The organism is Pseudomonas sp. GL_103, assembly GCF_057835175.1.
Genome location: NZ_CM174420.1, coordinates 4743880 through 4857380, shown reverse-complemented (window position 1 = coordinate 4857380; position 113501 = coordinate 4743880). Strand labels below are relative to the sequence as shown.

At 60.1% G+C, this 113501-nt stretch carries 107 protein-coding genes, 5 tRNA genes and 3 pseudogenes (1 of these 115 running past the window's edge); 73 read left to right on the top strand and 42 right to left on the bottom strand.

The features are described 5' to 3' along the window. Positions 1–203: 203 nt before the first annotated feature. Complete coding sequence (locus tag AC3IP0_RS21770) at positions 204–383, bottom strand: PA3371 family protein (protein WP_489316964.1); 180 nt, start codon at positions 381–383, stop codon at positions 204–206. Positions 384–746: 363 nt separating this feature from the next. Between AC3IP0_RS21770 and AC3IP0_RS21765 the strand changes: the two genes are divergently transcribed. Together AC3IP0_RS21765 and AC3IP0_RS21760 are read left to right on the top strand one after the other, a co-directional pair. Further along, a tRNA-Arg gene (locus tag AC3IP0_RS21765) sits at positions 747–823 on the top strand. Positions 824–964: 141 nt separating this feature from the next. Next, positions 965–1237 carry a hypothetical protein gene (locus tag AC3IP0_RS21760; RefSeq protein WP_489325875.1) on the top strand — a complete coding sequence of 91 codons (273 nt, stop codon included), beginning with the start codon at positions 965–967 and terminating at the stop codon, positions 1235–1237. 116 nt (positions 1238–1353) lie between these two features. Here AC3IP0_RS21760 and AC3IP0_RS21755 read toward each other — a convergent pair whose 3' ends face one another. After that, positions 1354–1629, bottom strand: a complete 276-nt coding sequence (locus AC3IP0_RS21755; RefSeq protein WP_489316963.1) for a hypothetical protein — start codon at positions 1627–1629, stop codon at positions 1354–1356. Positions 1630–1977: 348 nt separating this feature from the next. Here AC3IP0_RS21755 and AC3IP0_RS21750 point away from each other — a divergent pair, with 348 nt between their 5' ends. After that, positions 1978–7251 (top strand): DUF5801 repeats-in-toxin domain-containing protein, encoded by a 5274-nt coding sequence (locus AC3IP0_RS21750; protein ID WP_489325873.1) that lies wholly within the window; start codon positions 1978–1980, stop codon positions 7249–7251. A gap of 96 nt (positions 7252–7347) precedes the next feature. Here AC3IP0_RS21750 and AC3IP0_RS21745 read toward each other — a convergent pair whose 3' ends face one another. Both AC3IP0_RS21745 and AC3IP0_RS21740 read right to left on the bottom strand, forming a co-directional pair. After that, on the bottom strand, positions 7348–7662 hold the full coding sequence (locus AC3IP0_RS21745) for a GDCCVxC domain-containing (seleno)protein (protein ID WP_489325871.1): 315 nt from the start codon (positions 7660–7662) through the stop codon (positions 7348–7350). Positions 7663–7733: 71 nt separating this feature from the next. After that, positions 7734–8093 (bottom strand): annotated as a pseudogene (locus AC3IP0_RS21740) (site-specific integrase); the annotation flags it as partial. Positions 8094–8281: 188 nt separating this feature from the next. Here AC3IP0_RS21740 and AC3IP0_RS21735 point away from each other — a divergent pair. Then, positions 8282–9031, top strand: a pseudogene (locus tag AC3IP0_RS21735) (DUF5801 repeats-in-toxin domain-containing protein); the annotation flags it as partial. Positions 9032–9314: 283 nt separating this feature from the next. On the opposite strand, the gene AC3IP0_RS21730 reads toward AC3IP0_RS21735, so the two are convergent. Beyond that, a complete protein-coding gene (locus AC3IP0_RS21730) occupies positions 9315–10028 on the bottom strand; it encodes a LuxR C-terminal-related transcriptional regulator (protein ID WP_489316960.1) in 714 nt (237 codons plus the stop codon). Beyond that, on the bottom strand, positions 10025–10291 hold the full coding sequence (locus tag AC3IP0_RS21725; RefSeq protein ID WP_489316959.1) for a hypothetical protein: 267 nt from the start codon (positions 10289–10291) through the stop codon (positions 10025–10027). The genes AC3IP0_RS21730 and AC3IP0_RS21725 overlap by 4 nt, the downstream gene beginning before the upstream one ends. Positions 10292–10907: 616 nt before the next feature. Between AC3IP0_RS21725 and AC3IP0_RS21720 the strand changes: the two genes are divergently transcribed. The 4 genes from AC3IP0_RS21720 (at position 10908) to AC3IP0_RS21705 (ending at position 16094) form a co-directional block, all read left to right on the top strand. After that, positions 10908–12512: a response regulator gene (locus tag AC3IP0_RS21720; RefSeq protein ID WP_489325869.1), complete on the top strand. Its 1605-nt coding sequence runs from the start codon at positions 10908–10910 to the stop codon at positions 12510–12512. Beyond that, positions 12509–13201, top strand: coding sequence for a sensor histidine kinase (locus AC3IP0_RS21715; protein WP_489316957.1), 693 nt, complete (start codon positions 12509–12511; stop codon positions 13199–13201). Before AC3IP0_RS21720 ends, AC3IP0_RS21715 begins: the two co-directional genes overlap by 4 nt. 201 nt (positions 13202–13402) lie before the next feature. After that, positions 13403–14647, top strand: coding sequence for a glutamine synthetase family protein (locus AC3IP0_RS21710; protein WP_489319812.1), 1245 nt, complete (start codon positions 13403–13405; stop codon positions 14645–14647). 70 nt (positions 14648–14717) lie between these two features. Next, positions 14718–16094: an MFS transporter gene (locus AC3IP0_RS21705; protein WP_489316956.1), complete on the top strand. Its 1377-nt coding sequence runs from the start codon at positions 14718–14720 to the stop codon at positions 16092–16094. Between the two features lie 62 nt (positions 16095–16156). Here the strand turns inward: AC3IP0_RS21705 and AC3IP0_RS21700 are convergent, their stop codons facing one another. From AC3IP0_RS21700 to flgA, 4 genes are all read right to left on the bottom strand, one after another. Continuing rightward, positions 16157–16903 carry a flagellar brake protein gene (locus AC3IP0_RS21700; RefSeq protein WP_489316955.1) on the bottom strand — a complete coding sequence of 249 codons (747 nt, stop codon included), beginning with the start codon at positions 16901–16903 and terminating at the stop codon, positions 16157–16159. A 92-nt stretch (positions 16904–16995) separates the two neighbouring features. Next, on the bottom strand, positions 16996–17463 hold the full coding sequence (locus AC3IP0_RS21695; protein WP_489316954.1) for a flagella synthesis protein FlgN: 468 nt from the start codon (positions 17461–17463) through the stop codon (positions 16996–16998). A 48-nt stretch (positions 17464–17511) separates the two neighbouring features. Next, entirely contained in the window at positions 17512–17838 is a 327-nt protein-coding gene (gene flgM, locus AC3IP0_RS21690) for a flagellar biosynthesis anti-sigma factor FlgM (protein ID WP_056728065.1), read from the bottom strand. A gap of 167 nt (positions 17839–18005) precedes the next feature. After that, a complete protein-coding gene (flgA, locus tag AC3IP0_RS21685; protein WP_489316953.1) occupies positions 18006–18764 on the bottom strand; it encodes a flagellar basal body P-ring formation chaperone FlgA in 759 nt (252 codons plus the stop codon). A gap of 83 nt (positions 18765–18847) precedes the next feature. Between flgA and AC3IP0_RS21680 the strand changes: the two genes are divergently transcribed. Further along, positions 18848–19780 carry a chemotaxis protein CheV gene (locus AC3IP0_RS21680; RefSeq protein ID WP_489316952.1) on the top strand — a complete coding sequence of 311 codons (933 nt, stop codon included), beginning with the start codon at positions 18848–18850 and terminating at the stop codon, positions 19778–19780. Positions 19781–19825: 45 nt separating this feature from the next. Continuing rightward, entirely contained in the window at positions 19826–20653 is an 828-nt protein-coding gene (gene cheR / locus AC3IP0_RS21675; protein WP_489316951.1) for a protein-glutamate O-methyltransferase CheR, read from the top strand. 68 nt (positions 20654–20721) lie between these two features. Here cheR and AC3IP0_RS21670 read toward each other — a convergent pair whose 3' ends face one another. Further along, entirely contained in the window at positions 20722–20937 is a 216-nt protein-coding gene (locus AC3IP0_RS21670) for a hypothetical protein (protein WP_489316950.1), read from the bottom strand. 54 nt (positions 20938–20991) lie between these two features. Here AC3IP0_RS21670 and flgB point away from each other — a divergent pair, with 54 nt between their 5' ends. The 4 genes from flgB to flgE are packed head-to-tail and all read left to right on the top strand — an operon-like array spanning position 20992 to position 23956. Then, complete coding sequence (gene flgB, locus AC3IP0_RS21665) at positions 20992–21399, top strand: flagellar basal body rod protein FlgB (RefSeq protein ID WP_008051530.1); 408 nt, start codon at positions 20992–20994, stop codon at positions 21397–21399. A 3-nt stretch (positions 21400–21402) separates the two neighbouring features. Further along, entirely contained in the window at positions 21403–21846 is a 444-nt protein-coding gene (flgC, locus tag AC3IP0_RS21660) for a flagellar basal body rod protein FlgC (RefSeq protein WP_007980123.1), read from the top strand. Between the two features lie 15 nt (positions 21847–21861). Next, complete coding sequence (flgD, locus tag AC3IP0_RS21655; RefSeq protein WP_489316949.1) at positions 21862–22584, top strand: flagellar hook assembly protein FlgD; 723 nt, start codon at positions 21862–21864, stop codon at positions 22582–22584. A gap of 31 nt (positions 22585–22615) precedes the next feature. Further along, entirely contained in the window at positions 22616–23956 is a 1341-nt protein-coding gene (gene flgE / locus AC3IP0_RS21650; RefSeq protein WP_489316948.1) for a flagellar hook protein FlgE, read from the top strand. 271 nt (positions 23957–24227) lie between these two features. On the opposite strand, the gene AC3IP0_RS21645 is transcribed toward flgE, so the two are convergent. Then, positions 24228–27122, bottom strand: a complete 2895-nt coding sequence (locus AC3IP0_RS21645) for a ribonucleoside-diphosphate reductase subunit alpha (RefSeq protein ID WP_489316947.1) — start codon at positions 27120–27122, stop codon at positions 24228–24230. Positions 27123–27863: 741 nt separating this feature from the next. On the opposite strand from AC3IP0_RS21645, the gene AC3IP0_RS21640 reads away from it, so the two are divergent. Together AC3IP0_RS21640 and AC3IP0_RS21635 are read left to right on the top strand one after the other, a co-directional pair. After that, a complete protein-coding gene (locus AC3IP0_RS21640) occupies positions 27864–28586 on the top strand; it encodes a response regulator (RefSeq protein WP_008051517.1) in 723 nt (240 codons plus the stop codon). After that, complete coding sequence (locus AC3IP0_RS21635; protein WP_102669961.1) at positions 28583–30193, top strand: ATP-binding protein; 1611 nt, start codon at positions 28583–28585, stop codon at positions 30191–30193. The genes AC3IP0_RS21640 and AC3IP0_RS21635 overlap by 4 nt, the downstream gene beginning before the upstream one ends. 126 nt (positions 30194–30319) lie before the next feature. Here the strand turns inward: AC3IP0_RS21635 and AC3IP0_RS21630 are convergent, their stop codons facing one another. Next, complete coding sequence (locus AC3IP0_RS21630) at positions 30320–31045, bottom strand: 4'-phosphopantetheinyl transferase family protein (protein WP_489325867.1); 726 nt, start codon at positions 31043–31045, stop codon at positions 30320–30322. 233 nt (positions 31046–31278) lie between these two features. On the opposite strand from AC3IP0_RS21630, the gene AC3IP0_RS21625 reads away from it, so the two are divergent. The 3 genes from AC3IP0_RS21625 to AC3IP0_RS21615 all read left to right on the top strand — a co-directional run bounded on the left by AC3IP0_RS21625 (position 31279) and on the right by AC3IP0_RS21615 (position 34022). Beyond that, on the top strand, positions 31279–31881 hold the full coding sequence (locus AC3IP0_RS21625; protein ID WP_489325865.1) for a hypothetical protein: 603 nt from the start codon (positions 31279–31281) through the stop codon (positions 31879–31881). 120 nt (positions 31882–32001) lie between these two features. Next, positions 32002–32679 carry a response regulator transcription factor gene (locus tag AC3IP0_RS21620; protein WP_008051507.1) on the top strand — a complete coding sequence of 226 codons (678 nt, stop codon included), beginning with the start codon at positions 32002–32004 and terminating at the stop codon, positions 32677–32679. After that, the gene (locus tag AC3IP0_RS21615) at positions 32676–34022 is read left to right on the top strand and encodes an ATP-binding protein (protein WP_489316943.1); all 1347 of its coding nucleotides are present in this window, start codon (positions 32676–32678) and stop codon (positions 34020–34022) included. Before AC3IP0_RS21620 ends, AC3IP0_RS21615 begins: the two co-directional genes overlap by 4 nt. Before the next feature lie 77 nt (positions 34023–34099). Here the strand turns inward: AC3IP0_RS21615 and AC3IP0_RS21610 are convergent, their stop codons facing one another. Continuing rightward, a complete protein-coding gene (locus tag AC3IP0_RS21610; RefSeq protein WP_489325863.1) occupies positions 34100–35098 on the bottom strand; it encodes an AraC family transcriptional regulator in 999 nt (332 codons plus the stop codon). A gap of 338 nt (positions 35099–35436) precedes the next feature. On the opposite strand from AC3IP0_RS21610, the gene AC3IP0_RS21605 reads away from it, so the two are divergent. After that, the gene (locus AC3IP0_RS21605) at positions 35437–36771 is read left to right on the top strand and encodes a dicarboxylate/amino acid:cation symporter (RefSeq protein WP_489316941.1); all 1335 of its coding nucleotides are present in this window, start codon (positions 35437–35439) and stop codon (positions 36769–36771) included. Between the two features lie 144 nt (positions 36772–36915). Continuing rightward, complete coding sequence (locus AC3IP0_RS21600; RefSeq protein ID WP_489316940.1) at positions 36916–38097, top strand: CaiB/BaiF CoA transferase family protein; 1182 nt, start codon at positions 36916–36918, stop codon at positions 38095–38097. Positions 38098–38216: 119 nt separating this feature from the next. On the opposite strand, the gene AC3IP0_RS21595 is transcribed toward AC3IP0_RS21600, so the two are convergent. Both AC3IP0_RS21595 and AC3IP0_RS21590 read right to left on the bottom strand, forming a co-directional pair. Further along, a complete protein-coding gene (locus AC3IP0_RS21595; RefSeq protein ID WP_150726116.1) occupies positions 38217–38711 on the bottom strand; it encodes a SprT family zinc-dependent metalloprotease in 495 nt (164 codons plus the stop codon). A 157-nt stretch (positions 38712–38868) separates the two neighbouring features. Beyond that, positions 38869–39471 (bottom strand): Yip1 family protein, encoded by a 603-nt coding sequence (locus AC3IP0_RS21590; RefSeq protein ID WP_056728028.1) that lies wholly within the window; start codon positions 39469–39471, stop codon positions 38869–38871. A 281-nt stretch (positions 39472–39752) separates the two neighbouring features. Between AC3IP0_RS21590 and ttcA the strand changes: the two genes are divergently transcribed. Both ttcA and AC3IP0_RS21580 read left to right on the top strand, forming a co-directional pair. After that, positions 39753–40577 carry a tRNA 2-thiocytidine(32) synthetase TtcA gene (gene ttcA, locus AC3IP0_RS21585; RefSeq protein WP_489316938.1) on the top strand — a complete coding sequence of 275 codons (825 nt, stop codon included), beginning with the start codon at positions 39753–39755 and terminating at the stop codon, positions 40575–40577. A 37-nt stretch (positions 40578–40614) separates the two neighbouring features. Continuing rightward, positions 40615–41289, top strand: a complete 675-nt coding sequence (locus tag AC3IP0_RS21580; protein ID WP_489316937.1) for a DNA-3-methyladenine glycosylase I — start codon at positions 40615–40617, stop codon at positions 41287–41289. A gap of 103 nt (positions 41290–41392) precedes the next feature. Here AC3IP0_RS21580 and AC3IP0_RS21575 read toward each other — a convergent pair whose 3' ends face one another. From AC3IP0_RS21575 to arsC, 3 genes are read right to left on the bottom strand one after another with little or no spacing between them, the layout of a single operon-like run. Next, positions 41393–41818 carry a DUF2069 domain-containing protein gene (locus AC3IP0_RS21575; protein ID WP_489316936.1) on the bottom strand — a complete coding sequence of 142 codons (426 nt, stop codon included), beginning with the start codon at positions 41816–41818 and terminating at the stop codon, positions 41393–41395. A 1-nt stretch (position 41819) separates the two neighbouring features. Continuing rightward, positions 41820–42416, bottom strand: coding sequence for an NAD(P)H:quinone oxidoreductase (gene wrbA, locus AC3IP0_RS21570; protein WP_095942677.1), 597 nt, complete (start codon positions 42414–42416; stop codon positions 41820–41822). After that, positions 42413–42766, bottom strand: coding sequence for an arsenate reductase (glutaredoxin) (gene arsC / locus AC3IP0_RS21565; protein ID WP_489316935.1), 354 nt, complete (start codon positions 42764–42766; stop codon positions 42413–42415). Before arsC ends, wrbA begins: the two co-directional genes overlap by 4 nt. A 114-nt stretch (positions 42767–42880) precedes the next feature. On the opposite strand from arsC, the gene AC3IP0_RS21560 reads away from it, so the two are divergent. Further along, entirely contained in the window at positions 42881–43348 is a 468-nt protein-coding gene (locus tag AC3IP0_RS21560) for a TlpA disulfide reductase family protein (RefSeq protein ID WP_489316934.1), read from the top strand. Positions 43349–43435: 87 nt separating this feature from the next. Here AC3IP0_RS21560 and AC3IP0_RS21555 read toward each other — a convergent pair whose 3' ends face one another. From AC3IP0_RS21555 to AC3IP0_RS21540, 4 genes are all read right to left on the bottom strand, one after another. Further along, a complete protein-coding gene (locus tag AC3IP0_RS21555) occupies positions 43436–43840 on the bottom strand; it encodes an META domain-containing protein (protein WP_489325860.1) in 405 nt (134 codons plus the stop codon). Further along, positions 43840–44274, bottom strand: a complete 435-nt coding sequence (locus AC3IP0_RS21550) for a hypothetical protein (RefSeq protein ID WP_007988765.1) — start codon at positions 44272–44274, stop codon at positions 43840–43842. Before AC3IP0_RS21550 ends, AC3IP0_RS21555 begins: the two co-directional genes overlap by 1 nt. A 77-nt stretch (positions 44275–44351) precedes the next feature. Then, positions 44352–45344, bottom strand: a complete 993-nt coding sequence (locus AC3IP0_RS21545) for a 2-hydroxyacid dehydrogenase (RefSeq protein WP_489316932.1) — start codon at positions 45342–45344, stop codon at positions 44352–44354. 95 nt (positions 45345–45439) lie between these two features. Continuing rightward, complete coding sequence (locus tag AC3IP0_RS21540) at positions 45440–48193, bottom strand: response regulator (protein ID WP_489325858.1); 2754 nt, start codon at positions 48191–48193, stop codon at positions 45440–45442. Positions 48194–48408: 215 nt separating this feature from the next. Here AC3IP0_RS21540 and AC3IP0_RS21535 point away from each other — a divergent pair, with 215 nt between their 5' ends. The 3 genes from AC3IP0_RS21535 (at position 48409) to AC3IP0_RS21525 (ending at position 51111) form a co-directional block, all read left to right on the top strand. Then, positions 48409–49128, top strand: a complete 720-nt coding sequence (locus AC3IP0_RS21535) for a response regulator transcription factor (RefSeq protein ID WP_489316930.1) — start codon at positions 48409–48411, stop codon at positions 49126–49128. After that, on the top strand, positions 49118–50476 hold the full coding sequence (locus tag AC3IP0_RS21530; RefSeq protein WP_489325856.1) for a histidine kinase sensor domain-containing protein: 1359 nt from the start codon (positions 49118–49120) through the stop codon (positions 50474–50476). The genes AC3IP0_RS21535 and AC3IP0_RS21530 overlap by 11 nt, the downstream gene beginning before the upstream one ends. A 131-nt stretch (positions 50477–50607) precedes the next feature. Next, entirely contained in the window at positions 50608–51111 is a 504-nt protein-coding gene (locus AC3IP0_RS21525; RefSeq protein ID WP_489325854.1) for a hypothetical protein, read from the top strand. A 50-nt stretch (positions 51112–51161) separates the two neighbouring features. Here the strand turns inward: AC3IP0_RS21525 and AC3IP0_RS21520 are convergent, their stop codons facing one another. Further along, entirely contained in the window at positions 51162–51542 is a 381-nt protein-coding gene (locus tag AC3IP0_RS21520) for a hypothetical protein (RefSeq protein WP_489316927.1), read from the bottom strand. 413 nt (positions 51543–51955) lie between these two features. On the opposite strand from AC3IP0_RS21520, the gene cysM reads away from it, so the two are divergent. From cysM to AC3IP0_RS21490, 6 genes are all read left to right on the top strand, one after another. After that, entirely contained in the window at positions 51956–52858 is a 903-nt protein-coding gene (gene cysM, locus AC3IP0_RS21515; RefSeq protein WP_489325853.1) for a cysteine synthase CysM, read from the top strand. Continuing rightward, positions 52858–54210 carry a 23S rRNA (uracil(1939)-C(5))-methyltransferase RlmD gene (rlmD, locus tag AC3IP0_RS21510; protein WP_151214540.1) on the top strand — a complete coding sequence of 451 codons (1353 nt, stop codon included), beginning with the start codon at positions 52858–52860 and terminating at the stop codon, positions 54208–54210. Before cysM ends, rlmD begins: the two co-directional genes overlap by 1 nt. Positions 54211–54332: 122 nt before the next feature. Further along, positions 54333–56576 (top strand): GTP diphosphokinase, encoded by a 2244-nt coding sequence (relA, locus tag AC3IP0_RS21505; protein ID WP_489325851.1) that lies wholly within the window; start codon positions 54333–54335, stop codon positions 56574–56576. Positions 56577–56709: 133 nt separating this feature from the next. Next, on the top strand, positions 56710–57543 hold the full coding sequence (gene mazG / locus AC3IP0_RS21500) for a nucleoside triphosphate pyrophosphohydrolase (RefSeq protein WP_489327829.1): 834 nt from the start codon (positions 56710–56712) through the stop codon (positions 57541–57543). A 28-nt stretch (positions 57544–57571) separates the two neighbouring features. After that, positions 57572–58114 carry a DUF2058 domain-containing protein gene (locus tag AC3IP0_RS21495; RefSeq protein ID WP_008051468.1) on the top strand — a complete coding sequence of 181 codons (543 nt, stop codon included), beginning with the start codon at positions 57572–57574 and terminating at the stop codon, positions 58112–58114. 158 nt (positions 58115–58272) lie between these two features. After that, the gene (locus AC3IP0_RS21490) at positions 58273–59220 is read left to right on the top strand and encodes a hypothetical protein (protein WP_489325850.1); all 948 of its coding nucleotides are present in this window, start codon (positions 58273–58275) and stop codon (positions 59218–59220) included. Positions 59221–59288: 68 nt separating this feature from the next. Here the strand turns inward: AC3IP0_RS21490 and AC3IP0_RS21485 are convergent, their stop codons facing one another. From AC3IP0_RS21485 to AC3IP0_RS21460, 6 genes are all read right to left on the bottom strand, one after another. Continuing rightward, the gene (locus AC3IP0_RS21485; protein ID WP_489316923.1) at positions 59289–59477 is read right to left on the bottom strand and encodes a hypothetical protein; all 189 of its coding nucleotides are present in this window, start codon (positions 59475–59477) and stop codon (positions 59289–59291) included. 307 nt (positions 59478–59784) lie between these two features. Then, entirely contained in the window at positions 59785–61005 is a 1221-nt protein-coding gene (gene fabB / locus AC3IP0_RS21480; protein WP_046042997.1) for a beta-ketoacyl-ACP synthase I, read from the bottom strand. Positions 61006–61016: 11 nt separating this feature from the next. After that, the gene (gene fabA, locus AC3IP0_RS21475) at positions 61017–61532 is read right to left on the bottom strand and encodes a 3-hydroxyacyl-[acyl-carrier-protein] dehydratase FabA (protein WP_003227150.1); all 516 of its coding nucleotides are present in this window, start codon (positions 61530–61532) and stop codon (positions 61017–61019) included. Between the two features lie 247 nt (positions 61533–61779). Then, entirely contained in the window at positions 61780–63681 is a 1902-nt protein-coding gene (locus tag AC3IP0_RS21470; RefSeq protein ID WP_489316922.1) for an ATP-binding protein, read from the bottom strand. Then, positions 63678–64610, bottom strand: coding sequence for an ABC transporter substrate-binding protein (locus tag AC3IP0_RS21465; RefSeq protein ID WP_489316921.1), 933 nt, complete (start codon positions 64608–64610; stop codon positions 63678–63680). The genes AC3IP0_RS21470 and AC3IP0_RS21465 overlap by 4 nt, the downstream gene beginning before the upstream one ends. After that, positions 64611–66734: a TonB-dependent receptor plug domain-containing protein gene (locus tag AC3IP0_RS21460; protein WP_489316920.1), complete on the bottom strand. Its 2124-nt coding sequence runs from the start codon at positions 66732–66734 to the stop codon at positions 64611–64613. It abuts the gene before it with no gap. Between the two features lie 195 nt (positions 66735–66929). Between AC3IP0_RS21460 and AC3IP0_RS21455 the strand changes: the two genes are divergently transcribed. The 10 genes from AC3IP0_RS21455 to AC3IP0_RS21410 all read left to right on the top strand — a co-directional run bounded on the left by AC3IP0_RS21455 (position 66930) and on the right by AC3IP0_RS21410 (position 75532). Then, on the top strand, positions 66930–67955 hold the full coding sequence (locus AC3IP0_RS21455; RefSeq protein WP_046042990.1) for an NAD(P)H-dependent glycerol-3-phosphate dehydrogenase: 1026 nt from the start codon (positions 66930–66932) through the stop codon (positions 67953–67955). A 31-nt stretch (positions 67956–67986) separates the two neighbouring features. Continuing rightward, a complete protein-coding gene (locus AC3IP0_RS21450; RefSeq protein WP_489316919.1) occupies positions 67987–68334 on the top strand; it encodes a DUF4389 domain-containing protein in 348 nt (115 codons plus the stop codon). Further along, complete coding sequence (gene sixA / locus AC3IP0_RS21445; protein ID WP_489316918.1) at positions 68331–68786, top strand: phosphohistidine phosphatase SixA; 456 nt, start codon at positions 68331–68333, stop codon at positions 68784–68786. The genes AC3IP0_RS21450 and sixA overlap by 4 nt, the downstream gene beginning before the upstream one ends. A 167-nt stretch (positions 68787–68953) precedes the next feature. Then, on the top strand, positions 68954–70621 hold the full coding sequence (locus tag AC3IP0_RS21440) for an AMP-binding protein (protein WP_489325848.1): 1668 nt from the start codon (positions 68954–68956) through the stop codon (positions 70619–70621). Positions 70622–70653: 32 nt separating this feature from the next. Beyond that, complete coding sequence (locus tag AC3IP0_RS21435; protein WP_489325846.1) at positions 70654–71097, top strand: hotdog fold thioesterase; 444 nt, start codon at positions 70654–70656, stop codon at positions 71095–71097. Positions 71098–71223: 126 nt separating this feature from the next. Next, positions 71224–72030 carry an alpha/beta fold hydrolase gene (locus AC3IP0_RS21430; RefSeq protein ID WP_046042984.1) on the top strand — a complete coding sequence of 269 codons (807 nt, stop codon included), beginning with the start codon at positions 71224–71226 and terminating at the stop codon, positions 72028–72030. Next, complete coding sequence (locus AC3IP0_RS21425; RefSeq protein WP_489316916.1) at positions 72027–72881, top strand: alpha/beta hydrolase; 855 nt, start codon at positions 72027–72029, stop codon at positions 72879–72881. The genes AC3IP0_RS21430 and AC3IP0_RS21425 overlap by 4 nt, the downstream gene beginning before the upstream one ends. Positions 72882–72931: 50 nt before the next feature. Then, a complete protein-coding gene (locus AC3IP0_RS21420; protein WP_489316915.1) occupies positions 72932–73591 on the top strand; it encodes a glutathione S-transferase family protein in 660 nt (219 codons plus the stop codon). 8 nt (positions 73592–73599) lie between these two features. After that, on the top strand, positions 73600–74406 hold the full coding sequence (locus AC3IP0_RS21415) for a DUF4892 domain-containing protein (RefSeq protein WP_489316914.1): 807 nt from the start codon (positions 73600–73602) through the stop codon (positions 74404–74406). Positions 74407–74476: 70 nt separating this feature from the next. Beyond that, positions 74477–75532 carry an AI-2E family transporter gene (locus tag AC3IP0_RS21410; protein ID WP_489316913.1) on the top strand — a complete coding sequence of 352 codons (1056 nt, stop codon included), beginning with the start codon at positions 74477–74479 and terminating at the stop codon, positions 75530–75532. Between the two features lie 134 nt (positions 75533–75666). On the opposite strand, the gene xopAW is transcribed toward AC3IP0_RS21410, so the two are convergent. From xopAW to AC3IP0_RS21395, 3 genes are all read right to left on the bottom strand, one after another. Continuing rightward, positions 75667–76305, bottom strand: a complete 639-nt coding sequence (gene xopAW / locus AC3IP0_RS21405; protein ID WP_489325844.1) for a XopAW family type III secretion system calcium-binding effector — start codon at positions 76303–76305, stop codon at positions 75667–75669. A gap of 145 nt (positions 76306–76450) precedes the next feature. Beyond that, complete coding sequence (locus tag AC3IP0_RS21400; protein WP_489325843.1) at positions 76451–77500, bottom strand: sensor histidine kinase; 1050 nt, start codon at positions 77498–77500, stop codon at positions 76451–76453. Further along, positions 77500–78258, bottom strand: coding sequence for a response regulator (locus AC3IP0_RS21395; protein WP_150758400.1), 759 nt, complete (start codon positions 78256–78258; stop codon positions 77500–77502). The genes AC3IP0_RS21400 and AC3IP0_RS21395 overlap by 1 nt, the downstream gene beginning before the upstream one ends. A 296-nt stretch (positions 78259–78554) precedes the next feature. On the opposite strand from AC3IP0_RS21395, the gene pyrF reads away from it, so the two are divergent. Further along, positions 78555–79253: an orotidine-5'-phosphate decarboxylase gene (gene pyrF / locus AC3IP0_RS21390; protein WP_008016546.1), complete on the top strand. Its 699-nt coding sequence runs from the start codon at positions 78555–78557 to the stop codon at positions 79251–79253. Between the two features lie 139 nt (positions 79254–79392). Here pyrF and AC3IP0_RS21385 read toward each other — a convergent pair whose 3' ends face one another. Beyond that, the gene (locus AC3IP0_RS21385; RefSeq protein ID WP_489325841.1) at positions 79393–80397 is read right to left on the bottom strand and encodes an NADP-dependent oxidoreductase; all 1005 of its coding nucleotides are present in this window, start codon (positions 80395–80397) and stop codon (positions 79393–79395) included. A 236-nt stretch (positions 80398–80633) separates the two neighbouring features. Here AC3IP0_RS21385 and AC3IP0_RS21380 point away from each other — a divergent pair, with 236 nt between their 5' ends. From AC3IP0_RS21380 to AC3IP0_RS21365, 4 genes and pseudogenes are all read left to right on the top strand, one after another. Continuing rightward, positions 80634–81395: an SDR family oxidoreductase gene (locus tag AC3IP0_RS21380; RefSeq protein WP_046037522.1), complete on the top strand. Its 762-nt coding sequence runs from the start codon at positions 80634–80636 to the stop codon at positions 81393–81395. A 263-nt stretch (positions 81396–81658) separates the two neighbouring features. Next, positions 81659–83044, top strand: a complete 1386-nt coding sequence (locus AC3IP0_RS21375) for an aminotransferase-like domain-containing protein (protein WP_489316908.1) — start codon at positions 81659–81661, stop codon at positions 83042–83044. Positions 83045–83152: 108 nt separating this feature from the next. Then, positions 83153–84256 (top strand): annotated as a pseudogene (locus AC3IP0_RS21370) (HAMP domain-containing protein); the annotation flags it as partial. Further along, the gene (locus tag AC3IP0_RS21365) at positions 84236–85117 is read left to right on the top strand and encodes a methyl-accepting chemotaxis protein (protein WP_489327828.1); all 882 of its coding nucleotides are present in this window, start codon (positions 84236–84238) and stop codon (positions 85115–85117) included. The pseudogene AC3IP0_RS21370 and the gene AC3IP0_RS21365, both read left to right, overlap by 21 nt. Before the next feature lie 59 nt (positions 85118–85176). Here AC3IP0_RS21365 and AC3IP0_RS21360 read toward each other — a convergent pair whose 3' ends face one another. Further along, positions 85177–85935, bottom strand: a complete 759-nt coding sequence (locus AC3IP0_RS21360; RefSeq protein ID WP_489325839.1) for a hypothetical protein — start codon at positions 85933–85935, stop codon at positions 85177–85179. Between the two features lie 385 nt (positions 85936–86320). Between AC3IP0_RS21360 and AC3IP0_RS21355 the strand changes: the two genes are divergently transcribed. The 4 genes from AC3IP0_RS21355 (at position 86321) to AC3IP0_RS21340 (ending at position 86733) form a co-directional block, all read left to right on the top strand. Beyond that, positions 86321–86396, top strand: a tRNA-Glu gene (locus AC3IP0_RS21355). A gap of 2 nt (positions 86397–86398) precedes the next feature. Beyond that, positions 86399–86474: transfer RNA gene (locus AC3IP0_RS21350), tRNA-Gly, on the top strand. 104 nt (positions 86475–86578) lie between these two features. Beyond that, positions 86579–86654, top strand: a tRNA-Glu gene (locus tag AC3IP0_RS21345). A 3-nt stretch (positions 86655–86657) separates the two neighbouring features. Continuing rightward, positions 86658–86733: transfer RNA gene (locus AC3IP0_RS21340), tRNA-Gly, on the top strand. Positions 86734–86791: 58 nt separating this feature from the next. On the opposite strand, the gene AC3IP0_RS21335 is transcribed toward AC3IP0_RS21340, so the two are convergent. Beyond that, positions 86792–87661: an AraC family transcriptional regulator gene (locus AC3IP0_RS21335; protein ID WP_489325837.1), complete on the bottom strand. Its 870-nt coding sequence runs from the start codon at positions 87659–87661 to the stop codon at positions 86792–86794. 409 nt (positions 87662–88070) lie between these two features. Here AC3IP0_RS21335 and AC3IP0_RS21330 point away from each other — a divergent pair, with 409 nt between their 5' ends. The 11 genes from AC3IP0_RS21330 to AC3IP0_RS21280 all read left to right on the top strand — a co-directional run bounded on the left by AC3IP0_RS21330 (position 88071) and on the right by AC3IP0_RS21280 (position 98026). Further along, positions 88071–88280 carry a Flp family type IVb pilin gene (locus tag AC3IP0_RS21330; RefSeq protein WP_489325835.1) on the top strand — a complete coding sequence of 70 codons (210 nt, stop codon included), beginning with the start codon at positions 88071–88073 and terminating at the stop codon, positions 88278–88280. Positions 88281–88309: 29 nt separating this feature from the next. Continuing rightward, on the top strand, positions 88310–88840 hold the full coding sequence (locus tag AC3IP0_RS21325; RefSeq protein WP_489325833.1) for an A24 family peptidase: 531 nt from the start codon (positions 88310–88312) through the stop codon (positions 88838–88840). A 2-nt stretch (positions 88841–88842) separates the two neighbouring features. After that, positions 88843–90171: a DUF8689 domain-containing protein gene (locus tag AC3IP0_RS21320; protein WP_489325832.1), complete on the top strand. Its 1329-nt coding sequence runs from the start codon at positions 88843–88845 to the stop codon at positions 90169–90171. A gap of 15 nt (positions 90172–90186) precedes the next feature. Next, positions 90187–91011 (top strand): Flp pilus assembly protein CpaB, encoded by an 825-nt coding sequence (gene cpaB, locus AC3IP0_RS21315; RefSeq protein WP_489325831.1) that lies wholly within the window; start codon positions 90187–90189, stop codon positions 91009–91011. Between the two features lie 75 nt (positions 91012–91086). Then, entirely contained in the window at positions 91087–92412 is a 1326-nt protein-coding gene (locus AC3IP0_RS21310) for a TadE/TadG family type IV pilus assembly protein (RefSeq protein ID WP_489327827.1), read from the top strand. Positions 92413–92420: 8 nt separating this feature from the next. After that, positions 92421–92906 carry a TadE/TadG family type IV pilus assembly protein gene (locus AC3IP0_RS21305; protein ID WP_489325830.1) on the top strand — a complete coding sequence of 162 codons (486 nt, stop codon included), beginning with the start codon at positions 92421–92423 and terminating at the stop codon, positions 92904–92906. Beyond that, positions 92906–93391, top strand: a complete 486-nt coding sequence (locus AC3IP0_RS21300; RefSeq protein ID WP_489325829.1) for a TadE/TadG family type IV pilus assembly protein — start codon at positions 92906–92908, stop codon at positions 93389–93391. The genes AC3IP0_RS21305 and AC3IP0_RS21300 overlap by 1 nt, the downstream gene beginning before the upstream one ends. Next, positions 93385–94605: an AAA family ATPase gene (locus tag AC3IP0_RS21295; RefSeq protein ID WP_489325827.1), complete on the top strand. Its 1221-nt coding sequence runs from the start codon at positions 93385–93387 to the stop codon at positions 94603–94605. The genes AC3IP0_RS21300 and AC3IP0_RS21295 overlap by 7 nt, the downstream gene beginning before the upstream one ends. A gap of 3 nt (positions 94606–94608) precedes the next feature. Beyond that, the gene (locus AC3IP0_RS21290) at positions 94609–96051 is read left to right on the top strand and encodes a TadA family conjugal transfer-associated ATPase (RefSeq protein ID WP_489325825.1); all 1443 of its coding nucleotides are present in this window, start codon (positions 94609–94611) and stop codon (positions 96049–96051) included. Next, positions 96048–97034, top strand: a complete 987-nt coding sequence (locus tag AC3IP0_RS21285; RefSeq protein ID WP_489325823.1) for a type II secretion system F family protein — start codon at positions 96048–96050, stop codon at positions 97032–97034. Before AC3IP0_RS21290 ends, AC3IP0_RS21285 begins: the two co-directional genes overlap by 4 nt. A gap of 29 nt (positions 97035–97063) precedes the next feature. Next, positions 97064–98026, top strand: a complete 963-nt coding sequence (locus tag AC3IP0_RS21280) for a type II secretion system F family protein (RefSeq protein WP_489325821.1) — start codon at positions 97064–97066, stop codon at positions 98024–98026. Between the two features lie 302 nt (positions 98027–98328). Here the strand turns inward: AC3IP0_RS21280 and AC3IP0_RS21275 are convergent, their stop codons facing one another. The 5 genes from AC3IP0_RS21275 to AC3IP0_RS21255 all read right to left on the bottom strand — a co-directional run bounded on the left by AC3IP0_RS21275 (position 98329) and on the right by AC3IP0_RS21255 (position 104205). Next, positions 98329–98598, bottom strand: coding sequence for a DUF3613 domain-containing protein (locus tag AC3IP0_RS21275; protein ID WP_489316894.1), 270 nt, complete (start codon positions 98596–98598; stop codon positions 98329–98331). Positions 98599–98616: 18 nt separating this feature from the next. After that, the gene (locus AC3IP0_RS21270; protein ID WP_489325819.1) at positions 98617–99330 is read right to left on the bottom strand and encodes a tetratricopeptide repeat protein; all 714 of its coding nucleotides are present in this window, start codon (positions 99328–99330) and stop codon (positions 98617–98619) included. A 119-nt stretch (positions 99331–99449) separates the two neighbouring features. After that, positions 99450–100673, bottom strand: a complete 1224-nt coding sequence (locus AC3IP0_RS21265; RefSeq protein ID WP_489325817.1) for a type II and III secretion system protein family protein — start codon at positions 100671–100673, stop codon at positions 99450–99452. A gap of 602 nt (positions 100674–101275) precedes the next feature. Beyond that, positions 101276–101683, bottom strand: a complete 408-nt coding sequence (locus AC3IP0_RS21260; RefSeq protein WP_007991629.1) for a PA2817 family protein — start codon at positions 101681–101683, stop codon at positions 101276–101278. A gap of 74 nt (positions 101684–101757) precedes the next feature. Continuing rightward, on the bottom strand, positions 101758–104205 hold the full coding sequence (locus AC3IP0_RS21255) for an acyl-CoA dehydrogenase (protein WP_489327826.1): 2448 nt from the start codon (positions 104203–104205) through the stop codon (positions 101758–101760). 249 nt (positions 104206–104454) lie between these two features. On the opposite strand from AC3IP0_RS21255, the gene AC3IP0_RS21250 reads away from it, so the two are divergent. The 4 genes from AC3IP0_RS21250 to AC3IP0_RS21235 all read left to right on the top strand — a co-directional run bounded on the left by AC3IP0_RS21250 (position 104455) and on the right by AC3IP0_RS21235 (position 107622). Then, a complete protein-coding gene (locus tag AC3IP0_RS21250) occupies positions 104455–105114 on the top strand; it encodes a transglutaminase-like domain-containing protein (RefSeq protein WP_489325815.1) in 660 nt (219 codons plus the stop codon). 43 nt (positions 105115–105157) lie between these two features. Further along, a complete protein-coding gene (locus AC3IP0_RS21245) occupies positions 105158–105781 on the top strand; it encodes a glutathione S-transferase family protein (protein ID WP_489325813.1) in 624 nt (207 codons plus the stop codon). A gap of 132 nt (positions 105782–105913) precedes the next feature. After that, on the top strand, positions 105914–106846 hold the full coding sequence (locus AC3IP0_RS21240) for an ABC transporter ATP-binding protein (RefSeq protein WP_008054108.1): 933 nt from the start codon (positions 105914–105916) through the stop codon (positions 106844–106846). Next, on the top strand, positions 106843–107622 hold the full coding sequence (locus AC3IP0_RS21235) for an ABC transporter permease (protein ID WP_008054107.1): 780 nt from the start codon (positions 106843–106845) through the stop codon (positions 107620–107622). The genes AC3IP0_RS21240 and AC3IP0_RS21235 overlap by 4 nt, the downstream gene beginning before the upstream one ends. A 168-nt stretch (positions 107623–107790) precedes the next feature. On the opposite strand, the gene AC3IP0_RS21230 is transcribed toward AC3IP0_RS21235, so the two are convergent. Then, positions 107791–108306: a DUF2062 domain-containing protein gene (locus tag AC3IP0_RS21230; protein WP_413422621.1), complete on the bottom strand. Its 516-nt coding sequence runs from the start codon at positions 108304–108306 to the stop codon at positions 107791–107793. A gap of 135 nt (positions 108307–108441) precedes the next feature. On the opposite strand from AC3IP0_RS21230, the gene AC3IP0_RS21225 reads away from it, so the two are divergent. The 6 genes from AC3IP0_RS21225 to kdsB form a co-directional block, all read left to right on the top strand. Beyond that, complete coding sequence (locus tag AC3IP0_RS21225; RefSeq protein WP_489316888.1) at positions 108442–110676, top strand: DNA internalization-related competence protein ComEC/Rec2; 2235 nt, start codon at positions 108442–108444, stop codon at positions 110674–110676. Positions 110677–110774: 98 nt separating this feature from the next. Then, on the top strand, positions 110775–111410 hold the full coding sequence (locus AC3IP0_RS21220) for a MotA/TolQ/ExbB proton channel family protein (protein WP_150758372.1): 636 nt from the start codon (positions 110775–110777) through the stop codon (positions 111408–111410). Further along, on the top strand, positions 111407–111835 hold the full coding sequence (locus tag AC3IP0_RS21215; protein WP_489325811.1) for an ExbD/TolR family protein: 429 nt from the start codon (positions 111407–111409) through the stop codon (positions 111833–111835). Before AC3IP0_RS21220 ends, AC3IP0_RS21215 begins: the two co-directional genes overlap by 4 nt. Beyond that, positions 111835–112845 carry a tetraacyldisaccharide 4'-kinase gene (lpxK, locus tag AC3IP0_RS21210; protein ID WP_489325809.1) on the top strand — a complete coding sequence of 337 codons (1011 nt, stop codon included), beginning with the start codon at positions 111835–111837 and terminating at the stop codon, positions 112843–112845. The genes AC3IP0_RS21215 and lpxK overlap by 1 nt, the downstream gene beginning before the upstream one ends. 24 nt (positions 112846–112869) lie before the next feature. Next, complete coding sequence (locus tag AC3IP0_RS21205) at positions 112870–113055, top strand: Trm112 family protein (protein WP_003179363.1); 186 nt, start codon at positions 112870–112872, stop codon at positions 113053–113055. Beyond that, positions 113052–113501, top strand: the 5' portion of a protein-coding gene (kdsB, locus tag AC3IP0_RS21200; protein WP_489325808.1) for a 3-deoxy-manno-octulosonate cytidylyltransferase. It continues 315 nt past the right edge of the window; 450 of the gene's 765 nt are visible here — the first part of the coding sequence; its start codon is at positions 113052–113054; its stop codon lies off the right edge, out of view. Before AC3IP0_RS21205 ends, kdsB begins: the two co-directional genes overlap by 4 nt.

Here is a 113501-nt window from a genome sequence, read left to right as displayed (position 1 = left end):
TTGAAAAGTTCGACCAGGCCGTATCGCTTCGTGCTTTCTCCACCCGACGAAAGGTTTCCGGCGAGCAGGAAAAAGTGAACTCGATCCCTGTTCCTTGTCTTTACAGAATAGTGGCAAATTGCCGATTTACTAGGGGGAGTCGCATGGAGGGGGTTAATTCAGGATGGATGGCAGGCCCTTGCAGCGGCTCTGCCATGTCGGGATCAGCGCAGTACCGGATCAAACTTGATCTTGCGTCCGGCGACCAATGCGAGCACGAACAGCCCGCTGAATACACCACAGGCGATCAGGGGGAGGGTGACGACCATGTCCTGGGTCAGTGACAGATGAAAAATGCCGCTCAACAAGGCGAGGATAAAGAAACTCGCGGCTGATCTGGACATGCTGTACTCCTGGTGAGGGTCATTCAAAATACCAAGCGTTCGGCAGACGGAGCCGGTACCGGGATGTTTTCCTGACTGACAAAGCCGTGCTGGTCGCTTGTCACTGCCAGCAGCTCGCACACCAGAGTCTATCGGCAATTAAACTCTTTAAAAACAATGACTTAAGTTATTTTTGGTGAAGCGTCATATTGCATTTTGAAATGATGGCTTTTTGCAGTGGTGCAATTTGCACGGTAAACAAGTCCGCGCCCGGCCGAGGCGTCTGCCTACACTTAAAAAGCCTACGGACGACATGACAAAAGCCGGCCCGGCCGTTAACATGCACGCCGTCCATCGCACCGCGTATCGTCGCGGTCAACGTGTGTCTCAGTAGCTCAATTGGATAGAGCATCCCCCTCCTAAGGGGAAGGTTGGCAGTTCGAACCTGCCCTGGGACACCATATAAATCAGGCCTTTCAAGCCATTCTCCTGACAGCTTCATTTCTTCGTGACAGCAGGGTGGCAGCAGGAGGCAAAAAGAAAGCCCCATTCAGGAACACCTGGCGGGGCTTTTTCGTGTTCACGGCGTATGGAGGATGCTGATGGAAAACCTGCTGGAGCTGGCGTGGTCCGCTTTAAAGTCTGCCCTACCTCCGGCTGTCCTTGTGCTTGCAATAGGCTGGCTGTGCCGGACGTGGATTGGCGAGAGGCTAAAGGCAAGCGTTAAGCACGAGTACGATGATCGACTAGAGCAGCTCAAGGCTGAACTACGGGCTCAAGGCGATTCAAACCTCGCTCTCTTGAAATCGGAAATTGATCGCCAAACTGACAAGCTACGCATAGCTTCGTCATCTTTTACAGAGGTTCAAATGTAGTCTGGTTTGTCGGGCATGTTTGGCATCTCAGGTCCTCCCGATGCGGGAGCAGAAAATAAAAAGCCCCGGCGTTATGCCGAGGCTTGGTGCGATACTTCTTTGTGGCTTCGAGGCTATTAATCACCTGGCTTGGGGCTGGTGCCAGGATTCTTCTTTTCCTCTTCCAGCGCCTTTTCTCGTAAAAATTGCCTCGTTTGCTGCGCCCAATAAAGCGCACCAACAAGGATGCTCGCCTCCTCCCAATTGGAAAAGATTCCTACTATCTTCTCGCCTTCATAAACCACCCAAAGCAACTTCGGAGGGTTTGCTGGAATCGTTACTCCATCAATCCATTTGCTTTTCAGGCTTTGAATTTGAATAGCGTTACGCTGATTTACTTCAATTAAGCTCATTTACGCTACTCCACGGAGACAGTCGCTAGCGTAAAGGCTGAGATATCCAGTAGCAAGACAGACAGGAGCTTCGGCACGCCGGGCTTCGTGTACCTCCGTCAAGAAGGCTGCCTCCCCGCACCGGGCGGCCTTGAGCACAGGCGCCATACCCTCATCCATACGTGGGATTTGCGGCGTCGCGTCCTCGCATCCACATCCCGTTTCCGCATCCAGGTAGCCCGAATCTCCTGCCCCGATTGGGAGTATCGGGCCATGCCCAATCCCCCGGCCGTTCTCCATAGTGATGGCATATAGCAATGCAAGGTCAACGGTCAGGCCTCGATGACCGGAACTCCACTGGAGAACGCCATGGCTATCACCTTGAGCGGCAGCATCACCACTGATGAATCAGGCGGTTTACAGAACCTCACTGCCACATCCGGCATCCCAGGCGACAGCAACGATAACGACATTGCCGTTGCCGCAATCAATGGCACCAATGAATCCAACGACCTCCCGTTGGATTTCGAGTCCCGATTGTTCACGCTGTTGGGCGCCGTTACTCCAATGCAGACTGCGCTGAGTGGCTATACCGGCGCCGCTGGCGACACCGGTACCGACCTGATCACCATCACCGGTAGCTACCTCGATCTCGCCTTCACCGATGCCAAGGGCAAAGCGCTCGGCGACCCGGCCAATCTCAATGCCGGTTCGGACTGGAGCGGTCTCTATACCCTCGATGGCAGGAGAATCTTCCTGTACACGGACTCCACCGACAACAACATCGTCCTGGGCCGCATAGGCGCTGAAGGGACCACTGACGCGCCCGAGGACGACTTGGCAGATCCGAACGGCACCATCGTTTTCTCCGCCTATCTGGAACAGACGGCAACCGGCGCCAAGGTCTGGATGGCGCAGTTCGCGCCGCTCCAGAACCCGGTTACCTCGAACCCCGACGACGTGGTCGACATGACGGACCACCTCTGGGCCACCGCCAGCCAGGATGTCGCCTTCGATTTCGCCGGTGTGCCGTCCGGGGAAAATGATTTCCTGATGTTCAAAGCTGGCAGCTCGAACGTAGGACTCGTCGTCACCGGCATGGATCCGGACAAGATCGTCAAAGGCAAAGACGTGGGTGACAACGTCTCCACCAGCCAAGGTGGCGGCGGCACGACCATCGGCACCAACAACCAGGCGGTCAATCCAGGTGAAGGGATGATTTTCACCTTCGTGACCGACCCGAACCCGCTCTTCACCGTCCCGAACCTGTCGCCGACGGAAGCAAACGTCGAAGGCAACATCGACTTTGGCGGACTCTTCGGCGCGACGGGTGCGACCTTTGTCATTGCGCAGCAGACACCGCCCAAGGCGTCCACGGCTATGATCAGCGCCTACACCACGGATTTCGAGGAGAAGAGTGTCTACTTCGAGGGGCTCCTGGACACGGACGACAACCTGGCCTACATCGCCAGCGTCACGATCCGCGATGGCAACGGCAATATCATCGCCGGTCTCGACGGTGTCACTGCCAACACGACGGTTGGCAATATCACCGTGACGTTCAACCTCAGCAATAACGACACCGATCGCACCGTGACGATTGCTGGCTTCCAGTCCAAATACTCGATCGAATACACCACCAGCGAACTGCACAACCGCGTGTTGATCGAGAACATCGGAAATGCGAATGCCCAACTCAACTCCCCCTTCGATATCGGCGGCTTTCATTTGCCCAATATCGTCGCCGTGCCCCAGGCAATCGGCAGCGAGGTGAACTTCGAGGACGATGGCCCGACAGCCTCGGCGGCGCTCGGTGCTGGCCTGGTCCGGCACGATGAAACAGCGGGCGATGACGCTGATGCCGACGACGTACTCGACCCGCTTGCCGTGTTCGCCGCCGTTACCACTGTCAGCAGCGACATGACCGCGGCCTACGCCCAGGGCAGCGCCTCGGTGATCGACTCCAGCACCAGCAGCGGCGGCCAGGATGGCCTGGCCAGCACCGTCTACTCGCTCGATGTCGCGAGTGCCGGCGTCGACTCCGGCCTGGACACCACCGAAGGCAATAGCATCCTGTTGACCAAGGAAGGCGCGCTGGTGGTTGGCCGCATCTCCGGCGGCGACGATAACGGCGAAGCCGCCTTCGCCGTGGCGATCGACGCCAGCACCGGCGTGCTCAGCGTCGTGCAGTACCACTCGATCAAGCACCCCACCGGCGGCGCCAGCCACGATGAGTCGTTCGCTATTAACAACGCCGCGCTGCTCGCGGTCGCCACCGTCACCGACGGCGATGGCGACACCGACCCCGCCTCGGTCGGCATCGGCGCCCGTGTCGCCTTCCAGGACGATGGGCCGACGGCCTCGGCGGTGCTTGGCGCCGGCCTGGTCAGGCACGATGAAACAGCGGGACTTGATGTTGGTGATGCGGACGACGTAGCCAGCCCGCTTGCCGTGTTCGCCGCCGTTGCCACCGTCAGCACCGACATGACCGCGGCCTACGCCCAGGGCAGCGCTTCGGTGATCGACGCCAGCGCCAGCAGCGGCGGCCAGGATGGCCTGGCCAGCACTGCCTACTCGCTCAATGTCGCGAGTGCCGGCGTTGATTCCGGCCTGGACACCACCGAAGGCATTAGCATCCTGCTGTTCAAGGAAGGTGCGCTCGTGGTCGGCCGCATCTCCGGTGGCACCGATAACGGCGAAGCCGCTTTCGCCGTGGCGATCGACGCCATCACCGGCGTACTCAGCGTCGTACAGTACCACTCGATCAAGCACCCCACCGGCGGCGCCAGCCACGATGAGTCGCTCGCTATCAACAACGCCGCGCTGCTCGCGGTCGCCACCGTCACCGACGGCGATGGCGACACCGACACCGCCTCGGTCGGCATCGGCGCCCGTGTCGCCTTCCAGGACGATGGGCCGACGGCCTCGGCGGCGCTTGGCGCCGGCCTGGTCAGGCATGATGAAACAGCGGGACTTGATGTTGGTGATGCGGACGACGTAGCCGGCCCGCTTGCCGTGTTCGCCACCGTTGCCACCGTCAGCACCGACATGACCGCGGCCTATGCCCGGGGCAGCGCTTCGGTGATCGACTCCAGCGCCAGTAGCGGCGGCCAGGATGGCCTGGCCAGCACTGCCTACTCGCTTAATGTCGCAAGTGTCGGCGTTGATTCCGGCCTGGACACCACCGAAGGCAATAGCATCCTGCTGTTCAAGGAAGATGAGCTCGTGGTCGGCCGCATCTCGGGCGGCACCGATGACGGCGAAGCCGCTTTCGCCGTGGCGATCGACGCCAGCACCGGCGTGCTCAGCGTCGTGCAGTACCACTCGATCAAGCACCCCACCGGCGGCGCCAGCCACGATGAGTCGCTCGCCATCGACAGCGCCGCGCTGCTCGCGGTAGTCACCGTCACCGACGGCGATGGCGACACCGACATCGCCTCGGTCGGCATCGGCGCCCGTGTTACCTTCCAGGACGATGGGCCGACGGCAACCGGCACGCCCGTGACAGCGACGGTGGACGAGGACGGCTTGCCCGGCGGGATCGCAGGCGGGACCAACGATGTAAGCGGGGAGATCGCGTTCGCCTCAGACAGCATCGCCTCGATCTTCCAGTCCGGCGTCGACAATCCGCTGACCTATGGCCTGGCCACGGACACCAGCAATCTGGCGCAGACGCTGACCTCCAAGGGCGAGGCGGTGAAATATGACGTGACCGGCAACACGCTGACGGCCTACGTGGACGTCGGAGACAGCGACGGTTACCAAGCCGCTGACCGCGAAGTGTTCACCTTTGCGCTGACCGCGGCGACCGGCGCCTACGTTTTCACGCAGCTCGACCAACTCGACCACCCGAGCCTCAATGGGGTGGAGGGCGACAACACCGAGAACGACCTTGTCCTCCAGCTCGGCACCATCCTGCAGGCTACCGACGCAGATGGCGATACGGTGACGGCCGCAGCCGAAAAGCTGGTGATCACGGTCGATGATGACTCGCCGTTGGTAACGGCCAAGTCGAACCTGGTCTACCCGAACTCCGCCAATCCGACCCCCGGTGGCACCGGCACCTTCGCTTACGACATCGGCGCGGATGATCGACTGGGAACAACCTACAGCTCCTCGAACAGCGACTTGTCCGTGAGCATGACGGGCGTCTCGGTGGGAGCGAACGCCATTACCCCTGGGTCGGTAACCTGGTTCTCGGAAACCGACACCTCGGCGGTGTTCAACATCGCCTTTACCTATGTGTCCAACAATCCGACCCAGGGCGCTACCACCAATGCGACCGGTACGCTTACGTTCGACAAGGCGGCCGACACCTACACGCTGAGCCTGACCGACGAGATCGAAAGCTTCAGCATCCTGAGGACGTCGACTGCGAAGGGTTTCACCGGCTACGCGATCGGCGGCACGACGCCGATCAACCAACAGCCGCCGGTCTCGGTGGCCAAGCTGGCCGACGACTTCTTCGTGCAGTTCAGTGGATTCGCCGAGCAGCAGGGCGGAACCGGAGCCAACAACATCAAGGCGGGTGGCGATAACGCCTTCAGCGCTGGTGAGCTGTTCTCGACGGCGGCGTCCTGGGTGAGTGTTTCCGGGACTGCGGCCGGCGTGGCCGGCGACACCATCCAGCAGGGCGAGGTGATGGACCTGGACTTCTTCACCGCCAATCCATTCGGCGACACCGACTTGAAGCCCACCGCCACGAGCAACGGGATCTTCATCAAGTTCGACGGCATCGGCAACGAGGATCTGGTGCTGGTGTTGAAGCTGGTCGATCCTGACAACCCCAACAATCAGATTACCCGGGCGATCATTGTCGACAGCGAGGACATCATTCTGAAAAACCCCTCCACCACCAACAACAACTTCCATCCAATTGCGAATCCCGCGGAGTACGGGATCACACTGGATCAGAACGACGGCGCGGTGATCCTCGAGCGCAATGACTACAACTTCGGCACTTTGGAGGACTACGTGATCCAGGGCGTGCAGGTGCTGACTTCCACCGAGGGCGTCACCGGCGACGGGTACAACCTCAACGGCAGAGTCGGTGTCAGTGGGGCAAGCACCGGTGCCACATTGGCATTCGGGAATGAGTCTGGTGAGGGCAGCAAGAGCAATCCCGTGGAGGCCGGCGAGGCAGGAACCTGGGACGGCGACGTGGTCAAGATCGTCGACATGGGCTTTGTGACCTCGTCGACGCCTGACGCCCGCCTGACCTTCGACGTGAAGGTGACGGATTTTGACGGAGATTCGACCGATGCCCAGACCCTGGGCGTGACCATCGCTGGCGGCAAGACCTTCACCGGCGGCGTGGGAATGGACACCTTCAGCTTCAAGGCCCTGGATGCCGATACCGACGGGCCGCTGTCCGCAGCGACTAGCGTGATCTCCGCCGGCTTCGTCTCCGGCGTCGACAAGCTGGACTTCACGACAGCAGGTTCTGAAGACAACTACAGCGAAGTGCTGACATCCACCAACATGGACGGATTTATCTCGGCCGCCAATGCCGCCACCACCAACTACTACTTCGGCGTCGTTGGAGGCGACGGCTACCTGGCACAGGACGGTGATGGTGTGGGTATCACCAACATCATCCAGTTGGTCGGTGTGACCAACATGGCAAGCACTGACATTGTCTAAACGCTGCTGCAGGTAGACGGCCTGGCTCCCCCAAAAGGGGCCAGGCCGTTTTCATTGGGCGGCTGCGTTCCTGAACCCATGCGGCCAAAGGAACTGTTACGCAGGCGGAGGGGGCAAATAGATGAGAGGTCGACCAGCGGGACGCCAGGCACCTTCTACAAAGGAGGGGCCCAGGAAATGGACGTGATCCATTACCTGGCCCTGGCAGCAGCCCGCCTGGTGTTGCATCGGCGGACACTTCACCGACCCGAACGAGCAGAAGACGCAGCAGTCGCCGGGTTTGGCGCGCAGCAGCACGTTACAGCCGGGGCACTCATAGTAGAATTGGCAGGCATCCGTGGGCATGGTTTCCTGCTTGGCGAAGCCGCAATGCGGGCAAGTCAGCACAGATTCAAGAGCGACAGCAATCATCGTGACCTCACTTTCCTACTGAGCCGGCCCCGGTTTTTGCCGGGGCTTGTGGTGTACCTGGTACGCTTTTCCTACTTATTCAGGGTGTGCTCGATCTTTCCTGTGTTGAAGTCTTCAAGCACAGCCCGAACCACATCTATCGCATCGAAGCTTGTACCCAAGGCCCTTGTGGTTTGCACCGTCTTGACGTCGCCGGTGGCAGCCAGCACTCTCGCCGCCAGCGATCGTCTGCCGCTGTGCGACGATCCAAGCTTGATACCAGCCTGCCGATAGAGCCTGCTGAAAGTCTGTTGCAGGCTGTCACAGGCGCGGTACGTTTCTGGCCCGCTATCCAACATGCGGTGCTTGAAAGCGAGTTCAAATGCCTGCCTCTTGTGGGTCATTACCAGCTTTGAACTTGGGTGCAAGCCTCGATACTCATCGACGCCGGTCTGATGATTCGAGGAGTTTGACCTCGGACAACCAGGTGACGCTGACGGCGATCAAGACCGACAGGGACGGCGACAGCGTCCCGGCGACGCTGAATATCGGGCATAACCAGGTGTTCAAGGATGACGGCCCGGCACTCGATTTCGGCAACCTGATCGGGACCGGTAGCGTCCGTGCGCAATCCGGGTACTCCGGCATCGGCGTCGCCAATAACGTTTTCCAGGGAGATAACCTGGCGGCAATCAGCGCCGCCGATGAAAGTTTCGTCATCAATCCAGAGAGCCTGCTGACGGGCATGAAGGTCTTCATCGACAACTCCGTGGCGGGTTACAACACCGCGACCGAGGACCTGTACTACAGGATCTACTACGCGGATGGCACGTTTTCGGACCGCTTCGAGGTGAACACCCTGACGCCGGAGGCTGGCGGGCAGGTGTCCTTCCTCGTCGAGGAGGAGGGTACGTCACTGATCGACGCTGTTCAGCTGACGATGGGCCGGGGCGATATCAAGATCCCGGTGATCCAGTTCATTCAGCAGAGCGAGAGTCTGGCCAGCGATGTCCGGTTGGCATTCAACGCGACGCTGACGGACAAGGACGGGGACTCGGCGACGAGTACGTTTGACGCCAACCTGTTCGCCAACGACCCGGCCAACGCAGCCTTCGACTTCACGCTGGTGGGCACGGGCGGTGAGCGAGATGCGTTCAACATCGATCTGTCAGTCAATGAGAACCTGTACCAGGTCACCGGCTTCGATGTGGGCCCAGGCGTGCTAGACAAGCTGGTGCTCAACGGCGACCCGAACGCCGTTGTCCAATCGATCGATAACACCGGCGCAAACGGCGTCGTGACGGTTGCCGAGACTGGCGGACAAACAACAACCATCACCCTGGTCGGGGTCGATCTCCAGAGTACCGACATCTTTTTTGGCAGCGCTTGAGGCTTTGCGCGTGAACGGATGCGAGGGTGGCCTAGGAAACCACCCTCGCATTCTTTTTGCGGTTCAGATACGAGATCCCCGTGATCGCATGCACTGTGAACTGGCGAGCAGCACAAGGCTTGAAAAGCGCGGCGGGTAGTTACAGGTTGGCGTGGCAGGATTTAGCGAGGGCGACATCAGTATTGCGGGGGAACTCTGTTACGGGCCACCGACAAGGATGGCGAAACGGTGACGGCCTACTCCCTGAAAGTGAGGGGAAGACCGTCTTGTATCGACTTGAAATTCAATCCAGTTCCACCCAGGCGGACTCGGTCGGTGCTTCGTTGGTGAGTCCGTGTTTCAGCGCATACATCAACAAGTCGATGCGGTTGATGAGATTAAGCTTTTGATAGATGTTGCTGAGGTGGTTGTGCACGGTGTGCTCGCTGATCCCCAGGCGCCCGGCGATGCTTACATATTTGGCGGACGGTTCGCCCACGATGGCGCGAATCAGTTCTCTCTCGCGCAGCGTCAACCGCGCCTGTTTCGCCTGCTCCAGATTGCACTTAATGGGTCTGTGCCCGGTCACGGCATAGCCGGTAAGGCCGCCAGCCCAGGCTCTATCCATTGCGAAGTCGCTATGGTGGACCTTGAGGATGGCCTGGATAATCGATTCCGTCGGGTCTTCCGCCAGCACGATGCCGCGAGCGCCAGCCTCTATCGCCTGGGCAACGGGGACGACTTCGTACAGGCCCTTGAGCAGCAGCACTTTCATTTCGGCGCTACGGGTGAGTCCCGCGACGACATCCAGAGGATTCAGCGCATCCGGAAAGAAACTGAAAAAAATGACATCGGGCCGCAGCTGATCGGCAAGATCCAGCGCCTGGGTATAGGTGCTGGCCTGTGCTGTCACTTCCATACGGGGCTTTCTGGCATTGATCAGGTCGTGGAGGCCCTTAAGCACGAGGGGGCGACAATCGATCAACATCACGGCAATTGGTTCTTTTTGGTCAGTCATGATCTTCCTGACCCCCTTGAAAAAACAATGAAGGCCTCCACCCGCAAGCCTTCCCGGGTCAGCCATTTGCTCGCCAGGCAGGCGCGATTGAAGGACGGAATTGAACGCCGGGAGGCCGTGATGATGCCCGTCCAGGCATTGGCAATCACCGACCCCGTGGCCATTTCCATCAACAGCACCGGCAGGCGGCGCGAACGTTTCCAGAAGGCAGCCAAAGCCCGGGGGAGAAGATCAATACGAATAATTTTCAGTGGTTTACGCATGATGATGTGCTCCCTCCCGCCTCTCAACTGATTCTAGGTCAGCCTGGAGCGCTACCAACGTGCCCATCCGTCAGTCCTCGATCCAGACCCGGTGCGGCCAGGCCTGGCCGATGCTCTACAAGGGGGGGAGTAACCCTCGGAAATCAAGGTATTAGGCTCGCCAAAGGTGGCCAGTGGCCAAGGTTGGATCCTGATTAGAATAGTCAATTAATCGACGAATGGCGTTCACTTAGGAACGCTAATATCGACTTAGTCAATTTATCGGCGAAATCTGCCTGGTCCGCCACCGGCAATTGCTGATGTTCATGTATTGCTGGAGTTCATGTATCAGCACTTTTTTGTGCGCGAGGTCTCGTTTTCAGTAAGGCCTTCACATATTCAGAGTGAGCGTTGGGGAAGGTTCTCAAGGGAACGCTGTTGCTGGCCGATAACACGGGCAGTCAAGAGCTTCTTCCTCTCTCTCGGTCGACAGCATGTGCTGATTGGCGATGAGAAGGTGTTTTGATGGCTAAGGGCTACCAGCTATCATCTGCGCGCCAAAACAGGGGCTGCGAAGCTGAGTCCGTCCGTGTATTTGCCTTTGGGTTCTTCTTCTTAAACTGCCTGGAAATCTTCGATGCTGTCGTATCACCAAAAGCGTTTTCTGATCGTCGATGATTTCTCGGACTTCCGCAGTTCGGTCAGGTCGATGCTGCGTGAACTGGGCGTCAAGGAAGTGGACACTGCCGATACCGGTGAGCAGGCGCTGAAAATGTGTTCGCAGAAGGCCTACGATTTCATCCTGCAGGACTTTCACCTGGGCGACGGCAAGAAGAACGGCCAGCAGGTGCTCGAAGACCTGATGGAAGAAAAGCTGATCAGCCATGAAGCGGTGTTCGTCATGGTCACCGCCGAAACCAGCCAGGCCATGGTGCTCAGTGCGCTGGAGCATGAGCCAGATGCCTACCTGACCAAGCCGTTCAACCGTTCCAGCCTGGCCCAGCGCCTGGAGCGCCTGGAGCAGCGCAAGACCCTGCTCAAGCCGATCCTGCAGGCCCTCGACCGGGGCAAGCCGATGGAGGTACTCAACGCCTGTATCGCCCTGTGCAAGCAAGACATCCGCTATTCGCCACTGTGCTTGCGCTATCGCGCCGATGCCCTGCGCGACCTGAATCAGAACGAAGCGCTGGAGCGCCTCTATGACGGCATCATCGCCGACCGCCCGTTGCCATGGGCATTTGCCGGGTTGGGCAAGTTGCTGTTCAAGCGTGGCCAGGTCGGGCAGGCCAAGGGCATTTATGAAAAAGCCCTGAAAGTCTTCCCGATGATGCCGTCGCTGTATGACGGCATGGCGGATGTACTGGTCGCCGAAGGGGACACCAAGGGTGCGCAGCGCGTCCTGGAAGAGGCGATTCGCCTGTCGCCGCTGGCGGTGCGTCGCCAGGCGTTGCTCGGCAAGCTGGCGATGACCAATGAGGACTTCGACACCGCCTCCAAAGCCTATCGCCAGGCCGTGGCCCAAGGCGCGCAATCACGTTTCAAGGATCCTGAAAGCAACCTCGGCCTGGCTCACGCCTTGATCAGCAAGGGTAGCGAGCGGGGTCTGGACACGCGGACCCGCCTGGAAATCAACACCACATTGAGTGCCGTGGCCAAGGAAAACCCCTCCGATCCGGGCCTGCAAATCCGCGCGCGCCTGATGAAGGCCACCAGCCTGTTGCTCAACGACGCCGAGACGGCCGACAAGCTCACCGAGCAAGCCTTGTTGCGTCTGGACGGCATGGAGCAATTCATGAGCGCCGAAGCCGCCTTGCTGGTGGCCAAGCAGCTGAAACTGCTCGGGCAGACCGAGGCCGGTACCGCGATGCTGAAAAACTGCGTGGAAATCTACGGCGACGATCCGGTGGTCATGAAGGACATCGCCAAGCAGACCGACGACCCGAGCATTCTAAATTCCGGCAACGCCGCCGCGGAACTCAACCGTCAGGGCGTGCGCGTCTACAAGACCGGCAACCTGGTGGAGGCCCGGCAGGTATTCCGCAAGGCCCTGGCGATGCAACCGAAGAACATCAGTATCGCCCTGAACATGGCGCAGTCGTTGTTGCATGGCACCGATACCAGCGTTCCTTCGGCAGAGCTGGAAGAATGCCGGACCTGCCTGAAAATGGTCGGCCTGATGCCCGACTCCGACGCGCGCTATCCGCGTTACCAGAAGCTGAAAAGCAAGGCTCTTGGCCAATGAACGACAACGAACCGGCACTGGATTTCTCCACGGTGATCGCCTCGACCGTGCACGACATGAAGAACTCGCTGGCCATGCTGATGCAGGCTCACAGCCAGTGGCTGGCGCGATTGCCGGAGTCAGCGCGGCAGGCGCCGGAGCAGGGCGTGATCGACTTCGAATTCGCCCACCTCAACGGCATGCTGGTGCAGTTGCTGGGGCTGTACAAGCTCGGCGTCAACCAGATGCCGTTGCAACCGGCCTACCATGAACTGGACGATTTCATCGAAGCGCAACTGGCTTGCCACCAGGAGGTGTTCGCCAGCCGCGACATCATGGCCAGCTATGAAGTGGACCCGCTGAGCCCGCTGGGTTTCTTCGACCGTGAGTTGATCGCGTCGGTATTGGCCAACTGCATCAACAACGCCATTCGCTTTGCACGGCACGCCGTTCTGATCAGCGTCAGCGACGAAGCCGGGCAACTGGTGTTGACCATCAATGACGATGGCGAGGGGTATCCGGCGCAGATGATCGAGCGCCAGGCCGATTACGTGCAGGGAATCAATCAAAGCACCGGCAGCACCGGGCTGGGCCTGTACTTTGCCGGGCGAATTGCCGCGCTGCATCAACGCAACGGCGTGGGTGGGCGTACCGAAATCAGCAATGGCGGTCCATTGGGTGGTGGAGTGTTTCGCCTTTACCTGCCCTGACCGGCAGCATATTTTTCGACGCTGCTTGAAATTCCGAACACGCGGAGCCTATTTTGTACGGTCGCCGTTCGCGGCCCGCACAATAACAAGGATAGCGTCATGACGACCGTTGGCCTGAGTTCACTCGCGCAGCGATTGACGGGCATTGATGAAGTTGAATGTGTCACGCCGGATTTGAATGGCGTACCGCGGGGTAAAGTGATGACCGCCGAGGGCTTTCTCGACGGTCGACGTTTGCAGATGGCGCGGGGCGTGCTGCTGCAATGCATCATGGGCGGATATCCGCCGGCGCGGTTTTACGGCAGCGATGATGGCGACCTGGCGCTGATCCCGGACCCGGCACAAATCCACCGCTTGCCCTGGAGCCATCCACCGCGGGCCTTGGCCATTTGCGATGCGAATGAATTGGGCACCTCCACCAGCTCCAATCTGTCGACCCGTGGCCAGCTCAAGGCGGTGATTGCCCGTTACGCGGCCCGCGGCCTGGCGCCTGTGGTGGCGACCGAGCTCGAGTTTTTTGTCTTCGCACCCAACACCGATCCGACCCTGGCTTTTCAACCGCCACTGGGGCTGGACGGTCGTCGCGAGGATGGTCAGTCGGCGTTCAGCGTCAGTTCCAACAATGGCTTGCGGCCGTTCTTCAATGAAGTCTACGAGTGCATGGCGGCCCTGGGGTTGCCTCGCGATACCTTCATGCACGAAATGGGCGTCAGCCAGTTCGAGATCAATCTGCTGCACGGTGATCCGCTGTTGCTGGCCGACCAGACGTTCCTGTTCAAGCACCTGCTCAAGGAAGTGGCCCTCAAGCATGGCCTGAGCGTGGTATGCATGGCCAAGCCGTTGGCGCATACGCCTGGCAGTTCGATGCATATCCACCAGAGCGTGGTCGAGATCGATTCGGGGCGAAACGTGTTCAGCGACGAGGCGGGGCAGGAGACGGCGACCTTCCGCCACTTCATTGCCGGTCAGCAAACGTGCATGGCCGATTTCACTGCGTTGTTTGCGCCGAACGTGAACTCCTATCAGCGCTTGTGCCACCCTTACGCCTCACCGAATAATGCCTGCTGGTCCTACGACAACCGGGCGGCCGGCCTGCGTATTCCGGCCAGTTTGCCGGTGGCCCGTCGGGTCGAGAACCGCTTGCCGGGGGCCGATGCCAACCCGTATCTGGCGATTGCCGCAAGCCTGGCAGCGGGGTTGCATGGCATCGAGAAGGCATTGGAACCGAGCGCGCCGATCCAGGGTGAGTTCGAAGTGCCGGACAATCTTTCGTTGCCGTGTACCTTGCATGCGGCGCTCGAGCGTCTGAAACGTAGCCAGTTGGCCAAGGAACTGTTCGGCGCGGAATTCATCGAAGGCTACATCGCTTCGAAGACCCTGGAACTGACCAGTTTCCATGATGAAATTACTCCCTGGGAAAGGCGTATTTTAGCAGCCCAGGCCTGACGTCCCGTCGACATCCGGCTATCGTTTAGCGGTAGCCGATTCTCACTGCAAGGAGCCGCTCGGAACGCCGATGCGCCAAATCTGGAAATCCTTTCGAGCACTGTATTTCGCCTCGCTGATGATGTTGATCGGCTCGGGCCTGTTGAGTACTTACCTGGCGTTGCGCCTGGCTGCCGACCATGTCGACAGCCTGTGGGTCGGTGCGCTGATGGCTGCCAACTATTTCGGCCTGGTGCTGGGGGGCAAGATCGGTCACCGGTTGATTGCCCGGGTCGGGCATATCCGGGCCTATTCGGCGTGTGCCGGGATCGTTGGCGCGGCGGTACTCGGCCATGGCCTGGTGGACTGGTTGCCGGCCTGGCTGTTTTTGCGGGTGATCGTCGGCCTCGGCATGATGTGCCAGTACATGGTGATCGAGAGCTGGCTCAATGAACAGGCCGATGCCAATCAGCGCGGCATGGTCTTCAGCGGCTACATGATCGCTTCATACCTGGGATTGGTGCTGGGGCAGTTGATTCTGGTCATGCACCCGGCGCTGGGGCTGGAACTGCTGATGCTGGTCGCCCTGTGTTTCGCCCTGTGCCTGGTGCCGGTGGCGCTGACCCGACGGATTCACCCGGCACCCTTGCATCCGGCACCGATGGAACCACGGTTTTTTATCAAGCGGGTGCCGCAGTCGTTGAGCACGGTGCTCGGGGCGGGCCTGATCGTTGGTTCGTTCTACGGTCTGGCACCGCTGTATGCCTCTCAGCAGGGATTGTCCACGGAGCAGGTCGGTCTGTTCATGGGTAGCTGTATTTTTGCCGGGTTGCTGGTGCAGTGGCCGCTGGGTTGGTTGTCCGATCGCTACGATCGGGCCGTGTTGATCCGCAGTTTCGCGTTCAGCCTGGCACTGGCTGCACTGCCGCTGGCGATCATGCCGCAGGTGCCGCTGGAGGTTCTGTTTATCGCCGGCTTCGTCTGTTCGCTGGTGCAGTTTTGCCTGTATCCATTGGCAGTGGCGTTCTCCAACGACCATGTCGAAGGCGATCGCCGGGTGTCCCTGACGGCAATGTTGCTGGTGACCTACGGCGTTGGCGCGAGTATCGGGCCACTGGTGGCAGGCGTGCTGATGAAGCTGTTCGGCAGCCAGATGCTCTATGCCTTCTTCAGTTTCTTTGCGTTGGTGCTGGTATGGCGGATTCGCCCGAAAGCAGTGACCAACCTGCATCAGGTCGACGACGCACCGCTGCATCACGTGGCCATGCCGGACAATATGACGAGTTCGCCACTGGTGGCCTGCCTCGACCCGCGTGTTGATGAACAGGTGGTGCAGGATCAGATGTGCAATCCGGTGAATCCGGAGCCGCCAGCCGAACCGGAAGCCGGATCAGAATCTGAATCCGATCAGCCGCCAGAAGATCCTGACTCGGGCCGCGAGCAAAGCTTTACCGAGGCCAGGCCTTAAAACCGGGGCATAAAAAACGGGCAGTCACCGCAAGGGACTGCCCGTTTTTTGTTGACGCTCTATTACATGTCGTCTTTGTCGAAGCGACGGGCTTCGCGTTGCAACTGGTAGACGAAGCGTTCGACCTGACGCTGCACCAGCCCGCTCATGTTGTGGAAGCGAACGCCGGCGAAGGTGGTGGAAATCCTTTCTTCGAAGTGCAGATAACGCAACTCGACCGGCGCGGTCATCTTGCCGAAGGGCAGGTCGGCGTTGAAGCGGTCGTAGACCTGGCCCAGTTGCAGGCTGCCAGTGATGTCGCCGTCAAAGCGCAGTTTGCAGCCGGTAGCGGAAATATCCAGCAGCTTGCCGCTGATCGGCGCCTTGAGCTTTTCGCCGTCGAGGTTGACGTTGACCAGTTGTGCCAGCTTCAGCGCGGCGCGGAACGCATTGCGGCGCTGGTGGTACACCACTTCATCGGGCAGGGGGCCGCGATAGCAGCGGCTGCCACCGGATTCGTCGATGTTCAACTGGCCGTTGCTTTCCCAGGCAATGCGTACGCCTTCGTGGAAGCCTTCGACCCGGAACGGCTCGCCCGCCAGCAGGTAACGCTCGCCATCACGGGGAATCATTTCGTCCAGGGCAATCATGTTGCTGTCACGGTCCAGGTCCACCAGGTAGCTCTGGAAGCGCTGGCTGCGCTCGTGGAACGTGATGATCAGCGGGTCATGGCTTTCGAGCAGCTGGCGCAGGTTGCTGGAGATTTCCAAGGGCGTGGAGAGCACCTTGGGTGGCTGCGGAGCATCATCCACGGATAAGGCATTGGACACGGTTAATCAATCTCCAGACAAAATTTGACTACGGCAGGCTAGCAGTTTGCCAGTATGTTGCGCGTCTTGATAGAGCGGGGGCATTGACCGGCTCATGCCTGACTGAGCGGGCGCGGCTTGGCAAGCTTGGAGAATGTTCCGCTGGCATCGTAAAGCGCCGGGGTTTCACCGCCGGTGAGGATTTTCAGCTGGGTGGCCGTAGCGGCCTGCTGAGTGAGGATCGACTGGCCGTTGTTGGCGTTGATGGCCTGGCACTGGGCCAGGAGATCGGTCAGCACGTCACTTTGCGCCAGCAACTGCTCGCCAATGCTCGACTGGCCGGCCAATTGCTCCAGACCGCCACGGTTGGTCGGCAGGTTGAGGCTGGCGAGGATTTCACTGCGCTTGCGGCCATGCTGTTCAAGCAAAACGACCAACGCCTGTTTCTGCGCCAGGATGTCCTCGAGCAATGGCATGTCGCGGCCATGCAATGCGAGGGATTCGGTCTGCAGTAACTCCAGCAGGTGTTGCGCTGGAGCAAAGTCGTCGGTGATCAGTTGCAGTAAATTTGTGTCGTGCATGGCTGGCCTTGGGTTTTAAGCGTCCAAAAGCCTGGCGCCGGCGGTAGCCTAGCGCTGGGCTTCGAAGTTGAGCAGTTTGCTGGCTACACGGTTGCTGTCGACTTTATAGCTGCCATCGGCAATCGCTGCTTTCAACTCGGCCACGCGGGCGTTGTCGACGGCAGGCTGATCGCGCAGCTTGTCAGTGACCTTCTGCAACTGTTGAGCCTCATTGCTGAGATGTACCGATTCCCCGCTTTTGACGGTACCGGCCTGTTCGGCCGCGGACTCCAGCGGCGCGGATTTGCCGGCCTCGGCGCTTTCCTTGCTGGCGCTGGTACGTGTACTGCCCGTCAGGGACGAGGAGCTGTTCAAACGGCTGAAATCGATGACCATGATAAAAAACCTCTGGGAATTTGGACGCTTGCCATGGTTTCGGCCATTCCCTGGAAAACTTTAGGCTCATTTATCAATGAACCTTGCGCGCGTCAGCGCTTGCCCTGCATGGAGCACAGTCTAGGGAACAGCCGCGGCAAGCGCCACATTCTGATGAACAGAGAGCCTTACATGGACACTTCCACCTGCCCTGGCGCCATGACCTGCGCCTTGATGACTCGTTGGGAGTTGAGGTTTTTCACCCGGATCTGTTCGCTCAGGCTGCCGTTTGACAGCGCTTCGCCCGGCATGCGCACGCTGAGGGTACCGCTGCGGGCGGTTATCACCACCTGATCGCCCTTGCGAATGACTTCGGCCTGTTCGATGTTCACCAGGGTGATCACCTGGTCGGCGACCATTGGTCGGGTCAGTCGCTGCCCGATCGCCTGATCAAGAGAGGTCAAGTAGCCCTGGCTGATGAGACTGATATCGCGCTCGCGCAGGACTACATCCCCAGGCTCGACGATGGCGGCGCGGCGCAGTGGCCGGGCGCTGGTCACGACATCGCGAAACAGGCGGACTTGAGCGGGTACGAACACTGTCCAGGGGGAAGCGCCTTCGCAGCGAACCTTGACCGTAACCCGTCCCAGCGGCTTGGGGCTCTCGAGCGTTGCTGTCAATTCCTTGTCGCACATGGGCATGTGCATGCGCGGATCGAGTTGGTTGACCTGGATCTCGTAGCGACCCTCCGTTTGACTGGTAGCCAGATAGTCTTCTACGGTGAATTCAAGAAAGCCCTGAGTGACGCCGATAAGCATGTCAGGCAAGGTAACCGCGTCAGCAAGGGCAGGGCTGCCAGCGTTGAACAGGCAAACAGCCGCCAGCACGCCGAGCAATTTGCGATAGGGTGTGGTCGGGCGTCGAAAAAATGTCGGTTCTGTGTTCATAACGATTAAAAAAGCAAGCGCCGTGCCGTTTAGTGATGAAGGCGCGTCGCAACAACACTTGGCGTTGGTGTAGGAGTCTGGGCATGGCTGGTGTAATGGATTCGGTAAACCAGCGCACGCAACTGGTGGGGCAGAATCGCCTTGAGCTGTTGTTGTTCCGTCTCGACGGCCAGCAACTGTACGGGATCAACGTGTTCAAGGTTCGGGAGGTGCTGCAATGCCCCAAACTGACGCTGATGCCCAAATCCAGTCCTGTCGTGTGCGGCGTGGCGAACATCCGGGGGGCGACCATTCCGATCCTTGATCTGGCGATGGCGACTGGCTCCGGTGCGCTGAAGGACAAGAACAACCCTTTCGTGATCATCACGGAGTACAACACCAAGACTCAGGGTTTCCTGGTCCGCTCGGTGGAGCGCATCGTCAACATGAACTGGGAGGAGATCCATCCGCCGCCCAAGGGCACCGGGCGCGATCACTACCTGACGGCGGTGACGCGGGTCGACAATCAGTTGGTCGAAATCATCGACGTCGAGAAGGTGCTGGCGGAAGTGGCGCCGACGCCGGAAGCGATTTCCGTCGGTGTGGTGGATGTCGAGACCCAGCACAAGGCGCTTTCGTTGCGCGTGCTGACGGTCGACGACTCGTCGGTGGCGCGCAAGCAGGTCACGCGTTGCCTGCAAACGGTCGGCGTCGAAGTGGTGGCGTTGAACGACGGTCGGCAAGCGCTGGACTACCTGCGCAAACTGGTCAACGAGGGCAAGAAGCCGGAAGAAGAGTTCCTGATGATGATCTCCGACATCGAGATGCCGGAGATGGACGGGTACACCCTGACGGCGGAAATCCGCAACGACCCGCGCATGCAAAAGCTTCATATCATCCTGCATACTTCGTTGTCGGGGGTATTCAATCAGGCGATGGTCAAGAAGGTCGGTGCCGATGACTTCCTGGCCAAGTTCCGTCCTGATGACCTGGCATCCCGGGTAGTCGACCGGATCAAAGCAGCAGATATCAGCTAGGGGCCCGTGCCCCTGGCAGTCAACACGATTTAAGAGGCGGCATCATTGTCTACGGGTAATTTGGATTTCGAACAGTTCCGGGTATTCCTGGAAAAAGCCTGTGGCATTTTGCTCGGTGAAAACAAGCAGTACCTGGTCTCCAGCCGTCTCAACAAACTGATGGAACAGCAAGGCATCAAGTCTTTGGGGGATCTGGTTCAGCGCATGCAGACCCAGCCGCGCAGCGGTTTGCGCGAGCAGGTGGTGGATGCCATGACCACCAACGAAACCCTGTGGTTTCGTGACACCTACCCGTTTGAGGTCTTGAAGAACAAGGTACTGCCCGAAGCGATCAAGGCCAGTCCCGGCCAGCGCCTGCGCATCTGGTCGGCAGCGTGCTCGTCGGGCCAGGAACCGTATTCGCTGTCGATGTCCATCGATGAGTTCGAGCGGGTCAACATGGGCCAGTTGCGGATGGGGGTGCAGATTGTTGCCACCGACCTGTCCGGCACAATGCTGAACAACTGCAAGACCGGCGAGTACGACAGCCTGGCCATCGGCCGCGGTCTGTCGCCCGAGCGTCTGCAGCGTTATTTCGACCCGAAAGGGCCGGGACGCTGGGCGATCAAGGCACCGATCAAGAGCCGTGTGGAATTCCGTTCATTCAACCTGCTGGACAGCTACGCGAGCCTCGGCAAGTTCGACATCGTGTTTTGCCGCAACGTATTGATCTACTTCTCCGCCGAGGTGAAGAAGGACATCCTGTTGCGCATCCACAGTACGTTGAAGCCGGGCGGTTACCTGTTCCTCGGTGCTTCCGAAGCGCTGAACGGTTTGCCGGATCATTACCAGATGGTCCAGTGCAGCCCGGGGATCATTTACCAGGCGAAGTGATGCAAAAGCGGCGCGCATAAAAAACGGGAGTCCTCAGGGACTCCTTTTTTATGCGCGGCGCTTTTGCATCACGTAGGAGCTGCCGAAGGCTGCGATCTTTTGATCTTGATCTTGAAAAGCACAATCAAAAGATCGCAGCCTTCGGCAGCTCCTACAGGGGACGTGTTGCGTAGGACAAGCGGCAGAAAAGCGGCATCCGGCGGAAAACCGTTGCCGCTTTTCTGGCATTGCCGCGTTGCCATGGCCGGCAAAGCCCCGGTTTCCGGGGTTTTTTGAATTGGCATGGGGCTTGCTAAGTTGATCCTACGAAAAATCAGGTCACCCGAAGGTTTCCCGACATGAGCATCAGCTTCGATAAAGCGCTCGGTATCCACGAACAAGCCCTGGGCTTCCGCGCCCAGCGTGCCGAAGTCCTGGCCAACAACATCGCCAACGCCGACACCCCGAACTACAAGGCTCGGGATCTGGACTTCTCGAAAGTGCTCGCCGAGCAGAACGAGAAAACCAAAAGCGGCACCTTCGCCTTGAACATGACCAACAGCCGTCATATCGAAGCTGAAGGCCTGGGCAATGGCGACGAGTCGTTGCTGTATCGCACGCCGATGCAACCGTCGATCGACCAGAACACCGTGGACGCCCAACTGGAACAGTCGAATTACGCGGAAAACGCGATCGGCTTCCAGGCCAGCTTCACCCTGCTCAACAGCAAATTCAAAGGGCTGGTGTCAGCCCTGCGCGGAGAGTAAGCCATGTCTCTATCCAGTGTTTTCAACATTGCCGGTAGCGGCATGAGTGCGCAGACCACGCGCCTGAACACCGTCGCTTCGAACATCGCCAACGCCGAGACGGTCTCGTCGAGCATCGACCAGACCTACCGTGCGCGCCACCCGGTATTCGCCACCATGTTCCAGGGCGGGCAGAGCGGCGGCAGCGATTCGCTGTTCCAGAGCCAGGACGCTGCCGGTCAGGGCGTTCAGGTGCTGGGTGTGGTCGAAGACCAGAGCAATCTTGAAGCGCGCTACGAGCCGAACCATCCGGCGGCCGATGCCAAGGGTTACGTCTACTACCCGAACGTCAACGTGGTGGAGGAAATGGCCGACATGATTTCCGCGAGCCGTTCGTTCCAGACCAACGCCGAAATGATGAACACCGCCAAAACCATGATGCAGAAGGTCCTGACCCTCGGTCAGTGATAAGGGGCGAGTCAGATGAGTGTTACCGATTCCACCAGTGGTTTGAGCCTCAAGGACATCCTGGCCAACTCTTCGATCAAGACCACTACCACGACTGACGGCCTCGCGTCGGCAACCGGCAGCGCCACGGGCAACAAGGCCCTGGGCAAGGATGCATTCCTGCAATTGCTGGTTACGCAGTTGAAAAACCAGAACCCGCTGGAACCTCAGGACAACGGCGCTTTCGTGGCCCAGTTGGCGCAGTTCAGCAGCCTGGAAGGCATCACTACGCTCAACGACACCGTGAGCGGGCTGGCCAGCAACTACAATTCGTCCCAGGCATTGCAGGCTTCGTCGCTGGTGGGGCGTTCGGTCATTGCACCCGGTGACAAGGCCGTGGTCGACACGTCGAAGAGCCTCAGCGGTACGGTGGTGGTGCCATCGTCGGTGGCCGCCGCCACCCTGAAGATCACTGCTGCGGACGGCAAGACCGTACGCACCATCGACCTGGGCGCTCAGAAAGCAGGCAACGCCAGTTTCATCTGGGACGGCAAGAATGACGCGGGCGAAACGGTAGCTGCCGGCACTTACACCTTCGGCGCTACCAGCACGATCGATGGGAAGTCCGTGGCGCTGATCACCAACCTGCCAGCGACCGTCAACAGCGTGACCATCAGCCAGACTGGCGGTGAGTTGATGCTCAATCTGGCCGGGCTGGGCACCGTCGCTCTGTCCAAAGTACAAACCATTGGTATGTAAAGCCGACTAACCCGGCACAAAGGAGTGGATTATGTCTTTTAATATCGGCCTTAGCGGTCTCTTTGCATCCAACAAACAACTGGACGTGACCGGCAACAACATCGCCAACGTCGCGACCACCGGTTTCAAATCGTCCCGTGCAGAATTCGAAGATGTGTACTCGGCAACTCGCCTGGGCACCGGCAGCAAGACCGTCGGCAACGGCGTGCGCCTGGCCAATATTTCCCAGCAGTTCGGTCAGGGTGACGTGAGTAACACCGGCAACGTGCTCGACATGGGTATCCAGGGCAACGGCTTCTTTGTCCTGAGCAACAACGGTTCGCTGACCTACACCCGTGCCGGTACGTTCAAGACCGACAAGGATGGCTACGTGACGAACAGCGACGGTACGGCCCGTCTGCAGGGTTATGGCGTGGACTCCAATGGCAAGATCCTCAACGGCGTGTTGACCGACCTGCGGATCGACACCTCCAATCTGGCGCCGAAATCCACCAGCACCGTTTCGTCGACGATCAACCTGAACTCTACGGCCGTGGTGATTGATCAGTCGGTCGCCACTAACAAATTCGATCCGACCAAACAGGCAACTTTCACCAAGCAGTTCAGTACCCCGATTTTCGACACTCAGGGTAACCAGCACACCATGGATCAATACATGGTCAAGACCGGGCCGAACACTTGGGATACCTACACCCTGATCGATGGTCGCAATCCGGACGGTTCCTCGCCTACCGGCACGGGTGCAGTTGATCCAATTGCTTCGACCATGACATTTGATACATCCGGCAAACTGGTTTCGGTCAGCACGCCAGTGACGCCGCCGACGACCCCGCCAACATCGACCACAAGCAATGACCTGAAAATCAGCAACTGGACGCCGGGTACCGTCACCAACGATGTCTGGGCAGCCAACGGCGCGGCAGCCGATCCGGCGGGCCTGACCATCGCCATGGGCAACACCACCCAGTTCAACGCCGACACCGCGCGTTCGATTCCATCGCAGAACGGTTATGCCACTGGCCAGATCACCAACCTGACCATCGACGGCAGCGGCGTATTGCTGGCCAATTTCAGCAACAACCAGACCAAGCCAATCGGCCAGATTTCGCTGGCCAGCTTCACCAACGAACAAGGTCTGCAGCCGGTGGGTGGCAGCAGCTGGAAAGAAACCTACACCTCGGGTATTCCGGGCTACGATGCACCAGAGACCGGCACCCTGGGTTCGATCGTTTCCAACTCCCTGGAAGAGTCCAACGTCAACCTGACCAACGAACTGGTCGACCTGATCAAGGCGCAGAGCAACTACCAGGCGAACGCCAAGACCATCTCCACCCAGAGCACCATCATGCAGACCATCATTCAGATGACTTGATGCTGGATTTTGCTGTGCAAGGAGCCCCTCGAAAGAGGGGTTTTTTTGTGACCTGTGGTTTTGTGTTGGAGGTGATGGCCTCATCGCGAGCAAGCTCGCTCCCACAGTTGATCGTGTTTATCTGAAAAGACTCGGTCCCCTGTGGGAGCGAGCTTGCTCGCGAAAGCGTCAGATCAGTCACCCATTTCCTCGAGGCAAAAGAAAACCCCCGACCCGCCAGAGGCTGATCGGGGGTTTCGAGCAAGCACCTTTCGGTGCTTACCGGTTCAGCTTATTGGCAAGCTTCGCAATCCGGCTCGTCGATGGCGCAAGCCTTTGGCACTGGAGCGGGACCTGCAGGAGCCGCCAGGACCGAGTCGTCACCGTGGTTGCCGCCGCTGGAAACAGCGTTCAGCTTACCGGTGTTGATGGTCGACTTCTCGGTGCTGGTCGCAGCCAGGGCACGGAGGTAGTAAGTGGTTTTCAGACCGCGGTACCAGGCCATGCGGTAGGTCACGTCCAGCTTCTTGCCCGAAGCGCCGGCGATGTACAGGTTCAGCGACTGAGCCTGGTCGATCCACTTCTGACGACGGCTGGCGGCGTCGACGATCCACTTGGTGTCCACTTCGAAGGCCGTCGCGTAGAGCTCTTTGAGTTCTTGCGGGATGCGCTCGATCTGCTGCACCGAACCGTCGTAGTACTTCAGGTCGTTGATCATGACCGAGTCCCACAGACCGCGAGCCTTCAGGTCGCGAACCAGGTACGGGTTGATCACGGTGAATTCGCCCGACAGGTTCGATTTCACATACAGGTTCTGGTAGGTCGGTTCGATCGACTGCGAGACGCCGGTGATGTTGGCGATGGTCGCGGTCGGTGCGATGGCCATGATGTTCGAGTTACGAATGCCTTTCTGTACACGGGCGCGAACCGGTGCCCAGTCCAGGGATTCGTTCAGGTCGACATCGATGTACTTCTGGCCGCGGGCCTCGATCAGGATCTGTTGCGAATCCAGCGGCAGGATGCCTTTGGACCACAGCGAACCCTGGAACGTCTCGTAGGCGCCGCGCTCGTCGGCTAGGTCGCAGGAAGCCTGGATCGCGTAGTAGCTGACCGCTTCCATCGACTTGTCGGCGAACTCGACGGCAGCGTCGGAACCGTAAGGGATGTGCTGCAGGTACAGCGCGTCCTGGAAGCCCATGATGCCCAGGCCGACCGGACGGTGCTTGAAGTTGGAGTTCTTCGCTTGCGGCACCGAGTAGTAGTTGATGTCGATCACGTTATCGAGCATGCGCACGGCGGTGTTCACGGTGCGTTGCAGCTTGGCGGTGTCCAGCTTGCCGTCGACGATGTGGTTCGGCAGGTTGATCGAGCCCAGGTTGCAAACGGCGATCTCGTCCTTGTTGGTGTTCAAGGTGATCTCGGTGCACAGGTTCGAACTGTGGACCACGCCCACGTGCTGCTGCGGGCTGCGCAGGTTGCACGGGTCCTTGAAGGTCAGCCACGGGTGGCCGGTTTCGAACAGCATGGACAGCATCTTGCGCCACAGGTCTTTGGCCTGGATGGTCTTGAACAGCTTGACCTTGCCCGGGTACTCGGTCAGGGCTTCGTAGTACTCGTAGCGCTCTTCGAAGGCCTTGCCGGTCAGGTCGTGCAGGTCCGGCACTTCGGACGGCGAGAACAGGGTCCACTTGCCGTCATCGAAGACGCGCTTCATGAACAGGTCAGGGATCCAGTTGGCGGTGTTCATGTCGTGGGTACGACGACGGTCATCACCGGTGTTCTTGCGCAGTTCGATGAACTCTTCGATGTCCATGTGCCAGGTTTCCAGGTAGGCACAGACAGCGCCTTTGCGCTTGCCACCCTGGTTAACGGCAACGGCGGTGTCGTTGACGACTTTCAGGAACGGTACGACACCCTGGGACTTGCCGTTGGTGCCCTTGATGTACGAACCCAGCGCACGAACCGGAGTCCAGTCGTTGCCCAGGCCGCCGGCGAATTTCGACAGCATGGCGTTGTCGTGGATCGCGTGGTAGATGCCCGACAGGTCATCCGGCACGGTGGTCAGGTAGCAGCTCGACAGCTGTGGACGCAGGGTACCGGCGTTGAACAGGGTCGGGGTCGAAGCCATGTAGTCGAAGGACGACAGCAGGTTGTAGAACTCGATCGCGCGGTCTTCTTTCTGCTTCTCTTCGATCGCCAGGCCCATGGCCACGCGCATGAAGAAGATCTGCGGCAGTTCGAAACGCACGCCATCCTTGTGGATGAAGTAACGGTCGTACAGGGTTTGCAGGCCCAGGTAGGTGAATTGCTGGTCGCGCTCGTGGTTGATCGCCTTGCCCAGTTTTTCCAGGTCGAAGGAGGCCAGCACAGGGTTCAGCAGTTCGAACTCGATACCCTTGGCGATGTAGGCCGGCAGCGCCTTGGCGTACAGGTCGGCCATCTCGTGGTGAGTGGCGCTCTCGGCCACACCGAGGAAGCCCAGGCCTTCGCCGCGCAAGGTGTCCATCAGCAGGCGCGCGGTCACGAACGAGTAGTTCGGCTCGCGTTCAACCAGGGTACGGGCGGTCATCACCAGGGCGGTGTTGACGTCGTTCAGGGCCACGCCGTCGTACAGGTTCTTCAGGGTTTCGCGCTGGATCAGGTCGCCGTCGACTTCTTCCAGGCCTTCGCACGCTTCGGTGACGATGGTGTTCAGGCGGCCCATGTCCAGCGGCGCCAGGCTGCCGTCGGCACGGGTGATGCGGATCGACGGGTGAGCGTTGACCGCTTCTTCTGCCGGTGCGTGGGCAGCGCGCTCTTTCGAACGACCGTCACGGTAGATCACGTAGTCGCGAGCGACTTTCTGCTCGCCGGCACGCATCAGGGCCAGTTCGACCTGGTCCTGGATTTCTTCGATGTGGATGGTGCCGCCCGATGGCATGCGACGCTTGAAGGTCGCGGTGACCTGTTCGGTCAGGCGGGCAACGGTGTCGTGGATTCGCGACGAGGCAGCAGCGGTGCCGCCTTCAACTGCGAGGAACGCTTTGGTGATGGCGACGGTGATCTTGTCATCGGTGTAGGGAACGACAGTGCCGTTACGCTTGATCACACGCAGTTGACCTGGCGCGGTGGCGGACAGATCCGAATTCGAATCGGCGGCCTGCGGCAAGGTGCCTTGCGGGTTCTCGCGAGTTGTGTCGGTTTGCATGGGGGGGTGTCTCCACATTCTCTATGTTTGTTTGGGCACCATCACGGTGCCCACCGTTCCGTCCTGAAGCACTACAACCGGCGAGGGCCGGGCATAACAACTTCGGGACAGATCAGGAAGGGGGCTATAGGGCGCCGCTTCCATGCCGAAGTCTTTGGTCTCGTGCCGTGGGCGCAAGACCGGAGGTCCTTTGAGGTGACAGTTCAGGACTGCAACACCCGTACCGTTTTCACCACTTGGGGCCGAAATACAGTAGCCATCCGCACGCGCGGTTTGGTCTTTCAAAAATACGTATGGTTCAACCGGACAGAGGCAATAAAAGCGCTTGAAATTGGTGTCTGGTTTGTGTTTGGTTTTTTGCGCAAAACCCTACATCTAGGGGTTTTTCAGCGCTGGGGTACAAGATAATGCGTTTTAGGGGGGGATTGCAACGTACTACCTGTGGATAAACCTGTGCGTAAATTGTGTGTGAAAGAGGTAACCGGCGTGTAGGCCGCGACGCTGCTGGACCGGACCTTTTTTCAGCGATTTTCAACCATCGAAAACGCCCGGGCGGATTTTTAAGGGCGCGAACCCTATCACAAAAAACCCTGTTGTCCGAACGCATTTACCCGCTTGTGTTCTCGACGGGCGGCGTTTATACAATCGGCCCAGCGTGTATACATATTTGTCCCCCCGAATCACTACAAAAAGACGGGCGGATCCTTCCTTATTAGTGTTTTTGGCAAGCAGAGGTCACCCGTGGAGCAAGAAGCCTGGCAGGTATTGATTGTGGAGGACGACCAGCGACTGGCCGAACTGACCCGCGATTACCTGGAAGCCAATGGCCTGCGTGTATCGATCGAAGGCAATGGTGCGCTCGCGGCGAATCGCATCATCAAGGAACAGCCGGACCTGGTGATCCTCGACCTGATGCTCCCCGGTGAAGATGGCCTGAGCATTTGCCGCAAGGTCCGCGCCCGCTATGACGGCCCGATCCTGATGCTCACCGCCCGCACCGATGACACTGACCAGATTCTTGGCCTGGACCTGGGGGCTGACGACTATGTCTGCAAACCGGTACGCCCGCGCCTGCTGCTGGCACGCATCCAGGCGCTGCTGCGCCGTAGCGAAACGCCCGAGGTCGCCCCGGAAAAACAGCGGCGTCTACAGTTCGGTCCGCTGATCGTCGACAACGCCTTGCGCGAAGCCTGGTTGCAGGGCAACGGCATCGAACTGACCAGCGCCGAATTCGACTTGCTCTGGCTATTGGTGGCCAATGCCGGGCGCATCCTCTCCCGGGAAGAGATCTTCACCGCGCTGCGGGGCATCGGCTATGACGGTCAGGACCGCTCCATCGATGTGCGCATCTCGCGCATCCGCCCGAAGATCGGCGATGACCCGGAGCATCCACGGCTGATCAAGACCGTGCGCAGCAAGGGCTATCTGTTCGTTCCCGAGGCTTGCGTAGACCCGTCCCTGTGAACTCGATCTTCCTGCGTATCTATGGCGGCATGTGCGCCGCGCTGATTCTGGTGGCCGTGCTCGGTGTGCTGGCGTTGCACCTGCTCAATGAGGTGCGCAGCGAGCAATACCGCGAGCGCCTGGCCCACGGCACGTTCTCGCTGATGGCCGACAACCTGCAACCGATGAACCAGACCGAGCGCCACCGGGCCTTGCTGGTGTGGGAGCGGCTGCTGGGGATTCCGCTGGCGCTGAAAACCTTTGCCGAGACCGACCTCGACCTGACCCAGCGCACCCGTGTGTTGCGCGGCCAGGCATTGGTGGAACAGACCGGGCCGCACGCGGCGAAGGTCTACAAGCTGGTCAGCGACAAGGAGCAGTTGATGCTCACCGGGGAAGTGCAGCAGATCAGCGAGCAACTGGCCCGGGCGACCATCTACCTGTTGACCGATGAGCTGGTGCGCACCCCGGTCGCCGATCAGCCCTTGCGCCTGGCGCAATTGAAGGAAAGCAAGGGATTCGGCTTCGACCTGCGGCTGGTCACGGTCGACGAGGCGGACATGGACGAAGACCAGAGCCGCCGGGTATCCGAGGGCGACACGGTGATGGCGCTGGGCAAGGGGGGGGATTCGATCCGGGTGTTTGCCGGCATGGTCGGCACGCCGTGGGTCCTGGAAATCGGCCCGTTGTATCAGATGAATCCTTATCCGCCGGAGTGGCTGGTGCTGATCGCCGCGCTGGGCCTGACGCTGATCGGTTTGATCGTCTATCTGTTGGTGCGCCAGCTCGAGCGACGCTTGCGTGGCCTGGAAGCCGCCGCCACGCGCATTGCCAAGGGCAGCCTGGAAACCCGCGTGCCGGCGCGCGGTGCGGACTCGGTGGGGCGGCTGGCCTCGGCGTTCAACGGCATGGCCGAACACTTGCAGCAGTTGCTGGCGATCCAGCGCGAACTGGTGCGCGCGGTGTCCCACGAATTGCGTACGCCGGTGGCACGCCTGCGCTTTGGCCTGGAGATGATCGGCTCGGCCACCACGCCGCAAGCCCTGGAAAAATACTGCCAGGGCATGGACCACGACATCGAGGACCTCGACCGGCTGGTGGACGAGATGCTGACCTACGCGCGGCTCGAACAGGGTTCGCCGGCGCTGAACTTTCAGCGGATCGATCTGGATGCCTTGGTCGATCAGGTGATCGAAGAACTGGCGCCGTTGCGTGCCGACGTCACGGTGCAACGCGGGTTGTGCCTGTCGGCTGCCGATAACGACGACGCCTGGGTCGAGGCTGAACCGCGCTACTTGCATCGGGCGATCCAGAACCTGGTGACTAATGCCATGCGCCACGCGCAATCACGGGTGACCATCAGCTATCAGGTGGGGCAGCAGCGTTGCCGGGTGGATATTGAGGATGACGGGCCGGGTGTGCCGGAGTCGGCGTGGGAGAAGATCTTTACGCCGTTCCTGCGTCTCGACGACAGCCGCACCCGTGCATCTGGAGGCCATGGGTTAGGCCTGTCCATTGTTCGACGCATCATCCATTGGCATGACGGGCGCGCGTTGATCGGCAAGAGCAAGAGCCTGGGTGGAGCGTGCTTCAGCCTGAGCTGGCCGCGCAATCAGGAGAAGCGTTGAGCCTTGTGTTGTCTGTTGCGACCCCATCGCGAGCAAGCTCGCTCCCACAAGGATTTGTGGCGTGACATAGATCCAGTGTGGGAGCGAGCTTGCTCGCGATGGGGCCCGAACAGGCGCCAATAAACCTCAGGCCCTGATGCTGACCAGACTCAACAACTGCCCATCCTTGACCCCGAACTGCGCATCCAGCTCGGTGCCATTGCGCCATTCGCTGGACAAATCAGTAAGCAATCGCAACCGAACCTCACCCGACTCACTCCATTCCAGCACTTCGGCGTGTTCGAAATAAAAACGGCGCCGAACGATCGGATAGAGCGCCTTGAACAGGCTTTCCTTGACCGAGAACGTCAGGGTGACCAGCAACGCCCGTTGATCGTGATCACCGGCCGCCATGCGCTGTAGCTCCGGCGGATTGAGGATTTCTCCGGCCAGGCGTTCAGCCCGTTCGGCATTGAGCAGGTTTTCCAGGTCCATGCCCAGGCCGCGCCAATGGCTTTTGTTCGCCACGATCGCCGCGGCCCGGCCAGTGCTGTGGGTGATGGAGCCAGTGATATGACCAGGCCAGACCGGTGCCCGGTCCTCACCGATGGCCGGAATGAAACTCAAACCTTCGAGCCGCTGTAGCGCGGCCCGGGCACACACTCGCCCGGCGAGAAACTCCGCCTGCCGTTTGGCGACAGAGCGCTGAATGCTCGCCGGCGCTTCGATAGCACTGCGCTGAAAGTCATCGCTGGCCAGTCGGGCGCTATCGAAGTGAGTACTCAACAGGACCGTATCGGGCAGCACAAACGGCAGCGGCCAATGGTCATCGAGGGGCGTGCAGCAGACGGGCAGGGCGGGGGTTGGATTCATATCAGGCATTTTGCCGGGTTGGCTTGAGGCTGGGTAGTGCAAAGCTTCTGACGAATTGGTAGTCGGCGCCGGCCTTGTCCATTGCATGGTCGGATTTCCTGTTGAAACGTGTCGAAATATTCGGGACGGGTCGGTTCAGCCCTGGTTCAGAGTGCGTTCAGGGGGAGTTCAGGGCGCGGTGCGTAACCTTGCCTCGTACCCAAAAAACAAACGGCACATGAGGAAACTCCCCAATGACTGGATTCAAAAAACTGCTTCTGGCATTCACGGTTCTGGGCGCAAGCACCGCAGCTTTCGCGTCCGACGACAACTTCGCCAGCCTTACTCTTGGACAGACCAGCGACAAGGTCAAAAAAAACCACGCCCTGAACGACAACCTCAATCACCCGAACGCCGATGGCGTAATCGGCAAGGACACCACCTGGGGTGTTCGTCTGGGGCAGCAAAACACCAAGGGCCGCTACTACGCCACTTACGACAATGTGTCGGGCTCGCACAACGGCATTAAACTGCGTCAGGAAAACCTCTTGGGCAGCTACGATCTGTTCTACCCGGTGGGCGCTAGCACAAGGCTGTTCGGTGGCGCCACGGCCGGCCTGACCAAAATGACTCAGGAGTCGCCAGGCTTCAGCCGCGACAGTGATATCGGTTACGCCATCGGTGGTCAGGTGGGTGTGCTGCAACAGGTTTCGCAGAACACCTCGGTTGAACTGGGTTACCGTTACCTGCGCAGCAACGCCAGCACCGAGATGAGTGAGCGCGGCGGCAGCAAGCAGGGTTCGCTGGACCTGACCAGCAGCGCCCAGACGTACCTGTCCGCCAACTACGCTTTCTGACAAGCGATTCGTGAACGGCCTGCGCCGGATCAGCCCGAGTGACTGATCCGGCGTTGCCATGTTAGCTATTGAGGTGCGACGTTGCGCCTCTGCAGATGTTGATTTGCCCGGGAGAGCGTTATGAAACTGCTGGTCGTCGAAGATGAAGCGCTGCTGCGTCATCACCTGCAAACCCGCCTGACGGAGAGCGGCCACGTGGTCGAGTCCGTGGCCAACGCCGAGGAGGCGCTGTACCAGACCGCGCAGTTCAACTTTGACCTGGCGGTGATCGACCTCGGTCTGCCGGGCATGAGCGGGCTCGACCTGATCCGCCAGTTGCGCTCAAGTGGCAAGAGCTTCCCGATCCTGATCCTCACCGCGCGTGGTAACTGGCAGGACAAGGTCGAAGGCCTGGCCGCCGGTGCCGATGATTATCTGGTCAAGCCGTTTCAGTTCGAAGAACTGGAGGCCCGCCTGAATGCCTTGCTGCGGCGCTCCAGCGGTTTCACCCAGTCGACCATCGTCGCTGGCCCGTTACTGCTGGACCTGAACCGCAAGCAGGCGTCCCTCGACGAACAGCCGCTGGCACTGACCGCGTATGAGTACCGCATTCTCGAATATCTGATGCGCCATCATCAGCAAGTGGTGCCCAAGGATCGCTTGATGGAACAGCTCTACCCGGATGACGACGAGCGTGATCCGAATGTGATCGAGGTGCTGGTCGGCCGTCTGCGACGCAAACTGGAGGGACCGGGCGGATTCAAGCCGATCGACACCGTGCGCGGCCTGGGCTACCTGTTCAACGAGCGTTGCACTTGATCCGTTCGCTGCGCATACGCTTGATGCTCGCCGCCACGCTGTTGGCGGTGTTGTTCATGCTGGCGTTGCTGCCTGCGATGCAAGGTGCCTTCAGCCTGGCGTTGCAGGACTCCATTGAGCAGCGCCTGGCATCCGACGTGACCACGCTGATCTCGGCCGCCCGGGTGGAGAACAACGGCCTGCAGATGCCGGCGCAATTGCCCGACGAGCGCTTCAACCTCACCGACAGCCGATTGCTCGGCTACATCTATGACCGTGAAGGGCATCTGGTCTGGCGTTCGAAGGCGACCCAGGAAGAACGCATCAATTACAAGCCGCGCTACGACGGACGTGGCAGCGAGTTTGCGCGGATCCGCGAAGCCAATGGCCAGGAGTTCTTCGTCTACGACGTCGAGGTCAAGTTGCTCGGCGGCAAAAGTGCAGCCTTCAGCATCGTGGCGTTGCAGCCGGTTCGAGAGTACGAACTGACCCTCGAAGGCCTGCGGGAAAATCTCTATCTGGGTTTTGGCGCGGCACTGCTGGTGCTGCTGGCGTTGCTGTGGATCGGCCTGACCTGGGGCTTGCAGGCATTGCGGCGCTTGAGCCAGGAGCTGGACCAGATCGAAGGTGGCACCCGCGAAAGCCTCAGTGAGGAACATCCTCGGGAATTGCTGCGCCTGACCGGTTCTCTCAACCGTTTGCTGCACAGCGAACGTGAGCAGCGCAGTCGCTACCGTGATTCCCTCGACGACCTGGCCCATAGCCTGAAAACGCCGCTGGCGGTTTTGCAAGGCGTAAGTGAAGACATGGCCCAGCGTCCCGAGGATCGCGATCAGGCCTGGGTGCTGCAAACCCAGATCGAACGCATGAGCCAGCAGATCAGCTACCAGCTGCAGCGCGCCAGCCTGCGCAAAAGTGGCCTGGTACGTCATCAGGTGCATTTGCGGCCGGTACTGAAAAGCCTGTGCGACACGCTGGACAAGGTCTATCGCGACAAGCGCGTGCACGTCGCGTTCGACCTGCCCGACCCCTGCTACGTACCGATCGAGCAGGGCGCTCTGTTGGAGATGATGGGCAATCTGCTGGAAAACGCCTACCGCCTGTGCCTGGGCGAAATACGCATCAGCGTGCGTGAAACCCTCAGCGGCACCGAGTTGTGTGTCGAGGATGACGGCCCTGGCGTACCACAGGATCAGCGTGCACGGATTCTCGAGCGCGGAGAGCGTCTGGACCGCCAGCACCCGGGGCAGGGCATCGGCCTGGCGGTGGTCAAGGACATCATCGAGAGCTACAGCGCCAAGCTGACCTTGGGGGATTCACCGATGGGCGGGGCGGCGTTCCGGATTCACTTCCCGGTGGTTTAGTGGTGTTTTATCGGACGTCATCGCGAGCAGGCTCGCGAAGAGGTCAGTGAGTTCACCTGGTAGCTGAGCCTTGAACCTCAGTTTTCCTGCGCCCGATAAGCCCCCGGCGTCAGCCCCGTCCACTTCTTGAACGCCCGGTGAAACGCCGACGGCTCGGAAAACCCCAGCTGCTCGGCGATCTGTTGCAACGACAGGTCAGCGCGACTCAGGTGATAAATCGCGATGTCCCGGCGCAACTGGTCCTTCAATTCCTGAAAGCTCGAACCCTCTTCCCGCAAATGCCGGCGCAAGGTCTGCGGGCTGATGTGCAGGTGGGCGGCCACGGCTTCCAGGTCGGGCCAGTGTGAACTGTCGCGACTGAGCAAGCGCCGCAGGCGGCTGCTCAAACTGTCGCCATCGTCCGGGCGCGAGAGCAGGTCGGCGGGGGAGCGCTCGAGGAAATGCTTGAGGGTACGTTCGTCCTGCAACAGCGGCATGGCCAGGTAGCGGCTGTGAAACAACAGGCTGCTCTGGGGCCTGGAAAACTCAAGCGGGCAGGAAAACAGCAGGTCGTACTCGGCGCCGTGTTCGGGGCGGGGGTAGCTGAGCGTGGCCTGCCCCAGGCGAATGCGCTGGCCGATCAGCCAGCTGCCGAAACGGTGCCAGATCACTAGCAGGCTTTCGCTGAGGAAATGATCCGGGTCCCAGAGTTGCGAGTCGTCCAGGCTCAGGCGGACCCATTCATCTTCGCGGCTCAGGGTCAAACGCGGAGCTCCAGGGAATAGGCTATAAAACAATAAGCCGCGATGGAGTGCCTTATCCAGGTTGCGGCAATGAATCACGGCATGGCACATCATCGCGAAGCTGCCCGGCCTGCTTGGGGTTTGCCCGAACCCCAGGTACTCGTCGTCCAGCGCCAGCCATAACGCCTGGATCAGTTGGGTGAATTGCTCCGGAGCGATGCGTGCCCGGGGCTCGTCCAGCAACTCTGGGCTGATTCCCAGTTGCTGTAGCAGGCCCGAATAGTCGTAGCCGTGCCGACGCGCACCACCAAGGGCGGCGCGGGCGAAATGACTGGCGATGGTGCGTTCGCGCATGGCAGCAGATCTGACCGTTGATCGACGGATGTTAGCTGCGCATCGCGAGCGTGAACAGGGCGGATATCCGCCAAATAGCAGGACGACTTTTAATCGAAGGGCGGAAATCCGCCACATGCTTGTAACCGTTCGGTGACAGGGAATTCGCTGCAACCCCGGATATCAATAGGCTTGCAGGGATTTTACGGAAGGTGGCACGGGCCTTGCGATACAACGAGCAGATGCCTGCCGTTGCGCAGCTCGAAAAAACAAATCCCTCCAGTGCAGGAGGGTTCGCAATTGCGGTGTTGCGGACAACAGATGGATGTTGTCACCGGGCACCCTTGAGGAACTTTGCAATGACGACTCGTCAGCCACTGTACAAATCCCTGTATTTCCAGGTGATCGTTGCAATTGTCATCGGTATCGCACTAGGTCACTACTATCCACAGCTCGGTGTGGCCGTTAAACCACTGGGTGACGGGTTCATCAAACTGATCAAAATGATCATCGCCCCGATCATCTTCTGTACCGTTGTCAGCGGTATCGCCGGCATGCAGAACATGAAATCGGTCGGCAAGACCGGCGGCTATGCGCTGCTGTACTTCGAGATCGTTTCGACCATCGCCCTGCTGGTCGGTCTGGTCGTGGTCAACATCGTGCAGCCGGGCAATGGCATGCACATCGACATCGCCACCCTCGATGCCTCCAAGGTTGCCGCTTATGTGGCGGCCGGTGCTGACCAAAGCGTCGTCGGCTTCCTGCTGAACGTGATCCCGAGCACCATCGTCGGCGCCTTCGCCACCGGTGACATCCTGCAAGTGCTGATGTTCTCGGTGATCTTCGGTTTCGCCCTGCATCGCCTGGGTGCCTACGGCAAGCCGCTGCTGGACTTCATCGATCGCTTCGCCCACGTGATGTTCAACATCATCAACATGATCATGAAGCTCGCGCCAATCGGTGCCTTCGGTGCCATGGCGTTCACCATCGGTGCCTACGGTGTCGGCTCGCTGGTGCAACTGGGTCAGTTGATGGCGTGCTTCTACATCACTTGCCTGCTGTTCATCCTGATCGTGCTGGGCTCCATCGCCCGCCTGCACGGCTTCAGCGTGCTGAAAATGATCCGCTACATCCGTGAGGAACTGCTGATCGTACTCGGTACTTCTTCTTCGGAATCGGTACTGCCACGCATGCTGATCAAGATGGAGCGTCTGGGCGCGCAGAAATCCGTGGTAGGTCTGGTGATCCCGACCGGTTACTCGTTCAACCTCGACGGTACCGCCATCTACCTGACCATGGCCGCGGTGTTCATTGCCCAGGCAACCGATACGCCCATGGACATCACGCACCAGATCACCCTGCTGGTGGTATTGCTGCTGTCGTCCAAGGGCGCTGCGGGCGTGACCGGTAGCGGTTTCATCGTACTGGCTGCCACCCTGTCCGCCGTCGGCCACCTGCCGGTTGCCGGCCTGGCGTTGATCCTCGGCATCGACCGCTTCATGTCTGAAGCCCGTGCCCTGACCAACCTGATCGGCAACGCCGTTGCCACCGTCGTTGTGGCCAAGTGGGTCAAGGAACTGGACACCGACGTGCTGCAAGCCGAGCTGGCTTCGGGCGGTCGCGGCATTGCCGACGAACCTAAAGACGATGTTTTGGGCCACGTCGAAGAGGTAGCCCCGGCTAACGCCAAGTAAGCCTTGTTTTAATGAAAAACCCGCTTCGGCGGGTTTTTTGTTGCCTGCGGTTTGAGCGTAACGGTCACTGCACGTGACGCTTAAGGTGATTGCTGCAAAGCGATCGGCTGCCTAGGCTGTGGGCATCGTCAAGGGAGAACGCTCATGCTCGGTCCACTGGCATCACTCAAGGTTCTGGATTTCTCGACACTGCTGCCGGGGCCGTTCGCCTCGTTGCTGCTGGCGGACATGGGCGCCGAAGTGCTGCGCATCGAATCACCGACTCGCATGGATCTGCTGCGGGTATTGCCGCCCCATGATCAAGGCGTGTCAGCCAGTCATGCCTACCTCAACCGCAACAAGCGCAGCCTCGCCCTGGACCTCAAGCAACCTGAGGCGCTGGAGGTGATCCGGTCGTTGCTGGAGGACTACGATATCGTGCTCGAGCAGTTCCGCCCGGGTGTCATGGAGCGTCTGGGTTTGGGTTACGAAGCCCTGAAGGCGATCAATCCGAAATTGATTTATGTGTCGATTACCGGCTACGGCCAGACCGGCCCCTACAAGGACCGCGCCGGCCATGACATCAACTACCTGGCCCTGTCCGGGCTGGCGAGTTACACCGGCCGTACAGACACAGGGCCGCTGCCGTTGGGCATGCAGGTGGCGGATGTCGCCGGTGGTTCGCTGCACGGGGTGATTGGTTTGCTGGCGGCAGTCATTGCCCGGCAGCAAACCGGTCAGGGCCAGCACCTGGATGTCAGCATGACCGACTGCGCGTTCAGCCTCAATGCAATGGCGGGTGCCGGGTATCTGGCCTGTGGCGTCGAGCCGGGGCCGGAAAACCAGGTGCTCAACGGCGGTAGTTTCTACGATTACTACCGCTCCCGGGATGGGCGCTGGCTGTCGGTGGGCAGCCTGGAACCGGCCTTCATGAAACAGTTGTGTACGGCGTTGGGGCTGGAGGAATTGGCCGGTCTCGGCCTGTCACCGCAACCGGCGCATCAGAAACAGCTTAAAGACGCGCTGAGGGTCGAATTCGAAAAGCATGACTTCGCCAAGTTGCGCACGCTGTTCGCCGAACTGGATGCCTGTGTCGAGCCGGTGTTGAGCCTGGGAGAAGCGCTGCATCATCCGCAGTTGCAGGCGCGGGAGTTGGTGGCCGAAGTGCCCCGAGGCGATGGTTCGTCCCAGGCGCAGATGGCTTGTCCGCTGAAGTTTTCGCAAGGTTTGCCTGAGCCCCGGCATATTGGCGCGGCGCTGGGGCAGCATACGGATCAGGTGTTGGGGGAGTTGGGGTTCAGTACTGAGCGGATCGAACAGTTGCGGCGAGCCAAGGTGATTCTTTAGTGCCTGTCAGGCCGCCATCGCGAGCAAGCTCGCTCCCACACTGGGTTTGTGTCACGCCACAGATCCCCTGTGGGAGCGAGCTTGCTCGCGATGAGGCCAGTGCAGTCACCAAAAAACAACTACTCGACCCGCATCTCCCCACTGAACACCAACGTATTGCGACACCGCCGGCACAAGTACCGCCGTCCCTGCCGAACCAGGCCGTGGCGCTGGGCGGAGAACGGGAAGTCGCTGTCGGCGCACGGGCACTTGTAGATGTAGCGGGTCACGCTGCGGCGTTTGACGTCATAGGTATGGCAGCGGTTGGGCGGCAGTTCGTAGACGCCGCGCATGATCAGTTGCCACTCTTCGCCATGGGGCTGGATGCGGTCGCCGAACAGCTGGTGGGCGATCAGGTGCGCGACTTCATGGGCCACGGTCTGCTTGAGGAAGTCTTCGGTGTTTTCCCGGTACAACTGCGGGTTGAAGCGCAGCAGGTTCTCGTGCAAATGCGCGACACCGGCTTTTTGCCCGCGCAGCTTGAGGCTCACCACGGGGCGCTTGAAAGGGCGTTTGAAAAAGGATTCGGCTAGTTGGAAACAGTCTTCGACGCGGGTATTGAGTTGCTCGGGCATGCTTGATGGATCTCCAGAGCGCTCGAGTATGCCGCAACCCTCGGACCTTGCGAATCGCCAAGTTGCCGAATGGTCGTGTGCGTTCTCGTTGCTGAAGAATGAAAAGGCCGCCTTGCGGCGGCCTTTGTCGGCAGTTCTGATTTTCAGTGATGAGCGGCTAGCTGGTGTAGACCGGGCCCACGCCGAGTCCCCAGACAATTACTGTGAACGCCATGATGGCGACCAGCACCACCAGGCCTACGGCGAGCACGGAACTTGAAAACAGGAAGCCCTCGTCAGATGGAATGTTCATGAATGTCGGCAAGCCCACGTACAGCAAGTACACCGTGTAGCAGATGGCGGCGGTGCCGATGATCATCCCCAGCCACAAGTGCGGGTACAAGGCGGCGAGACCGCCGATGAACAGCGGTGTAGCGGTGTAGGTGGCAAACGCAATGCAGCGGGCCAGGCTTGGGTTGGCGTCATAGGTGCGGGCCATCCAGTGGATGAACGCGCCCATTACCGCGACACCACCGAGCATCGCCAGATACGACATGATCGTCATCCATATCGCGCTTTCTACGGTCAGCATGACGGGAGGTCGGTTGCCGATGACCCAGCCGACCTGTGTGGTGCCAATAAAGGCAGACACGGCGGGGATCGCCGCCAGGATCAGCGTATGGGTCAGGTACATGTGGCTGATGCTTTCCTCCTGGTCGCCACGGATTTCCTTCCATTCTTGGTCAGGGTGGGTGAAGAGCCCCACTACGTGATGGATCATGCCAGTCACTCCTCTTGTTTTACCGTCGCCCCCCAGCGGAGCGCCTACGGGCCAATGCGGCCAAGTAAGTCATAGGTCTGAATTTGTATGTGACCTTATGTCGCAGTATAGGGAGGAGTTTCCCCAGAGGGAGTAGGGGCTTTAGAGCAAATCGCGCTGTAAACGCAGTTGTTAATCGCCGTCGGGTCTGTGGCGAACAGCCCTTTTGGCGAGGCACTTCGCCCCTGAGGCGTTTTTGCGTAAAATGCCGGCCTTTCGTCACACCTCACGGATTTCGCGTCATGGGCACTCTCACGGTCAACCAGAACAAACTGCAAAAGCGCCTTCGCCGACTGGCCGGTGAGGCAGTTGCCGATTTCAACATGATTGAAGACGGCGACAAGGTCATGGTCTGCCTGTCCGGTGGCAAGGACAGCTACACCATGCTCGATGTGCTGATGCACTTGCAGAAGGTCGCGCCGATCAAGTTCGAGATCGTGGCCGTGAACATGGACCAGAAGCAGCCGGGCTTCCCGGAGCATGTGCTGCCGGCCTACCTCAAGGAACTGGGGATCGAGTACCACATAGTCGAGAAAGATACTTACTCGGTGGTCAAGGAGCTGATTCCGGAAGGCAAAACCACCTGCTCGCTGTGCTCGCGCCTGCGTCGCGGCACGCTCTACACCTTCGCCGATGAAATCGGCGCGACCAAGATGGCCCTCGGTCACCATCGCGACGACATCGTCGAAACGTTCTTCCTGAACATGTTCTTCAACGGTTCGCTCAAGGCCATGCCACCGAAGCTGCGCGCCGACGATGGTCGTAACGTGGTGATCCGCCCGCTGGCCTACTGTAATGAAAAAGACATCCAGGCCTACTCGGACCTCAAGCAATTCCCGATCATCCCGTGCAACCTCTGCGGTTCCCAGGAGAACCTGCAGCGTCAGGTGGTCAAGGAAATGCTGCTGGACTGGGAGCGCAAGACCCCGGGCCGTACCGAGAGCATTTTCCGCAGCCTGCAGAACGTGATCCCGTCGCAACTGGCGGACCGCAACCTGTTCGACTTCACCAGCCTGAAGATCGACGAAAGCGCCGCTTCGCGCTTCGTCAACGTGGTCAACCTCTAACCACATTTGGTTTTTGTTTCATTCCTCAGGAGAGGGCATGCGCGATTACAAGTGGCTTAATGAATACTGTCTGAACCGCTTCGGTTCGGCGGCTGAACTGGAAGCCCATCTGCCCGTTCCCAAGACTCCCGCGCAACTGCGCAAGATCAGCGACGATCGCTACCTCTCGATGATGGCGCTGCGGGTATTCCGCGCCGGGCTCAAGCACAGCCTGGTGGATGCCAAGTGGCCGGCCTTCGAAGAAGTGTTCTTCAAGTTCGACCCGGAAAAAGTCGTGCTGATGAGCGCCGAGCACCTGGAACGCCTGATGCAGGACACGCGGATCATCCGTCACCTGGGCAAGCTCAAGAGCGTGCCGCGCAATGCGCAGTTCATACTGGACGTGGCCCATGAAAAGGGCAGCTTCGGTGCGCTGATTGCCGATTGGCCGGTGACCGATATCGTCGGGCTCTGGACCTTCCTGAAAAAACGCGGACATCAATTGGGCGGCCTGTCAGCCCCGCGCTTCTTGCGGATGATCGGCAAGGACACCTTTGTACCGAGCTATGACGTGGTGGCGGCGCTGAATGCGCAGGACATCATCGACAAGGCGCCGAGCAGTCTGCGCGACCTGGCGTTGGTGCAGGACGTGTTCAACCAGTGGCATGAGGAAAGTGGCGGGCGGCCGATGAGCCAGATTTCGATGATGCTGGCTTATACCGTCAATCATTGAGACCGAGTCGCCCCATTCGCGAGCAAGCCCGCTCCCACATTGGATTGCATTTCAATGTGGGAGCGGCGGTGCGACGATTCGACTTGCTCGCGAAGGCGTCGGATCAGGCGACAGAGATTTCGCCTTCACCCGCCAGCTTGCGGTTCAACTGATACCGCCACCGCACATACAGCAGCGCTGAACAGAACACCGCCAAACTCGCGCCCATCTCCAGCAAACCAAAGATTTGCCGGTTCGGGTCATAGGCAGCCAACGCGCCCTTGATGAAATACAGGTTCACCACAAAGCACATCCACGAATGCCCGCGAGGGCTGCCGATGATCATCCCCGGTGCCAGAATCAGCAGTGGCACCAGTTCGATCAACAGAATCACCCAGGGGCGTGCCCCGTGCAGATCGGCAATCGCCAGGTAGTAAACACACAGCAGTCCCACCAGGCCGAAAAAGCACAGCAGGCTGATGGCGCGCATCGCCTTGACCCGTGGTTGGAGCCATTCGAGGGCGGGCAGGATCTTCGGCTTCTTGGCCACCTCAGCTCTCCAGTTTCTGTGCGGTCTTGGCCAGGCGCATACCCAGCGCGCGGCACAACGCCACTTCATGGGCATCCAGACCGCTTTTGCCATCGGCACCGGCGTGGTGGCTGGCGCCGTATGGCGTACCGCCGCCCTGGGTTTCCAGCAGTGCCGACTCGCTGTAGGGCAGGCCGGTGATCAGCATGCCGTGGTGCAGCAACGGCAGCATCATCGACAGCAGCGTGGTTTCCTGGCCGCCGTGCAGGCTCGCCGTGGAGGTGAACACACCCGCCGGTTTGCCCACCAGGGCGCCGGTCAGCCACAGGTTGCTGGTGCCGTCGAGGAAATACTTCAGTGGTGCCGCCATGTTGCCGAAGCGGGTCGGACTGCCAAGCGCCAGGCCGGCGCAGTTCTTCAGGTCGTCGAGGCTGGCATAGAGCGCGCCTTCGTCGGGAATCTCCGGCGAAACGGCTTCGCACTCGCTGGAAATCGCCGGCACCGTGCGCAGGCGGGCCTCAAGCCCGGCCTGTTCGACACCACGGGCGATCTGCCGGGCCATTTCGTTGGTCGAGCCGCTGCGGCTGTAGTACAGAACCAGAATGTACGGTGCACTCATGGCAACAGTTCCAGGATCTGTTCCGGTGGGCGGCCGATGATGGCCTTGTCGCTGACTTCGAGAATCGGTCGCTCCATCAGTTTCGGGTGGGCGGCGATGGCGGCGATCAATTGCGCTTCGCTCAGGCTGCTGTCGGCCAGGTCGAGGGTCTTGTACTCGTCCTCGCCGGTGCGCAGCAATTGCCGGGCGCTGATCCCGAGTTTGCCCAACAGGCTCTGGATCTGCGCGGCGTCCAGCGGGGTTTCCAGGTAACGGACCACGGTCGGGGTCAGGCCACGGGCTTCAAGCAGTTCGAGCGCACCGCGGGATTTCGAGCAGCGCGGATTGTGATAAAGCGTCAGATCGGTCATGAGCGGGTCGCATCTTGCGTAAGGTGGCGGCTATTCTAACTGTGCAGCGCGCAATCCAGAACCTTGAGAGGCGATGGGTCGCAGGTGCATTCAATTTTTGACAAGGAACACGACATGACAAGGCGACTGGCAGCAGCATTGACGATCATCGGAGCGTTGATGCTGGGGGGCTGCGGTAATGACTATGGCATCGACCAGGACGGCCACAAGATCGCCGCCGACCGACTGGACGGCAAATGGCTGGTGCTCAACTACTGGGCAGAATGGTGCGGACCTTGTCGTACCGAGATCCCGGAGTTGAACGCCCTGGCCGAGCAGCTCAAGGACAAGAAAATAGGTGTGTTCGGGGTCAACTTCGACAACGTCCAGGGGCAAGAACTGAAGAGCGCGAGCGAGAAACTGGGGATCAAGTTTACCGTGCTGGCCCAGGACCCTTCCGAACTGTTCGAACTGCCGCGCAGCGAGGCGTTGCCGGTGACCTACATCATCGATGACAAGGGCAAGGTACGTGAGCAGTTGATGGGTGAACAGACGGCGGCGGGGGTGATGGCGAAGCTTGAGGCGTTGCAGGCTAAAAATTAAAACAAAAAGATCGCAGCCTGCGGCAGCTCCTACAGGGTGTACGACAATCCATGTAGGAGCTGCCGAAGGCTGCGATCTTTTAGGGGATCAACCCTCCTCAAGCCACCAACGCAGCGGCTTGCCTTCGGCTGGCCAGAAGCGGATCTGCTCGATTGGGGAGACGTCCCAGCGCTGGACGTTTTCCAGGGCCTGAAGGAAGCGTTTTTCCTGTTCCATCAGCGCCGGCGCGCACAATTTGCGGGTGCTGCCGATTTTGCCGAAGGTCAGTTTGTCGCCATCGAGGGTGTACGGCGCGAACCAGTGGTTGCAGCCGCCATTGCCATAGGCCCGGCCGTCTTCACCGAGGGTGATGGTCAGGTGGCTGTAGTCCATCAACGGCCGCTCGCCGATCCATTCCAGAATGTAGCTGCGGTTCTGTTGCAGTTGCACCGGCTCGGCGGCGCAGCCCAGCAGGCTGGCGCCGACCATGGCGCTCAGTGCGAGGCGTTTCATCACGCAGGCTCCTGGCATTTCGGGCACAGGTGTTTCTCGCCGACGGTGGTCCAGCCCAGCTCGGCAATTCGCGCGGTGGCGGCAGGCTTTTCGGCCTTGTTGCCCAGCTTGGCATCGACGGCGAACTCGAAGCTCAGCTCTTTGGCGCAGCTGTCACAGTTCACTTGCCAGGTGTGGATGGCCAGTTCGCCGAACACCGGGCCACTGGCCACCGCGACCCATTGGCCGGGCGGGTTGATCAGGTGGCGAACCGTTTCGACGGTCAGGCGCATGGACAAGTCCTTGGCACCCTTGAGGGTCACGACCAGCACGTCATTGTTGCGAATCGAACCACCGTTGCCGGTGACTTGATAGCGCCCCGGCACCAGGGCACGGCATTCAGTGAGGGTGTGTTGCGGGTTCATCAGGCTGTAGCGGAAATCGTGTTCGACCATGGGTCCTCCAAATATGCGCGATATGCTAGCACGGGCTTGCACGCCGCATCGCGCAGGCAGATGACCTTCGATCCGTTTCAGTCTCCCGTCACCAGGTTTTCCGGGGTGCCCGCCGTCCAGGCTGCAATGTTGCGCAATGTGGTGGTGGCAATCGCGTCCAGCGCTTCGCGGGTCAGGAAGGCCTGGTGCGCGGTGACGATCACGTTAGGAAAGGTCAGCAGCCGTGCCAGCACATCGTCTTGCAGCGGCAGGTCGGAGCGGTCCTCGAAGAACAACTGCGCTTCTTCCTCATACACATCCAGCCCCAGGTATCCCAGGCGACCGTCTTTCAGGGCATCGATCAGTGCCGGGGTGTCCACCAGGCCGCCCCGCCCGGTATTGATCAGCATCGCACCCGGTTGCATGAGTGCCAGGGACTCGTGGTTGATCAAGTGCTTGCTCTGCTCGTTGAGCGGGCAGTGCAGGCTGATGATCTGCGATTCGGCCAGTAGCCGCGGCAGGCTCAGGTAGCGCGCGCCGAGGGCTTCGACCTGTGGGTTGGGGTAGGGGTCATGGGCCAGTAACTGGCAGCCGAAACCGTTCATGATTTTGGCGAAGGTGGCGCCAATCTGACCGGTGCCGACCACACCGACGGTCTTGCCCACCAGATCGAAACCGGTCAGCCCCTGCAGTCTGAAATCCCCATCACGGGTGCGGTTACAGGCGCGGGGCAAGCGGCGGTTGAGTGCGAGGATCAGCGCTACCGCATGTTCGGCCACGGCGTGGGGCGAATAGGCCGGGACGCGCACGATGGCCAGTCCCAGTCGCTTTGCCGTCGGCAAGTCGACATGGTTGTAACCGGCCGAGCGCAGGGCGATCAGGCGTGTGCCACCGGCGGCCAGGCGTTCGAGCACCGCCGCGCCGAGGTCATCATTGATGAACGCGCAGACCGCTTCATACCCTTGGGCGAGCGCTACCGTATCGAGGCTCAGGCGCGCAGGCTGAAATTGCAACTCGATGCCGGCCGGTTGCTCGGCCGCGAGAAAGCTGTCGCGGTCATAGTTCTGGCTGCTGAAAAGAATCGTACGCATGCGGTGCTCCTTGAAGGTGGCCTGCGCCGTTGAGCAAGCCGGCATTCGACAGTCGTCAGGTTAGCTCGCCGGCAGCCCTTCGCGATTGCGCTGCATCAAGCATTCATACGCGCCTGGGCCGCCAGGCGATTGATTGCCCGGTCGAGTTCATCCAGTGCCACGCCGGCTTTCGGGTCCTGTTGCTTGAGCAGGGTTTCGCTGCGTTGGCAGGCCGCACGCAATTGCGGTACGCCGCAGTAACGCGTCGCGCCATGCAGGCGATGGACCCGTTCGATCAGGGCATTGTGGTCGTTGCTTTGCTGAGCGAGGCGGATGGCTTCGCGGTCAGCCTCAAGTGACGCCAGCAGCATCGCCAGCATGTCCGCCGCCAGATCAGCCTTGCCAGCGGCCAGGCGCAATCCTTCGTCGTGGTCGAGCACCAACAGGTCGTGGGCGCCTGCATGCCCATCGCCGGAGCGCTCCGGGCTGTGATTGCGCAGCGCCAGGCCGCTCCATTTCAGCACCACCTGGGCCAATTGCCGTTCGCTGATCGGTTTGGTCAGGTAGTCGTCCATGCCGCTTTGCAGCAGCGCGCGTTTTTCGTTGGCCATGGCGTGGGCGGTGAGGGCCACGATCGGCAGCGGCGTGCAATGACGTTCGCTTTCCCACTGGCGGATCGCCTCGGTGCTCTGGCGACCGTCCATGCCGGGCATCTGCACGTCCATCAATACCAGATCGAATGTCTCGTTCTGCACCGCCTTGATGGCGGCATAACCGCTTTCCACCGCGAGCACCCTGGCGCCCATGTCTTCGAGCAGGGTCTGCACCAGCATCAGGTTGGCCGGATTGTCGTCGACGCAAAGCACCTTCGGGGCACGGCTGGACACCGGTTCGCCCGGTTCACTGCGCATCGGTCGCGGGTTGACCAGGTCAGACAGGGAGCGTCGCAGCTTGCGGGTGCAGGCCGGTTTCGCCTGGAGCTGGCTGTGGGGGTTGGGCACGGAAAGATGGAACAGCGTCTGTTCCGTGGTCGGGCACAGCACCAACACTTTGCAGCCAAGATGCTCGAGGTCCCAGATGTGCTGGTTGAGGCGTTCCGGCGGCATGTCGTTACTGGTGATGCCGAGCACGGCAAGCTCGATCGCCTGGTCGGTCTGGTGGGCGGCGGTGACGCCATTGGTCAGGCTTTCCAGGGTATTGAACGGTGTGGTGCTGAGGCCGCAGTCTTCAAGTTGATGCTGCAACGCCTGCCGCGCCAGCTCGTGGTTTTCCAGGACTGCCACCCGTCGCCCGAGCAAGGGCGCGCAGGGCAGGTCTTCGGCATCGTCGCGGGCTTTCGGCAGGCTCAGGCTGATCCAGAACTCCGAGCCTTCCCCCGGCGTGCTGTCGACGCCGATCTCACCGCCCATCTGTTCGATCAGGCGCTTGGAAATCACCAGGCCCAGGCCGGTACCGCCGGGTTGCCGCGACAGCGAGTTGTCGGCCTGGCTGAAGGCCTGGAACAGGGCGCGCACGTCCTGGTTCGACAGACCGATGCCGGTGTCTTGAATGCTGATGCGCAACTGCACGGTATCTTCGTGTTCTTCTTCGAGCATGGCGCGGGCGACGATGGTGCCTTCGCGGGTGAACTTGATCGCGTTGCTCACCAGGTTCGTCAGGATCTGCTTGAGCCGCAGCGGGTCGCCCACCAGTGAAAGCGGTGTGTCCCGGTACACCAGGCTGACCAGTTCCAGCTGCTTGGCGTGGGCGGCCGGGGCGAGGATGGTCAGGGTGTCCTGGAGCAGGTCGCGCAGGTTGAACGGAATATGGTCGAGCACCAGCTTGCCGGCCTCGATTTTCGAAAAGTCGAGAATCTCGTTGATGATGCCCAGCAGGCTGTCGGCGGACTTTTCGATGGTGCCCAGGTAGTCGAGCTGGCGTGGGGTGAGCTCGCTTTTTTGCAACAGATGGGTGAAGCCGAGAATGCCGTTGAGCGGCGTGCGGATTTCATGGCTCATGTTGGCCAGGAATTCGGACTTGATCCGGCTCGCTTCCAGGGCTTCCTTGCGCGCCAGGTCCAGTTCGATGTTCTGGATCTCGATGGTTTCCAGGTTCTGGCGCACGTCTTCGGTAGCCTGGTCGATGCTGTGCTGCAATTCTTCCTGGGCGTTTTGCAGGGTGCCGGCCATGCGGTTGATGCCGGAAGCCAGCTCGTCCAGCTCCTGACTGCCGAGAGGCGGCAAGCGGGTTTCCAGATGACCGTCCTTGAGTTGAGCCACGGCCTGCTTGATCTGGCTCAACGGCCGATTGATCGTGCGGCCCATGCGCAGGGCCAACAGTGCCGCCCCCACCAGTCCCGCAGCGATCAGCATCAGGCTGGCGAACAGGCTGCGGTAACCGCGCAACAGCATGTTGTTATGGGACAGTTCAAGTTCGACCCAACCCAGAAGGCGGTCGGCTTCTTCGGGAATCACGTCCCCGGCCAGGTTGCGGTGTTTGCCGAATACCGGCAGCAGATAGCGGGTTGCATCGTTGCCGCTGCGGCGCAGCATCTGCGTGCCACTGCCGGAGGGTGTCTGGTTGAGCATGGTCGGGCCGGCGTGGGCCAGTAGCGTGCGGTCAGGAGCCAGGAAGGTCACGGCCCGCACGTCGGTTTGTTCCAGGGCCTGGGTGGCGATGCGTTCGAGCAGTTCGTTGTCCTGATGGCCCATGGCTGGCGCCGTCAGTGGAGCCAGCTGCTCGGCGATCATTTCGCCGCGCTGCATGAGTTGGGCTTGCAGGTCAGCCTGTTGCATCCAGGTAAAATACCCTCCCAGCACCAACGCCATCAGGCTGGTTGGCAACAGGGTCAGCAACAGCACGCGGCCTTTGATTCCCAGTTTCTTGAGCACGCATCTCTCCTGCATCCCGCTATTTATAGGCCTGCACATGCATCCGCCATGCACCACTTGCGCAGTGTAGCGATTTGCTCGCGGGCAATCTTCGTAAAAATGGTGCCGTCATTCGTCGGTCCGGACGGCTCATTGGCAATACGGACAAACGGTGGGTTGCCCCTGGCGAGGCAATCTTGAATAATCGCTCAACTGAGAATTATTTGCAGATAGTCATGACTCCCATCACTGCCGGCCTTCCCCGAATCCTGTCCATCGAAGACGACCTTGTGCTCGGAGCCTACGTTAATGAGCATCTGGACCGCAGCGGCTTCCAGGTGACCTGGTGCCAGAACGGTCAGGAAGGCCTGGACATTGCCCGCCGGCAGCCTTTCGACGTGGTGTTGATGGATATTCTGCTGCCGGGCATGGACGGCCTGGCGGTACTGACCCAATTGCGCCAGAGCCATTCCACCCCGGTGTTGCTGATGTCGGCCCTCGGTGCCGAGGCCGATCGCATCAGCGGCTTTCGCCTGGGGGCTGATGATTACCTGCCAAAGCCCTTCAGTATGGTGGAGTTGCGGGTGCGCATCGAAGCCATTCTGCGGCGGGTGGCCCTCGACCGCCGACCCGCGCTCGCAGTGCCAGCCCCGTCGATGGACAGCCTGCGCTTCGACGATGAAAGCTTCGAGGTCTTTTATGGCGAACAGGCCGGTGGCCTGACCCGCAGCGAGTATCGGTTGCTGGAGACGCTGCACCGCAGCGCCGACGAAGTACTGAGCAAAGCCTTCCTTTATCAGCAGGTGCTGCAGCGCGGCTACGCGGCCCATGACCGCAGCCTGGACATGCACATCAGCCAGATCCGCCGCAAGCTCAAGGCCATTGGCTACACCGAGCGCGAAGTGCGTACGGTTTGGGGCAAGGGCTACATCCTGAGCGCCGCCGATGAAATGTAACTTGCCGGGCAGGCATTCGCTGTTCTGGAAACTGGCTTGTCTATTGGTCGCTTTCTGCCTGCTGATGATCTGGCTGAGTTGGTCCTGGGGCCGTTACATGGAACAGCGCAACCAGTTCCTCTCCGATGAGGCCCGCGGCACCCTGTCCGGTTATGCCGCCGAAGCCGAGCAGGCGTGGCAGCAGCGCCAGAGCGCCGGTGTCGATGACTGGCTGCAAGGCATGCATCAGCGGGAAAAAGGCTGGGTCGGTGTCATCGGCGGTGATTTGCAGTCCTTGAGCAACCAATCGCTGACGGACAAGGAAGTCGAACGCCTGACTTTTTTGCGCGGCCTCGATTGGCCCATCCACAAGAAAGGCCGGCCGTGGATGCGTATACCGTTTCCCGGCGACCCGTCCGCCGGCAGCCTTGTGATCGAGTTGCCCGAACGCTTTCTGCCAGGGCAATACCGGGTGTTCTGGCGGGTGATCACCAACGGCGTGATTCCGGGGCTGTTCACCTTGCTGTTGTGCGTCGGGCTGTATCGCCTGTTGGTGGTGCCACTTAACCACTTGCGCGCGCAGGCTAACGCCTGGCGTGCCGATCAACTGAATGTGCGCCTATCGAGCCGTACCACCAATCGTTCGGATGAACTGGGTGAGTTGGGCCGGGCGTTCGATCACATGTCCGAACGCCTGCAAAGCACCGTGGCCTTGCAGCAGCAACTGCTGCGCGACTTGTCCCACGAATTGCGTACACCCTTGAGCCGCCTGCGGGTGGCCAGTGAAAGCGAGCAGGGGCTGGAGCCATTGCGCGAACGCATCGGCCGCGAGGTCGATGGCATGCAGCGCCTGGTGGAAGACACGCTGCAGCTGGCATGGCTGGACACCGAGCGCACCCGGTTGCCCGACGAGGCGATTCAGATCCAGGCTCTGTGGGAAATGCTCACGGAAAACGCCTGCTATGAAAGTGGCTGGCCCGATACGCAGTTGCAATGCACAGTGGCTTCATCCTGCTGGGTTCGCGGTCATCTCAACACCCTGGCCCAGGCATTGGAAAACATTCTGCGTAATGCGATTCGCCATTCACCGGCCGGAGGCATTGTCCAATTGGGTGGTCGTCGTGATGGTGAATTCTGGCACCTGTGGCTGGAAGATCACGGCGGCGGGGTGGCGCAAGCGGATCTGGAACGGATCTTCCTGCCGTTCACCCGACTCGACGGTTCGAGGCCGGGGGATGGTGGGTTTGGCCTGGGCCTGAGCATCGCCAGGAATGCGGTGCAGCGTCAGGGCGGGCAGCTTTGGGCGCAGAACACCGGGAGCGGGTTGCGGATGAATATGCGGTTGTTGGTTCATACGTCGCCGGTTTAACCGGCGATGTTCAGATTTTGTTTTGAATTAATTCGCAACATCTTCGCGGGGCGCTCAGTGAGTAAAGTTCTCAAGGTTTGAAGTTGGATGGCGATATCTAACTTGAGAATAAAAAGCCAAGGAGATGTTTGATGAATGTTAATTTTCCGGCGTTGTCGATGAAGGCAGATGCCTACGTCGTCAAGAATCCTCTTGAAACCACCAATAGCTATACAAAGAAGAATGCCGATGATGCTGTTGATGCGCTGAAGTTGCTTGGCGAATCTTCATTGGGTGAGTTGAAAGATTTATTGCGGGGCTACGATTTTACATCTGTCAGTACAAATGAACTGACGAAAATTGGGCAGTCGCTCTATCACGATGGCCTGATCGATATTTATATGTATGATTTCCTTTCTTTGGGCAATATGGCGTTTGATGAGTTTGGCCATAAAGCTGAGACAGACGTGAAATTTAATGCGATTGCGTTGTTCAATCAGCGGCTGGAAGAAAGGCAGGCAATTGGCAGGTCGGAATCTGCGTCAATGTTTCATGAAATAACGCGTGCCTTGGTACGCGTAAATCATGTACTGGGTGCGCTGTCTTTTTTTGCAAACACCACTCAGAATCACCTGGCCGTCAACATTGAGGCCTGAATAGGCCGGTGCACGATGATGAACGCTGCGTGCACCGGCAGACCTCCTATTTAGCGGCCATAACGTGTAGTGCCGGAATACCCTCTGGCTACGTTATGGTCATTTTTCAGGCGAACCCTGTAGCTGCCCAGCTCACCAAGAGTCGACGCATTACTTCTATTTCCTCCATCGACCTCAGTCCAGGTTGAACCATTCAGTTTGTCAATGAATTGGCTTGGCGGAGTACCCACTCCTAAGGCCGTAATAGTAGAGGTGATATTTGCTTGTCGGCATCCGTTTGCACCAGTGATGGTGAAGGGGCCCTGAACGATTACTTCCGAGTTGGCAGGCACGATTCCGCTATAGGTATTTTTAATGTAAACGCATGCAGCAGAGACTTGGCCGCTCGCAATCATCAGCGCGGCAAAGGGTAGGGCGAGTAAAATCTTCATTGATTTTCTTCCTTGAGATAAATCCGGCTTGGCAAAAAAGATTAAGGTGTGAGCATCGCAAGCGATTTGTCGCTTGCCCGACAGCCTATGAACAGTCAGACGTCTTGTTTGACTGAACATTGAAAAAGATTATCTGCTGCTTCTGACGCGCACTAGTTCATGCATGCCGCTGCAAGGCGCGGGAAGTTTCCGATGAGTGCATTCTTTTTTCCTACAGAAAGTTGCATTTTCTGACAGCGATTTCTTACCCTGCGTTTTTCAGGATAGGACGGAAGGCTGCGACCAGACCCTCCCATTCATCGCCGAATCCACCCTTATTCCCATAAGCCATAAGCACCACACTTTGCGTGATATGGCCTGCGAGCGTTTGCCGGTATGATAGGCACCCCCGCAGTCTGGATTGCGAATACGCCATGACCTTGCAGTACCCAACCATCGCCGATTGCGTCGGCAACACTCCGCTGGTCCGTTTGCAGCGCCTGCCCGGCGCCACCAGCAATACCCTATTGCTCAAGCTCGAAGGGAACAACCCGGCGGGTTCGGTCAAGGACCGTCCGGCGCTGTCGATGATCACCCGCGCCGAGCTGCGCGGGCAGATCCACGCCGGCGATACGCTGATCGAAGCGACCTCGGGCAACACCGGGATCGCCCTGGCCATGGCCGCTGCGATCAAGGGTTACAAGATGATCCTGATCATGCCGGACAACTCCAGCGCCGAGCGCAAGGCAGCCATGACGGCCTATGGCGCCGAGCTGATTCTGGTCAGCCAGGAACAGGGCATGGAAGGCGCCCGTGACCTTGCGCAGAAAATGGAAGCCGAAGGTCGCGGCAAGGTACTGGATCAGTTCGCCAACGGTGATAACCCCGAGGCGCACTACACCACCACCGGCCCGGAAATCTGGCGCCAGACCCAGGGCACCATCACCCATTTCGTCAGCTCCATGGGCACCACCGGTACCATCATGGGCGTGTCGCGCTACTTGAAAGAGCAGAACGACAACGTGCAGATCATCGGCCTGCAACCGATGGAAGGCTCGGCGATCCCGGGTATCCGCCGCTGGCCTCAGGAATACCTGCCGAAGATCTACCAGGCCGACCGCGTGGACCGGATCGTCGACATGGCCCAAAGCGAAGCCGAAGACGTGACCCGTCGTCTGGCCCGCGAAGAAGGCATTTTCTGTGGCGTTTCCTCGGGCGGTGCCGTGGCGGCAATGCTGCGTCTGTCCAGGGAAGTTGAAAACGCGGTGATCGTTGCGATCATCTGCGACCGTGGCGACCGTTACTTGTCGACCGGCATTTTCGACGCGCCCAACTGATGGCCAAACATGAAAGAGGTCTGCGCTTCCAGCCCACCGGCGGCAGCAAGGCCCCGCAAGTCCCGACCGGCAAAAAGCAGCGCCTGACCATCGAGCGCCTGGCCAATGACGGTCGCGGTATCGCGTTTTTCGAAGGTCGCACCTGGTTCGTCATCGGCGCATTGGCCGGTGAAGAGATCGAGGCGCGCGTCCTCGGTGCCCACGGCAAAGTGGTCGAGGCGCGCACCGAACGGGTATTCAAGGCCAGCGAATTGCGCCGCCCGGCACCGTGCGCCCATGCCGGCCGCTGCGGCGGTTGCAGCGTGCAGCATCTGCCCCACAACGAACAGCTTGCCCTGAAACAGCGCATGCTCGCCGAGCAGTTGTCGAGGGTCGCAGGCGTCGAGCCCGAGGAGTGGGCGGCGCCATTGAGCGGTGCGGAGTTCGCTTACCGGCGTCGCGCCCGCGTCGCGGTGCGCTGGGACATGAAGGCAAAAAAACTCGAAGTCGGTTTCCGTGCCGCCGGCAGCCAGGACATCGTGGGTATCGATGACTGCCCGGTGCTGGTACAGCCTTTGCAACCGATCATGAGCCGCTTGCCGGAGATGCTGCGGCGCTTGAGCAAGCCCCAGGCACTCGGGCATGTGGAGTTGTTCAGTGGCTCGACGCTGGCCGTGTTGCTGCGGCACATGGCACCGTTGTCCGACGCCGACCTGACGATCCTCAAGGATTTCTGCGCGTTCCATGAAGCCCAGTTGTGGCTGCATGGCGACGGCGAACCGCAACCGGTCGAAGCCGATCAGTCGTTGGGCTATCGTCTTGAACAGTGGGACCTGGAGCTGGCGTATCGTCCCGGGGATTTCATCCAGGTCAACGCCGCCGTCAACGAAGCGATGGTCGCCCAGGCGCTGGACTGGCTGAAGCCGACAGCGGATGAGCGCGTACTCGACCTGTTCTGTGGCCTGGGCAACTTTGCCTTGCCGCTGGCCAAGGCCGCTCGTGAAGTGGTGGCGGTCGAAGGCGTGCAGGTGATGGTCGATCGGGCCGCGGCGAATGCGGCTAGCAACAATCTGCATAACGCGAAGTTTTTTCAGGCCGATTTATCCCAGCCTTTGACGGACGCTGAATGGGCCGCCGAAGGCTTTTGTGCGGTACTCTTGGACCCACCGCGTGACGGTGCTTTCGAGGTCGTGCGCAAGCTCAAGAGCCTTGGCGCCGAACGATTGGTGTATGTGTCGTGCAACCCTGCAACTCTGGCGCGCGACACAGTCGAATTGATCAAGCAGGGCTACCGGTTAAAACGTGCCGGGATTCTCGATATGTTTCCTCAAACGGCACATGTCGAGGCCATGGCGTTATTTGAAGCGAGCTAGGATGCTCGTCTGGTCCGACTGGCCCGCCCGTGCAGCCGCGCACCCAGCCCGACGTGGGCGCACGGGCAACGAAGGTCAGCGATTTGACGCATTGAATCTGCGTCGTAGGGAAGGTAAGCAAGATGGTACAGGTGAGAGCACACCAGCCGATCAACACCGACGGCAGTATCAATCTCGAGGCTTGGCTCGATCATGCGGTCAGTGTCGATCTGGCACTGGATCGCGAAGCCTTGAAAGAGGCCTGCGAGTACGCTCGCGAGGCCGAACAACAAGCCAATGCGGCACAAAATCTGTGGTCGGAAGGTAACTCGACTTTCCGTACCGGGCTTGAGATCGCCGAGATCCTCGCCGACCTCAAACTCGACCAGGATTCACTGGTCGCCGCGATCCTGTATCGAGGCGTGCGCGAAAATCAGATCAAGTTGCCGGCCGTCAGCCAGCGCTTCGGTCCGGTGGTAGCCAAGCTGATCGACGGCGTGCAGCGCATGGCCGCGATCAGCGACAGCCTGAGCCCGCGCAAATCCCTGGTACTGGGCACCCAGGGTCAGGTGGAAAACCTGCGCAAGATGCTGGTGGCCATGGTCGACGACGTTCGCGTCGCCTTGATCAAGCTGGCCGAGCGTACTTGCGCGATCCGTGCGGTGAAGACCGCTGACGACGAAAAGCGCAACCGCGTGGCCCGTGAAGTCTTCGACATCTACGCGCCGCTGGCCCATCGCCTGGGCATCGGTCACATCAAGTGGGAACTGGAAGACTTGTCCTTCCGTTACCTCGAGCCCGACCAATACAAGCAGATCGCCAAGTTGCTCCATGAGCGGCGACTGGATCGCGAGCGTTTTATCAGCGACGTGATGAGCCAGCTGAAAAACGAACTGCAGGCCACCGGCGTCGATGCCGACATTAGCGGCCGGGCCAAACACATCTATTCGATCTGGCGCAAAATGCAGCGCAAGGGTCTGGAGTTCAGCCAGATCTACGACGTGCGTGCCGTTCGCGTGCTGGTGCCGGAAATGCGCGACTGCTACACCGCGCTCGGCATCGTCCACACCCTGTGGCGACACATCCCGAAAGAGTTCGACGACTACATCGCCAACCCCAAGGAAAACGGCTATCGCTCGCTGCACACCGCGGTAATCGGGCCCGAGGGCAAGGTGCTGGAAGTGCAGATCCGCACCCACGCGATGCACGAAGAAGCCGAACTCGGCGTGTGCGCGCACTGGCGCTACAAGGGCACCGACGTCAAGTCCGGCTCCAATCACTACGAAGAGAAAATCTCCTGGCTGCGTCAGGTGCTCGAATGGCACGAAGAGCTGGGTGACATCGGTGGCCTGGCGGAACAGTTGCGGGTCGATATCGAGCCGGACCGGGTCTATATATTTACCCCGGACGGTCACGCCATCGACTTGCCGAAGGGTGCGACCCCGCTGGACTTCGCCTACCGCGTACACACCGAAATCGGTCACAACTGCCGTGGCGCCAAGATCAACGGGCGTATCGTACCGCTCAACTACAGCCTGCAAACCGGTGAACAGGTCGAGATCATCACCAGCAAGCACGGCACCCCGAGCCGCGACTGGCTGAACCCGAACCTGGGCTACGTCACCACGTCGCGGGCACGGGCGAAGATCGTTCACTGGTTCAAGTTGCAGGCTCGTGACCAGAACGTCGCGGCTGGTAAAACCCTGCTTGAGCGCGAACTCAATCGCCTCGGCCTGCCGGCGGTGGATTTCGACAAGCTGGCCGACAAGGCCAACATGAAAACCGCCGAAGACCTGTTCGCCGCCCTCGGTGCCGGTGATCTGCGCCTGGCGCAACTGGTCAACCTGGCGCAGCAACTGGTCGAGCCGGAGCGTGGCAACGAACAGCTTGAACTCATACCGCGCAAGGCCACCGGCTACAAACCGGGCAAGCGCGGCGACATCCAGATCCAGGGCGTCGGCAACCTGATGACCCAGATGGCCGGCTGCTGCCAGCCATTGCCGGGGGATGCCATCGTCGGTTACATCACCGTGGGGCGCGGCGTGAGCATTCACCGCCAGGACTGCGCCTCGGTGTTGCAACTGAGCGGGCGCGAGCCGGAGCGGATCATCCAGGTCAGCTGGGGCCCGGTACCGGTGCTCACCTATCCGGTGGACATCGTCATCCGCGCCTACGACCGTTCCGGTTTGCTGCGTGACGTCTCGCAGGTACTGCTCAACGAGCGGATCAACGTGCTGGCGGTCAACACCCGCTCGAACAAGGAGGACAACACCGCGTTGATGTCCCTGACCATCGAGATTCCGGGGCTGGATGCATTGGGGCGGTTGCTGGGGCGGATTTCCCAGTTGCCGAACATCATCGAAACCCGGCGTAACCGTACGCCGTGAGGATCGACGTCAACTCAATGTGGGAGCGGGCTTGCTCGCGAAGAGGGGGTGTCAGTCGACATCAATGTTGCCTGGTCTACCGCTTTCGCGAGCAAGCCCGCTCCCACAATGGTTTTGTGGTGAGACATAAATGATGTACAGCCTTGAAGACCTGCTTCACCTGATGAACCGCCTGCGCGACCCGCAGTACGGTTGCCCGTGGGACATCAAGCAAACTTACGCCACCATCGTCCCCCACACTCTGGAAGAAGCCTACGAAGTCGCCGACGCCATCGAGCGAGGGGACTTCGATCATCTGCAGGGTGAGCTGGGCGATTTGCTGTTCCAGGTGGTTTATTACAGCCAACTGGCCCGGGAGGAAGGACGCTTCGAGTTTGAAGGTGTGGTCGACAGCATCACCCGCAAGCTGATTCGGCGTCATCCCCATGTGTTCCCCACCGGTGATCTGTATGCGTCACTGGATGTCCCGCGCCTGAGCGAAGAGCAGGTCAAGCAGCGCTGGGAAGAGATCAAGGCCGAGGAGCGCGCAGAGAAGTCCTCGGCGCCTGAACAGCTGTCGTTGCTTGATGACGTGCCCGCAGCATTGCCGGCATTGTCACGTTCGGCGAAATTGCAAAAGCGCGCTGGGCAGGTCGGTTTCGACTGGCCGGACGCCTTGCCGGTACTCGACAAAGTGCGTGAAGAGCTCGATGAAGTCCTCGAAGCCATGTCGGAAAATGATCCCGAGGCCGTGGCCGACGAGATCGGTGACCTGCTGTTTTCCGTGGTGAATCTGGCGCGGCATCTCAAGGTTGATCCGGAAACCGCACTGCGTGGCGCCAACGGCAAGTTTGAAAGACGCTTTCGTTTTATCGAACAGGCATTGCGCGACACCCGCCGTCCCATGGAAGATTGCACCCTCGAAGAGTTGGACGCCTTGTGGGGCGAAGCCAAACGTCAGGAAAAGAATTTGCCCAGCTGCGGTTGAGCAGTGGCCTAAGTGAGTAATAAGCACCATGAGCATTTCCCTTCGCGACCAGTTGCTCAAAGCAGGGCTGGTCAACCAGAAGCAGGCCAAGCAGGTCAGCAAAGACAAGCAGAAACAGCAACGCCTGGCCCACAAAGGCCAGATCGAGCTGGATGACTCCCAGCAGCGCGCGGCACAGGAAGCCATGGCCGAGAAGGTCAAGCGCGACCAGGAGCTCAACCGCCAGCAGCAGGAAAAGGCTGAGGCCAAGGCCCGTGCCGCGCAGGTCAAGCAATTGATCGAAGTCTCGCGCCTGCCGAAATTGACGACCGAGGATTACTACAACTTCGTCGACGACAAGAAGGTCAAGCGCATCTGCGTCAACACCCTGATGCGTAACAAGCTCAGCAGCGGTTCGCTGGCCATCGTGCATCACGCTGGCGGCTACGAAGTGATTCCGCGCGAGGCGGCGCTGAAGATTCAGGAGCGCGACCCGCAACGCATCGTGCAGTTGAATGTGCAGACCGAAGAAGTCAGCGTCGAGGACGATCCGTACGCAGCCTACAAGATCCCTGATGATCTGATGTGGTAATCGTTCCTCTGGCATTACATGTTTGTTAGTACATTGCCGGATTAATCAATTGAACCCGAAAGATCGCGTCGATACGATCTCTCGGGTTTTCTTTTGCCCGAAATATTCTCAGGGGAGAGAACTAATGGAGTGAAATTCAATGAATAAGGATATTCTCAATGCTGGTAAGTATCGCCTCGTTACGCCAACCCACTTTTAAATCGCAGCTTTCACAGCCGCGACAACTCGATCAATCCATTCACGATTATCTGGACGACGAGTTTGTCGCGCGAGCGGAGCTTGTACGCCGAAAGATCAAGATCGCTGCGAAAGCTGCTCGCGACGATCACGGCAATCCCGCCTGCGTTTTCGTAACCCTGCCTGAGTTTTTCTGGAATATTCCCTGGCACGAAGTCCGTAATGAACAGGAGCTTCACGAGCTGAACTCTGCCTATCTGACGAAGGTGACCGAGTGTGTGACGCTGTTGATAAGCGATCTGCCAGTGGAGCGCTACGGAAAGATCGTTTTATTGGCGGGAAGTTGTGCGACGCTGATCAAGGTGGGAGAGGGGGAGTCGAGCTATTACGATGTCATTAATTATGTGCTGACCATTTCCAATAAGGAATATGAGGCTGACATTCCGCTGATGTCGATGTGGCCGAAACGTTATGTCTCGGGAATCGATTTTGGAAGACATGTAGGGGCGGAAGACGGGTACTGGTTTTTCAGGTTGTTCGATGAGGTCGTGGTAAGGGTGAAGAAAGTCAGTAATGTACGGGCCGAGCACAGTTACTTTGGTGGCTACGAAGGAATATTTATTAATAGTCTTGTAGCGGGTTGCCCATTCGGCATCAACTTGTGCCTGGATTATGCGGTGTTGAAAGACGGTGAACGGGACAAGGAAGTTGAACTGACGGGGGCAAAAATCGATTTTCTGATTGCCTGTGGCATGGACTTCGATTACGGCAAACGTCATCTATCTTCGCTTCAGTTTGCCGTCCGCAATGACGGCATGGGTGATGGTGAATGCGAGGTGGTGAAACTTGAGGCGGGCTGGATCGTCGGTGTTGTTCCTTCGGTGGAGATCGACGACTCCCTTCATTTAGCGGTCATTCAGATTACCTGAGCCGCGTGCTCCAGTCGCAGCCTGCCCGTGCGGGGGAGGGGCAGGCTGCACGGTGGTGGAGCCTGTCTTCAACCGGTTGCGAGCTCGCGGTCGCGCTCGAGTATTTCCAGTTCGGCCCTGTAGTTTTGCGCGTCGGTCTCGGAGTGGAACATTCCCACCAACAGGTCTTGTTGATGCACGTCCCAGATCCGGATACCGGCGGCTACACCCTCGTGGGATTTATGTGAATCGTCGCGTTCAGTTACTTTTACAGTCATCTGCTAGCTCCAAACTCTGTTATCTGCAGCAAGGCGTGTGCAGGACTCTGTTATAGAGTTTGGTAGCTTGCTAAGTAAATGACTGAGTTTGGTAAGGGTTTTTTGCAAAAATGGAAACAGTCCTGCAGCCCGCTAAATACGCGACATTCGGTCGCAGGGCTTTTGGTTTCATGACAAAAGCTTCATGTTGGAAGCACTGCAAATCCTGTTTGGGGCACAGGTTTTTAACTGCCTTCAGGTTTCTCAAAGCAAAAAAAACGCCCCGAACCAGTCGGGGCGTTTTCTTGTGCGGCGTTATGGCGGGGTATTACTTACCCTGCCAGCGCTTCAGTACCAGGGTAGCGTTGGTGCCACCGAAACCGAAGCTGTTGCTCATCACGGTGTTGATGGTGGCGTTTTCGCGGGTCTTGGTCAGCACCGGCAGGTCGGCCACTTCAGGGTCCAGCTCGTCGATGTTGGCGGAGCCGGCAATGAAGTTGCCTTCCATCATCAGCATGCAGTAGATCGCTTCGTGAACGCCGGCGGCGCCCAAGGAGTGACCCGACAGGCTCTTGGTGGAGCTGATGGCCGGAGCCTTGTCGCCGAACACTTCACGCACGCCTTTCATTTCCGCGACGTCGCCGACCGGGGTCGATGTGCCGTGGGTGTTCAGGTAGTCGATCGGAGTATCAACGGTCGACAGCGCCTGCTGCATGCAGCGGATCGCGCCTTCGCCACTCGGGGCTACCATGTCGTAGCCGTCGGACGTCGCGCCGTAGCCAACGATTTCCGCGTAGATCTTGGCGCCACGGGCCAGAGCGTGTTCCAGCTCTTCAACCACGACCATGCCGCCACCGCCGGCGATGACGAAACCGTCACGGTCAGCGTCGTAGGCACGGGAAGCTTTTTCCGGGGTGTCGTTGCGCTTGCTGGACAGGGCGCCCATGGCGTCGAACAGGAACGACTGGCTCCAGTGCTCTTCTTCACCGCCGCCGGCGAAGACGATGTCCTGCTTGCCCATCTGGATCTGTTCCATGGCGGTACCGATGCAGTGAGCACTGGTGGCGCAGGCAGAAGCGATGGAGTAGTTCAGGCCCTTGATCTTGAACGGAGTGGCCAGGCAAGCGGAAACGGTGCTGCTCATGGTCCGCGTTACGCGGTATGGGCCGACGCGCTTGACGCCTTTCTCGCGCAGGATGTCCAGCGCTTCCATCTGGTTCAAGGTCGATGCGCCACCGGAACCGGCGATCAGGCCGGTACGCGGGTTGGACACCTGCTCTTCGGTCAGGCCGGAGTCGGTGATGGCGTCTTTCATGGCCAGGTAGGCATAAGCTGCCGCGTGGCCGACGAAGCGATAGATCTTGCGATCGATCAGTTCTTCAAGGTTGAGGTCAATGGAGCCGGAAACCTGGCTACGCAGACCCATTTCGGCATATTCCGGGTTGAACCGGATGCCAGGGCGGCTTGCACGCAGGTTAGCGGAGACGGTCTCTTTGTCATTGCCCAGGCAAGAAACGATGCCCAGACCAGTGATAACGACGCGGCGCATGCGGATAACCCTTAGAAGTTGTCAGTGGAGGTGAACACGCCGACCCGGAGGCCTTCGGCGGTGTAGATTTCGCGACCGTCGACAGTGACCGAACCGTCGGCGATGGCCAGGTTCAGCTTGCCCTTGAGGACGCGCTTGATATGAATGTTATAGGTGACTTTCTTGGCGGTCGGCAGGACCTGGCCGAAGAATTTCACTTCGCCCGAACCCAGCGCACGGCCACGGCCCGGCAAGCCTTGCCAGCCCAGGAAGAAACCGACCAGTTGCCACATGGCGTCGAGGCCCAGGCAGCCCGGCATCACCGGATCGCCTTCGAAGTGGCAGGCGAAGAACCACAGGTCCGGATTGATATCCAGCTCGGCGACCAATTCACCTTTGCCGTACTTGCCACCTTCTTCGCTGATCAGGGTGATGCGATCAACCATCAGCATGTTCGGGGCGGGCAGTTGCGCGTTACCAGGGCCGAACAGCTCACCGCGACTGCAGCGCAGCAGGTCTTCCCGGGTAAAGGCGTTTTGTTTGGTCATGCGAGCTCCTCAATAGTCCCATGCGGCAGGTGGGGCAAATCTTCCCGGCCGATCGAAGCGTTCATGCCTCGAACCGGCAGCCTACTCATAGACTATTGCGTTGTGGTGAAAGTCACAGCACCAAGGACATGAATGTACACTTGTGCACTGAAATTTTTATTCAAGCCCCTTTTCGGGCCTGTTCGGGTGCTTAAGACTGCCGCACTTTCGCCTTTCACGCCAGTCGCAGATAGTCGAAAGGCCTGTACTACTGCACCCATCGTTGCAGAATTTGCTGCAGATCAGTCCGTTTGAACGGCTTGGCCAGGTAATCGTTCATACCCGCCGACAGACAGGCTTCGCGGTCGCCCTGCAAGGCGTTGGCGGTCAGGGCGATGATCGGCAGGTCGGTGCAACCGGGTAGTTGACGGATCTGCCGGGTGGCTTCATAGCCATCGATGATCGGCAAGCGGCAATCCATCAGGATCGCTTCGAAAATCAGGCTCTCGGCACTGCGTACCGCCTGCGCGCCGTCGGCGACGACACTGACCTTGAAGCCCAGGCTGCGCAACATGGCTTCGATGACGGTCTGGTTGACCAGGTTGTCTTCGACCAGCAGCACATTGCGTCCTTCGCCGTCGCTGTTGCGAGATTGCGCGCGAGGGGGCAACAGCGGTTGTGTCTGCTGGTGCAGTGCCAGGGGAATTTCCAGGGTGAACACCGAACCGCGGCCTTCCTCACTCTGCGCGCGCAAGGTGCCACCCATGCGTTCGGCCAGGGTACGGGCAATCGGCAGGCCCAGCCCCGTGCCACCGTAGCGTCTGGAGATAGAGCTGTCGGCCTGCTGGAACGCGTTGAACATCAATTCCAGGCTTTGCGCCGGGATGCCGATGCCGCTGTCGCGCACGGTGCAGGTGAACCACAGCAACTCGTGGTCCAGCGACTGCCACTGCGCCTCGATGGTGACGCGGCCCTGCTCCGTGAACTTCAGCGCATTGCCAACCAGGTTGACCAGTATCTGTCGGATACGCGTCGGGTCGCCCTTGACCTGCAAGCCGCGCATGTCGTCGGGGATCATCAGTTGCAGGTCCAGACCGCGTTGCGCGGCGCTGTGCTGGAACGACTGGGCGCAACTGCCGATCAGGTCGGCGAGGTTGAACGCAATGTGCTCCAGTTCCAGCTCCGAACGTTCGATCCGCGAGAAATCCAGAATGTCGTTGATGACCTTGAGCAAGTGCTCGGTGGATTCCGAGGCCAGCGCCGCGTACTCCACCTGTTCCTCGGTCATGTCGGTGGTTTCCAGCAACTGCAGCATGCCCAGTACGCCATTCATTGGCGTGCGCAGTTCATGGCTCATCATGGCGAGGAAATCGGATTTGGCGTTGTTGGCCTTTTCCGCTTCTTCGCGGGTCTGGATCAGCTGCGCCATGGCTTGATGCTGTTCGCGGCTGGCCTGCTCGAGACCGCTGGCGAGGTTGTTGATGTGTTGCGACAGCGCCCCCAGCTCGGTGTCGTCGACAATGGGCAGTGGTGTCTTGTAGTCGCCGTCCTGGATCGCCTTGACCGCATTACCGATATCACGGATCGGTTGCGACAGGCTGCCCGCCAGACGCCGGGCCACGAGGAAGGTAAACAGCAGGGCAAACAGCGCCAGGATGGCGGCCTTGAGCACGATTTCCTGCTGGCGCCGGCTGAAGGCATCGTTGGACAGCCCGACGATCACCCGGCCCAGATAGTCTTCGACAGGGGCCACGGTGGCGGTTTTGCTGCTCTGGAAAAAATCATTGTGCAACGCGATGCGCTGGAGCCGTATCGGTGCCTGGAACACTTCGAGTTGTTGCGCGCGATTGTGGTGTTCGTTCGGTTGTTCGATGTACACCAGAACCCGGTTGGCGCTGTCCTGGATTTCCAGAAAGCTCACGTTGGGTGTGGCCAGCGTCGCTTTGAGCAAGGTTTCGAGCACTTCGATGTTGCCCGAAATCACTCCGTATTCGGTGGCCGGGGCCAGTTGATTGGCGATCAACTGGCCAGTGTGAGTGATTTCCTGACGAAGATCCTGGATGCGCACGAACGTGAAGAAGCTGATCAGCAACAAGGTCAGCAGCAGCGCAGGGCCGAGGCTGATGAGTTGGGTACGGGTGTTGATGTCCCAGCGACGGCGCAGGTTCATGGGCGGCGTTCTCCTTCAGCCAGCAGTGTGGCGACAGACGCTTCGTTTATCTGTTCGATACCCAATGAACGCGCCACCTGCGGATTGCTCGCGACCTTGAATCGATGGGGGTAGTACGTGCGCGGCCAGGTGGCCGGTGGCCGGTCGAGCAATTCGTCGAGGACCGCCAGCCAGTCGCTCTGATCGCTATAGGTGCTGGCCAGGCTCCCGGCCTTGACGAACCCTGCGTTGGGTCCGATCAGCGCCACTTGCCGCGAGTAGCTGCTCAGCAGCAGGTTCTTTGCGGTTTGCGGGTTGTACAGGTCGGCATCGTCCAGGCCCAGCAACACGTCGCTGTTATTTAGCAGGGCCTGTAATGGACGACTGTCGTGAATGTTGTCCCAGCGCTGGGTGACCACCTCAAGACCCAGGGGGAGGGCGGCCTGTCGCAGCTCATTCAAGAGGAATTCACTGTGGGTGTCGTAGAGCACGCCGATGCGTCTGGCTTGAGGCAACAGGGTGCGGGTCAAGCGCAACTGGCGGTCCACTGGTGGATCGCTCCATAGCAGACAAAGGCGCGCCGGCAACGTGTTGTTCAAGCGTTGCCGGGCTTGCAGGCGGCTGATGCGCAAGACGAGTGTCGCCGGGCCCTGGGTGTTCTGCAGGCGCCAGTCGAGGCTGGGCAGGTCGAGCAGTATCAAGCGGATGTTTTCCGGCAGCTTGTCCGGTATCGGCATTTTGGCCAGTGTCTGGAAGCGTACGTTATCGCGTGGTCGCAACTCGCTCAGGGCCTGGGTAAACGCCCGCACAGCGGGGCTGTCTTCGGCCCCCGTGAGCAAAATGTCGGCTGCATTACTCGCCAGACTGCCCAGCAGGCCGCTTGTCAGCAGGCAAAGTATGGCCAGCAGCCGACCCAGGGTCGGCATTCTGCAGGCCGGACGATTCGGCATCTAAAGCTCGAGCTCCGCGCTGAAATACATCACGTGGCGCTGGTCATAATTGTTGTCGATGAAGGTGGTCGGCTGATTGTCCAGCCGTTGCTGGAGCACGCCGGCCAGTTCCAGGCTGGCCTTGCCCAAGGCGATACGTTTGGCGATGCGCGCATCGACCCGTTCGAAGCGGTAGCCGTTGAGGGCGTCATCGCCATAATAGAAAAGCGCACTGTTCCAGCCCTGGCCCCAATCCCGCAGCCATCCGGCCGAGCCACTGTTGCTTGCAGTCTGCCTGGCATCCAGCGGATTGCTGGCGTCGGCATCGACGTAGGCATAGGTCAGTCGCAGGCGATCGCGGCTGCCGACACGCCAGTCGAGTTGGGTTTCGATCCCCGAAAAGCGCGCCTTGTTGGCGTTGCTGGCGATGTACTGATTGTTGCGCAGCGGTTCACTGATCATGCCGGTGATTTCGTCGTGGAACAGCTTCACGTCGAGCGCCAGCCCCTGTTCGGGAAAGTAGCCGTTGTAACCCAGCTCCCGGGAGCGCATGTGCTCTTGATCGAGGTCGCCGGGGCCGCGGGTCTTGACGAAATAGCGGGCGCTGGACTGGCCAAAGGCGCCGGGCTTGAGGTTGGTGACCTGATAACTCCAGTTGACGTTGTTCTCGAACATGTCCGGTGAGCGGACGGCCTCGGAGTACACCGCACGCAAGCCGTGGCGCGGGTTGATCAGGTAGTTGACCGCCATGCGAGGTGTCAGCGAGCTGCCGATCAACCGGGTGTCCTCGAACATGGCACCGCCTTGCAGCAGCCAGTGTTCGGTGGCACGCCACTCGAACTGGCCGAATGCCCGCCAAGTCGAGTCATCGAGAGTGCCATTGAAGTAGGTCTCGGAATCCGCCCGGTCGTAACGATAGTTCAAACCGCTGACCAGCCGCAGGTTATCGGCAAGGCTCAGGGTGTCCTGCAGTTCGAGGTCGTAGCGCGATTCCCGGGTACTCTGGTCGATGTCGCCGCAAACGGTCTGGCTCGCGCCGTTGCGCCATTGATTGAGTACCTGGTTGGCCAGTGCCTGCTCGGCGGGCGTGCCGGCCGGCGCACCAGGACCGATGAAACGCGTGATATTGCGGGCCAGGCGTTCGGTGTAGTTCGGGTTCAATTGCCAGAGTTCGGTCAGTTGCGGGCTGAACGAAATTTCCGCGTCGCAGGCGCGCCAGGTTTGCTGGCGATCCCAGTGTTGCGCCGAACCCTGGATATAAAGGCTGTGGTCGGGATTGATGTCCAGGTTCCAGCGCAATGAACCGGCGTAGTCCTTGGCGGTGACGTCGGAGTCGTTGCCCGCGCGGGTAATCCCCGGGAACACCGGGCGGTAGGTATAAGGCCGCTGGTTGGTGCCGTCCTTGGCATTCAATTGCCAATCGAGGCTTTGCCGTTCGTCGAGGCTCTGGCTGACGGCGAGATTGAAGCGATCGAGGCGACGGCTGTCATGGTAGTCCACGCCGGTTCGATCGGTGTCGAAGCCGTCGTCTTGCTGGCCGGACAGGGACAGGCGCATGTCACCATCCTCCCAGCCCATGCCCTGGCTGGCGTAAAAGTCGTTGATGCCGCGCTGGCCCCGGGTGACCTTCATGCGCGTACCGTGACTGTCGGCCGGCCGCCGGGTAATGATGTTGACCACTGCCATCAGGGCATTGGCGCCGTAACTGACGGTATTCGGTCCGCGAAAGACTTCGATGCGCTCGATGTCCTCCATGGCCACCGGAATGTCGCTCCAGTCCACGGTGGCCAGGCCGGCGCGATATACCGAGCGTCCGTCGATCAGTACTTGCATGCGTCGCGCTTCAGTCGCGTTGGTGCCGTGGTAATTCACCGCGGCCTGGTTGCCGTTGATGTTGCCGACCATCATCCCCGGCACCAGGCGCAGCAGTTCGCTGATGTCGCGGGCACCGCTGGCGTGGATCAGGGCGCTGTCGATTACCGTCATGCTTCCCGGCACGGCCGCCGGCGACTGCTTCAGGCGCGTGGCGGTGAGCACTTGCGGCAGCGGTTCGCTGTCCAGGAACAAGTCGTCGGCCAGCACCGGCGAGCTGAAAATCAGCGCCAGTACCAGAGGCGAATGCGGTGAAGGAGAGCCCGGAGACACAACTGATCCCTGTCAGTGATTGATGGCGCGCATGTTAACCGAGCCGAATGACTTTTCCATTCACGATGTCTGCATTTTCCTCGGTTTTATTGGTCTTCTTCCTACAGGTGCAGGTATTTGATGTCGGGGCTGGCCGCCGATGGGCTGCCCCGTATAATGCCGACATCGCCACTGGTATGGATTAACGGATTGCATATGACTGAACAGCGCCCGATTGCGGTCCTGGGAGGCGGAAGTTTTGGAACCGCCGTGGCTAATCTGCTGGCCGAGAACGGGCATCAGGTCCTTCAGTGGATGCGTGACCCCGAACAGGCCGAGGCCATTCGGGTCAATCGCGAGAACCCGCGTTACCTCAAAGGCATCAAGATTCTGCCCGGCGTCACGCCGGTCACCGACCTGCAAGCCACCCTGGACGCCTGTGACCTGTGTTTTGTCGCATTGCCCTCCAGTGCGCTGCGCTCGGTGCTGGTGCCGCACGCCGAACGCTTGACCGGCAAATTGCTGGTGAGCCTGACCAAAGGCATCGAAGCCCACACGTTCAAGTTGATGAGCGAGATCCTCGAAGAGATCGCCCCGCAGGCGCGCATCGGCGTCCTGTCCGGACCCAACCTGGCCCGTGAAATCGCCGAACATGCACTGACCGCCACGGTGGTCGCCAGTGAAGACGAAGAACTCTGCCAGCAGGTTCAGGCCGCGCTGCACGGGCGCACCTTTCGTGTGTATGCCAGCGCCGACCGTTTCGGCGTGGAGTTGGGCGGTGCGTTGAAAAACGTCTACGCGATCATCGCGGGCATGGCGGTGGCGCTGGGCATGGGGGAAAATACCAAGAGCATGCTGATTACCCGGGCATTGGCGGAAATGACCCGCTTTGCGGTGAATCAGGGCGCCAACCCGATGACCTTCCTGGGCCTGGCGGGCGTGGGCGATCTGATCGTGACCTGTTCGTCGCCCAAGAGCCGCAACTATCAGGTTGGTTTCGCCCTCGGCCAGGGCCTGAGCCTGGACGAGGCGGTCACGCGCCTGGGTGAAGTCGCCGAAGGGGTCAACACCCTTAAAGTGCTCAAGGCCAAGGCCCAGGAGGTTGGCGTGTACATGCCGCTGGTCGCCGGGCTGCACGCGATCCTGTTCGAGGGCCGCACGCTGGAGCAGGTCATCGGTCTGTTAATGCGTGGCGAGCCGAAAACCGACGTCGACTTTATTTCCACCAGTGGTTTCAACTAATCACGCTTGCCAGAAAAGCAGGGAGTTGCGCATGAACGATCCAAAAGTAGAAGCCAGGTACGAGTCGATCCTGCTGCGGGTGCTGTGGATGATCCTCTTCGTGCTGGTGTGGCAAGTGGCGCAGTTCATCCTCGGCGCCGTCGTGCTGGTGCAGTTGATCTATCGTTTGTTCTATGGCGCCCCAAGCGCCAGCTTGATGAATTTCGGCGACAGCCTGAGCCAGTTTCTGGCGCAGATCGGTCGTTTCGGCAGCTTTCACAGCGACCAGAAGCCCTGGCCGTTCGCCGACTGGCCGACGCCGCGTACACCGGAAGGTGAGGCGCCGCATGTCGTGGCACCGGCACCCCATCCGGCCCGAGATGAGGAACCCAAGCTATGAAACTCTGGGTATTGCGTCATGGTGAAGCTGTACCGCACGGCTCCCGCCCCCACGATTCGGAGCGGGAGCTGACGGACCACGGTCGTAAGGAAGTGCTGCGCAGCGCCGAGCAGTTGATGGGGAAGCCGCTGACGGCGATCTATGCCAGCCCGTACCTGCGAGCGCAGGAGACCGCGCATCTGGTGCGCGAGGTTTTGGGGTTCGAGCCGGAGATCCGCACCGTCGAGTGGCTGACGCCGGACACCGAGCCGGACAAGGTCGCCGAGCAAATGGTGGCGGTGAGCGATGTCCTGCTGGTCAGCCACAATCCGCTGGTGGGGAATTTGTTGAGTTACTTGCAACATGGCGCGGGACATCCACCGGAGCGGGTCAGCACCGCCGGCCTGGCCGAACTCGAGAGCAATGAGTTGTTGGTCGGGTCGATGAGGCTGAACAGCATCAAGCACCCATAAAAGCAAAGATCGCAGCCTGCGGCAGCTCCTACAAGATGCACGCCATTTCCATGTAGGAGCTGCCGCAGGCTGCGATCTTTTGATTTTGGTTTTCTGTTAAAAAATCAACCAAGCACTTGCTTGGTTGGCTACGCTTGCTCCAGACCAAAATCACAGGAGCGAGTCGCATGTCTGCTGCTTTTCGTTTGCCGCTGGATGTTTTCTACGAGCGTGAGGCCCGTCATCCCCGCCAGCGCTTTCTGGTCCAGCCTGTCGGAGGCGGCCAGGTCGAGACCTTGACCTGGGCCGACGTCGGTCATCAGGCACGCTGTGCAGCCCACTGGCTGCGAGCGCGGGAACTGCCGCAGGGCAGCCATATCGCCCTGATCTCGAAGAACTGTGCGCACTGGATCATTGCCGACCTGGCGATCTGGATGGCCGGGCATGTCTCGGTGCCGTTGTACCCCAATCTCACCGCCGAGACCGTTGCCCAGGTACTCGAACATTCGGAGGCGGCGCTGGCATTCATCGGCAAGCTCGACGACTGGCCGGGCATGTCCCGTGGCGTCAGCCCCGACCTGCCGACCATCAGCCTGCCCCTGCATCCTCCCGGCGACTTTGATTTCAGTTGGGACGACCTGCAACGCAACTCGCCGATCCAGGACAATCCCAAGCCTGCCGCCGATCAACTGGCGACCATCATCTACACTTCCGGCACCACGGGCATGCCCAAGGGCGTGATGCACAGCTTCGGCAATCTGGGGTTCGCCACCACACGCGGCACTGCGTTGTTCGGCCTCAACGAGTCTGACCGGCTATTGTCCTACCTGCCGCTGTGTCACGTTGCCGAGCGGATGTTCGTCGAACTGGCGTCGATCTATACCGGCCAAACGGTGTTTTTCGCCGAGAGCCTCGATACCTTCCTCACCGACCTGCAGCGTGCGCGCCCGACCGCACTGTTTGGCGTGCCGCGCATCTGGACCAAATTCCAGATGGGCGTGTACAGCAAGATCCCGGCAAAACGTCTCGACTTCCTGCTCGGCCTGCCGATCATCGGCAAACGGGTCGGGCATAAAGTCCTCGCCGGGTTGGGGCTGGATGCGTTGCGCATCGCGTTGTCCGGCGCAGCTCCGGTGCCGCAGACCTTGTTGCAGTGGTACCGCAAACTGGGACTGGACGTGCTGGAGGTCTACGGCATGACCGAGAGTTGCGGCTATTCCCACATCGGCATGCCGGGCCAGAACAAACCGGGCTGGATCGGCAAGCCGTGTCCGGAAGTCGAAGTGCGGATCGCCGAGACGGGGGAGGTCATGGTGCGCAGTGGTGCGACCATGCTCGGGTATTACAAGGAGCCGGAAAAAACCGCCGACACCATTACCGAGGACGGCTTCCTGCGCACCGGCGACAAGGGCGAGGAGGATGCCGAAGGCAATTTGCGCTTGACCGGGCGCCTGAAGGAAATTTTCAAGACCAGCAAAGGCAAGTACGTGGCTCCGGCACCGATTGAAAATCGCCTGGCCGTGCATTCGCGCATCGAACAGGTTTGCGTGGTGGGCGATGGCTTGAGTGCGCCGCTGGGTTTGTGCGTGTTGTCGGCGGTCGGCCAGCAGGATGCCGGCGGGGCTGCGCGCGCCGGCCTGCATTCGAGCCTGGAAAAACTGCTGGAAGAGGTCAACGGCGCCCTCGACAAGCATGAACAACTGCGGCGCCTGGTGGTGGTCAAGGACAGTTGGGCCGTGGAAAACGGCTTTCTCACCCCGACCCTGAAGATCAAGCGCAACGTGATCGAAGCGGCTTACGGTGAGCGCTTTGAGGAATGGAGCGAGCGCAGCGAAGCGGTGCTGTGGCAGGATTGATCCACGAACAAAACCAACGAGGAACCTCTGCGATGAGCCTGTGGCGCACCACCCCGAACATCGAGCAGTTGAACGCAATCCAGAAAAACACCATTGGCGAAGTGCTGGACATCCGTTTCGAAGCCTTCGACGAAGAGTCCCTGACCGCCAGCATGGTCGTCGATCACCGCACCCATCAGCCTTACGGCTTGCTGCATGGCGGTGCCTCGGTGGTGCTGGCCGAATCGGTCGGCTCGATGGCCAGCTACCTGTGCATCGATGCCAGCAAATTCTATTGCGTGGGCCTGGAAATCAACGCCAACCATTTGCGCGGCCTGCGCAGCGGACGGGTGACGGCGGTGGCCAAGCCGATCCACATCGGCCGCACGACCCATGTCTGGGATATTCGCCTGACCAGCGATGAGGGCAAGGCCAGTTGTGTGTCGCGACTGACCATGGCCGTGGTGCCGTTGGGGGAGAACCCGCCGGCGCGTTGAGGATTTGAAATCAAAAGATCGCAGCCTGCGGCAGCTCCTACCACCATTCCTGGTAGTTATGGTCATTGCTGTAGGACGCGGTCTTGCGGACAATCAACGCCTGTTCTCGCTCATGGATTTGCAGGTATGTCGCAACAGATCTTTTTCGCCCACGCCAATGGTTTTCCTTCGGGGACCTACGGCAAGTTGTTTGCGGCGCTGGCACCCGAGTTTCAGGTGACGCATCTGGAGCAGCACGCCCACGACCCGCGTTTCCCGGCGGACGACAACTGGTACAACCTGGTGGATGAGCTGATCCATCACCTGCAACAACAGGCCGAGCCTGTGTGGGGTGTCGGTCACTCGTTCGGTGGCGTGTTGCACCTGCATGCGGCTTTGCGCTGCCCTGAGTTGTATCGCGGGGTGGTGATGCTCGATTCGCCAGTGCTGACCCGAACCGACCAATGGGTCATACGGGCGGCCAAACGCTTCGGTTTCATCGACCGCTTGACCCCGGCCGGGCGTACCCTGGGCCGCCGTGAAGAATTCGCCGACCTGGAAAGCGCCCGGAAGTATTTCGCCGGTAAAACCCTGTTTCGCGGCTTCGACCCGGAATGCTTCGATGCCTACCTGCAACACGGCTTGCACCAGGTCGGCGACAAGCTGCGCCTGCGCTTCGACCCGGCCACGGAAATCAGCATCTATCGCGGCGTGCCGCACACAAGCCCAGGCAGCACCCGGCAGTTGCAAGTGCCGCTGGCGGTGGTGCGCGGGCACAACAGCCGCGTGGTGATGCGCCATCACGCCAGTTCGGTGGACCGCCTGCCGCTGGGCGAGTCGTTGACCATGCCCGGCGGCCACATGTTTCCGCTCGAACGTCCCCTTGATACCGCTGACATGCTCAAAGGCCTGTTCTACCGCTGGGGCGGCCGTCGACAACAGGATTGCGCATGAGCCACGCCGTCGAAGAAGTCCGCCTGAGCCTGCCGCACATCGAACTGGCGGCACACCTGTTCGGTCCCGAAGACGGTTTGCCGGTGATTGCCCTGCATGGCTGGCTGGACAACGCCAACAGCTTTGCCCGCCTGGCACCGAAACTCAAAGGCCTGCGCATCATCGCGCTGGACATGGCCGGTCACGGCCATTCCGGGCATCGCCCGCCGGGCGCTGGTTACGCCATGTGGGACTATGCCCACGATGTGCTGCAAGTCGCCGAACAGCTTGGCCTGCGCAAATTTGCGCTGATGGGGCATTCGATGGGCGCCATTGCTTCGTTGATCATCGCCGGGTCGATGCCCGAGCGGGTCACCCACCTGGCGTTGATCGACGGCATCATTCCTCCTACAGACAAAGGTGAAAACGCTGCCGAGCGCATGGGCATGGCCCTGCAGGCGCAACTGGACCTGCGGGAAAAGCGCAAACCGGTCTACGACACCCTCGACCGAGCCATCGAAGCGCGCATGAAGGGCCTGGTGGCGGTCAGCCGCGAGGCCGCTGAACTGCTGGCTCAGCGTGGCCTGATGCCGGTGCCGGGCGGTTACACCTGGCGCACCGACAATCGCCTCACGCTGCCATCGCCGCTGCGTCTTACCACCGAACAGGCCATGGCCTTCGTCCAGCGGATCAAGTGTCCTGCAACACTGGTGGTCGCCGCCGACGGCATGCTCGCCAAACACCCTGAATTGCTGGAGCGTCTACCCTTTAGCCGGGAACAGCTGCCAGGCGGCCACCATTTGCACCTCAATGACGAGTCCGGTGCCGATCTTGTCGCAGACTGTTTCAATCGGTTTTTCGCCATTCCTTGACTTGCGCCGGGCAACTGTCGAGGCTGGGCGGGTTGAAAAGGGAGACAACCATGATAGACCTCTACACCGCTGCGACCCCGAATGGCCACAAGGTCTCTATCGTGCTCGAGGAACTCGGCCTGCCCTACACGGTGCATGCCTTGAGTTTCGACAAAAAGGAGCAGAAGTCCGCGGACTTCCTCAAGATCAACCCCAATGGCCGGATTCCGGCGATTGTCGATCGCGCCAACGGCGACTTCGCCGTGTTCGAATCCGGCGCCATCCTGATTTACCTCGCTGAACAGACCGGAAAACTGATGCCATCGGACCCGAAGGGACGTTCGCTGGTATTGCAGTGGCTGATGTTCCAGATGGGCGGGATCGGCCCGATGCAGGGCCAGGCCAATGTGTTCTTCCGCTACTTTCCGGAAAAACTCCAGGGCGCCATCGACCGCTATCAGCATGAAACCCGTCGCCTCTACGAAGTGCTCGACACGCAGTTGCAAAGCGTGGAATTCCTCGCCGATCAGTACAGCATTGCCGACATCGCCACCTTTCCCTGGGTGCGCGGTTACGAGTGGTCGGGCGTCTCGGTGGAGGGCTTGACAGCGTTGCAACGCTGGATGGCAACCATGGAGGCCCGGCCCGCGGTGCAGCGTGGTCTGCAGGTACCCAAACGCGCCGATGAAGCCAGTATTATCAAGGGCGCCCAGGCCATGCTGATCCGATGAGTCTATCCATGCGTTCATTCAGTTTGCTGGTGCTGTGCGGTTTCAGTCCCTTGTTGTTCGCCGCCGATGTTCCGGGCAGTCAGGACCTGCCGATAGTGCCGCGCATGGTCGACGCCCAGATTGTCGACTATCGCCCCGCCGCCGAACTGGAGCGGATCTACCCGTTGGGCTCGATCCGTAAAATCAGTGGCCAGTTACGTTTCGACGGTCAGGTCAGCGCCCGCGGCAACGTCACTTCGGTGACCTACGAGTTGCCACCGGAGCATTCATCCATCGAGGCGTTCACCGCTGCCCGCGAGGCCTTGCAACAGCAGGACGCCGGGTTGCTCTTTTGGTGCCAGGCGCGCGATTGCGGCGAAAGCAGCCTCTGGGCCAATGAAGTCTTCGGCAACGCCAAGCTGTACGGCGCCGACGATCAACAAGCCTATCTGCTGCTGCGACTTGCCGCTCCAAGGGACAACACGCTCATCGCGCTGTACAGCATCACCCGGGGTAATCGCAAAGCCTACCTGCATGTCGAGCAGTTCGAAGCTTCGACACCGCTGGGCGAGTTGTTGCCGACCTCAGCGACCTTGCTGCGTGAACTCAAGAGCACCGGCGAGCTCGATTTTTCCACGTTGAACAGCGCTCCTGACGAGACCTGGCTACGCCTGATTTCTCGCGGACTGAATCTGGACGCCACCTTGCGGGTCAGCATTTCCGGAGCTAACGCCGAAGCCTGGCGTCAGGCACTGATTGGCCAGGGCGTGCGTGCCGCGCGGATGGAAACCGGCAGTGCCGAAGGCTCTGGCCTGCACATCGAGCTATTGCGCTAGGCTGTACCGGGCGAACGTGCAAGCTGCGTTCGCCTACTCTTTTGCTGACTGACTTTTTTCGAGACTTTTGATGATCAATAACGATCGCCTGTTGGTGCAGATCCTGCTCGTGGTGTTGTTCGGCGCGAGCTTCTGGGTGATGGCGCCGTTCTGGTCGGCGATGTTCTGGGGCGCAGTCCTGGCGTTTGCCAGTTGGCCGCTGATGCGCTTGCTGACCCGCTGGCTCAATGGCCGCGAGTCGCTGGCGGCGGCATTGCTGACGCTGGGCTGGATGGTGCTGGTAGCGGCACCCTTGGTGTGGCTGGGTTTCAACCTTGCCGATCATGTGCGCGATGCCACGGCATTCATCAAGGATGCCCAGGTTGAGGGCCTGCCCGAAGCGCCGCTGTGGCTGGGTTCGATTCCCCTGGTGGGCGGGCGGCTGGTGGGGATCTGGAACAGCATCGATGAGCAGGGCGCGGCGATGATGGTGTCGCTCAAGCCTTATCTGGGGCAGGTGGGTAATTGGTTGCTGGCGCGCAGCGCGCAGATCGGCGGCGGTATTCTCGAGCTGACCCTGAGCGTCGTCTTCGTGTTCTTTTTCTATCGTGACGGGCCGCGCCTGGCGGCGTTTGTACACACGTTGCTGGAGCGACTGATCGGTCAGCGGGCCGGCTATTACATCGAACTGGTGGCGGGCACGGTTCAGCGCGTGGTGAACGGCGTGATCGGCACCGCGGCGGCCCAGGCGATCCTGGCGCTGATCGGGTTCCTGATTGCCGGCGTACCGGGTGCGCTGGTGCTTGGCATTGTGACGTTCATGCTCAGCCTGATCCCGATGGGTCCGCCGCTGGTGTGGATTCCGGCGACCGCGTGGCTGGCCTGGAAAGGCGAGTACGGGATGGCCATATTCCTCGGGATCTGGGGCACATTCGTCATCAGCGGTGTCGACAACGTGCTCAAGCCGTACCTGATCAGTCGTGGCGGTAATCTGCCGTTGGTCATCGTGCTACTTGGGGTGTTTGGCGGGTTGATTGCCTTTGGTTTCATCGGCCTGTTCATTGGCCCGACATTGCTGGCGGTGGCCTACAGCCTGTTGATCGACTGGAGCACCACTCAGGCGCGGGCTGACGATCGCCGGCCCTGAGATTTGCATTGGGTTAAAGGGCCTCTTCGCGAGCAGGCTCGCTCCCACATTGATCTGGGTTGATCACAAGACCCGTGTGGGAGCGAGCCTGCTCGCGAAGCAAGCGACTCGGTTTATCCGACTGGATACTTAAATCAGGTCGCCACGTTCAGGTGCTTGCCCACGCTCGCCACATTATCGAGCGAATACTGCTTGCTCAGGTTGGCGATCATTTTCTGCAATGCGTCGTTGACGCTCGCCTGATCGGAAGTGCTGCCGGTGTTCTGCTCGCGACCGGCCTGCAGGGCTGCCTTGAGTTCATCACTGCTGACGCCACCGCTGCTGTCGCTGTCCAGCGCCTTGAGCAGCGCGGCACTGGTGTCGGTGCTGGTCGGCGAGTTGCTGTTGCTGGCCTGCAACGCGCTGCTCAGTTCGGTCGCGCTGACGCTGGCATCACTGTCGGCATCGAGCTGGCTGAACAGTTCGTCGCTGGTGGCTTGTTGTGGCGGTGGTGGCGGAGGAGCCATCGCGGCCATTTCTTCGCCGCTCAGGCTGCCACTGCCATCGCTGTCGAGGTCGGCGAAATTTTTGCTCAGGTTGACCAGCAAACCGTCGTCGGATTTCTGCGACAAGGCACTCTTGAGCTCATCCTGATCGACCGTGCCGTCACTGTTGCTGTCGAGTTTGGCCAGCAAGTCCTTCTGGAATTGCTGGCTGCGGGCGCTGTTGGTTGTGGTGCTGCTGATGCTGGTACTGGTGAAATTCGAGTAATTGCTGCTGATGCTACCGATCATCGGGCTCACTCCCTGGAAAGATAAACCGGTGGTGTACCGGCTTATGCAGACTCGAGGGGCGAGTTGTCGTGGGTATGTGGGGTTTGTATCGAGAGCTACACATGGCTGTCAGCCCCACCGAAAACCCTGTGGGAGCGGATGGGGGTCAGATACGCGGCAGGCGAATCACAGCCGTCAGGCCACCGCCCGGGGTTTCTTCCAGTGTCAGCTGCCCGCCCATTCGTTGCGCGGCCTCCCGGGCAATGGTCATGCCCAGGCCAACCCCACCGGAATTGCGATTGCGCGAGCCTTCAAGGCGAAAGAAGGGTTCGAACACCGCTTCACGTTGTTCCGGGGCGATGCCCGGGCCATGGTCGATGACCCGAATCACCAGCTGTTCACGATGGTCTTGCAGGGTAATCAGCGCCTGTCCGGCATAGCGCAGGGCGTTGTCCATCAGGTTGTTGATGCAAGAGCGCAAGGCCATTGGCTGCACTTGCAGGGGGGCGCAGTGGCCACTGGTCTGGACGTTCGCACCCTGGTCCTGGGCATTTTCGCTCAGGGATTCCACCAACGCCTGCACGTCCATCCACTGCGGAGCTTCGCTGGTGCGTTGTTCATGCAGATAGGTGAGGGTGGCGTCGAGCATGCTGATCATGTCGTCGAGGTCCTGGCGCATCTGGCCTTGCAGCTTGTCGTCGTCGATTTTCTCCAGCCGCAGCTTGAGCCGCGACAGCGGCGTACGCAGGTCGTGGGACACGGCGCCGAGCATGCGCGAGCGCTGCTTGACCTGTTCCAGGATGCGGCGCTGCATTTTGTTGAACGTGTGCGCCGCTTGCCGCGCTTCCCGTGGTCCCGATTCATCCAGTGGCGGGCTGTCGAGGTCTTCGCTCAAGCGCTCGGCCGCGTCGCTCAGGCGCTGGATCGGCCGGCTCAGCAGTTTGGCGCCGTACCAGGCGGCAATGATCAGTGAGACGAACTGAAATGTCAGGGGCACCAGGGGGCCGCCGAACCACGGCCGTGGTGGCCGTTTCTCGAAGTTTGGGTTCTGTGGCGGGCGTGGCCCGTCCCGGCCCTCGGAAAACTCCGGTGGAGGCGGCGGTGGCGGCGGGCCGTAATGGTGGAACCAGGCAAAGGCCAGCAGATGCGCGAGGATAATCGCCAGCAACAGCACGCCAAACAGGCGGCCGAACAGCGTATCGAAGCGCCCGCGCATCAGCCGATGTCTCGGGCATCGAACAGGTAACCCTCGCCGCGAACGGTCTTGATCAACTGCGGAGCCTTGGGATCGTCGCCGAGTTTCTGGCGCAGGCGCGACACCAGCAGGTCGATGCTGCGATCAAAGGCTTCAATCGAACGACCGCGAGCGGCGTCCAGCAGTTGTTCCCGGCTGAGCACGCGGCGCGGACGTTCGATAAACACCCAGAGCAGGCGGAATTCGGCGTTGGACAGCGGCACCACCAGGCCATCGACGGCAATCAGTTGCCGCAGCACGCTGTTCAGGCGCCAATTGTCGAAACGAATGTTCGCCCGCTGTTCGCTGCGGTCATCGCGCACCCGACGCAGGATGGTCTGGATTCGCGCCACCAGCTCGCGGGGCTCGAACGGCTTGGCCATGTAGTCGTCGGCACCGAGTTCGAGGCCGATGATCCGGTCGGTGGGTTCGCAACGGGCGGTGAGCATCAGGATCGGGATGTCCGACTCGGCGCGCAGCCAGCGGCACAGCGACAGACCGTCTTCACCGGGCAGCATCAGGTCGAGCACCACCACGTCGAAATGCTCCGCCTGCATCGCCAGGCGCATTGCGGCACCATCGGTGACGCCGCTGGCGTGGATGTTGAACCGGGCCAGGTAGTCGATCATCAATTCGCGGATCGGGACGTCATCGTCGACGATCAGGGCGCGAATGCTCCAGCGTTTGTCATCACCGGGCGTCTTTTGGTCGTCGTTCACGGGTGCTTGGGTGTTGTGCATGCGTGCGTTCATCTGCCAGGTAGGCTGCCAACCACAAAGATAGGCTGCGAGGTTGTGGTTCCAGCATAGGCGTCCGGCCCAGAGGCGGGAAGTGCTGTTGCAAGGACCTGTTGCGGTTGCCGAGGGTAGCGGGCCAGGGTGTTGCCGGCGTGTCGTGTGTGTATCGAACTCGACACAATGGCCTCAAGGGCTAGTCTTGCCTGAGCCGTCGCGACGATTTACCGATCATCGGGTCCCGCAGCGGCGCTGGTTCCGCTACAATGCGCGCCGATTTCGACTTGCCTGAGAGCCCACTCATGTCCGCCTGCCAGACTCCCATCATCGTCGCCCTGGATTTCCCTACCCGTGACGCCGCACTGAAGCTGGCCGATCAGTTGGACCCGAAGCTGTGCCGGGTCAAAGTCGGTAAGGAACTGTTCACCAGTTGCGCTTCGGAAATCGTCGGTACCCTGCGCGACAAGGGTTTCGAAGTGTTCCTGGACCTCAAGTTCCACGACATCCCGAACACCACCGCGATGGCCGTCAAGGCGGCTGCGGAAATGGGCGTGTGGATGGTCAACGTGCATTGCTCCGGCGGCCTGCGCATGATGGCTGCGTGCCGTGAAGTGCTGGATCAGCGCACCGGTCCTAAACCACTGCTGATCGGCGTGACCGTGTTGACCAGCATGGAGCGTGAAGATCTGGCGGGCATCGGCCTGGACATCGAGCCGCAAGAGCAGGTGCTGCGCCTGGCCGCCCTGGCGGAAAAAGCCGGGATGGACGGCCTGGTGTGCTCGGCCCTGGAAGCCCAGGCGCTGAAAGCGGCGCACCCGTCGCTGCAACTGGTGACCCCGGGGATTCGTCCGGCGGGCAGCGCCCAGGACGATCAGCGCCGCATTCTGACGCCACGTCAGGCGCTGGATGCCGGTTCCGACTATCTGGTGATCGGCCGTCCGATCAGCCAGGCGGCGGATCCAGCCAAGGCATTGGCCTCGGTCGTGGCCGAACTGGCCTGATCAGACACCGCAGAACCAAATGTGGGAGCGGGCTTGCTCGCGAAGAGGGCGTGTCAGTCGACATCAGTATCGACTGATCCACCGCTTTCGCGAGCAAGCCCGCTCCCACAGTGGTTTTGTGGTCACTTCAACTGTTGAGTCAAACCTTCAACACCAACTTCCCGAAATTCTCGCCGCTGAACAATTTCATCAGCGTCTCCGGGAAGGTCTCCAGTCCTTCGACGATGTCTTCCTTGCTCTTGAGTTGCCCCTTGGCCATCCAGCCGGCCATTTCCTGGGCGGCGCTGGCGTACTGGGCGGCGTAGTCCATCACCACAAAACCTTCCATGCGCGCGCGGTTCACCAGCAGTGACAGGTAGTTGGCCGGGCCCTTGACCGCTTCCTTGTTGTTGTACTGGCTGATGGCACCGCAAATCACCACCCGCGCCTTCATGTTCAGGCGGCTCAACACCGCGTCGAGAATGTCGCCACCCACGTTATCGAAATAAACGTCGACGCCTTTCGGGCACTCGCGCTTGAGACCGGCGAGGACGTCTTCGCTCTTGTAGTCGATAGCGCCATCGAAACCCAGTTCATCGATCAGGAACTTGCACTTGTCGGCGCCGCCGGCGATGCCAACCACCCGGCAGCCTTTGATCTTGGCGATCTGCCCGGCGATGCTGCCCACGGCGCCGGCTGCGCCCGACAACACCACGGTGTCACCGGCCTTCGGAGCACCGACGTCGAGCAGGGCGAAGTACGCCGTCATCCCGGTCATGCCCAGCGCGGACAAGTAACGTGGCAGCGGTGCCAGTTTCGGATCGACCTTGTAGAAGCCTCGCGGCTCGCCGAGGAAGAAATCCTGCACGCCCAGGGCGCCGTTGACGTAATCCCCGACCGCGAACCCCGGGTTGTTCGAGGCAATGACTTTGCCCACACCCAAGGCGCGCATGACTTCGCCGAGCCCGACCGGCGGGATGTAGGACTTGCCCTCGTTCATCCAGCCGCGCATGGCCGGGTCCAGGGACAGGTATTGGTTTTGAACCAGGATCTGACCCGCCGCCGGCTCGCCGACCGGTACTTCCTGGTAGGTGAATGTCTCACGGGTCGCCGCGCCAACCGGACGTTTGGCGAGCAGGAATTGGCGATTGGTCTGGGAGGTCATGGCAGGCACTCAAGATGAATGAAGCTTTGTTGATAGCCCGTCAGCGCCGATGCCGCAAGTTCGGCTGATGCGGCGAATGCAGGTTGATCCAGTGCAGTGATAGTTGGTACAGCAGTCCCATCACTGCAACTCATGGGCGCCCAACCGGAGCCTTGATAGTGCTGCCGTGTTCAAGACCTCCATGGCTAGACTGGTCCTACGCGATTCCCCGCATTCTTCTTTTCGAGGACATAACAATGAGCATGACGTTTTCCGGTCAGGTGGTCGTGGTGACAGGCGGGGCGGCCGGTATTGGCCGCGCGACCGCCCAGGCATTTGCCGCCGAGGGCCTGAAGGTCGTGGTGGCCGATATGGACGTGGCGGGCGGCGAGGGCACAGTGGCGCTGATTCGTACAGCCGGTGGCGAAGCGACCTTCGTGCGCTGCAACGTCACCCTGGAAAGCGATGTAAAAAATCTGATGGAGGAGGTGATCAATACATACGGTCGCCTCGACTATGCCTTCAACAATGCCGGCATCGAAATCGAGAAAGGCAAGTTGGCCGAAGGTACGCTCGACGAGTTCGACGCGATCATGGGCGTCAACGTCAAAGGTGTCTGGCTGTGCATGAAATACCAGTTGCCGCTGCTGCTGGCGCAAGGGGGCGGCGCGATCGTCAATACGGCATCGGTGGCCGGTCTTGGGGCGGCGCCGAAAATGAGCATCTACGCAGCCTCTAAACATGCGGTGATTGGCCTGACCAAGTCGGCGGCCATTGAATACGCCAAGAAAAAGATCCGGGTCAACGCGGTGTGCCCGGCGGTGATCGACACGGATATGTTCCGCCGCGCCTATGAAGCCGACCCGAAAAAAGGCGAGTTCGCCAACGCCATGCATCCGGTCGGTCGCATCGGCAAAGTCGAAGAGATCGCCAGCGCGGTGCTGTACCTGTGCAGCGATGGCGCGGCGTTCACTACCGGCCATTCGCTGGCGGTGGATGGTGGTGTTACTGCGTTCTAAAGCAACGCATCGCTACCAAAGAAGCGTTGCAACCTGTGGGAGCGAGCCTGCTCGCGAAGAGGGTGTATCAGTCGACATTAACGTTGGCTGACACACCGCTTTCGCGAGCAAGCCCGCTCCCACTTTTTTTGGGTTCCGTTAAAGGGCCAGGGATTGTGTTTCAAATGATTAGATCCAATGGTTTTGGCGGCGTTGTCGCACATGTCTTCGAACACTCCTGTGATTAACTGCTTCTCGCAAAATCAACAGGAGTTTGCTTGCTCATGGAATTGAGAATCGACCGACAGGCGCTGGTGCCCGTCGTACAGCAAATTGTTGACGCGCTGACCTGCTGGCTTCATTCCAGCGGGGTATCGCCCGGTACGCGCCTGCCTTCGGTGCGACAGATCGCGCGGATCAATTTGCTCAGTCAGTTAAGCGTCGTTCAGGCCTGCGAACGCCTGGTGGCGCAGGGGGTGCTGGTGTCAGGTCATGGGGCCGGCTATATGGTTGCCGACCCGGCATTGGTCACAGACGCAAAGCACGAGCCTGCCTGGTTCGAGGGGGCTGAGCCCGAGACAGGGCCCTGTTCGACCGAGTTGAGGCTGGGCTGTGGCGGGCTGCCTGAAAGCTGGCGCGAGACAGACGATCTGATTTACGCGATTCGGCAAGTCAGTCGTACCGACACGGCCAGCCTGTTCAACTACAGCACGCCGCTGGGGTTGCCAGCCTTGCGACAACAGATCCTCAAGCACCTTCGGCAGCTGGACATCCGGGCGCAGGACAACCGGATCATGACCACGGCGGGTGCCAGTCAGGGGCTCGACCTGATTGTGCGGTCACTGTTCAAGGCCGGTGACTGTGTGGTCGTGGAGAGTCCCGGTTATCCGGTGCTGTTCGATCTGCTCAGGCTGCACGGCATCCACATGGTCGAAGTACCGCGAACACCGTGCGGGCCGGACGTGGACGTGCTCGAATCGGTGCTGGTCAAACACCGGCCTCAAGGGCTGCTGATCAATAGCTTCTATCACAACCCGACCGGCAGCAGCCTTGCACCGGTGGTGGCGCGCCGCGTGCTGCAGCTGGCCAGGACCTTTGGCGTGCAGGTGATCGAAGACGACGTTTATGCGGATTTGCACAGCGGTACCGGTATGCGTCTGGCTGCGCTGGACGACAACGTGATCTACGTGGGCAGCTTTTCCAAGACCCTCAGCAGTTCCTTGCGGGTCGGTTTCGTGGTGGCTGGTGCCGAAGTCATTACGCGCCTGGCGGAGGTCAAGATGATCAGTGGCATGGGCACCTCGCGTTTTTGCGAGTCGGTGCTGGCGTGCCTGTTGGCTAACGGTGCCTACCGCAAACTGGTGCAGCGTCAGCGCCAACGCTTGAACTGCGACCGGCTGGCGGTGTTGCAATTGCTCGAGGATGCCGAATGGGAAGTTTTCGGCAAGCCGGCGGGAGGCTTGTTCATCTGGGCACGATCACGAATGTCCGACTTCGATAAGGTGCGGACCCAGGCACGGCGCCTGGGTGTATTGCTGTCATCGAAGACCGCCTTCAACCCTTCGGGAGCGGCCAGTGACTGGCAGCGCATCAACGTGGCATATGCCTGCGACCCGCGTGCCCGGGCGTTCTTTCAGGCCACTGCCCGGGATCGACCTCAAGCGTTCTGAAAACGACGTTGACGTAGCTTTTTGCCATTATTCCGGCGCCAGAGCCTTGTGTTGCCACTGGCCCGTTGCGACTCTGCGTCTACAGACTTTGGCAGGGGACTAAGTGCAATGAATTCGGCCGTGCAAGGACGTTTTGCCAACCTCGGTATGGCGAAAAAACTGGGTGTCGGGTTTGTCCTGGTGCTGTTGTTGACTGCGCTGGTGGCGGGCATTGGCGTTTGGTCCCTGCAAACCATCAGCCAGCGCTTCGACGGGCTCAAGCAAATGTCATCGCTCAACAGCGGTTTGCTCAAGGTCCGGTTGCTGGAGCAGGAGTACGCCTTGCACGGCAATCCGAAAACCGTCGATGCCCTGCACGAGGGCGTCGATGGCCTGATCGCCCTGGCCGGCCAGCTCAAGGCCGCGTCTGCGGCCAACGTGCCGGTGATGAACGATGTCGAACAGTCCCTGGGGGCCTATCGCAAGGCCTTCGACGAGTTTGTCTCGCTCACCCAGGCCAAGGACCTGGCGCTGGAAATGGCCAGTTGGTCGGTGTCCAGTGTGGCCAATAATCTTGATGTATTGCAGTCCGGGCTCGCCGATGACGGCGCCTATACGCTGAAAGATTCCGAAGGCAAGGACGGTGCGCAATTCATCGAGCAGGCCAGCCAGGTCAGCCAGGTTTCACGCTTGATGCTGCAAGCCATGAATGAAGCTCGCGTGCGTCTGGATCAAAGCCGCAAAGGCGACGACAGCGCCGGGCAGGGCAAGATCGAGCAGGCCAGCCAGGCATTGGTCCAGGCCGAGCAGCTCAAGACCACGGTCAAGGACGAGGGGTACCAGACCGTCCTCAATGAGGTGACAGGCCATATCGCCAGTTTCAGTGACAAGCTCGCCGAGTACACCGGCCTGCTGGAACAGGAAAAAACCGTCTATCAACAATTGCACCAGCGCGCAGCCCAAGTGGTCGAGCGGGTGGATCAGGCTTATGTCGCGCAAGACCAGGCGATGCAGGCTGAACTGAAAAAGAACTCGCTGCTGATCATTGGCTCTTCCGCCTTGGCCCTGCTGGTCGGGCTGGTTGCCGCGTGGTTCATCACCCGGTTGATCGTGGCACCGCTGCGCCGTGTGATTCAGGTGGCGCAGCAGATTGCCTCGGGGGATTTGAGTGCGACCATTGACGTGACCCGACGTGACGAAATCGGTCAGCTGATGCAGGCAATGCAGCAAATGGGCGCGGGGCTCAGCCATATAGTCAGCGGCTTGCAGTCGGGTATCGAGCAGTTGGCGACTTCGGCCCAATCGCTGTCGGCGGTGACTGAACAGACCAATCTTGAGGTCAGTACGCAGAAGGAGGAAACCGAACAGGTCGCCACCGCAATGAATCAGATGACGGCCACAGTGCATGATGTTGCGCGTAATGCAGAGGAGGCGGCCCTGGCAGCGCAAACGGCTGACGGCAAGGTTGAAAGTGGTCAGCAGGTGGTGCGCCAGAGCATGGCGCGGATCGAGCAATTGGCGGATTCGGCCACCTCGGCCAGTTCGAGTATCGAAAGCCTGAGTGCGGAAATCCAGAACATCGGCACGGTTTTGAGTGTGATCAAAAGCGTGGCGGAGCAGACCAACCTGCTGGCATTGAACGCGGCGATCGAGGCGGCCCGGGCTGGCGAGCAGGGCAGGGGCTTTGCGGTGGTGGCCGATGAAGTGCGTGCGTTGGCCAAGCGAACCCAGCAATCGACCGAGGAAATCGAACGCCTGGTCAGCGCCTTGCGCTCGGCGGCGCAGTCGTCGGTGCAGCAGATCCAGAGCAGTGGCGAATTGGTGAAGCTGGCGGTCAGCGATGCCTTGCAGACCGAGAGTGCGTTGGGAAGCATTGCGGCGGCGGTGTCGTTGATCCAGCAGATGAACCAGCAGATTGCCGCGGCGGCCGAGGAACAGAGCTCGGTGGCGGAGGAGATCAACCGCAGTGTCACCAGCATTCGCGCCAGTGCCGATCAGTCATCGCTGGCGATGCAGGGCAATGCCGCGTCCAGTATTCAGCTGGCGCAACTGGGGGTTGAACTGAAGGGGATGGTGGGGCATTTCAAGCTTTGAAATGATCATTGGCCAGGCCAATAAAAGCCACCTCTCGGTGGCTTTTTCGTTTTCGCTGATCAGTCGTAGATCACTTTCTTCTTCCAGTCCGCGTCAACCTCGACGTCCTTGAGGCCTTCGGTCAACTGGTTGACCTCGCCTTCGACCGGCGCGATGCGATCCATGACCTGGTCGTTGGCGCGGGCCAGGAGTCTTTCCAGGTACTCCAGTTGCTCGGCGTAGACCTGTGGTTCCTGTTGTTTGCGCAGGTATTGCACGCCGCGCTCGAATGCCAGGCGAGCCTGTCCGGGCTGGTTCTGTTGCAGGGAATGCTGGCCGAGGTTGTTGAAGAACTCGATGTGCAGCAGCACCAGGATGTGGCGCACTTCACGAATCCAGCGCTTGGCTTCGTTGGGGGGCAAGTAGCCGTCCTGTGCCGCGCGGGTAATCTGGCCGTGCAGGGCTTCGAGCAGGAAACGTACATCCTTGGCCTTGGCTTCGGTCTGGATCGGTGCTGGCGGATTGTTGACCGGGATGGATTCACCCTGGCCGACAAGGGCCTCCAGTTCGGCGATCCGTGCCTTGAGGTTGGCGCTGGACTTTTCCAGGTTGAGCAGGCGCTGGCAGACGTTCAGTTCCAGGCGGGCCAACAGCAGCTTGAGGGCCGGGGTCATCAGCTGGCCGGGGAACGTCTCGGTGATTTCGCCGCAGCGTCGCAGGCGATCGTTGAGCTCAATTTTGGTACGGGCCTTTTCCAGCTTGTTGTTTTCCACCACATGGTTCATGTAGCCAATGGCGATCAACAGTGCGATCCCGGCTATGACTAGCAGGGTGATCATGAGTGGCGTCACCGGTAAGACCTCTTTATAGGTTACGCATGCGAGTCTGGTTACCTGGCTTTTGAGCGCCCAGGCCCGCACGACGGGTTGGATCGGACATGCTTGTACTTATATCGGCCGGAGCCCCGCTTCTATAAATGATGGCACTCGATATACAGATTGCCATCACCCGGTGGACTATAACGTCTTGGCGGGTGCCAGAATATAGGCGTCAAACGCCGGGCAGCGGAAAAACCGCAATGGCTCCCAAAAGCAGGTCGAAGTCATTGATTTAAATAAATTTATATCAGGGGGTTGACGACCTCTCAATCCATCCATAGAATGCGCGCCACTTGCAGCGTAAAGCACACAGCGAAACGAAGCAGGGAGTGAATGTTGTACGTGTGTCCCCTTCGTCTAGTGGCCTAGGACACCGCCCTTTCACGGCGGTAACAGGGGTTCGAGTCCCCTAGGGGACGCCAATGCGGGAATAGCTCAGTTGGTAGAGCACGACCTTGCCAAGGTCGGGGTCGCGAGTTCGAGTCTCGTTTCCCGCTCCAATTTTAAACAGCGTTGCTTTCGGGCAGGGCTGAGTGAAACCAGAACCAAGTCTTCGGATGCGGCTCTGGACACCGAAACACACACCATGTGTTCCGGGTAGCGTGTCCCCTTCGTCTAGTGGCCTAGGACACCGCCCTTTCACGGCGGTAACAGGGGTTCGAGTCCCCTAGGGGACGCCATTTGCGGGAATAGCTCAGTTGGTAGAGCACGACCTTGCCAAGGTCGGGGTCGCGAGTTCGAGTCTCGTTTCCCGCTCCATATTTAACGAAAACGCCGCTCATTGAGCGGCGTTTTCGTTTGCGCGTAAAAAACCGGATCAACCGCTGAGGGTTTGCACCAGGCTTTCGAGTGCTTCAGTGGTTTTCTCATCCTGCACCTGTTGCGCAGCTGCAGCCGCTTTGAGTTGGCGTGCCAGGCGATATTCGCTTGGCGTACAGTTGGCGAACTGCTTGAAGGCACGGGCGAAGTAGGACGGATCCTTGAAGCCGGCTTCATAGCCGATGCTGGTAATAGGCATCTGGCTGTTGTCGAGCAGGTCTTTGGCGAAGTTCATGCGCTTGTCCAGGATGTAATCCGTGAAGCCAAGCCCATTGGCTTCCTTGAACAGGCGGCTGAAGCGAAATGTCGTCATGCCGCAGCGCTGCGCCAATTCCCTCTGATCGATGCTGTCTCGAAAGTGCTGTTCGATGTACAACATGACATTGCTCAGCGCCTGGTGTTTTTGGTGTCCTGAGGTCCGCCGGATGCTGTCCGGCAGGGTCGGGGAGTGGTCGATTTGCGATGACTTGCCCTGGCCGTTGGCATTTCGGCGCAGCTCGCAGAGCTGCAGCACCGCCGTCAGGTAACGCTTTTTCTCGGTGGTCGAGAGCGGGAGCACCATGTATTCCCAGACGCTGGAGCGCATGGCCCATACAGCCAGTTCCTCCGAGTGCTGCACGGTGAACATGGTGATCGGGATGCTGGGGGTGGTGCGTTTGATCTCCAGCAATAGCTTCAAGCCTGGAGTGTCGGGGCGATCAAAATGGATGCAGATCATGTCTGCCTGTTCCCTGATGGGCAACACCGAGTTTTTTGCCAGCTTGCAGTCACAGGCGTCCTCGAACTGCGTGACGAGTTCTTTCGTGGACCGATCATGAGTCAGATCGAACCACAGGAGCGATGGCCTTTTGGTCAAATTGGACGTCATGTCTCTACTCTGTGGTTCTTGGTGACTCTCTTGCTAAGGAGTATTGCCAAGGTGCCATCACTTTGCAGATTTAATCCTGATAGGAAAGACGATTTTTAGTTCTTTTCGCTCTATGGGTTACCTGAAGGGCAGCCCCGGGCGAGTGTTTGTTGGTGTGTCTTCGACAAACCCGGGTTGAACCGCCTGTCGCTTGTGAATCAATGGCAATTGCCTTTGCGTTTCAGTGCCTTGTTTACCCCTCCCGCTACTTCTGCAAAGGCCAATGCTGCGTATTTGGCCGCCCCGCAAAAAAGTCCTAACGATGTGCAAAATCTTCCTAACGCCTATGCCTTGCCCCTGACTAGTGTTGCATCAGGCAGCACAGAAAGTACTGCCTCAGAAAAAACAACATTCGAGTGAGGTGGGCAAAATGATCATGCAAACAATCAAGGCTTCGGTAGTGAAGTTCATCAAAGACGAAGATGGCCTGACCATTGTGGAATACGCGGTGGCGGGTGGGTTGATTACGATAGCTGTTGTCGGGGCGTTCACGACTCTTGGCACGACCGTGGGGACCAGCATCCTGAAAATCTGTAAGGCCGTTAGTGGTGCCGCTTGCACTGCCACCGTTATCCCCTAATAACGACAACTCTGGCAGGAGGATGCGACATGTCCATGGAACAGCTGGTAGCTACCGTTGTGCTGATAGGACTGCTAGGCGTGGCGGTGGTGAGCGACTTGCGTCGCCACCGCATTCCCAATCTGCTGATCCTGGTGGGGCTGGTCTTGGGATTGGCCAGCCAGACTTACTCAGGTGGGATCAGCGGCATGGGAGACGGCCTGTCGGGCCTCCTGATCGGCTTTTCGCTGTTCCTGCCCATGTATGCCCTGGGTGGCATGGCTGCCGGCGACGTCAAGCTGATGGCCATGGTCGGCAGTTTTTTACCCCCTCATTACGCCTTGTGGGCTGTGTTCTTCAGTCTGCTATGGGGAGGTTTGTGCGGTTTCCTGATCGTGCTGATGCGCGGTCAATTGTTGCAGACCCTGGGGCGCTATCGGTTGATGTTTTGGGCGCGGGCCTACGTGGCGCCAAGTTCAGACGAGGTAGCCGGCAAGCCCTTTCCTTATACGGTAGCGATCCTGCTGGGGACGTTGAACAGCATCTACTGGCAACTCACTGCCGGTGGATTCGGAGGCTAGTCATGCACGTCATCGTCGAAAGTGATGCCTACCCCAGCGATCGGAGCGCGGTGCAACGCCTGGCTCCTCAGCCCTGCACTGTCCGTGAAACCGGCCTGACCGACAGTTTTCTCGGTGAGTTGGTGTGCAAGCATTTGTTCGATGCCGGTGTGCTGGACATGTCGCGGCTGGTGGAACGCCTGGCGCTGACCGGCGCGGTACTTGAAGAGGTCCTGGCGTTTCTGCGCAAGGATGGCCGTGTCGAAGTGCTGGGCCAGGCGAGTCAGACGGGTGGGCAGTCGCTGCGTTATGGCCTGACCGAACGTGGTCGCAGTGCCGCCCGCGATGCCCTGTCGCGCAGTGGCTATATCGGTGCGGCACCGTTCCCGGTGAGCACCTACCGGTCCCTGATCAAATTGCAGACCATTCACCATGGTCGCATCAATGCCAACGATATGCGCAATGCCCTGGCTGGCGTAGTGCTCACGGAGGAGATGCTCGATCAGCTAGGTGTGGCGATGAACTCCGGGCGCGCGATCATGATTTATGGCCCCGCGGGTACCGGCAAGACCTATGTCAGCAGTCGGCTGATCCGTCTGTTCGCCGAGGCCATCTGGGTCCCCCATGCCATCGTCATCAACGAGGCGGTGATCGAGATCTATGACCCGCAGGTGCATCAGCGGCTCGATGACAATACTCAACAGAATAATCTGATGCTCAACGAAGGGGTCGACCGCCGACTGCTACGCTGCAAACGCCCGATCGTCATCACGGGTGGTGAGTTGAGCATGGAGCAGCTGGACGTTCGCTATGACCCCTTCACCCGTCAATACCAGGCCGCCTTGCAGCTCAAGGCCAGCAATGGCCTGTTCATCATCGACGACATGGGGCGCCAGCGCATGGCACCCGCCGAGCTGTTTAATCGCTGGATCGTCCCGATGGAAGAGAAACGCGATTTCCTCAACCTGGGCGGCGGTCGGCATTGCGAGCTGCCGTTCGATCTGATTCTGGTGTTTTCCACCAACCTCAATCCCCTGGAACTGGCCGATGAGGCCTTCCTGCGCCGGATTGGTTACAAGTTGCAGTTCGGTTACCTGAAGCCCGAGCAGTACGAAAAGATCTGGCGTCAGGAAAGCGAGCGTCTGGGCATTTCCTATGACCCGCTGCTGGTGCGTTATGTACTGCAAAGGCTGTATGCAAGTGAAGGCATGCCCCTGGTGCCTTGCCATCCCCGCGATCTCCTGAACATGGCACTCGATCGCCAGCGTTATATCGGCGGTTCCGGACCATTGTCACCGAAAGAGTTGGAATGGGCCTGGCACAACTACTTCGTCCAGCTCGACTTTCTTTGATTCGGAGATACAGACATGAGCTCTCGTACGCTTACCCTGATAGGCGTTTCCCTGGCCATGGGCCTTGGGGCCGCATGGATGGCCGACTCCTGGCTGAGCGCACGACTCAATGCCAGCCCGGACGACCACCTGCGAAGCGTGGTGGTCGCCACGGTAGAGATTCCATTCGGGCAGTTGGTTGAGGCCCAGCAGGTCACGACCGTACGCATGCCTATTGATACGATCCCGGAGGATGCCTTCGATGCCAGCGAAAAAACTGTGGGCAAGATCGCAACGTTCGACATTCTGCGGGGCGATATTGTGCGCGGTGCGCGTCTGAGCGAGCACCTGGGGGGCAGCACCCTGGCCTCTTTGATTGCCCCTGACAAACGTGCCATATCGGTACGTGTGGACGATGTGGTCGGCGTGGGCGGATTCCTGTTGCCGGGTAACCGGGTCGACGTACTGGCGACCAAAACCAACAATGTCGGCAGTAACAGCGCCACGTCCAGGACCATCCTCGAGAACTTGCGGGTGTTGGCTGTGGATCAGACCGCGGGGACCGACAAGACCCAACCGGTGGTGGTGCGCGCCGTGACGCTGGAGATGTCGGCCGCTGAAGCGGAGGCCTTGGTCACGGCGCAGACGGAAGGCAAGTTGCAACTGGCGCTGCGTAACCCACTGAACCTCGAGAAGAAAAGCCTGGCCGTTGCGCCAGCTACGCCTGTTGCACCTGCTGCCCCGGTCATGGCTGTGGCCACCGCCGAGGCGCCAAAACGCGTGGTACAGCGCAACAGTGGCGAGGGCGGAGGTATCACCGTTATCCGCGGGATCGAAGCCAAAGTAGTCAACATTCGCTGACAGGGCGCAACCGGTATCCGGACGCCAGGGTATTGGCGGAGCCGATCCGGATCAGTATCGGTAATCGAGGGCTTGATAATGAATCTTCATATTCAGGGGCCGTTCACTTCGACGCCAAGGCGCCAGGAAGGATCGGTGAGTGTATTGATGGTGATCGCATTGGCGGCGATGGCCATGATGGCGGCATTGGCTTTGGACGGCGGGCATATGCTGCTGAACAAAACGCGCCTGCAGAATGCGGTGGACGCTGCCGCCCTGAGTGGCGCCAAGACCCTGAGTCAGGTGGAGGGTGGCATCAACAGTGCCAGCGCGACGCGTACCGCCGCGCTCAATACGCTGGTACAGAATGCCAATGCCACGGGCAACAACGAATTGGCCGCAGCGGTTGGCGGCAATGCAGGCGCATTTACAGTGGTAGAGCTGGCAAGCAGCATCTATGGCCCGTTCTCCTATCCCGGGCCAACGGATGCCAAGTATGTTCGGGTATCGGTACCGAGCTATAGCCTGACGGGATTTTTCTGGAACTTCGCCCAGTCATTAGGCGCCTTGGGGAACAAGGCGGTAGCGGCGATTGCCACCGCTGGACCCAGCCCTACCAGCCCCTGCGATCTCGCGCCTTTGATGGTCTGTGGCGATCCGACTAAAAACAACCCAGCCGCTGGCATGTACTGGGGCTTTCAATTTGGTGATTTGCAGGTATTGAAGACAGGCGCCGGAAAATCGGACGACGCCATTGGTCCAGGCAACTATCAATTGCTCAATCTTGGGAAAATTCTCGAGGCCATGGCCGGAGGTCACAAGGAATGCCGCAATGTGGGGAGCGATGTCCCGACTGACCCTGGCAACAAGGTCGGCCCTGCCTCTCAAGGTCTGAATACGCGCTTCGGCATCTACCAAGGCTCGGTCAGTGCCTCGGAATATCCACCGGATCTGGTGACGACGTCCAGCACCCCCGAGATGATTTACGACGACTCAGTCAAGCCGCCAGCGAGGTACAACGGGCAACCCGTCACCTCGAGTAACGGCAATCTCACGGCGGGCGGTGACGCGATACTGGACTACAACGACTGGCGTGCGAGCGTTGCCGCGTGTGTGGCAGGCGCCAGTGGCTGTGAGAGCAATGGGGTGTTCGAGCGCCGGATGCTGAAAATCGTGGTGGGCGACTGCACCGGGAAACAGAATGGTTCAACCTCGATCCCCGTCCTCGGTTTTGGCTGCTATTTCGTGGTGCAGCCCATGGATAAAGGTGGCACGAACTCGCAGATCTTTGGCCAGTTCGTGAAAGAGTGCGAAGGTGACAACGTGGCCGGTCCCTCGCCGTCAACCGATGCCGGCCCGCAAATCATTCAGCTCTACAAAACCTATCTCAACGGCAGCGGCACTCCGAGCACTGACTCGTAGGAGGCGTCATGAGACTTCACGGATTTAAACATCCGCAGCGCCAGCAAGGCCTGGCCATAGTGGAGTTCACTTTGGTCCTGCCGGTGTTGCTGTTGCTGTTGCTGGCCTTCGGTGAGTTCGGCCGCATGCTCTACCAGTACAACATCCTGTTGCAGGCCAGTCGTGATGCCGACCGTTTCGTCGCCAGTAAGGCCTGGGACTCAACGCTTGGCAAGGTCGCTCTGAGCGCTACGCTGCTGGACCAGACGAAAAACGTCGCAGTCTACGGCGTGCCCATCCAGACCGACAGCGCTGTGGTGTCAGGGTTGACGCCCGAGATGGTGGAGGTCGCCGTCGCCGAAGAGCTGCCCGACCATGTTCGAGTCACCATCACTTATTCGTTCTGCCCAGTGATTGGCGGTGGCATTTGCACCGGAGCGCTTCCCGGTTTTTTTGGTAATCAGATTGCGCTGAGCATTCCGCTAGTCGCCAGTACCGTGATGAGGGCACTGTGATGAACAGAAAACACATGCGCGGCGTCTATACGGTGGAGTTCGCCTTCATTGGTGTGCTGATGTTCACGTTGTTGTTCGGCGTGGTGGAAATGGGTCGTCTGTACTTCACGGTCAATGCGCTGGATGAGGTCGTGCGCCGCGGTACGCGCCTGGCGGCGGTATGCGATATCAACGATGAGGTGGTGTTGCGGCGGGCGATCTTCAACGCGGCGGACGATGCAGGTAATAGCCAGCTGATCGGCAATCTGGCCACCACCAATCTGACTTTGACCTATCTGGACGTAAACGGTGCTCTGGTGGCCAACCCCGCTACCAACGACGGCTTTCGTGCTATCCGCTATGTCCAGTTGAGTCTGCAAAACTTTGTTTTCAATCTGTTCATTCCCGGGTTCGGCGTGTCCATTACCCTGCCTACATTCCAGGCAACGTTGCCACGCGAAAGCCTCGGGCGTCATTCCGATTCCGGGGAGATCACGCCATGCTGAATACCAAGGAAACTCCACTCTCTACCTCGACCGGCAAAGCCGGGCTACGGTTGCTGATCAGCAGCCGTGATGCCACGTCGTTGCGCGACCTGCAAGGCGTCTGCCAACGCATGCCCAGCCTGGAGGTGAGCACTCGCCTGGTGAGCAACGGGCATGTCGACCCGCTCTACGGTCTGGACCGGATGCCCGATCTGTTGCTGTTGCGCGTCAGCCACCTGTGGCGCGAGGAGCTGGCGGCACTGCTGCAGCGTCCGGCCCATGAGCGTCCGCCGATGTTGGTGTGCGGTCTGCTGAGCGAACAGGAAAGCATGCGTCTGGCGATGCAGGCCGGCGCCCGTGACGTGTTGCCGGAGCCCGTTGCCGAGACGGAACTGGTGGCCGCCTTGAATCGGCTGGTCATGGAGGTTCGGACCGGCAGCGGGACAGAAGGGAAATTGCTCGCCGTGATCAGCGCCAAGGGCGGATCCGGCGGCACTATGTTGGCTTGCAACCTGGCGCAGCAGCTCAGCATGAAGGGTGGCAGTACCCTGTTGCTGGATATGGACCTGCAGTTTGGCAGCGTGACGCATTACCTGGATGTGGCACAGGCGCACAGCCATCTGGAGGTGTTGCATCAAATCGATGGCATGGACAGCGTCGCGCTACGCGGTTTTTGCAGCCACTTCAGCCCGACTTTGCATGTGCTGGGTGGACGAGCCGGTGAGCTGTGTCTGCCTCAGGATGCTCAGCCTGAGCAACTTGACACCCTGATGCAGTTGGCCCGCGCCAGCTATGACTGGGTAGTGATCGATCTGCCGCGGCAAATCGACCACCTCACCGGCTCCGTGCTGGAACAGGTGGACCGGGTGTACGTGGTGGTGCAGCAGAGCGTCAGCCATCTGCGCGATGCCAGCTCCCTGGTGCGGATTCTTCGCGAAGACCTTGGCGTGCGCGGGGATCAGTTGCAGATAGTGGTCAACCGCTATGACAAGTCAGCAGCGGTCAGCCTCAAGGATATCGGCGAGGCGCTGCGCTGCACGAACCTGTCGAAATTACCCAATGATTTCAATCTGGTCAGCCAGAGTCAGAACACTGGCGTGCCGTTGGAGCTGCATGCGCCGAAGGCGGCGATAACCGCTGCCCTGCGCAACGTGGCCGATGACCTGGTCGGCAATCAGATGGCTGGAAAAAAAGGCGTGTTCAAACGCGCCTTCAACCGTTTTTTCGGGGGGTGACCCATGATCAGCGACTTTCGTAACCGCTTGCGCAAACAGTCCGGTAAACCCGCCTCATCGCCGGCTAACCAGCCGGGAGACGACCAGCCGGATCCGGCCGAGGAAATAATGGCGTGGGAACGTGCGACGCCGGACGTACTTTACGAAACCAAAAGCCAGGTCACCCCGGTGGAGGCCGAGTGGCGAGAAAAGATCTACCAGCAGTTGCTCAAGGTCATGGACCTGTCCTTGCTGGACTCCCTTGAACAGGCAGAGGCCGCGCGGCAGATTCGCGATATTTGCCAGCGTCTGCTCGATGAACACTCGGCACCGGTGAGTACGTCCAGCCGCCAGTTGATCATCAAGCAGATCACCGACGAGGTACTCGGTCTGGGGCCTCTGGAACCGCTGTTGGCCGATCACACTGTATCCGACATTTTGGTCAACCGGCATGACTCAGTGTATGTCGAGCGCTTCGGCAAGCTGCAACGCACCGATGTGCGTTTTCGCAATGATCAGCATTTGCTGAACATCATCGACCGCATCGTCTCCAGCCTGGGGCGGCGTATCGACGAGTCTTCGCCGTTGGTGGACGCCCGGCTCAAGGACGGTTCGCGGGTCAATGCGATTATTCCGCCGCTGGCCATCGACGGCCCGAGCATGTCGATCCGGCGCTTTGCCGTGGACCTGCTCAATACCGACAGCCTGATCCAGGTGGGGGCGATGACCCCGGCCATTGCCCTGCTGCTCAAGGCGATTGTCCGTGGGCGCTTGAACGTGCTGATTTCCGGCGGTACCGGCAGCGGCAAGACCACCATGCTCAATGTGCTGTCCAGTTTCATCCCGCACAACGAGCGGATCGTCACCATCGAGGATTCGGCCGAACTGCAGTTGCAACAGCCCCACGTGGTACGCCTGGAAACCCGGCCTTCAAATATCGAGGGACGTGGCGAGGTGAGCCAGCGGGAGTTGGTGCGTAACAGCCTGCGGATGCGTCCGGACCGTATTGTGATCGGCGAAGTGCGCGGCGCCGAGGCGCTGGACATGTTGACGGCGATGAACACCGGTCACGACGGCTCGCTGACCACGATCCACGCCAACACCGCACGCGATGCATTGGGGCGAATCGAGAACATGGTGTCGATGACCGGGGCGACCTTTCCGATCAAGGCCATGCGCCAACAGATCGCTTCGGCCATCGGAGTGGTCATCCAGCTGGAACGCCAGGAGGACGGCAAGCGCCGCCTGGTCAGCGTGCAGGAGATCAACGGCATGGAGGGCGAGATCATCACCATGACCGAAATCTTCTCCTTCGTGCGCCACGGCATGGGCGAAAACGGCGAAGTACTCGGTGATTTTCGGCCCAGCGGCATGATCCCCGCCTTCCGTGATGTGCTGGCCAAGCGCGGCATCGAGTTGCCGCTGACGATGTTCAGGCTTGAGTGGATGGAGGCACGGCCGTCATGAACAGTATTCCTGGTGAATTCATTCTGATGTTCCTCGGCATGGTGTTTATCGCCGTCTTCCTCCTGTCCCAGGGCGTGGTGGTGCCGGTGTTCGGTGAAGCCGGCAAGATGCGCAAGCGCATCCGTGGCCGTCTGCACGTAATGGAGAAAGCCAATAATTTGCCCAACATGCAGACGGTGTTGCGGCAGAAATACCTGACGCGTTTGTCACCACTGGAGGCCAGGCTTGAACAGCTGCCCTTGATGGAGGCATTGACGCAAATGATTGAGCAGTCCGGGCACGAATACCGGGCCTATCGGGTATTGCTGCTCGGGCTGGTGCTGGGTGGCTGGGCGGGTATCTTGATCTGGATGGTCTGGTCAGTCTGGTGGATGGCGCTGCTGGCGGGTTTCGCGGTCTTCTGGTTACCCATACTGAAAATCTCTCGCGACCGTGGTAAGCGTTTCGCTGAGTTCGAGGAAGGCCTGCCGGATGCACTGGATGCCATGTGCCGCGCTCTGCGCGCCGGGCACCCATTCAACGAAACCCTGCGCCTGGTGGCCGAGGAACACAGGGGGGCGGTCGCTCATGAGTTCGGCCTGACCTTCTCCGATATCAACTATGGCAACGATGTGCGCCGGGCCATGCTCGGCCTGCTGGAGAGGATGCCAAGCATGACGGTGATGATGCTGGTGACCTCGATCCTCATCCATCGCGAGACCGGCGGCAATCTGACCGAGGTGCTGGAGCGTTTGAGTCGCCTGATCCGCGGGCGCTTTCGCTTTCAGCGCAAGGTCAAGACCCTGTCGGCGGAAGGGCGGATGTCGGCCTGGATACTCGTGGCCATTCCCTTCGTGCTGGCGGGGGCGATCTTGTTCACCACCCCTAAATACATGCCATTGCTGCTCAATGATCCGGTGGGCCATAAGATGATACTCGGGGCTTTTGGTTCCATGTTGGTGGGGATTTTCTGGATTCGCAAAATCATCCGGATTCAGGTTTAAGCGGTATCCGCTACCGGGAGGTACAGGTCATGGACTTTTTGCTCGGGTTGTTCAGTCGGGTCACGGGGAGCGAGGAGATGGCGCGTCTGTTGTTCCTTGGCGCGATCGGTTTGAGTACGGTGCTTGCGGTCGTCGCCGTGATCTTGCTGATGCAGGGGCTTCAGGATCCGGTGCAGCGGCGTCTGGCGCTGATCAAGCGTGGTCATTTAGGCAACACGACCGGGCAGGAAGCTCCGGGTAACCTGCAACTGTTGCTGGAGCGGGTCGGCCAGCGTTTTGCCTCGGCCGAATCGGCTCAGACGTCCGTCACCCAGACCCTGTTGATGCATGCGGGGTACCGTTCCTCGTCGGCGGTGCAGATGTATTGGGCAGTGCGCTTGATGTTGCCGCTGTTATTGATCGGTATTGCCTTGCTGCTGTTGCCGATGATTCCCAAGGTTTCCCTGATCATGGGGCTGCTGTTGGTGGTCTTGGTGGCCGGTATCGGATGGTTGGTGCCAGCGCTGTATGTTGCCAAGCGCAAGCAGTTGCGACAAGGCCGGCTGCGTGCTGCGTTTCCGGATGCGCTGGATCTGATGGTGGTGTGCGTGGAGTCGGGCCTGGCCTTGCCCACGACCATCGAACGGGTGGCTGAGGAGATGTCGGTCAGTCAGGCGGAACTGGCTGAAGAACTGGCCCTGGTCAATGCACAAATCCGCGCGGGCATTTCCAGTACCGAGGCGCTCAAGCAACTGGCTGTGCGCACTGGCCTGGATGACGTACAAGGGCTGGTCAGCCTGTTGGCGCAGAGTATCCGCTTTGGTACCAGCGTGGCCGACACCCTGCGCATCTACGCCGATGAATTCCGTGACCGGCGTACACAGGCCGCCGAAGAGATGGGGGCGAAAATCGGTACCAAGCTGATATTCCCGCTGATTTTCTGTTTGTGGCCGAGCTTCTTCCTGATAGCCATTGGTCCTGCCATGATCGGGGTACTCAAAGCATTCGGGTGAGGTAAAACGGCCGGAGGCTGTCGAGCGCGATGGCCTCGTCACCCGAGCCTGATCTGCACTTTCCTGCCATAGGTTTACACATCCCCTGTAGGAGCTGCCGAAGGCTGCGATCTTTTGAACTTCCTGCGATATCACGATCGCTAAAGTCAAAAGATCGCAGCCTTCGGCAGCTCCTACGGGGTAATCCGGCCAGGATTGGATAATGTGTAGATTCCAATGCTTTTCTGCACACAACGCCCGGCCCGGCTTTGCGGCCAGGCCACTCTGGACGACGCCAGAGGCTAATCACCCATCGACAGGCCTCAGTTGCCGATGGTCATTTGTCCCGCTGCATCCTGGTCATAAAATTCCGGAATCGGGTAGTTGAAGCTATTCAGCCAGCGCTGCATGGCCAGGTCACGTTCGGTGGCCGAAGCGGTTTGCAGTTTAGTGGAGGCAACCACACCGCGAATCTGCAGCTGCAACCACTGCTCGGTGCCTTGTTGATATGGCGAAGAGGGGCCCGGCTCAATGGCCCAGGCAGTGGTGGACAGGCAAGCCGTGCACACGATCAACAGCCGTTTGGTATTCATCTCGACTCCTCGTACGTTCTACTTGTTCGCACTGGTAGAGGCATCGGCTACCTCAGTTTTGCGATTCCCATCAGTAGCCACCACTTTTTTGGCGGAGGCCTTGAGTTTTTCCGCGCGGGTTTGAGCCTCTACGACTTGCTTGGGACTCAAGTCGGCGCGGGTCACGAGTTCGGCTGCCGCCTTCCAGTTATCCTGGTAGATCAGCAACGTCACCATATTGAGTGCCGCCAGTGTGTTTGCCTGCTTGAGCTCCATGGCGGTCATGAACTCAAAGCGCGCTTCAGGGATCCGTCGCTGATTGAGGTAGACGACTCCCAGGTCATTTCGCATTCTGTCGTCGGTGGGGGCCATCTGCACCGCACGCTCAAGGTGAGTGGCAGCGCTGGCGTTATCATTTTTGGCGGCGGCCAACTGGCCCAGGCCATGTTCCCCTTCAGCCGCCAGACAGGTGCCGAGCAAGCTTTCGTACAATGGCTGCGCGTCGCCGCTACGCCCCATCAAGCGCAGCACCCGAGCCTTGCGCAGGCGAACCTGGACCACGTTATCGGGCAATCCTTCCAGATTCGCCAGGCTGGCATACAAACGACCTTCGTCGGCCATGCTGTCGGCCAGGTTCAGGGCCAGTTCTTGCTCCGAACCGGGCTTGGCACAGCTGGCCGGTCGCGAAGACAGGCCATTGCTGGCACAACCTGCGAGCATTAATGTCGCCGCTATGGCAATGACTGCTTTCATTGAAGGTCCTCTGGCTATAACAGGTTGAACGCCTGGCCAATGGCAATAAGGCTGGCCCGGCAAGCGTGCAAAGTCACCGTCAGGCGTGAGGACGAGGCCCTTCTGGTTCAGGCTCCGGTTCATTGCGAGAGCCCCATGCGACTGTCGAAGTCGCCATTTTCCAGGAAAAACATGCGGTAGAAGTTCGGGTCGTAATTGCGCAGCTGCTCGCCAGGCAATGACGGCAGTTTTGCATTGGCCGCCAGTGGCTGGACCAGATGCGGGGTGACGATCATCAGCAGTTCGCGCTCTTCACGGTTGATGGTGTTGTCGCGGAAAAACGCGCCCAGAACCGGGATATCGCCCAGCCCCGGAAACTTGTTCACCTGGGAATTGTTGCGGGAGCTGATCAGGCCGCTGATGACGAAGCTTTCGCCGTCGGCCAGGGAGATGCTGGTATCGGTACGGCGCACGTTCAGGGCCGGGACGACCGTGCCGGCGATGCTCACGGCGTTGCTGAAGTCCAGTTCGCTGACTTCCGGCGCGACCTTCAGCGCGATACGGTTTTTCCCGACGATGGTCGGCGTCAGGGTCAGGCGGATACCGAATTCCTTGTACTCGATGGACACGTTATCGCTACCTGAACTGGGCACCGGAATCGGTATTTCACCGCCGGCCAGGAAGCTCGCACTCTGCCCGCTGAGCGCTACCAGGCTTGGCCGCGCCAGGGTGTAGGCGAAGCCGCTGCCCTCCAGCGCATTGAGCGCCACCAGGGTACTGCCGGTAGCAAACGTGAGGTTGAAGTTGTCGTTGTTCACCGGTATCGACGGCGTGACAATGCCGCCGATGGTGGGCAAGGTTCTCGGCGAGCCGAACAGCCAGTTGCCGCGGATGCCGAAAATCGAGGCGGAGGCTTCCTTGAGCTTGGTCCGGCTGACTTCAACGAAGCGGATATCGGTCTGCACCTGGCTCGGCAGCAGCGGGTCGTCGGAAGGCACCGACGGCACGCTGGTCAGCGCCGACGTGGCTTTACCCTTGACGAACACCATGCTTTGGCGCGGCGTTTTCGAGCAGGCGGTCCAGACCATCAGGCTGGTGGTCCCCGGCGCAATGCCCGTGAGTATGAACGCGTTGCTGCCGCTGGGTTGCACGTCGGCAATTTTCGGGTCACCCACCGCCAGTTGCGTAACCGGAACGGGGCTGCGCAGTTCATTTTGCAGTCCCTGTCCGACCTCGTACGTTGTCGGCCAATTGTCCAGTTGCGGGCAGTTGGCCGGCGCGGCCTGAGCCGCATCCACGCTGAGGCCCATCCAGAACAGGCCATGGAAAATTCGCTTGAAAGCGGGCACGGTTCGAAGGCTCATTAAGTACATCCTCACTGGATAGACCGTCTTTAGGCGGACTGAGTTGTCTCGGATCACTTCACGGGGATCGGGCTATCCCCCCCAATGCGCCAGACCACTCATCCATGGCCTTGGCGTTATTCCTTGCGTGCTACGCGCGCGCGGGCGCAATTCGCTGATCTGACGGGGCAGCGAGCGACCTTTGCTGAATCGGTTTTTAGTGATCCGGTTACCTGGACTGCCCGCCGGAGCAATACTCGCGCCCATGGGTCGACCTGGTTCCCCCGGAAAGTCATCGGCAATGAAGGTACAGAGCCGAAAAGCGCCTGCCAGGATCATGGTGAGGTAACTCCTTTTGCCAATCCGTTATCTGATCACTGAAGCTAACGTTGAAACTCGAGCCGTTATGACTTCTTGTAGTTTGAAGGTAGTTCAATCAAACCAAAGTGCCATGAATTTCAACAAAACCCTTGGTGAAAAGGCTGGAGATAGGCGGGTGGGCGAGCGTAGCGGGCAAGGTCGCAGCGCAGTGCGGTTGCCTGAAATTGACGGGTTGCGCTCAAGGCAATAAAAAAAGGCCCGCATGCTCAAGCATGCGGGCCTTTGGCATCATTGATTGAAGATCAGTGCTTGCTGTCCTGGTTTGACAGCGCCAGCAGCTGCTTTTCCTGGTTCCAGTCGAAAGGTTCGTCGTTCTGTTCGGCTTCGAAGCGACGCTCTTCCAGTGCCTGATACAGGTCGATTTCTTCATCGGACAAGTAGTGCAGGCAGTCACCGGCGAAATACCACAGCAGGTCCCGTGGAATCAGGTGGGCGATTTGCGGATAACGGGAAATGACTTGAGTCAGGATGTCCTGGCCCAGGTATTGGCTTTCGATCGGATCGATCGGCAGTGACGCGAGCAGTTCGTCGAAGCGCTCAAGGAACAAGGCATGGCTTTCTTCGGGAACCTGCTCGGCCTCACCTACGGCGACCAGGATGCTGCGCAGGTGGTCGAGTAAAACGAGATGATCGGCAACGATGTTGGACACGAGATAAGTCCTCAAGAGCAAAACGGGCGCGGGAGTATAAAGCGCCCGCGCCCGTTTTTACATGCTTGAAGGGATCAGCGGACTTTTCCCTTGGCCAGTGCCAAGGCCTTTTGGTCAAAGTCATCGACATCGATCACCTTGCGCCGGGCCGCCTCGGCTTCACGCAGGGTTTGGGCTTCCACCGGCTGCAATACACCAGCCTCGAGGGCGGCATCGATCACCGACTCGCCAGCCACCGGTTTGACCTGACCACTCTTGACCGCCACGTGCAGTTTTTTCTGCAATGGCTGTGCAGCGCTCAACAGATTGCAGGCGTGTTGCAATGCACCGACCGGATCGTCGATCCCTTGCGGGCGATAGCAACCCAGGAGTACTTCCTCCAGTGCCGGGTCGCCCTTGGCGCGGCCAATCACCCCAGCGACTTCGGCACCGAGTTTGTCCGATGGCCCTTTGTGCCGGCGACCGAACGGGAACACGATCACTCGCAACAGGCAGCCCATGACTTTGTTCGGGAAGTTGCTCAGCAGTTCATCCATGGCCCGTTCCGCCTGGCCCAGGCTTTCTTCCATGGCCCAGCTCAGCAGTGGTGTCATGTACTGCGGTGAGTCGAGATCGCTGTAGCGCTTGAGTGCGGCCGAGGCCAGGTAAAGGTTGCTCAGTACGTCGCCTAGCCGTGCGGACAGGCGTTCGCGGCGTTTCAGTGCGCCGCCCAGCAACATCATGCTGAGGTCGGCGAGCAGGGCGAATGCAGCGGCCTGACGGTTGAGGGCGCGGAAATAACCCTGGCTGAGTTTGTCGCCCGGGGTATGTTCCAGGTGCCCGAAACCGAGATTGAGCACCAGCGTACTGGCGGCGTTGCCCACGGCAAAACCGATGTGCTTGAGCAGCAGGCCATCGAATTCTCTGAGCGCCTGATCCTTGTCTTCACGGCCGGCGAGGGCCATTTCCTTGAGCACGAAGGGATGGCAGCGAATCGCGCCCTGGCCGAAGATCATCAGGTTGCGCGAGAGAATGTTCGCGCCTTCGACGGTGATGAAAATCGGCGCGCAGTTCCATTTGCGGCCGAGATAATTGTTCGGCCCCATGATGATCGCCTTGCCGCCGTGCACATCCATGGCATCGCTGATGCAGTCGCGGCCGCGTTCGGTGAGGTGGTACTTGAGAATCGCCGACAGCACCGACGGTTTCTCGCCCAGATCGACCGCGTTGGCGGTCAGCATGCGGGCGGCGTCCATCATCCAGGTGTTGCCGCCAATGCGGCCCATGGCTTCCTGAATGCCTTCGAAAGCGGCAATCGGCACATTGAACTGCTCACGAACCTGAGCGTATTGGCCCGTCACCAGGCTGGTGAACTTGGCCATGCCCGTGCCTACCGCCGGCAGGGAAATCGAACGCCCGACCGACAGGCAGTTCATCAGCATCATCCAGCCTTTGCCGAGCATCTCCTGGCCGCCGATGAGGAACTCCAGGGGGACGAACACGTCCTTGCCTGAGTTCGGGCCATTCATGAATGCGGCGCCCAACGGCAGGTGCCGGCGGCCGATCTCGACGCCGGCGGTGTCAGTCGGAATCAGCGCCAGGCTGATGCCCAGGTCTTCGTTGTCGCCCAGCAGGTGATCCGGGTCGTAGGCCTTGAAGGCCAGGCCGAGGAGGGTGGCCACGGGACCGAGGGTGATGTAGCGCTTTTCCCAGTTCAGGCGCAGGCCGAGGACTTCCTGGCCCTCCCATTCACCTTTGCAGATCACCCCGGAGTCCGGCATGCCACCGGCGTCGGAGCCGGCCAAGGGACCGGTAAGGGCAAAGCACGGGATGTCGTCGCCGCGTGCCAGGCGTGGCAGGTAATGATTGCGTTGGTCGTCGGTACCGTAATGCAGCAACAGTTCGGCCGGGCCGAGGGAGTTGGGGACCATTACGGTGGTTACGAGGTCGCCACTGTGGCTCGCCAGTTTCATCGCCACTTGCGAGTGGGCATAAGCGGAGAAGCCCTTGCCACCAAACTCCTTGGGGATGATCAGGGCGAAAAAGCCGTTGTCCTTGATGAACGTCCAGACTTCGGGTGGCAGGTCCATGGTTTGACTGAGCTGCCATTCATTGACCATGGTGCAGAGTGTTTCGGTCGGCCCGTCGATGAAAGCCTGTTCTTCTTCATTCAACTGCGCTTTGGGATAGGACAGCAGTTTGCTCCAGTCCGGACGGCCACTGAACAGTTCGCCGTCCCACCAGACCGTGCCGGCGTCGATGGCATCGCGTTCGGTTTGCGACATGGGTGGCAGGGTTTTCTGGAACCAGTTGAACATCGGCGCGCTGAACAATTTACGGCGCAGGTCGGGCAGCAGCAAGGGCGCGGCGACGGCGGCGATCAATACCCAGTAAACCAGCAATAACCAGCCCGGCGCGCGGCTGAAAGCGCCCATGGCCACGACATAGACGGCCACGATGCTCAGGGCGGGCAGTGGGGCGATGCGGCGGTGGGCCAAATAAGCAATCCCGACCAGCAGAACCAGTATCCACAACAGCAGCATATTCATTCCTCCGTGAAACCAGGGCGAACCAACCCACAGAGCTTAGACGGCATCCGCGAAACAGGCTGGTTGGAGCGATGTGATTGGAATCGTGGGAAAACCCGGATGATTTTCGTGCGACAGATGGGCCGCACGCGTGGGAAAAGCGTTCATCGAGCGAGCGGCAAAGCGCCCAAGTTTGGCCGAAACGTCGTTATCTCTGTGCTGAAGCTCTCGCTAGACTCGGGGCTTCCCTTGGAGATTATTCTCATGCACGAGTACCTGAGTCCCGGCCGCTTCATCGATAGTGACCATCCGTCCGTGGTGGAGTTCGCCGAAAAGCACCGTGGCGCCAGTCGCGATCCGCTGGAGCAGGCGATCAATCTCTATTACGCCGTGCGCGAAGCGGTGCGCTACAACCCGTACACATTCAGTCGCGATCCGCAGACCCTGCGCGGCAGTTATGCGCTGGCGGCCGGGGAGAGTTACTGCGTGCCCAAGGCCACGCTGCTGGCAGGTGCAGCGCGGCATTGCGGGATTCCCGCGCGGATCGGCCTGGCGGATGTGCGCAATCATCTGTCGACGCCACGGCTGCTTGAATTGCTCAAGAGCGACATGTTCGCCATGCACGGCTACACCGAATTTTACTTGCAGGATCGCTGGGTCAAGGCGACGCCAGCGTTCAACCGCAAACTCTGCGACCTGTTCAATGTGGCGCCGCTGGAGTTCGACGGGATCAACGACAGCGTTTTTCATCCCTTCAACCGCGATGGCGCGAAGCTGATGGAGTACCTCGTCGATCATGGCCAGTTCGCCGACGTACCTGAAACGTTCTTTTTCGAACACCTGGAAAAATGCTATCCGCACCTGTTCGGTGAGCAACAGCAACCGCTGCTGGGCGACATGCAGAGCGATTTGAGTCGCGCCTGATCCGGCGTATGCTGCCTGCCCACTTACCGAAAAAGAGGCGGTCATGCTGAAGATCTGGGGTCGGAAAAACTCGTCGAATGTCAGAAAACCATTGTGGGCCGCCGAAGAACTGGGACTGGCCTACGAGGCGATCGATGCCGGTGGCGCCTTTGGTGTCGTCGATACGCCCGAGTACCGCGCCATGAATCCCAATGGTCGCGTGCCTGTCATTGAAGACGACGGTTTTGTGTTGTGGGAGTCCAACGCGATCGTGCGTTACCTGATGGCCTTGCATGCCGACGGCACGGCTTGGTACCCGAACAATCCCAAGGCCCGCGCCACTGCCGACAAGTGGATGGACTGGACCACCTCAAGCTTTGCCGGCCCGTTCCGTACTGTGTTCTGGGGTGTACTGCGTACCCCGGCAGACCAGCAGGACTGGCCCGCCATCAAGGCGGCGATCAAGGAGTGCGACACGCTGCTGGCAATGGCTGATCAAGCGTTGGCGAACAAACCCTACCTGTCCGGAGACGAGATCGGTATGGGCGATATTCCCTTGGGCAGTTTCATTTATGCCTGGTTCGAGATGCCGATCGAGCGTGCGCCACAACCGAACCTGGAGGCCTGGTACGCGCGGTTGAAACAGCGTCCGGCGTATCAAAAGGCGGTCATGACCGCGTTGACTTAATACTCACTATCGACACGCTTGACTGTACTTGTGTGGCGGCGACAAGCACCATTGTGCCAGTTCGCTGCGGTTGTATTGTTCGCCGCCGCCCATACTTATCCCTTTCTTCCCTCCTTGGTGCGTAAATCAGATATGAGTTCCGCTCTGTCCATCCGGCAGCTAACCAAAACCTACGGCAACGGTTTCCAGGCCCTGAGTGGTATCGATCTGGATGTCGCCGAAGGTGACTTTTTCGCCTTGCTCGGCCCGAACGGTGCAGGCAAATCCACGACCATCGGCATTCTCTCGACCCTGGTGAACAAAACCAGCGGCACGGTGAATATCTTCGGTCACGACCTGGACAGGAATCCTGCGCAGCTCAAGCGCTCCATCGGCGTGGTGCCTCAGGAATTCAATTTCAACCAGTTCGAAAAGACCTTCGACATCGTCGTGACCCAGGCCGGCTACTACGGCATCCCGGCGAAAATCGCCAAGGAGCGCGCCGAACAGTACCTGACCCAGCTCGGCCTGTGGGACAAGAAGGACGTGCCGTCGCGCTCGCTGTCCGGCGGCATGAAGCGTCGCTTGATGATCGCCCGCGCGCTGGTTCATGAACCGCGTCTGCTGATCCTCGACGAACCGACTGCCGGGGTGGACATCGAGTTGCGTCGCTCGATGTGGAGTTTCCTCACCGAGCTGAACCAGAAAGGCATCACCATCATCCTCACCACCCACTACCTGGAAGAGGCTGAGCAGTTGTGCCGCAACATCGGCATCATCGACCACGGCACCATCGTCGAGAACACCAGCATGAAGCAGTTGCTCAGCCAATTGCATGTGGAAACGTTCCTGCTGGATATGAAGAACACGTTGCAAGTGGCGCCTCAGTTGCTCGGCTACCCGTCCCGGTTGATCGACAGCCACACCCTGGAAGTCCAAGTGGACAAGTCCATGGGCATCACCGCGCTGTTCACCCAGTTGGCGCAGCAGAACATCGAAGTGCTGAGCCTGCGTAACAAAACCAATCGCCTCGAGGAGTTGTTCGTGTCCCTGGTGGAGAAAAATCTGTCGAAGGTGGCAGTATGAGTTCCGAGCTGCGCCCCAACCTCGTTGCCCTCAACACCATCGTTTACCGTGAAGTCCGGCGTTTCACCCGGATCTGGCCGCAGACCTTGCTGCCGCCGGCCATCACCATGGTCCTGTACTTCGTGATCTTCGGTAACCTGATCGGCCGGCAAATCGGCGACATGGGTGGCTTCACTTACATGGAGTACATCGTGCCGGGGCTGATCATGATGTCGGTGATCACCAACTCCTACGGCAACGTGGTGTCGAGTTTCTTCGGCAGCAAGTTCCAGCGTTCCATTGAAGAACTGATGGTCTCGCCGCTGTCGCCGCACACCATTCTGATCGGCTACACCCTGGGCGGTGTGCTGCGCGGGTTGATGGTGGGGATCATCGTGACCCTGCTGTCGCTGTTCTTCACCCACTTGCAGGTGCATCACCTGGGCGTGACCATTCTGGTGGTGGTGCTGACCGCGACGATCTTCTCGCTGCTGGGCTTCATCAACGCCGTGTTTGCACGCAACTTCGATGACATTTCGATCATTCCGACTTTCGTGCTGACGCCTCTGACCTACCTGGGCGGGGTCTTCTACTCGATCACCTTGCTGCCACCGTTCTGGCAGACCGTATCCCTGGCCAACCCGGTGCTGCACATGGTCAACGCGTTCCGTTACGGCATCCTCGGCGTATCGGATATCCGCATCAGCGTGGCCATCGCCTTCATGCTGGTTGCGACCGTGGTGCTGTATCTCGGTAGTGCAAGGTTGCTGGTCAGCGGGCGCGGGATGCGTACCTGAGGACGACCGAGTCGCCTGCATCGCGAGCAAGCTCGCTCCCACAGGGGATCAACTTTGCGACATGGATCGAGTGTGGGAGCAAGCTTGCTCCGGGCGGCGTTCCGACGATGGCGTCAGCCCAGACACCGCAAAAAAAACGGCCTCCCAAGTGGAGGCCGTTTTGCATTCTCACATCCGGCTCTTCTTGCGCCGCTTCCACTGCCTGGCCACCCACCAGCGCCAATACATCATCACCAGGAAGTAGGCCAGTGCACCAAGTGCCAGTCCCGTCACTACCGAACCCAGCAGAAACGGTTGCCACAAGGTCGAGATTTCACCCCTGATCCATTCCCAGGTCAGTGAATCCGGCAACTGACGGGCGGGAACGTCCATCAGCCAGGCGCCGGTCTGGTAGGTGCAGAAGAACACGGCGGGCATGGTGATCGGGTTGGTCAGCCAGACCAGGCTCACGGCAATCGGCATGTTGCCGCGCACGATGATGGCGAGGATTGCCGCCAGCAGCATCTGCAGCGGGATCGGCAGGAACGCGGCGAACAGGCCCACCGCCATGGCGCGGGCAACGGAGTGGCGGTTGAGGTGCCACAGGTTAGGGTCATGCAGCAGCGTGCCGAGAAAGCGTAAGGATTTGTGTTCCCTGATGCTCATCGGGTCTGGCATGTAACGTTTGAATAAGCGCCGGGGCATAAGGTTTCTCGGTCGGTCAAGGCGGCAAGTATGTCTGGAATCCATGAACAGCCCATTCAGACTTTGTGACAATTAATAACGACGCCCGCGTGACGGGCGGGCTAAGCCTTGGAGGGGACTTTCAAGGACGGGCTTATGCGCACAGGGATGATGGCGCTGGCGTTGGGTCTGTTGACCTTGCGTTTTTTACCGGCATTACCGCCGGTCTGGTTGTGGCTGGCGATGCCGGTGGCGGGTTTGATGCTGCTGCCGTTCAGGACTTTTCCGGTGGCGTTTTACTTGTTCGGCTTGAGTTGGGCCTGCGCGAATGCGCAGTGGGCGCTGGATGACCGGTTGCCGCCGGCGCTGGACGGAGAAACCCGCTGGGTCGAAGGGCGGGTCACGGGCTTGCCCCGGCATGACGACGGTGTCGTGCGTTTCGAACTGACCGACATCCAGTCCCGACGTACCCGGCTGCCGCGGAACATGCGTCTGGCCTGGTATGACGGGCCGCCGGTGAACAGTGGCGAGCGCTGGCGTCTGGCAGTCAAGTTGAAGCGCCCGGTCGGGCTCCTCAATCCGCAGGCCTTCGACTACCAGGCCTGGTTGCTGGCACAACGCATCGGGGCCACGGGGACGGTCAAGCAGGGCGAGCGCCTTGCGCCAGCCCAATGGGCTTGGCGTGATGCGATCCGTCAGCGTTTGCTGGCGGTGGATGCCCAAGGGCGAAGCGGCGCGTTGATGGCATTGGTGCTCGGGGATGGCGCCGGGCTGAGTCGCGAAGACTGGCAGGTATTGCAGGACACCGGCACGGTGCATCTGTTGGTGATTTCCGGGCAGCACATCGGATTACTGGCGGGCGTCGTGTATCTGCTGATCGCTGGCCTGGCCCGCTTGGGGCTATGGCCGAGCCGTCTGCCATGGTTGCCCTGGGCGTGTGGCATGGCATTCGCCGCTGCGCTCGGTTACGGGATGCTGGCCGGTTTCGAGGTGCCGGTGCGGCGGGCCTGCCTGATGATTGCAATGGTGTTGTTGTGGCGTCTGCGATTCCGTCATCTCGGTGCATGGTGGCCACTGTTGTTGGCACTCGACGGCATTTTGCTGCTGGAGCCGCTGGCGAGTCTTCAGCCTGGTTTCTGGCTGTCTTTCGCGGCCGTGGCAGTCTTGATATTGACCTTCGGTGGACGTTTGGGGCCTTGGCGTTGGTGGCAGACCTGGACCCGGGCCCAGTGGCTGATTGCAATCGGTCTGTGTCCGTTGTTACTGGCACTGGGGTTGCCAATCAGTCTCAGCGGGCCACTGGCCAATTTGTTCGCGGTGCCCTGGATCAGTCTGGTGGTCCTGCCACCAGCGTTGCTCGGGACACTGTTGTTGCCGGTGCCTTACGTGGGTGAGAAATTGCTGTGGCTGGCGGGTGGCCTGATCGACGGGTGGTTCAGGACGTTGGGGCTCGTCTCCGGTCAGGTTCCCGCGTGGGTGCCCGCGGCAGTCCCGCTATGGGCCTGGGTAATCGGTGCCATTGGTGCTTTTTTGCTATTGCTGCCGCGAGGCTTGCCGATGCGCCCGTTAGGGTGGCCCATGCTGTTGATGCTGGTTTTTTCGCCCAGGCCGATGTTGCAGGAGGGCATGGCCGAAGTCTGGCAACTGGATGTCGGTCAGGGCCTGGCGATCCTGGTGCGCACTCGGCATCACACATTGCTGTATGACGCCGGCCCGCGTTTCGGTGAACTCGACCAAGGGGAACGGGTAGTGCTGCCGGCATTGCGCAAACTGGGGGTGAAGGGCCTCGACCTGATGCTGATCAGCCACGCCCATGCCGATCATGCCGGCGGTGCCCCGGCGGTTGCCAGAGGCTTGCCGGTGAAACAGGTGGTCAGTGGTGAACCGTCAAACTTGCCTGTGGAGTTGCAGGCCGAGAGGTGTGAGAGCGGTCGGCAATGGACCTGGGATGAAGTCGATTTCCAGCTTTGGCACTGGCCATTGGCCGGCGACAGCAACCAGAACTCCTGTGTCCTGCTGATCGAGGCCAATGGTGAGCGGTTGCTGTTGAGTGGCGACATTGATGTCGCCGCCGAGAGAGCCCTGCTGGACAGTCCGCTGGCCCAGCCCACCGATTGGCTGCAGGCGCCACACCACGGCAGTCGCAGTTCGTCGTCCATGGCCCTGCTGGATGTCCTGCAACCCAAAGGGGCGCTGATCTCCCGCGGGCAGGGCAATTCGTTTGGCCATCCGCATGCGACGGTCATCGCGCGCTATCAAAAACGTGGAATGGCGATCTACGACAGCGTCGAACAGGGTGCCATTCGTCTGCAACTGGGACGCTTCGAGCCGCCGTGGTCAATGCGCCAGGAGCGGCGTTTCTGGCGCGATCCGCCGCCCTTCAACCCATAACCGAGCGTTATCAACGCCCGACCGGATGCGACATCACGGTCTTCGGTGCTTGCACCCCCTATGTTAGAGTGGCGCACTTTTTCGAGGGGACTGTCACTGTGTGGGAATTGGTCAAATCCGGCGGCTGGATGATGCTGCCGATCATTTTGAGTTCCATCGCGGCCATGGCGATCGTTGCCGAGCGTCTGTGGACCCTGCGGGCCAGCCGCGTGACCCCGGAGCATCTGCTCGGGCAGGTCTGGGTCTGGATCAAGGACAAACAGCTCAATAAGGAAAAACTCAAGGAACTGCGCGCCAACTCCCCGTTGGGCGAGATCCTGGCGGCCGGCCTGGCCAACTCCAGGCATGGTCGCGAGATCATGAAGGAGTGCATCGAAGAGGCCGCGCAACGGGTTATCCATGAGCTCGAACGCTACGTCGCCGCCCTGGGCACGATCGCCGCCATGGCGCCATTGTTGGGCCTGCTGGGTACGGTGCTGGGCATGATCGATATTTTCAGTGCGTTCACGGGCTCGGGCATGACCACCAACGCCTCGGTACTGGCCGGTGGTATTTCCAAGGCCCTGATCACCACGGCAGCGGGCCTGATGGTGGGTATCCCCGCGGTGTTCTTCCACCGTTTCCTGCAACGCCGGATCGATGAGCTGGTGGTGGGCATGGAGCAGGAAGCGATCAAGCTGGTCGAAGTGGTGCAGGGCGATCGCGATGTGGACCTGACCGGGAGCAAAGCGTGAAATTCCGCCGCAAACCACGGGAAACGGTGGACATCAACCTCGCGTCGCTGATCGACGTGGTGTTCATCCTGCTGCTGTTTTTTGTCGTGACCACCACCTTCACCCGTGAAACCCAGTTGCGCGTCGATCTGCCGGAAGCGGTCAGCGGCGCGCCAGCCGACGATCAGAGCAAGCCTTTGGACATCGCCATCAGCGCCGATGGCCTGTTCTCGGTGAACAACCAGATTTTGCCGAAAAGCGACCTGACTTCGCTGATGGACGCGCTGCAAAAAGAAGCCAACGGCGACACCAACCGACCGCTGTCCATCAGCGCTGACGGCAAGACTGCGCATCAGTCCGTGGTGACTGCCATGGATGCGGCCGGCAAGCTCGGCTTCAGTCATTTGCGCATGACCACCATTGAGGCGGCGCCCCCGGCGCCCTGATGGCCATGTCCGATCGATTGCTCGCCGCGTGGTACGCAGGTCATCCCGCCCTGAAACTGTTGCAGCCATTGGAATGGCTGTACCGGCGCGTGGTCATGCACAAGCGCAAGCGCTTCCTGGCGGGTGAGGGCGAGATCTATCAGCCGCCGGTGCCGCTGATCGTGGTCGGCAACATCACCGTGGGTGGCACCGGCAAGACGCCGCTGATTCTATGGATGATCGAGCACTGCCAGCGCAGCGGCCTGCGGGTCGGCGTGGTCAGCCGCGGCTACGGCGCCAAACCGCCGCAATTGCCGTGGCGGGTGGAGGCCGAGCAGGGTGCCGACGTCGCCGGTGACGAGCCGTTGCTGATCGTCCAGCGCACGGGCGTGCCACTGATGATCGACCCCAATCGTAGTAACGCCGTCAAAGCCTTGCTGGCCAGTGAGCCGCTGGACCTGATCCTGTCCGACGACGGCATGCAGCACTACCGCCTGGCCCGTGACCTGGAACTGGTGCTGATCGACGCCGCCCGCGGCCTGGGCAACCGTCGATGCCTGCCCGCCGGGCCATTGCGTGAGCCGGTCGAGCGCCTGCAAAGCGTCGATGCGGTGCTCTACAACGGTGCCGCATCTGACCGCGATGATGGATTTGCCTTTCAATTGCGACCCACCGCGCTGGTCAACCTGCGCAGCGGCGAACGACGTCCCCTCGACCACTTCCCCAGCGGCCAGGCCCTGCACGCGGTGGCCGGCATCGGCAATCCGCAACGTTTCTTCAAGACCCTTGAAACGCTACACTGGCAGCCGGTTCCACATGCGTTTGCCGACCACGCCGAATACAGCGTGGAGGCGTTGAATTTCACGCCGTCATTGCCATTGGTGATGACGGAAAAGGACGCGGTGAAATGCCGTGCCTTTGCCGCCGCCGACTGGTGGTACCTGGCGGTCGATGCCGTGCCGTCGCCGGCCTTCGTGGCCTGGTTCGACACACAGCTGATGCGCCTGCTGCCGGCTCGTTTGTTGCCTTAACTCCATTTTTTCCAGGGAATGCTCATGGACACCAAATTGCTCGATATCCTCGCTTGCCCGGTCTGCAAAGGCCCGCTCAAGCTCAGCGCCGACAAGACCGAGCTGATCAGCAAGGGTGCAGGCCTGGCCTACCCGATTCGCGACGGCATCCCGGTGATGCTCGAATCCGAAGCGCGCACCCTGACCACCGACGAGCGCCTGGATAAATGACCACAGCCTTTACCGTCGTCATTCCATCGCGTTACGCCTCAACCCGCCTGCCGGGCAAGCCGATGCTGCTGATCGCCGGCAAGCCGATGATCCAGCACGTCTGGGAACAGGCGAGCAAAAGCAGCGCCGAGCGGGTGGTGGTGGCCACCGACGACGCGCGCATCGTCGAGGCCTGCAAAGGCTTTGGCGCCGAAGTGGTGCTCACCCGTGAAGATCACAACTCCGGCACCGATCGCCTGGCCGAAGTCGCGATGAAGCTGGGCCTGGCGCCTGACGCCATCGTGGTCAATGTCCAGGGCGACGAACCGCTGATCCCGCCGAGCGTGATCGATCAGGTCGCCGCCAACCTGGCGGCCCACGCCGAAGCGCGCATGGCCACCCTGGCCGAGCCGATCGAAGACGCGCACACCCTGTTCAACCCCAACGTGGTCAAGGTCGTCAGCGAC

Coding starts and splice junctions, on each gene's coding strand:
- AC3IP0_RS21555 (WP_489325860.1), bottom strand. CDS start 43,840: ATGAAACGCCTCGCACTGAGCGCCATGGTCGGCGCCAGCCTGCTGGGC.
- AC3IP0_RS21610 (WP_489325863.1), bottom strand. CDS start 35,098: ATGCGCGAACGCACCATCGCCAGTCATTTCGCCCGCGCCGCCCTTGGT.
- AC3IP0_RS21760 (WP_489325875.1), top strand. CDS start 965: ATGGAAAACCTGCTGGAGCTGGCGTGGTCCGCTTTAAAGTCTGCCCTA.
- AC3IP0_RS21695 (WP_489316954.1), bottom strand. CDS start 17,463: ATGCACGACACAAATTTACTGCAACTGATCACCGACGACTTTGCTCCA.
- relA (WP_489325851.1), top strand. CDS start 54,333: ATGGTACAGGTGAGAGCACACCAGCCGATCAACACCGACGGCAGTATC.
- AC3IP0_RS21435 (WP_489325846.1), top strand. CDS start 70,654: ATGAGCCTGTGGCGCACCACCCCGAACATCGAGCAGTTGAACGCAATC.
- AC3IP0_RS21470 (WP_489316922.1), bottom strand. CDS start 63,681: ATGAACCTGCGCCGTCGCTGGGACATCAACACCCGTACCCAACTCATC.
- AC3IP0_RS21495 (WP_008051468.1), top strand. CDS start 57,572: ATGAGCATTTCCCTTCGCGACCAGTTGCTCAAAGCAGGGCTGGTCAAC.
- AC3IP0_RS21455 (WP_046042990.1), top strand. CDS start 66,930: ATGACTGAACAGCGCCCGATTGCGGTCCTGGGAGGCGGAAGTTTTGGA.
- AC3IP0_RS21375 (WP_489316908.1), top strand. CDS start 81,659: ATGGAATTGAGAATCGACCGACAGGCGCTGGTGCCCGTCGTACAGCAA.
- AC3IP0_RS21285 (WP_489325823.1), top strand. CDS start 96,048: ATGAACAGTATTCCTGGTGAATTCATTCTGATGTTCCTCGGCATGGTG.
- flgC (WP_007980123.1), top strand. CDS start 21,403: ATGTCTCTATCCAGTGTTTTCAACATTGCCGGTAGCGGCATGAGTGCG.
- fabB (WP_046042997.1), bottom strand. CDS start 61,005: ATGCGCCGCGTCGTTATCACTGGTCTGGGCATCGTTTCTTGCCTGGGC.
- AC3IP0_RS21320 (WP_489325832.1), top strand. CDS start 88,843: ATGCACGTCATCGTCGAAAGTGATGCCTACCCCAGCGATCGGAGCGCG.
- AC3IP0_RS21400 (WP_489325843.1), bottom strand. CDS start 77,500: ATGCGCGGGCGCTTCGATACGCTGTTCGGCCGCCTGTTTGGCGTGCTG.
- AC3IP0_RS21680 (WP_489316952.1), top strand. CDS start 18,848: ATGGCTGGTGTAATGGATTCGGTAAACCAGCGCACGCAACTGGTGGGG.
- AC3IP0_RS21360 (WP_489325839.1), bottom strand. CDS start 85,935: ATGATCACCCTGCTAGTCATAGCCGGGATCGCACTGTTGATCGCCATT.
- fabA (WP_003227150.1), bottom strand. CDS start 61,532: ATGACCAAACAAAACGCCTTTACCCGGGAAGACCTGCTGCGCTGCAGT.
- AC3IP0_RS21255 (WP_489327826.1), bottom strand. CDS start 104,205: ATGCTGCTGTTGTGGATACTGGTTCTGCTGGTCGGGATTGCTTATTTG.
- AC3IP0_RS21645 (WP_489316947.1), bottom strand. CDS start 27,122: ATGCAAACCGACACAACTCGCGAGAACCCGCAAGGCACCTTGCCGCAG.
- AC3IP0_RS21290 (WP_489325825.1), top strand. CDS start 94,609: ATGATCAGCGACTTTCGTAACCGCTTGCGCAAACAGTCCGGTAAACCC.
- AC3IP0_RS21275 (WP_489316894.1), bottom strand. CDS start 98,598: ATGAATACCAAACGGCTGTTGATCGTGTGCACGGCTTGCCTGTCCACC.
- flgE (WP_489316948.1), top strand. CDS start 22,616: ATGTCTTTTAATATCGGCCTTAGCGGTCTCTTTGCATCCAACAAACAA.
- AC3IP0_RS21490 (WP_489325850.1), top strand. CDS start 58,273: ATGCTGGTAAGTATCGCCTCGTTACGCCAACCCACTTTTAAATCGCAG.
- ttcA (WP_489316938.1), top strand. CDS start 39,753: ATGGGCACTCTCACGGTCAACCAGAACAAACTGCAAAAGCGCCTTCGC.
- arsC (WP_489316935.1), bottom strand. CDS start 42,766: ATGACCGATCTGACGCTTTATCACAATCCGCGCTGCTCGAAATCCCGC.
- AC3IP0_RS21365 (WP_489327828.1), top strand. CDS start 84,236: ATGCAGGCAATGCAGCAAATGGGCGCGGGGCTCAGCCATATAGTCAGC.
- AC3IP0_RS21325 (WP_489325833.1), top strand. CDS start 88,310: ATGTCCATGGAACAGCTGGTAGCTACCGTTGTGCTGATAGGACTGCTA.
- AC3IP0_RS21595 (WP_150726116.1), bottom strand. CDS start 38,711: ATGCCCGAGCAACTCAATACCCGCGTCGAAGACTGTTTCCAACTAGCC.
- AC3IP0_RS21225 (WP_489316888.1), top strand. CDS start 108,442: ATGCGCACAGGGATGATGGCGCTGGCGTTGGGTCTGTTGACCTTGCGT.
- wrbA (WP_095942677.1), bottom strand. CDS start 42,416: ATGAGTGCACCGTACATTCTGGTTCTGTACTACAGCCGCAGCGGCTCG.
- AC3IP0_RS21750 (WP_489325873.1), top strand. CDS start 1,978: ATGGCTATCACCTTGAGCGGCAGCATCACCACTGATGAATCAGGCGGT.
- AC3IP0_RS21265 (WP_489325817.1), bottom strand. CDS start 100,673: ATGAGCCTTCGAACCGTGCCCGCTTTCAAGCGAATTTTCCATGGCCTG.
- AC3IP0_RS21270 (WP_489325819.1), bottom strand. CDS start 99,330: ATGAAAGCAGTCATTGCCATAGCGGCGACATTAATGCTCGCAGGTTGT.
- AC3IP0_RS21670 (WP_489316950.1), bottom strand. CDS start 20,937: ATGCCAATTCAAAAAACCCCGGAAACCGGGGCTTTGCCGGCCATGGCA.
- AC3IP0_RS21605 (WP_489316941.1), top strand. CDS start 35,437: ATGACGACTCGTCAGCCACTGTACAAATCCCTGTATTTCCAGGTGATC.
- AC3IP0_RS21250 (WP_489325815.1), top strand. CDS start 104,455: ATGCACGAGTACCTGAGTCCCGGCCGCTTCATCGATAGTGACCATCCG.
- flgD (WP_489316949.1), top strand. CDS start 21,862: ATGAGTGTTACCGATTCCACCAGTGGTTTGAGCCTCAAGGACATCCTG.
- AC3IP0_RS21280 (WP_489325821.1), top strand. CDS start 97,064: ATGGACTTTTTGCTCGGGTTGTTCAGTCGGGTCACGGGGAGCGAGGAG.
- sixA (WP_489316918.1), top strand. CDS start 68,331: ATGAAACTCTGGGTATTGCGTCATGGTGAAGCTGTACCGCACGGCTCC.
- AC3IP0_RS21710 (WP_489319812.1), top strand. CDS start 13,403: ATGACCGCCGAGGGCTTTCTCGACGGTCGACGTTTGCAGATGGCGCGG.
- AC3IP0_RS21440 (WP_489325848.1), top strand. CDS start 68,954: ATGTCTGCTGCTTTTCGTTTGCCGCTGGATGTTTTCTACGAGCGTGAG.
- mazG (WP_489327829.1), top strand. CDS start 56,710: ATGTACAGCCTTGAAGACCTGCTTCACCTGATGAACCGCCTGCGCGAC.
- AC3IP0_RS21235 (WP_008054107.1), top strand. CDS start 106,843: ATGAGTTCCGAGCTGCGCCCCAACCTCGTTGCCCTCAACACCATCGTT.
- AC3IP0_RS21725 (WP_489316959.1), bottom strand. CDS start 10,291: ATGCGTAAACCACTGAAAATTATTCGTATTGATCTTCTCCCCCGGGCT.
- AC3IP0_RS21300 (WP_489325829.1), top strand. CDS start 92,906: ATGAACAGAAAACACATGCGCGGCGTCTATACGGTGGAGTTCGCCTTC.
- AC3IP0_RS21450 (WP_489316919.1), top strand. CDS start 67,987: ATGAACGATCCAAAAGTAGAAGCCAGGTACGAGTCGATCCTGCTGCGG.
- flgB (WP_008051530.1), top strand. CDS start 20,992: ATGAGCATCAGCTTCGATAAAGCGCTCGGTATCCACGAACAAGCCCTG.
- AC3IP0_RS21420 (WP_489316915.1), top strand. CDS start 72,932: ATGATAGACCTCTACACCGCTGCGACCCCGAATGGCCACAAGGTCTCT.
- AC3IP0_RS21620 (WP_008051507.1), top strand. CDS start 32,002: ATGAAACTGCTGGTCGTCGAAGATGAAGCGCTGCTGCGTCATCACCTG.
- AC3IP0_RS21590 (WP_056728028.1), bottom strand. CDS start 39,471: ATGATCCATCACGTAGTGGGGCTCTTCACCCACCCTGACCAAGAATGG.
- AC3IP0_RS21745 (WP_489325871.1), bottom strand. CDS start 7,662: ATGATTGCTGTCGCTCTTGAATCTGTGCTGACTTGCCCGCATTGCGGC.
- AC3IP0_RS21240 (WP_008054108.1), top strand. CDS start 105,914: ATGAGTTCCGCTCTGTCCATCCGGCAGCTAACCAAAACCTACGGCAAC.
- lpxK (WP_489325809.1), top strand. CDS start 111,835: ATGGCCATGTCCGATCGATTGCTCGCCGCGTGGTACGCAGGTCATCCC.
- AC3IP0_RS21330 (WP_489325835.1), top strand. CDS start 88,071: ATGATCATGCAAACAATCAAGGCTTCGGTAGTGAAGTTCATCAAAGAC.
- AC3IP0_RS21245 (WP_489325813.1), top strand. CDS start 105,158: ATGCTGAAGATCTGGGGTCGGAAAAACTCGTCGAATGTCAGAAAACCA.
- AC3IP0_RS21205 (WP_003179363.1), top strand. CDS start 112,870: ATGGACACCAAATTGCTCGATATCCTCGCTTGCCCGGTCTGCAAAGGC.
- AC3IP0_RS21770 (WP_489316964.1), bottom strand. CDS start 383: ATGTCCAGATCAGCCGCGAGTTTCTTTATCCTCGCCTTGTTGAGCGGC.
- AC3IP0_RS21335 (WP_489325837.1), bottom strand. CDS start 87,661: ATGACGTCCAATTTGACCAAAAGGCCATCGCTCCTGTGGTTCGATCTG.
- AC3IP0_RS21580 (WP_489316937.1), top strand. CDS start 40,615: ATGCGCGATTACAAGTGGCTTAATGAATACTGTCTGAACCGCTTCGGT.
- cpaB (WP_489325831.1), top strand. CDS start 90,187: ATGAGCTCTCGTACGCTTACCCTGATAGGCGTTTCCCTGGCCATGGGC.
- AC3IP0_RS21525 (WP_489325854.1), top strand. CDS start 50,608: ATGAATGTTAATTTTCCGGCGTTGTCGATGAAGGCAGATGCCTACGTC.
- AC3IP0_RS21410 (WP_489316913.1), top strand. CDS start 74,477: ATGATCAATAACGATCGCCTGTTGGTGCAGATCCTGCTCGTGGTGTTG.
- AC3IP0_RS21560 (WP_489316934.1), top strand. CDS start 42,881: ATGACAAGGCGACTGGCAGCAGCATTGACGATCATCGGAGCGTTGATG.
- AC3IP0_RS21430 (WP_046042984.1), top strand. CDS start 71,224: ATGTCGCAACAGATCTTTTTCGCCCACGCCAATGGTTTTCCTTCGGGG.
- AC3IP0_RS21545 (WP_489316932.1), bottom strand. CDS start 45,344: ATGCGTACGATTCTTTTCAGCAGCCAGAACTATGACCGCGACAGCTTT.
- AC3IP0_RS21705 (WP_489316956.1), top strand. CDS start 14,718: ATGCGCCAAATCTGGAAATCCTTTCGAGCACTGTATTTCGCCTCGCTG.
- AC3IP0_RS21625 (WP_489325865.1), top strand. CDS start 31,279: ATGACTGGATTCAAAAAACTGCTTCTGGCATTCACGGTTCTGGGCGCA.
- AC3IP0_RS21730 (WP_489316960.1), bottom strand. CDS start 10,028: ATGACTGACCAAAAAGAACCAATTGCCGTGATGTTGATCGATTGTCGC.
- rlmD (WP_151214540.1), top strand. CDS start 52,858: ATGGCCAAACATGAAAGAGGTCTGCGCTTCCAGCCCACCGGCGGCAGC.
- AC3IP0_RS21520 (WP_489316927.1), bottom strand. CDS start 51,542: ATGAAGATTTTACTCGCCCTACCCTTTGCCGCGCTGATGATTGCGAGC.
- AC3IP0_RS21530 (WP_489325856.1), top strand. CDS start 49,118: ATGAAATGTAACTTGCCGGGCAGGCATTCGCTGTTCTGGAAACTGGCT.
- AC3IP0_RS21550 (WP_007988765.1), bottom strand. CDS start 44,274: ATGGTCGAACACGATTTCCGCTACAGCCTGATGAACCCGCAACACACC.
- AC3IP0_RS21230 (WP_413422621.1), bottom strand. CDS start 108,306: ATGCCCCGGCGCTTATTCAAACGTTACATGCCAGACCCGATGAGCATC.
- AC3IP0_RS21535 (WP_489316930.1), top strand. CDS start 48,409: ATGACTCCCATCACTGCCGGCCTTCCCCGAATCCTGTCCATCGAAGAC.
- AC3IP0_RS21385 (WP_489325841.1), bottom strand. CDS start 80,397: ATGACCTCCCAGACCAATCGCCAATTCCTGCTCGCCAAACGTCCGGTT.
- AC3IP0_RS21465 (WP_489316921.1), bottom strand. CDS start 64,610: ATGCCGAATCGTCCGGCCTGCAGAATGCCGACCCTGGGTCGGCTGCTG.
- AC3IP0_RS21720 (WP_489325869.1), top strand. CDS start 10,908: ATGCTGTCGTATCACCAAAAGCGTTTTCTGATCGTCGATGATTTCTCG.
- AC3IP0_RS21380 (WP_046037522.1), top strand. CDS start 80,634: ATGAGCATGACGTTTTCCGGTCAGGTGGTCGTGGTGACAGGCGGGGCG.
- cysM (WP_489325853.1), top strand. CDS start 51,956: ATGACCTTGCAGTACCCAACCATCGCCGATTGCGTCGGCAACACTCCG.
- AC3IP0_RS21630 (WP_489325867.1), bottom strand. CDS start 31,045: ATGAATCCAACCCCCGCCCTGCCCGTCTGCTGCACGCCCCTCGATGAC.
- xopAW (WP_489325844.1), bottom strand. CDS start 76,305: ATGATCGGTAGCATCAGCAGCAATTACTCGAATTTCACCAGTACCAGC.
- AC3IP0_RS21485 (WP_489316923.1), bottom strand. CDS start 59,477: ATGACTGTAAAAGTAACTGAACGCGACGATTCACATAAATCCCACGAG.
- AC3IP0_RS21295 (WP_489325827.1), top strand. CDS start 93,385: ATGCTGAATACCAAGGAAACTCCACTCTCTACCTCGACCGGCAAAGCC.
- AC3IP0_RS21305 (WP_489325830.1), top strand. CDS start 92,421: ATGAGACTTCACGGATTTAAACATCCGCAGCGCCAGCAAGGCCTGGCC.
- flgA (WP_489316953.1), bottom strand. CDS start 18,764: ATGAACACAGAACCGACATTTTTTCGACGCCCGACCACACCCTATCGC.
- flgM (WP_056728065.1), bottom strand. CDS start 17,838: ATGGTCATCGATTTCAGCCGTTTGAACAGCTCCTCGTCCCTGACGGGC.
- AC3IP0_RS21395 (WP_150758400.1), bottom strand. CDS start 78,258: ATGCACAACACCCAAGCACCCGTGAACGACGACCAAAAGACGCCCGGT.
- pyrF (WP_008016546.1), top strand. CDS start 78,555: ATGTCCGCCTGCCAGACTCCCATCATCGTCGCCCTGGATTTCCCTACC.
- AC3IP0_RS21425 (WP_489316916.1), top strand. CDS start 72,027: ATGAGCCACGCCGTCGAAGAAGTCCGCCTGAGCCTGCCGCACATCGAA.
- AC3IP0_RS21715 (WP_489316957.1), top strand. CDS start 12,509: ATGAACGACAACGAACCGGCACTGGATTTCTCCACGGTGATCGCCTCG.
- AC3IP0_RS21600 (WP_489316940.1), top strand. CDS start 36,916: ATGCTCGGTCCACTGGCATCACTCAAGGTTCTGGATTTCTCGACACTG.
- AC3IP0_RS21415 (WP_489316914.1), top strand. CDS start 73,600: ATGCGTTCATTCAGTTTGCTGGTGCTGTGCGGTTTCAGTCCCTTGTTG.
- AC3IP0_RS21755 (WP_489316963.1), bottom strand. CDS start 1,629: ATGAGCTTAATTGAAGTAAATCAGCGTAACGCTATTCAAATTCAAAGC.